Source organism: Microbacterium sp. H83 (assembly GCF_001650405.1).
Taxonomy (GTDB): Bacteria; Actinomycetota; Actinomycetes; order Actinomycetales; family Microbacteriaceae; genus Microbacterium.
Window position 1 is genome coordinate 54,844 of sequence record NZ_LWCU01000045.1, and the last position, 106,345, is coordinate 161,188.

The window sequence follows — 106,345 nt, forward strand, 5'->3', positions numbered from 1 at the left end:
ATGCTGCGCCGCTGCGCCGCCTCGTTGAACAGGTACACGGGCTCGCCGTCGGAGCCGCGCTGCACGATCGCGCGCGACGAGCCGTGCGGCGCCACGCTGTCGATGAGTCGCACGTCGTGATCGGCGAGGTACTCGCGGATGTGAGCGCCGGCCTCGTCGTCGCCGACCATGGCGATGAGCGTGGTCGGGACCCCGAGCCTGCGGAGCCCCACCGCGACGTTCAGGGCGGCGCCGCCGACGAGCTCGCGCACGCCGCCGGCGTCTCGGATCTCGTCGATCAGCGCGTCTCCGATGACGACGGCTTCGGGGGCACGGGAGTGATCAGCGCTCATCCAGCCGACACTACCGTTCCGACGCGATGCATGGTGGAGCGGTCAGCCTCCGTCGCCGGCGACGCGCCGAGCGCTACCGTGTGCGCATGGACACTCGTCGTCTCGCCGCAGCGGCTGCCACCATCGTGCTGATCGCGGTGCTCGCCGGCTGCTCGGGCTCCGCCCCCGACGGCGGCGGCGGATCGAGCGCCTCCGCCGAGCCGTCCGCGAGCGCGTCGCCCGAGGCGTCCTCGTCTCCGACCCCGTCCCCCACTCCGACGTCTCCGGCCGTCGCACTGCCCACCGACTGCCGCGCCATCCTCTCCGAGGACGTGCTGTCCCAGTTGGGCGAGACGCCCCTCAACGACGCGGCGATGGGACCGTCCGGCGTGGGCGACGACGGAACCCTGACCTGCATCTGGCGGGACCCCCGCGCCGACACGACCGGCCTCGTCACCACCATCGCGAGGATGAACCGCGGTCCGGCGCTCGACCTGCTCAACGGACTCGTCGCGACGGAGGGCTTCACCTGCTTCACGCCCGACGAGGGCACCCGCTGCGAGAAGACCTGGCCGAACCCGCAATACCCGGTCACCGACGGCCGCACGCTCTTCTGGCGCGACGACATCCTCATCGACACGGTGTACTCGAACCTCGCCCCGACCGGCTACACGTCGAGCATCATCGCGCACCTGTTCGACTGACCCTCGCTCCCCTCGCGTGCTCTCCCCTCGCGTGCTCTCCCCTCGCATGCCCTCCCCTGGACGTGCTCTCCCCTCGCGTGCTCTTCGCTCGGGCACGGCTTCGGATGCCGTGGGGCGGCGCGCCGGCGCAGCATCCGATCCCCCGGCGTGTCGACGCCCGGATCCGACGCTGTGCTCACCCGACCGACCGACCGACAGACCACCACCGACCGACGGGCCCACCGACCGACAGACCCGCCGACCGAACGGCCCACCGACGGACCCGCCGACGGACCCACCGACCGACGGGCCCTCCAACCGACAGCCGCGGACACGAAGAAGGCCCCGAGCGGATGCCCGGGGCCTTCTCATTCACTCAGAACCTCAGTTGTAGGTTCCCGGCGTGATGTCGTCCGTCGAGAACGCGTCGAAGTCAACGTAGCCGAAGTCGCCGTCGGCGTACGCACCGTCGGATGCGAAGATCCGGTTCGGGTAGCGCTCGCTCTTGGCCTCCTCGGTCGCCTCGACCGTGACGTCGCGGTACTTCGAGAGTCCCGTTCCGGCGGGGATGAGCTTTCCGATGATGACGTTCTCCTTGAGACCGACCAGCGGGTCGCGCTTGCCCTCCATGGCGGCCTGCGTGAGCACGCGGGTCGTCTCCTGGAAGGACGCGGCCGACAGCCACGACTCGGTCGCGAGCGACGCCTTCGTGATACCCATCAGCTCCGGACGGCCGGACGCGGGGCGCTTGCCCTCTGCCACGGCCTCGCGGTTGATCGACTGGTAGCGCTTGAGGTCGACCATCTCACCCGGGAGCAGAGTCGTGTCGGCGTGATCGACGACGGTGACCTTGCGGAGCATCTGACGGACGATGACCTCGATGTGCTTGTCGTGGATCGGCACACCCTGCGAGCGGTAGACGCCCTGGACGCCGCCGACGAGGTAACGCTGCACCTCGCGGGCACCCATGACGCGCATGACCTCCTTGGGGTCGAGCGTGCCGACCTGCAGGGGCTGACCGACGGTGACGTGCTGGCCGTCCTCGACGAGGAGCGTCGCACGCTTCAGCACCGGGTAGACCACTTCCTCGTCGCCGTTGTCGGGCGTGAGGATGACCTTCTTGGCCTTGTCCGTCTCGTCGATCGTGATGCGACCGTCGGCCTCCGCGATCGGCGACGCACCCTTGGGGGTACGGGCCTCGAAGAGCTCCTGGACACGGGGCAGACCCTGGGTGATGTCATCCGCCGATGCCGAACCACCGGTGTGGAACGTGCGCATCGTCAGCTGGGTACCGGGCTCACCGATCGACTGGGCCGCGATGATGCCGACGGCCTCGCCGATGTCGACGGTCTTGCCGGTCGCGAGCGAACGGCCGTAGCACTGCGCGCAGACGCCGACAGCCGAGTCGCAGGTCAGGACCGAGCGGACCTTGATGGTCTCGACACCGAGCGCGACGAGCTTGTCGATCAGGACGTCGCCCACGTCGTCACCGGCAGCGGCGAGGACCTCGCCCTTGCTGTCGACCACGTCGGCCGCCAGGGTGCGGGCGAACACCGAGTTCTCGACGTTCGCGTCGCGCACCAGCTCACCCTGCGAGTTCGGGGCGGCGATCGGGAGCTCGAGGCCCTTCGACGTGCCGCAGTCCTCTTCGCGGATGATGACGTCCTGCGAGACGTCCACCAGACGACGGGTCAGGTAACCCGAGTCGGCGGTACGCAGAGCGGTGTCGGCGAGACCCTTGCGGGTACCGTGCGTCGCGATGAAGTACTCCGCCACCGACAGACCCTCGCGGTACGAGGAGATGATCGGACGCGGGATGATCTCACCCTTGGGGTTGTTCACCAGACCACGCATACCGGCGATGTTCCGGATCTGCAGCCAGTTACCACGGGCGCCCGAGGACACCATGCGGTTGATGGTGTTGTCCTGCGGGAAGTGCGCCTTCATCGCGGCCTGGACCTCGTCGGTCGCCTCGGTCCAGATCTTGATGAGCTCCTGACGACGCTCGGCGTCGGTCGTGAGGCCCTTCTCGTACTGGGACTGGACCTTCGCGGCCTGCTTCTCGTAGCCCGCGACGATCTCGGCCTTGTTCGGCGGCGTGAGGATGTCGCTGAGCGCGACGGTCACACCCGAACGAGTGGCCCAGTAGAAGCCGGCGTCCTTGATGCGGTCCAGCGACGCAGCCGTCTCGACCTTGGGGTACTCCTCGGCCAGCTTGTTGACGATCTGCGACAGCTTGCCCTTGTCGGCGACCTCACGGACGAACGGGTAGCCCTTGGGCAGCGTGTCGTTGAAGATCGCCTGACCGAGCGAGGCGTCGACGAGACCGTGACGCTCGTATCCCTCGGGCGCTTCGCCCTCGAGGAACGTCAGGCCGGGGATGCGGATGCGGACCTTGGCCTGCAGGTCGAGGGTTCCCTCGTCCTTCGCCAGGATCGCCTCGCCCACGGAACCGAATGCACGGCCCTCACCGGCAGCGCCGTCCTTGACCGTCGTCAGGTGGTGCAGACCGATGATCATGTCCTGCGAGGGCAGGGTGACCGGACGGCCGTCCGACGGCTTGAGGATGTTGTTCGAGGCGAGCATCAGCACGCGGGCCTCGGCCTGAGCCTCGACCGACAGCGGCAGGTGCACGGCCATCTGGTCACCGTCGAAGTCGGCGTTGAACGCCGCGCAGACGAGAGGGTGCAGCTGGATGGCCTTGCCCTCGACGAGCTGAGGCTCGAACGCCTGGATGCCGAGACGGTGCAGGGTGGGTGCACGGTTCAGCAGCACGGGGCGCTCGCGGATGATCTCCTCGAGCACGTCCCAGACCTCGGGACGCGTGCGCTCGACGGCGCGCTTCGCCGCCTTGATGTTCTGCGAGTGACCGAGGTCGATCAGACGCTTGATCACGAAGGGCTTGAAGAGCTCGAGAGCCATCTGCTTCGGCAGACCGCACTGGTGCAGCTGGAGCTGCGGTCCGACGATGATGACCGAACGGCCCGAGTAGTCGACGCGCTTTCCGAGCAGGTTCTGGCGGAAGCGACCCTGCTTACCCTTCAGCATGTCGCTGAGGGACTTCAGGGCGCGGTTGCCGGTACCCGTGACGGGACGACCGCGACGGCCGTTGTCGAACAGGGCGTCGACGGCCTCCTGCAGCATCCGCTTCTCGTTGTTGACGATGATCTCGGGGGCGCCGAGGTCGATCAGACGACGAAGACGGTTGTTGCGGTTGATCACACGACGGTAGAGGTCGTTGAGGTCGGAGGTCGCGAAGCGGCCACCGTCGAGCTGCACCATGGGGCGGAGCTCCGGCGGGATCACCGGGACGACGTCCAGCACCATGGCGGCCGGGCTCATGCCGGTCTCCAGGAAGGAGCTGACGACCTTGAGGCGCTTGATCGCACGGATCTTGCGCTGGCCCTTGCCCTCGGAGATCTGCAGGCGCAGGCTCTCCGCCTCGGCCTCGAGGTCGAACGCCGCGAGACGACGCTGGATCGACTCGGCGCCCATGTAGGCCTCGAAGTACTGACCGAAGCGGTCCTGCAGCTCGTGGAAGACGTCGTCCTCGGGACGCAGCGCGCCCACCTCGAGCGTGCGGAAGTCCTCCCACACGCGCTCGAGCTTGGCGATCGCCTCGTCGGCACCCTTGCGGATGAGCGACATCTCCTTCTCGGCGGCGTCCTTGACCTTCTTCTTCGCGTCGGCCTTGGCACCCTCGGCCTCGAGCGAGGCGAGCTCCTCCTCCAGGCGAGCGAGGCGCTCCGCGATCTTCGCGTCACGACGGTCGCCGAGCGTCTTCAGCTCGAGGCGGATGTTGTTCTCCTGCGTGCCCAGGTCGCGGTGACGAGCATCCTCGTCGACCGAGATCACCATGTAGGCGGCGAAGTAGATGACCTTCTCGAGGTCCTTCGGCGCCATGTCGAGCAGGTAGCCGAGACGCGAGGGGACACCCTTGAAGTACCAGATGTGGGTGACCGGAGCGGCGAGCTCGATGTGACCCATGCGCTCACGACGGACCGAGGACTTGGTGACCTCGACGCCGCAGCGCTCGCAGACGATGCCCTTGAAGCGGACGCGCTTGTACTTTCCGCAGGCGCACTCCCAGTCGCGGGACGGGCCGAAGATCTGCTCTCCGAAGAGACCGTCCTTCTCCGGCTTCAGGGTGCGGTAGTTGATGGTTTCGGGCTTCTTGACCTCGCCGTAGGACCAGGCGCGGATGTGGTCCGCGGTCGCGAGACCGATGCGAAGCTCATCGAAAGTGTTTGACTCGAGCACAAATTCTCCTGTGTAGGAATTCTTCTGAAGAAATCGGGGAGGTGGGCCGCCGCCGGAGCGGACGCTCAGGCGGCGGCCTGGACCTTAGATCTCGTCGATCGAGGCGGCCTCGAAACGGCTGGAGATGTTGATGCCGAGCTCCTCCGCTGCGCGGAAGGCCTCGTCGTCGGTGTCACGCAGGTTCACCGCCGTGCCGTCGGCCGAGAGGACCTCGACGTTCAGGCAGAGCGACTGCATCTCCTTCATGAGCACCTTGAACGACTCGGGGATGCCGGGCTCCTGGATGTTCTCGCCCTTGACGATCGCCTCGTAGACCTTGACGCGGCCGAGGATGTCGTCGGACTTGATCGTGAGGAGCTCCTGGAGGGCGTACGCGGCGCCGTAGGCCTCGAGGGCCCACACCTCCATCTCACCGAAGCGCTGGCCACCGAACTGCGCCTTACCACCGAGCGGCTGCTGGGTGATCATCGAGTACGGGCCCGTCGAGCGTGCGTGGATCTTGTCGTCGACCAGGTGGTGGAGCTTCAGGATGTACATGTAGCCCACCGAGATCGGCGCCGGGAACGGCTCACCCGAGCGACCGTCGAACAGCTGCGTCTTGCCGCTCGAGTCGATCAGGCGCACACCGTCGCGCGTCGGGGTGGTCGAGTCGAGGAGACCGGAGATCTCCTCCTCGCTCGCACCGTCGAACACCGGGGTGGCGACCTTGGTGCCGGGAGCGGCCTCGAAGGCGTCCTTCGGGAGCTTCACAGCCCACTCGGGGTTCCCCTCGACCTTCCAGCCCTGCTTCGCGATCCACCCGAGGTGGGTCTCGAGGACCTGGCCGAAGTTCATTCGACCCGGGATGCCGAGCGGGTTCAGCACGATGTCGACCGGGGTGCCGTCCGACAGGAACGGCATGTCCTCGATCGGGAGGATCTTCGCGATGACGCCCTTGTTGCCGTGACGGCCGGCGAGCTTGTCACCCTCGGTGATCTTGCGCTTCTGGGCGATGTAGACCACGACGCGGCGGTTGACGCCGGAGCCGAGCTCGTCGTCGCCGTCCTCGGCGTTGAACTCCTTGACCGCGATGATCGTGCCCTGCTCGCCGTGAGGCACCTTCAGGGACGTGTCGCGGACCTCGCGGCTCTTCTCGTTGAAGATCGCGCGGAGCAGGCGCTCCTCGGCCGACAGCTCGGTCTCGCCCTTCGGCGTGACCTTGCCGACGAGGATGTCGCCGGGGCGGACCTCGGCGCCGATGCGGATGATGCCGCGCTCGTCGAGGTCCTTCAGCAGCTCCGGGCTGACGTTGGGGAGGTCACGGGTGATCTCCTCCTTGCCGAGCTTCGTGTCGCGGGCGTCGACCTCGTACTCCTCGATGTGGATCGACGAGAGGGTGTCATCCTTCACCAGGTCCTGGCTCAGGATGATGGCGTCCTCGAAGTTGTAGCCCTCCCACGTCATGAACGCGACGAGGAGGTTCTTGCCGAGCGCCAGCTCGCCGTTCTCGGTGGCGGGGCCATCGGCGATGACCTCTCCGGCCTCGACGCGCTCACCGGCGCTGACGACGACCTTCTGGTTGTACGACGTGCCCTGGTTCGAGCGGTCGAACTTGCGCAGATGGTAGTCCTGCGTGCCGCCCTCGTCGAGCATGACGGTGACGCGGTCGGCGGAGACCTCGGTGACGACACCGGCCTTCTCGGCGGTGATCACGTCACCGGCGTCGATGGCGGTGTAGCCCTCCATACCGGTTCCGACGAGCGGCGAGTCGCTGCGGAGCAGCGGCACGGCCTGACGCTGCATGTTGGCGCCCATGAGCGCGCGCTGCGCGTCGTCGTGCTCGAGGAAGGGCACGAGAGAGGTCGCGACGGACACCATCTGGCGCGGCGAGACGTCGATGTAGCCGATCTCCTCGGGGAGGAAGAGGTCCACCTCACCGCTGCCGCCCTTCGGGCGTGCGAGGACGTGGCTCTCGCGGAAGCGACCCTTGGCATCGAGCGGCGCGTTGGCCTGAGCGATGTTGAAGTCGACCTCCTCGGAGGCGGTCAGGTAGTCGATGTGCTCGGTGACCACGCCGCCCTCGACCTTGCGGTACGGGGTCTCGATGAAACCGAACGAGTTGATGCGCGCGAAGGTCGCGAGCGCACCGATCAGACCGATGTTCGGGCCTTCCGGCGTCTCGATCGGGCACATGCGGCCGTAGTGCGACGGGTGGACGTCACGGACCTCGACGCCGGCGCGGTCGCGGCTCAGACCACCGGGGCCGAGTGCCGAGAGGCGACGCTTGTTGGTCAGACCCGCGAGCGGGTTGTTCTGGTCCATGAACTGCGACAGCTGCGACGTTCCGAAGAACTCCTTGATCGCGGCGACGACGGGGCGCACGTTGATCAGGGTCTGCGGCGTGATCGCCTCGATGTCCTGCGTGGTCATGCGCTCGCGGACGACGCGCTCCATGCGCGACAGACCGGTGCGGACCTGGTTCTGGATGAGCTCGCCGACCGCGCGGATGCGACGGTTGCCGAAGTTGTCGATGTCGTCGGTGGCGATGCGGATCTCGGCCTGCTTGCCGCCGCGGATGCCCTCGAACGTCTCGGTTCCGGCGTGGATGCGCACCAGGTACTTGATCGTCGCGACGATGTCCTGCACCGTGAGCACGGAGTCGGTCAGCGGCGCGTCGAGACCGAGCTTCTGGTTGATCTTGTAGCGACCCACCTTGGCGAGGTCGTAGCGCTTCGGGTTGAAGTAGAAGTTGTCCAGCAGCGCGCGGGCGGCCTCGGCGGCGACCTGCTCGCCCGGACGCAGCTTGCGGTAGATGTCGCGCAGCGCGTCTTCCTTGGTGACGATGGTGTCCTTCGCCAGGGTCTCCTCGATCGAGGGGAAGCCGGCGAACTCGGCGAGGATCTCCTCGCTCGACAGGCCGAGGGCCTTCAGGAAGACGGTGACGGACTGCTTGCGCTTGCGGTCGATGCGCACGCCGACCTGGTCGCGCTTGTCGATCTCGAACTCGAGCCATGCACCACGGCTCGGGATCACGCGCGCCGAGACGATGTCCTTGTCGGACGTCTTGTCGGGCGTCTTGTCGAAGTACACACCGGGCGAGCGCACGAGCTGCGAGACGACGACGCGCTCGGAGCCGTTGATGATGAACGTTCCCTTGTCGGTCTGGAGCGGGAAGTCGCCCATGAAGACCGTCTGGGTCTTGATCTCACCCGTGAGGTGGTTCATGAACTCGGCCTCGACGTACAGCGGGGCCGCGTACGTCTTGCCGCGCTCCTTGCACTCCTCGATGGAGTACTTCTCGGGCTCGAGGTACGGGTTCGTGAACGAGAGCTGCATCGTCTCGCCGAGGTCCTCGATCGGGGAGATCTCCTCGAAGATCTCACCGAGACCCGAGACCTCGTTGACGTCGGTGCGGCCGGCCTGCTTGGCCTCCGCGACACGAGCCTTCCAGGCGTCGTTGCCGACGAGCCAACCGAAGGACTCGGTCTGCAGGGCGAGAAGGTCAGGGACCGTCAGCGTGTCGGAGATCTTGGCGAACGAGAGACGGGAAGCTCCGCGTCCGTTCTTGGTGGTGGTGGATGTGGATGCGTTGGGAGCAGCAGCCAAGGGAATAACCTCCGTGAGCCCCGCAGGGCTTCTCGATTCCTTTGTCGTCAGGTGGAGTGCGCGCTCGGATGCTCAACAGAATGCCGACCACCATATGAGGGCAGGGAGAAGCGAGCGCAACTACCAACTATAGACGCGATCTTGCGACATGGCAAGTTCAATCCTTGACCTTCGTCGGATGCTGCGGTAAAAGCCTCGCGCGCGCCCCGCTCCTGTGGTCTCGGAGCGGGGCGCGCGCGGATCAGGAGGCGATGTTCAGCTCGTTGCCCGGGATGGAGGCGAGCAGGCGTCGGGTGTACGGATCGCGCGGATTCGTGAAGATCTCCTCCGACGAGGCGGCCTCGACGAGCGACCCGTCCTTCATCACGCAGACGTAGTCGCTGATGAGCCGCACGACCGCGAGGTCGTGCGAGATGAACAGGTAGCTGAGTCCGTACTCCCGCTGCAGGTCCCCGAGCAGCGTCAGGATCTGGTCCTGCACGAGCACGTCGAGCGCCGACACGGGCTCGTCGCACACGATGAGGTCGGGCGACAGGGCGAGCGCCCGCGCGATCGCGACGCGCTGACGCTGTCCGCCCGACAGCTCGGACGGATAGCGGCGGAGCATCGACTGCGGCAGCGCGACGTCGTCCAGCAGCTGACGGACCCGCTTGCGCCGGTCGGCACCGCTGCCCCTCTTGTAGAAGTCGAGCGGTTCCGCGATCAGGCGCTCGATCGTGAACATGGGGTTCAGGCTCGAGTACGGGTCCTGGAAGATCGGCTGCACGCGCTGGCGGAAGTCGCGCGTCTCGGCGCGGCTCAGCGAGGCGACGTCCTTGCCCTCGAAGCGGATGAGGCCGCTCGTCGGCTCGATGACCTTCAGCAGCATCCGCGCCGTCGTCGTCTTGCCCGAGCCGGACTCCCCCACGATCGCCACCGTCTCGCCCCGCGGGATCGCCAGCGACACGTCGTCGACGGCCACGAAGTCCTCCTTCTGCCCGCGTACCGGATAGACCTTCGTGAGGTTCTCGATCTCGACGATGTTGTCGGCGGAGGCGGGCATCGTCGCGGCATCCGCGTCGTCCCCCGCCGTCGGAGCGGACGGCCGCTCCTCGGCACGGAAGGCCTCCGGCCGCAGCCGAGCGGCGGCGACCGACGGAGCGGCCTTGACGAGCGACTGCGTGTACGGGTGCTGCGGCGCCTCGAGGATCTGTCGCGCGGGCCCCTGCTCGACGACTCGTCCGCGGTGCATCACGATGACGCGCTCCGCCCGTTCGGCCGCCAGTCCGAGGTCGTGCGTGATGAGCAGCACCGCGGTGCCGAGCTCGCGCGTCATCTCGCCGATCTGATCGAGGATGGTCTGCTGCACCGTGACGTCGAGCGCGCTGGTGGGCTCGTCGGCGATGAGGAGGCGCGGCTTGCAAGCCAGCCCGATCGCGATGAGGGCGCGCTGGCGCATGCCTCCGGAGAACTCGTGCGGATACTGCTTCGCCCTCCGCTCCGGGTCGGGAAGGCCCGCGGCCGTGAGTGCTTCGACGACCTTCTCGTTCACGTTCTGCCGGGTCGCGAGGCCATGGGCCAGCAGCGACTCGGCGACCTGGGTGCCGATCTTGGCGACAGGGTTGAGGTTGGACATCGGATCCTGCGGCACGAGGCCGATGTCGCGGCCGCGGATCATGCGCAGCTCGTTCTCCGGCGCGTGCGCGATCTCGCGGCCGTCGAGCCGGATGCTGCCCGCGGCCACGCGTCCGCCGCCGGCGAGCAGCCCGATGATGGCCATCGCCGTCGTGGACTTGCCCGAGCCCGACTCCCCCACGATCGCGACGGTCTGACCGGCGGCGATCTCGAGGTCGACGCCCTCCACGGCGTGCACGACGCCGTCCATCGTGGCGAAGTCGACGGCGAGGCCCTCGACGGACAGGAGCGGTTCGCTCGACATCGGGTTCTCCTTCGCGGCGGTCATCGCGCCCTCGTCCTCGGGTCCATGGCCTCGCGCAGCGCCTCACCGAACAGCGTGAAGCCCAGCGCGGTGACGGCGATGCAGATGCCGGGGAAGAAAGCCAGCCAGGGGGCGATCGCCAGCTCGTTCTGCGCGTAGGTGAGCATGCGCCCCCACTCCGCCGTCTCGGGGCGTCCGCCGCCGAGACCGAGGAACGAGAGGGCCGCGGCGTCGATGACCGCCGTGGCGAGGGTCAGCGTCCCCTGCACGATGACGGGTCCGATCGCGTTGGGCAGCACGTGCGACATCGTGATCTGGCCGCGTCCGAGACCGAGGGTCTGGGCGGAGAGGACGTAGTCGCTCGATCGCTGCTGCAGCATCGACGCGCGGAGGAGCCGGGCGAAGATCGGGACCTGCGACGCGCCGATCGCGATCATGACGGCGAACGGCGTCTGACCGAGGATCGCCGCGATCGAGACCGCGAGCAGCAGGTTGGGCACCGAGAGGATGATGTCCACGATGCGCATGATGACCGTGTCGACCCAGCCGCCGAACGTGCCGGCGAGGAGTCCGAGGATCATGCCGCCGACGAGTCCGAGCGCGGTCGAGATGACGCCGACCAGCAGCGAGGCCTGCGCACCCCAGATGAGCTTCGACAGAACGTCGCCGCCGAAGCGGTCGAGGCCCAGCGGGAACTCCGGCAGCTCGCCCGGACCCGGGATGTGGGTCGGGGTGATCGACTTCGCTCCGGGGAGCGCCGTCTCGGGGTACGGCGCGAGCAGCGGGGCGAGCGCCGCCACGAGGAGGAACGCGAGCACGATGCCCGCGCCGATCCAGGCGGTGGGGTTGCGGCGGAGGCGGCGGAAGACGTCCCGCCAGAAGCCGCCTGGCCCCTCTTTCAGGTCGGACTGCGCGATGGCGACGGTGTCGATCATCCCGCCGCCCTGTGCGGGTGGGAGCGCGACGCTCATGACGTCACCTCTTTTCGGAGAACGAGCCGGGTCATCACTGCACCCGCACTCTCGGATCGATGAAGCTGTACGACACGTCGACCGCCAGGTTGATCAGCGCGTAGGCGATCGCGATGAAGATGATGAAGCCCTGCAGCACCGGGAAGTCCCGCGTGAAGATGGCTCTCGCGAGGAACGAGCCGATGCCCGGGAACGCGAAGACGGTCTCGGTCAGCACGGCGCCGGAGATCAGCAGCCCGGTCTGCAGACCGATCGTCGTGATCACCGGGAGCATGGCGTTGCGCAGGATGAACCGGTTGCGCAGCGTCTGCGCTCCGACGCCCTTCGCCCGCCCGGTGCGCACGTAGTCCGCGTTCTGGACCTCGAGCACGCTGGCCCTGGTGATGCGCACGATGATCGCGAGCGGGATCGTGCCGAGCGCGAGCGCCGGGAGGACGAGATGCAGGATCGCATCCCACGCGGCATCGAACTCGCCCGTGATGATCCCGTCCCACACGTAGAACCCGGTGGGGTGGGTCGCGTCGATGCGCGGGTTCTGCCGACCGTCCGAGGGCAGCCACCCGAGCTGCACCGCGAACACGTACTTGAGGATGAACGCGAGGAAGAACACCGGGATGGTGATGCCGATGAGGCTCATGACCACCGAGGCGTGGTCGGTGAACCGTCCGTGGCGCCGGGCCGCCCAGTACCCGAGCGGGATGCCGACGCCCACCGCGAAGATGAGCGCCACGACGCTCAGCTCGATGGTCGCGGGGAAGCGCCGGAAGAACTCCTCCACCACGGGTCGGTTCGTCTGGATCGAGGTGCCGAAGTCGCCCTGGAGCAGACGTCCGACCCAGATGAAGTACTGCTCGATGAGGGGCTTGTTGAATCCGTAGAGCTCGTTGACCCTGGCGATGGCGTCGGGCGTCGCCTTCTCGCCGAGGAGGGCGACCGCAGGGCCGCCGGGAAGGGCCCTGACCCAGGCGAACAGCAGGATGCTGAGGCCGATCAGGGTGGGGATGAGGAACAGCAGTCGCCTGCCGATGGTGCGCAGCAAGAAGTTCTCCGTCGATCAGAGGGACGTCGGATCGGGGCCCTGCGGCGAGCGCGGGGCCCCGATCCGACGGATCCGTCGGGTCAGTCCTACTTCGTGAGGACGATGTCGGTGAAGACCTCGTCGTTCACCGGGCTGGCCGGGTAGCTCTCGACACGCGGGTCGAAAGCCAGGGTCGGCGCCGGGTGCGCGAGCGGGACACCGGGGATGAACTGCGCGACATCCTCGTTGATCTCCTCGTAGAGCGCCGTCTGGTCCTCGAGGCTGGAGACGCCGCGCGCCTCGGTCAGCTTCTGGAACAGCTCGGGGTTGTCGAAGCCCCACTCGGAGCTCTGCTGGCCGAAGAACACGCCGACGAAGTTGTCGGTGTCGTTGTAGTCGCCGGTCCAGCCCAGCAGGTGGATGCCGTGGTCGGCGGTGCCGGTGGTGCGGTCGAGGTACTCGACCCATTCCTCGGAGACCGGGGTGGTCTCGACGCCGACCTCGGCCAGCTGGGACGACAGCACGGTGAAGATCTGCTCGGGGTCCGGCATGTACGGACGCGACACATTGACCGGGTAGTTGAAGTCGAGCTTCAGCGGGTTGGCCTCGGTGTAGCCGGCCTCCGCGAGCAGCGACTTCGCCTTCTCGGGGTCGAAGTCGTAGGTCGTGACGTCGGGGTTGTACCCGTTGACGACCTTCGGCACGAACTCGATGGCCTTCTCGGTGCCCTCGGGCAGCACCTGGCTGATCAAGGCATCCTTGTCGATCGCGTAGGAGAGCGCCTCGCGGACCTTCGGGTCCTGCAGCGCGGGGACGGCCTGGTTGAACGCGAGGTAGAGGATCGTGAAGGGCGGGCGGGACACCATGGTGAAGCCGTTCTCCTCGAGCGCTGCCGTGTCGGCAGGGCCGACGAGGTCGTAGCCGTCGATCGATCCGGACTCCAGTGCCTGGCGGCGCGCCGTCGGGTCGTCGATCGTGCGGAAGATGATCTCGTCGATCTGTCCGGCATCGCCCCAGTAGTCGCCGTAGGCCTTCAGCCGCACCTGCTCGCCCGGAGCCCACTCCTCGAACTGATAGGGCCCCGTGCCGACAGGGTTCCCCATCGCGTACTCGGAGAGCACAGGAGCCTCGGCAGAGCCGCTCACGTCATCGGCGCCGAACTCGGCGAGCGCCGACGGGCTCTGCATGGCGAACGACGGGAGCGACAGGGACGCGACGAAGCCGGCGAACGGCTTGTTCAGCTCGATGGTGACCGAGTAGTCGCCGTCGGGCGTGCAGGACTTGTAGACGGCGTCCTCCGGGTTCTCGGCGTAGCCCTTGAAGAGCTTGTTGTAGTAGTAGCCGAACGCCTCGGACGCGGCGAGACCGGTCCAGTTGTACCAGCGGTCGAAGTTCGCGCAGACGGCCTCGGCGTTGAACGGCGTCCCGTCGTGGAACGTGACGTCCTCCTTGAGCTGGAAGGTGTGGCTCATGCCGTCCTCGGACGACTCCCACGACTCGGCCAGGAGCGGGGCGGGGTCGGCCGTTCCCGGCTCGGTGCCGACGAGGCCCTCGAAGATCTGACGCGACACGCGGAAGCTCTCGCCGTCCTGGGCGAAGGCCGGGTCGAGGCTCGCGGGATCGGAGGACGCGGCGAACACGAACGTGCCGTCCACATCGCCGGATCCCTCGGAGCTGTCGTCACCGCGCTCGCTGGCGACGCATCCGGAGAGGACCAGTGCGGCGAGCGCCGCCCCGGTGACGGCGAGGAGTCCTCGCCGACGCATGACTGTGTGGTGCATTGTGTGACCTTCCTGTCGAGCGCATCAGTGCGCGTCCCGAAGACATCGTCGACTTCGGAAACGGTGATTCCTTGAAACTACCCAGTGGGCAGACCCAAGCCAAACACCTGGAGGTTTCATTCCTGTTACGGATGCCCGGCGGTGGCCGATCGGGTAATCTCCAGAGCGTGCCCGACTCGTCGCCTCTCGCCGTCTGCGTGGGCGAGGGCCTGGTCTCCTTCGTCCCTGCCACGGCCGCACCCCTCGAAGAGGCACGGACGTTCCACCGCTCGCTCGCCGGTGCCGAATGGAACACCGCGATCGCCCTCGCGTCGGCCGGCGTCCGCGCCGCGGTCGTCTCCCGCGTCGGCGACGACGGGTTCGGTCGCTTCCTCCGCGCCGAGCTGGACAGGCACGGGGTCGACGCCTCCGCGGTGCAGGTCGACCCCGAAGCGCCCACCGGCCTCTACGTGAAGGAGCTGTCGCCTCGACCGGACGGCTCGGTGGACGGCACCATGCACTACTACCGCTCCGGCTCGGCCGCAGCCGCACTGTCGCCGGAGACGCTCGCGTCCGACGCCGCATCCGCCCTTCTCGCCGAGGCGGCGCTCGTGCACACGTCGGGCATCACGCCCGCGCTGTCGGACACCGCGCGCGCCGCGCAGGACTCGCTGTTCGACGATCGGCGCGACGGGCGCCTGCTGAGCTTCGACGTCAACTGGCGGCCCGCGCTGTGGCGGGGCCGCGAAGATCACGGGCGCGCCGTGATCGCCGACTACGCGCATCGCGCCGACGTGCTGTTCTGCACGCGACCCGACGCCGAGGCGGTGTTCGGCACGGCCGACCCCGATCGCCTGCGCGCGCTCTTCGCGGAGCCGCGCTTCGTCGTCGTGACGAGCCCGCGAGGTGCGACCGCGTTCGACGGAGAGGACCGCACGGACAGCGCCGCCCTCGACGTGCCCGTCGTCGAGAGCATCGGCGCGGGCGACGCGTTCGCGGCCGGCTTCCTCGCCGGCATCCTCACCGGTCTCTCTCTCACCGGCAGCCTGGCGCGCGCGCATCGCATCGCCACGCGGGCCCTCGCGAGCACGCGCGACCACGTCGACTGACGCCGGACCGCCTCGGAGGCCAGGGCGGATCAGCGGCGTCGTCTCCCCGGTGCCGCTGCATCGTGGGTCAGCTGCAGCGGGATCACGACGGGCTCCCCGCGGTGCTGCACCACGCGGACGAAGAGGATGTCGACGAGCGCGAGCTGTGCGATGCGGCTCGACATCGCGGCCATCCGGAACGGCGATTCGTGGGCGTGGGTGAGAAGCACGACGTCCGCCGCCCGTGCGAGAGTCGAGTCCGCGGCACTCGTGATGGCGACGGCGAGAGCACCCGCGTCACGCGCCACCTCGAGGGCCCGGACGACCTCTCGCGTCTCACCCCCGTGCGAGAACGCGATCGCGACGTCGCCCGGTCCCCGCAGGGAGGCCGTCGTCAGCGCCAGATGCGGATCGGGCGAGTGCGCGACCGAGCAGCCGATCCTGGCGAGCTTCTGCTGCAGATCCTGCGCGGTGAGCGACGATGCGGCCTGACCGAAGAGGTCGATGTGGCGCGCGGCCACGACCGCCAGCGCGACCCTGTCGAGGGCGACGGCGTCGAGACCCAGCGCGGTCTTCTCGATCGCGTCGACCTCCTGCGCCGCCAGCTTCGCGGCGACCGTGGCGGGTTCGTCCTCGGGGTCGATCGCTGTGGTGTCCAGGCTGAAGCGGGCCTGCTGGGCCTGCGCCAGCGTGACGGTGCGGGCGACAGCGACACGGAGCTCGCGGTACCCGCTGAATCCGAGCGACTGGGCGAAACGTGCGACCGTGGACAGCGATGTGCTGCAGAGCTGCGCGAGGTCGTTGATGGCGAGGTCCACGACGAGCGTGGGGTCGCCGAGGATCGTCTCCGCGACGCGCGCCTCGGCGGCGCTCAGCCGGGGAACGGATCGGCGCACCAGCGCGAGAACATCGGCGTCCACGGGTGCCATCCTGCCTCAGTCGGCCGGACCTTCGCCGCCGGGTGACGATGCGTTTCGCGCGCCGGGCGCGCGCAGCATGTCGCGCGCGACCTCGGCGCCGATGCGGCTCGCCGCGCCGACCTCGATCGCGGGGAGGCCGAGCGATCGCTCGGCGGGCAGCCCGACGTTGACGACCACGGCGTCCGGATCCCTCTCCGCGGCGCGGGCGACGAGAGCGCGCTGGTCCTCGTCAACGTCGGGACGGTCGATGAGGAGGACCGTGAGGCCGTGCGCGGCCACCGCCGCGTCGAGCGCGGCATCCTGCTCCTCGAGCGGCGTGCGGGCGACGTCGACGCGCACGCGGTGGCCGCCGTCGGCCAGGGCGTCGGCGACGTAGGACGCCGCGCTGTCGACGGCGAGGGTCGAGCGACGGCGGGCGTCCACGACCGACAGGGCCGATGCGCCGGCGCTCGCACCCGACACGGCGCGGCTCACGACGCCGGCGCCGTCGAACGTCTCGGACGCGTCGGATGCCGATGCGGATGCCGCGCGGGCGCGCAGCGTGCTCGCCAGCGCGCGGTTGCGTCGCACCGCCTCCTCCACGCGCTCGCGCGAGAGCGTCCCGTCCCGCAGCGCGGCGACGATGCCGTCCCGCGTCGCAAGGAAGTCCCGCACGTCCTGATCCGGTGCGGCCGCGGAACCCGGGTTGGTCGGGTTGCCGATGCACAGCAGATCGGCGCCGGCGGCGAGGGCCCTCGCCGCTCCCCCGCCCAGGCCGACGGTCTCTCGGATGGCCGCCATGTCGAGCGCGTCGGAGATGATGACGCCCTCGAAGCCCCAGTCCCTGAGCATGCCGAGCACGCGGGGGTTCAGGGTCGCGGGCTCGGGTCCCCACTCCGGCACGACGATGTGTGCGGTCATGATCGAGTCGACGCCGGCCGCCACCGCGCGGCGGAACGGCTCGAGGTGCACCCGCTCGAACTCGCCGATGTCGAGCGAGATCACCGGCAGCGCGTGGTGCGAGTCGAGATGCGTGTCGCCGTGCCCGGGGAAGTGCTTGACGCAGGCGGCCACCGGTGCGCTCTGGATCCCCTCGATCTCGGCGATCACGTGCCGCGCGACGAGCTCGGCATCGCCTCCGAAGGAGCGCACGCCGATCACGGGGTTGCGGGCGTCGGTGTTCACGTCGGCCACCGGTCCGAGCACGACGTTGGCTCCGACGTCGACGAGCCGTCGCGCGAGCTCCGCACCGGTCGCGCGCGTGGCCGCCACGTCGTCGATGCGCCCGAGCTGCGCCGCCCCCGGAAGGGTCGACCCCGTGGCGGACTCGAGCCTCGTCACGCTGCCGCCCTCTTCGTCGATGCCGATGAGGGCGTCGGGGTTGGCCCGGATGATCGCCTCGCTGAGTCCCGCCAGGCCGTCGCCGACGTTCTGTCCGAAGTACACCACGCCCGCGAGCCCGTCGCGGAGCTCGTGCAGAAGCCATTCCGGCGCCTCGGTGCCGAGGAAGCCGGGCCACAGCACTCCGTTGGCCAGACGGGTGAGGTCGTCGGTCATCCCTTCACGGCTCCCGCGACCATGCCGGCCGAGAGGCGACGCTGCACGATCACGAAGAAGATCATGACCGGGACGGTGATGATGGTCGAGGCCGCCATGATGCTGCCCCAGTCGTTCGCGTGCAGCCCGAAGAACGACTTCAGGCCGATCGAGACCGTGTACTGATCGGTGGCGCTGCCGAGGATCGTCATCGCGAAGATGAACTCGTTCCAGGCGGTGATGAAGCTGAAGATGCTGGTGGCGACGAGGCCGGGCATCACCAGCGGCAGGAGGATCGACCGGAACATGCGCCACCAGCTGGCGCCGTCGATGTACGCGGCCTCCTCCAGCTCGACGGGAACGGCGGCGACGAAGCCGCGCAGCATCCAGATGCCGAAGGCCAGCGACAGCGCGACGTAGACGACCATCAGACCCAGGATGCTGTTCAGCAGGCCCAGGCTCTTGACCTGGAGGAACAGCGGGATGACGAGAGCCTCGAGCGGCACCATCTGCACGACGAGGATCATCATCAGGATCGTGGTGCGGAACCTGAACTTGAAGCGGGCGACCGCGACGGCGGCGAGCAGACAGACGAGCGCGCTCACCAGCACCGTCACGAGGGCGACGATCGCGGAGTTGCGCAGATACGTCCCGAAGCCGCCGTCCGTGAGGACGAACGCGAAGTTGTCGAACGTGAACTCCTGCGGGAGCAGCGACTGACCGCCGCTGGACGCCTTCGCGTCGAGAGCGCTCGACACCATCCAGTAGACGGGGAAGAGCGTGAAGAGCAGGACGGCGGCGACCGCGACGCCGGTGCCGACGCGCGACATGACAGACGGGCGCGGGTTCACAGCTCGTCCTCCTTCATGAGGGAGCGGATGTACACGATCGTGATGCCGATCAGGACCAGGGTGAGCAGCACGGCGAGCGCCGCGCCGAATCCGTAGCGGTTCTGGCCGAACGACTCGACGTACGACCAGACGCCGAGGTTGAGGACCGACCGGTTGCCGCCACCGCCGCCCGGCATGAGGTAGACCTGGGCGAAGACCTTGAAGTCCCAGATGGTGGAGAGGATGATCACGACCGAGAACACGGGCTTGAGGGTCGGGAAGATGATCTTCCAGAAGCGCATCCAGGCGTTCGCGCCGTCGAGCGCCGCGGCCTCGAGCATCTCCTTCGAGACGCCCAGGAGTCCCGCGAGCACCGTGATGGCGACGAACGGGAACCCGTGGTGCACGACGTTGAGGAGGACGATCGCGTAGAAGGACCACTGGTTCGTGAACCAGTTGACGGGCTCGTCCATGAGGCCGAGGTTCTGCAGGACGGCGTTGAAGATGCCGCGGTCGGCGTCGAAGATGAACGTCCAGACGTACGTGCCGGTCACCGCGGGCATCGCCCAGGCGACCATGATGCAGCTCGAGACGATGGTGCGCCACACCGTGCCGAGGCGCGCGAGCAGCAGAGCGACGAGCGTGCCGACGGCGACCGTGACGAACACGGCGACCGCTGCGAAGCCGACGGTGTTCGGGAGGACGACGGTCCACAGCGTCGGGTTGGTGAGCGCCTCGACGTAGTTCTCGAAGCCGATCCAGTTGCTCTCACCCGTGTTGATCTCGCGCAGGCCGTAGTCCTGCAGGGAGTAGATGAAGACCTGGACGAGCGGCCAGAGCATGAGCACCGCGAGGATGACCAGGCCCGGGGCGAGGAGGAGCCAGGGGCGGGCCGTGAGCAGCGAGAGTCCTCGCTTCTGCGGCCGGCCGCCGGCCACGGAGGCGGAGGTGGGCTCCGCCTTCGTGGCCGGCAGTGGCGCGTGCACCATCGACATGGAGTGATACAGCCTTACTGGTTGAGCAGCTCGGTCATCTCAGCGGCGGCGTCCTTCGTCGCCGTGGCGACGTCCTTCTGTCCGCCGAGGATGGCCTGGATCATCGAGTTGGTCGTCTTCTTCGCCTGCACGGCGCCGAAGTTCGGGGTGACCGGGACGGATGCCCCGCCCTCGACCATCTGCTCGGCGAACGGCGCGACCAGCGGGTCGGTCGAGGCGAGTGCCTCTTCCATCGCCGACTGCACGCCGGGGAAGTAGCCGGTCTCGTCCGCCCACTTCTCGGCGAACTCGCCCGTGGTCATGAGCTTGACGAACTGCCAGGCGAGGTCGGCGTTCTCGGTCGTGTTGAAGACCGAGAGGTGCGAGCCGCCGAGCACGGACGGGGCGATGCCGCCGTCTTCGCCGGGGATCACGGCCGCGCCGATCTTGCCCTCGAGGTCGGGGTTCGCCTCGATGAGCGCCTTCGGAGTCCACGAGCCGGACAGCATCATGGCGACGTTGCCCTGCGTGAACGCGTCACGGAGGTCCGTCTCCTTCCACGTGGTGGCACCGGCCGACGAGAAGCCGTACTCGGTCGCGAGTCCGGTGTAGAACTCGATACCGGCCTGCGACTCCTCGCTGTCGAGCTCGCTGGTCCACGTGTCGCCGTCCTTCGTGGCGACCTCTCCACCGGCGCCCCACACCCACGGGTACACCTGGAACTCGGCGTCGCCCGGGACCGGGAACGGCAGCATGTCGGGCTTGGCCGCCTTGATGGCCTCACCGGCCGCGACGATGTCGTCCCACGTCTTGGGCGCCTCGAGTCCGAGCTCCTCGAACACGTCGGCGCGGTAGACGAGCGAGCGCACACCGGCGTACCAGGGCATGCCGTAGAGCTCCTCGTCGTACGTGCCGGCGACGGCGAGGCCCTCGACGAGGTCGTCGCGAAGCCCATCCTCGGCGTCGACGTACTCGTCGAGCGGCTCGAGCGCGCCGGCGTCCGCGAACTCCGCGGTCCAGGTGGTGCCGGTCTCGGCGATGTCCGGCGTGGTGCCGCCGGCGATCGAGGTCACGAACCGGTCATGGGCGTCCGCCCACTGGACCTCCTCGATCTTGACGGTCGCACCGGTCTCCTCCTCGAAGGCCTCCGACACGGCGTCGTAGAACGCCGTCGAATCGGGGTTGGTGCCCTTCATGATCCAGACGGTGAGCTCCTGGCCCTCTCCGTCGACTGCCCCGCCGTTGTCCGTGCCGCTACCGCCGGCACAGCCCGCGAGGCCCAGGGTGGCCACGGCGCCGAGCGCCACGGCCGAAAGAATGCGCTTGTGCATCAGGGATCTCCTCTTTGAACGTCCTGGTGGCATCGGGAGCCCACCCGGCTAGGAAAAAGTATTCATCACTAACTAATTCCCTGCAAGTTATTCTCGGAAACGTCATGCGGCCGTAACATCGCGGCTCCCGGGTAGGCTCTGCGGCATGTCAGGGCCTCTGGACGACAGCACTCGCTCCACCGTCGCACGGCATGCAGAGCTGCCCACGCCCCGCGCACTGTCCACCTTCCTCAGACTCGCGGCCGTCGCGGTGGCGGTGCTGGTCGTGTCGGCCACGGCCGTCGCGACCTTCATCGCGGTCGACGTCCTGAACCGCGTCGGCGACGGGGCGGTCGCGCTCGAGGGCGATGCCGACGTCGCTCCCCCGTCGCTCGGGGCGTACCCCGACGACAAGGGCTTCAGCATCCTCGTCGTCGGAACGGACGAGTGCGGGGAGGTCTCGACGCAGCTCCTCGGGGACCGCTGCGAGAAGGACGGCGACAGCAACCGCAACGACGTGAACCTCCTCGTCCACGTCTCCGCCGCGCCGCGGAACGTGACCGTCGTCTCCTTCCCCCGGGACCTCGGGGTCGAAGTGCCCGAGTGCACCAGGGAGGACGGGACGACGGCACCCGCGCTGGAGAAGGCCGAGATCAACTCCGTCTTCGACCGCGCCGGCATCCCCTGCGTCGCGCAGACCGTCACCGAGCTGAGCGGGATCCCGATCGAGTTCGCCGCCAAGATCAGCTTCGACGGGGTGATCGCGATCACGGACGCCATCGGCGGCGTCGAGGTCTGCGTGGCCGGCGAGGGCATCCGCGACCCCCTCGCCGCCATCGACCTGCCGCCGGGGACCCATACCGTCTCGGGAGCGAACGCACTCGCCTTCCTCCGCACCAGGCACGGCGTCGGCGACGAGAGCGACCTCGGCCGCATCTCGAACCAGCAGCAGTACATGTCCCGTCTCGCGAAGAAGATCCTCAGCGCCGAGACCCTGACAGACCCGACCACGCTGCTGCGGCTGATGAACACGGTCGCCGACAACATCGTGCCGAGCGAGTCGCTGAACAACGCCCTGACGCTGACGCAGCTGGGGCTCGCCCTCAAGGACGTCCGCTTCTCGGACTTCGTGTTCGTGCAGTACCCGAACGTCGCGGACCCTGACGACCGCGACAAGGTCGTCCCCGATGAGGATGCCGCGGCGGCCCTGTGGGAGGCGCTGATCGCCGGGCGGCCGATCTCACTGTCCGGCGACGTGGCGACGAACGGCAGCGTGGAGCTCGTGACACCGGCTCCCGTGGAGCAGCCGGCGGAGACGGCCGCCCCCGGTACGGTCGCGCCGGAGACCCGGGCGACCCTGCCTCCCGAGATCTCGGGTCAGTCCGTCGACCAGGACACCTGCTCCGTGGGCAACCGGTCGGACTGAGCGCGTAGTCTCGGAGCATGGGCCGCACGCGATCTCGAGACGCCGAGCATCCGCAGGCGCGACTCGACCACGGCGGCATCGCGACCATCGTCCCCTCCGAGTTCACGAGCGGGTTCGAACTCGTGGTCGACGGCACGCCGCAGTCCCACGTCGACCTCGACGACCCGCGTCATCTGCACTTCGAGTACATCGTCCGCATGGGCGCGGTGATCGACCAGCTGCCCGACGGAGAGCTGACAGCCGTGCATCTGGGGGCGGGTGCGCTGACCATCCCCCGCTACATCGAGGCGACGCGGCCGGGATCGCGCCAGCAGGTGATCGAGCTCGAGGCCCCGCTGGTCGGGCTCGTGCGAGAGCATCTCCCCCTCCCGCGGGGCGCCGCGATCCGCGTGCGGATCGGCGATGCCCGCGAGGGCGTCCGGCGACTGCCCCCGGCCGTGATCGGCCGCTGCGACCTCGTGGTGTCCGATGTGTACTCGGGGGCGCAGACGCCCGCGCACCTCACGAGTCTCGAGTTCTACCGCGAGCTCGCCGAGCTGCTCGCCCCGACCGGGGTGCTCCTCGTGAACGTCGCCGACGGTCCGGGTCTGGCGTTCGCCCGGCGACAGGTCGCGACGATCGCCGAGGTGCTGCCCGAGATCGGCATCCTGGCCGACACGCAGGTGCTCAAGGGCCGCCGGTTCGGCAACCTCGTCATCGCGGCCTCCCTCGCCCCCCTTCCCGCGGAATGGCTTCCCCGCGTGCTGGCGGCAGGCCCGCATCCCGCGAAGATCGCCCAGGGAGCCGAGGTGACCGCCTTCGTCCAGGGAGCGAGGGTCGTCACGGATGCGGACGCCGTCGCGTCTCCGCGACCGGACGCGTCGCTGTTCCTGCGCTGATCCGATCCGCCCGGGTCGGATGCGCGGATGCGGGGCGTGCCGCCCCGACGGACGCGTCCCGCGAGGCAGACTGGATGCGGGGATGGTGCGGAAGGAGAGCAATGAGATTCATCCGAGGATACGACCAGGACAGTCTTCGCGAACTGGTCGATCTCGATGAATGCGCGACACGGCTGGAGGAGATCGAGAGCCAGCGCAGTCTGCCCGCCATGCTCGAGCGGGTGTGGCTGCTGAAGGTCCTCGGTCGTCTGGACGACGCCCTGGTGCTCGCCGACGAGACCGTTCGCCAGGCACGGATGGCCGGAACCCGACGCGACGTGCTGCGCGCCCGGGTGCTGCACGCGACGATCCTGCAGTACAGAGGAGCGCACGCCGCCGCCGAGCAGGAGCTCGCCACCTGCGCCTCGGAGGCCGAGGGGCAGCGCTGGCTGTCGATCGCGGCCTTCGCACACCAGCACCACGGCAAGAACGCCTACGAGGCCGGCGACTACGAGACCGCGCGGGAGAGCTTCAAGCAATCCCTGTTCCTCCGGCGCGAGGCCGGAGCGCAGGACAGCGAGCTGGAGACCGCGCTGCTGGCGATCGAGGCGGCCGAGCGACGTCGCTCGTCGGAGCTGCTCGTCGGCTGACCTCCGCCTGCGGAGATGTCGGTGGCATGGCCTAGCCTGATCGCATGGCGGAACTCAACCGGGTGCGGGTCTGGGGCGAGGCACTGATCGCACTGCACCTCGACGACAGCTGGTCGTTCGGATTCGACCATGCGAAGCGGCGCGCCGGCCAGTGCGACTACTCCAAGAAGCGCATCACCGTGTCGCGCTACCTCGCCGCGCGCTTCGAGGACGACGAGATCCATCAGGTGCTGCTGCACGAGGTCGCGCACGCGCTCGCCGGCCATGCAGCCGCGCACGGCGCCGCATGGAAGCGCATCGCGCGAGACCTCGGCTACGTCGGAGGAACGACGCATCACGGCGAGACCGCCGAGGAGCTCGCCCCGTGGGTCGGACGCTGTCCCTCCGGCCACATCTCCTACCGCCACCGCCGACCCTCGCGCGCGACGTCCTGCGCACGCTGCTCGCGCACCTACGACGCCCGCTACGTGTTCTCCTGGACGCGACGGGAGATCACGGCCGACACCCGCCTCGCGGCGCAGATGTCGCGCTGATCAGACCACGGGTCGGCCGTCCGGCTCGCCGCCCTCGCCCGGCTCTCGGCTCGGCTCGTCGCCACGCACCGCGTCCGGTTCCTCGGCCTGCACGGCGTCCTGCTCCTCGGCCTGCGCGGCGTCCTGCGGATCCCGCTCCGGCGCATCGGTGCTCCCCGCCTCGCGTGCGCGCACACCGCGCCGACGGACGAGAGCCGCCACGAGCCGCCAGCCGACCAGGAAGACCGCCAGGACGAGCGTGGCCACGATGATGAACGGCACCTGCGCCGTGTCGCCCGACGCCACGCGGAGGAGCAGCCCGCCGACGACGGTCACCAGCCACACCACGGCTCCCCAGGCCGGCGACCAGGGTCGACGCGGCCGGGCGGGCAGCAGCGCGGCGACGGCGTGCCCCACCAGCAGAGCGACCAGGAACGGCCACGCGGTCAGCAGGAATCCGAGAGGGTCCTCGTCATGCGAGGCACGGCCGATCACCGCGAAGACGAGAACGAGCACGGCGTCGAGGACGAGAGCGGGGAGGTACCTCATGCCACGACCCTACGTCGCCGACCGCGATTCCTCCGGCCCGCGCCCGGCCTGTCCGCGACCGCGCGGCGATCACTCGAACGCGACGAACACACCGTCCTGCAGCACGGGAACCACGGTGAGGGCATCGAGCTCGGCGGCCTCGGCGACGGAGGTCGGCTCGAGCCCCGACGCGCTCATGCGGTCGGTCGCCGCGACGCCGTCGAGGATCTCGCGTGCGGAGCCGCTCGCGCTGATCATGTGACGCAGCGCTCGGCGGAGCGCTCGGAATCCCTCCGCGGCGACGGCCGCATCCGGCGCTGTGTGGTCGATGCCCAGATCGGTGAGGGCGGCGATGATCGCCCCGGCCCCGAGCTGGTCCTCGACCGCGAATCGCAGCACGCCCTCCGCGTCGACCTCGCCTGCGGCGATGACGGCGACCGACGTGCGAGCCTGCCGGCGCTCCTGGAGGGCGGCGACCGCACGCGCCACCGCCGAGGCGTTGCGCAGACCGCCGAGCAGAACGGGCGTCCCACCCGCCGCGACCGCCGCCGCCGCGCCGTTGCGCGACCACTCGACGGCATCCGCCAGAGCCACCGTCGTCCCCGCCGCGACCGCATCCGCGACCGTCGAGGAGAAGCGCAGGACGTCGACGACCACGACGACGTCGGCGGGAGCGAGACGTGAAAGACCGTCGACCCCCCAGTCGAAGCGCACCTGATACGTGGACTGGTCGAACGGAGACGGCATCCTCTCAGCCTAGGGCGGGGCCGGACGCGCGAGTGCCCCGTCGACGGAATGTGTCGACGGGGCACCGCTGTCTCCGGTCAGTCCGCCGCCAGCGCCTCGACGGGCGCGACCCGGGTCGCGAGTCGCGTCGGCGCCGCGGCCGCGACCAGCGTCAGCAGCGCCGTGGCGGCGACGATGATCGCGACCGGCAGCCAGGGCACGTGCGGCGCCACGAGGCCCGCTGGTTCGAAGTCGGGCAGGGTCGGCGTCGAGCCGAGCAGCGACTGGGCGGCGATCCAGCCGTAGACCACGCCCAGGACGAGACCGGTCAGCGTGGCCGCGACCGTGATGTGCGTGGCCTCCAGGAGCACCATCCGGCGCACCTGGAGGTTCGACAGGCCGATCGAGCGCAGGAGTCCGAGCTCGCGTCGACGCTGCACGACGCCGATCGTCAGGAGGTTCACGAGTCCGACGGCGGCGATGACCGCCGACACCGCGACGAGCACCATCATGACGCCCGCGAACGCGTCGAAGGGGGTGAAGAACTCCGCGGGCACGTCGCCGCCCTGCTGTCCGATGAGCATCTGCTTCACCGACTCCAGCGCGACGGCGAACATCGTCACGAGCGTGACCCCCATGACCACGCCGATCGCCATGCGCGAGGACCGCTCGGGATACCGCAGGGCGTTCTCCGCGGCCAGGCGCGCGGTCGCGCTCGTTCCGAACATGCGTCCCACCAGCCGCAGCACCGGCGGCATGAAGAGCACGGACCCCAGCGCGAGCCCGGTGAAGGACAGGAGCCCGCCGAAGAAGGCGACCACGACGCCGAGCGGGTGCACGAGCCCGAGGACGACTCCGGCGGCCAGCAGCAGCGCGCCGCCCACGAGGAGCACCCAGGCGCCGATGTGGCGACGGGTCTGCGAGACCTCGTCGTGCGTGCGCTCGACCGACCCTCCGATGGCCTGCAGCGGGGTGACCGAGAGGACGCGGCGGGATCCCGCCCATGCGGCGACCCACGTCGTCAGCGCCACTCCGATCGCGGGCAGCAGGATCATCGGCTGGGCGAGCGAGAACCCGTCCGGCTGGGCGGCGATGAGGCCGGATCCGACCTGGACGCCCACCGCCGACACCCCCAGGCCCGCCAGCGTCCCGAGCGCGGCGCCGATGACGCCGACCACGAGCCCCTGCCGGCCGACCTCCGCCCGCTGCGCACGCGAGGTCGCGCCGATCAGGCGCAGCAGTGCGATCTGACGGGTGCGGCCGGCGATGATCGTCGAGAAGGTGTTGGCCGTGACGATCGCGGCGACGTACATGGCGACCGCGGTGAGCAGCACCGACAGGATGCCGACGACGAAGGCGAGGGTCTCGCTGTCGCCGATGAACGGGTCGGCCTGCAGCACGGCTCCGAGGTATGCCGTGGTCTCGACGAGCACCACGCCGAAGGCGGCCGACAGAGCTGCGACCAGGATGCTGGCCCCCATGCCGCGGTCTCGCAGCCACGCCAGACGCGAGCCGGTCGCCGCGGTCTGCGGCACGGTCGCACTCGTGACGGGCTGCGCCGTCGCGGTCACGCCGCGACCTCGGCGGCGAGCATGTACGCCGAGATCTCCTCGGCGCTCTGCCGCGGGTGGTCGGCGACGATGCGGCCGTCGCCGAGGAAGAGCACGCGGTCGGCATGGCTCGCCGCGATCGCGTCGTGCGTCACCATGGCGATCGACTGACCGTGCTCGCGACTGGCGGTCGCCAGCAGCTGCAGCACCTCACGGCCTGTTCGCGAGTCGAGGTTGCCCGTCGGCTCGTCCGCGAACACGAGATCCGGAGCGGTGGCGAGCGCCCGAGCGATGGCGACGCGCTGCTGCTGTCCGCCCGACAGCTGATGCGGGCGGTGCTGCAGACGTGCGCCCAGCCCGAGAGTGTCGACGAGTCCGTCGATGCGAGCCTTCTCGAGCGCGCTCGGACGGCGTCCGTCGAGCTCGAACGGCAGCATGATGTTGCCGAGCGCGGTGAGGGTCGGCACGAGGTTGAACGCCTGGAAGATGAAGCCCACACGGCGTCGACGCAGGATCGTGAGGTCGAGGTCGGCGAGTCCCGTGATCTCGGTGTCGCCGATCCATGCGCGACCCTGCGACGGGGCGTCGAGTCCGGCCATGATGTGCATGAGCGTGGACTTGCCGGAACCGGACGGTCCCATGATCGCCGTGAACTGGCCGCGTCGGATCCCGACGCTCACGTCATCGAGCGCGTGGACGGTGCCCTCGCCGGCGCCGTAGGTCTTCGTGAGGTGCTGGACCCGTGCCGCGAGGCCGAGGTCGGTGGTCGTGATCTCCATGCTTCTGACGCTATGACCGGCCGCGGTCGCACCGCGTCGGCCTGACGGCGCATCCGCGTACATCGCGAGGATGATCCCCCGCGAGGGCGCCGTCGCCGATGCGGACGCGGACGCGGACGCGGACGCGGATGCTCAGGCGAGACCGTGCTCGAACGCGAACACGACGAGCTGCACCCGGTCGCGAAGCGCGAGCTTGGTGAGGATCCGGCTGATGTGCGTCTTCACGGTTGCCTCGCTGAGGTACTCCCGTGCCGCGATCTCGGAGTTCGAGAGTCCGCGCGCGGCGAGCGCGAAGATCTCCCGTTCCCGGTCGGTGAGCGCCGCGAACTGCGCGGGCACGGGCTTCGGCGCCTCCGCGAAGTGCTGGAAGAGCTCCCGTGTGGCGGAGGCCGCGATCACGCTCGAGCCGGCATGCACCGTGCGGATGGCGGCGAGCAGGAACTCCGGATCGGCGTCCTTCAGCAGGAATCCGCTCGCTCCCTGACGGATCGCCCTGGCCGCGGCCTCATCGAGATCGAACGTCGTGAGCATCACGATCCGCGGCGGATCCGGCTGGGCGAGGATCTCGGCCGTGGCCGTGAGACCGTCCATCACCGGCATCCGGATGTCCATGAGCACGACGTCCGGTCGCGTCGATCGGACCAGGTCGATGGCCTCGCGTCCGTCGCCCGCCTCTCCGACGACGTCGAGGTCGGGCTGCGACGCCACCAGCATGCGGATCCCGGCGCGGAACAGCGCCTGGTCGTCGACGAGCACGACCCTGATCATGCGGTTCCTCCGATAGGCAGCGACGCGCGGACGACGAACTGCGTGCCCTCGCGCTCCGCCTGCAGGCTACCGCCGACGAGCTGCGCGCGCTCGCGCATGCCGATGACGCCGTGTCCGCCGCCCTGCGACGGTTGGACTCCGGCGATGTTGCGCACCTGCAGATCCACACGCTCGGGGAACCACGCCAGGTGCACGTCGACCGAGCCGTCGCCGTGCCGGATGGCGTTCGTCAGCGCCTCCTGCAGGATCCGGTACACCGCGAGCTGGATGGCTCCCGGCGGCTCCCCGGGAGGGGTCGGGTCCACCGTGATGCGCGGCTCGACGCCGGCCTGCCGCACCTGGGCGAACAGCGCCTCGAGGTCGGCCAGCGTCGGCTGGGGGCCGTCGCCCTGGCGATGGCGCAGCTGCGTGAGGAGCAGGCGGACGTCGCTCAGCGCGCCGCGCGCGGTCTGCGCGATCGTGCCGAGGGCTTCCGTCGCCATCTCGGGCTTCGCCGCGGCGGCGTACCGCGCGCCGTCGGCCTGCGCGATCACGACCGCGAGGGAGTGGGCGACGATGTCGTGCATGTCGCGCGCGATCCGCACGCGCTCCTGCTCCTCGGCGGCGAGGGACTCCGCCTGCAGCTGGGCGGCGCGCGTGCTCCGCCCGCGCAGCACCACGCGCCACAGCAGACCGCACACCCACGCGAACCCGAGGGCGAGGATCGACAGGACGAGCAGCAGCGTTCCCGTCGTCAGCTGGTCCCAGCCGCTCGTCGCGCCGGAGGCGATGCCGTTGACCACGACGATGTAGACCGCCGCGACGAGGCCGCCGAACAGCGCGGACCCGAATCCCCACCACAGCACGGTGCGGGAGCCCCAGGCGGACGTCGCGTAGAGCACGAGGAGGATGGCGAGGTCGATCGGCAGCGGAGCGAATCCGGCGAGCATCTGCACGATCGCGCCGGTCCAGGCGGCTCCGAGCGCGAGACCGGGCGCGAGGCGCCCGACGGCGACACCGCCGAACATCAGGATGCTGGCGACCACCATGGCGACGACCGCGACGCCGGTCGTCGCCGGACCGTAGAAGACGACCGAGAGCGGCGTGAAGATGAGGAAGAGCAGCGTCGCCCCGACGATGTCGAGCACGAGCGCCGTGCGGGAGAGCGGGCGGATCACCCGCTCCACGCTACGCGGCTCGGCGAGCGGCCCGCATCCGCCTGGAGATGTACTCGCCGTCAGGCACGCGCGAGGATCTCGCCGTGCGGCACCAGGAACCAGCCGTCGCCGGCATCCGCCCACCTCTTCCAGGCGTCGCTGATCCCCCGGAGGTCGTCCGCAGAGGCGGAGCCGTCGTCGACCAGCTGCCTCGCGAGCGCCGATTCGAGGATGCGGTCCGCCCACATGCCGCCCCACCAGGAGCGCTCCTCCGGGGTCGCGTAGCACCAGGTGGAGGCCGTCGCCGTGACGTCCTCGAAGCCCGCCGCGCGGGCCCAGGCGAGCAGGCGCCTCCCTGCATCGGGCTCTCCGCCGTTCGCCCGCGCGGCGCGCCGGTACAGGTCGAGCCATCGGTCGAGCTCCGGGAGCACCGGGAACCAGATGAACCCCGCGTAGTCCGCGTCCCGCGCCGCCACGATCCCGCCCGCGACCGTCACGCGACGCATCTCGCGCAGCGCCTGCACGGGGTCGCCGACGTGCTGCAGCACCTGATGCGCGTGCACGACGTCGAAGCTGTCGTCGTCAAAGCTCAGCGCGTGCACGTCCTCGACGGCGAAGTCGACGTTCGTCACCCCTCGCCTCTCGGCCAGGTCGCGCGACAGCGACAGCGCCCCCTCGTCGATCTCGGTCGCGGTCACGCGGGCGACGGCAGCGGCGAAGTCCATCGTGATGCTTCCCGGGCCCGCGCCCACGTCGAGGAGCCTCACTTCGGGGGCGAGGTGCGGACGGAGGTACGCCGCGGAGTTCGCGATGTCGCGGACGCTGTGGGAGCGGAGGACGGACTCGTGATGTCCGTGCGTGTACGTGGCCATGCTCCAGTGTGGCAGGCGCGCTCGGCTCCTCAGCGGAGCTCGGCGACAGCCCGACGGATCGCCTCGCGGTCGGGCTTGCCCGACGACAGCACATCGAGCCGGTCGACCATCACGAGCCGCACCGGTCGGGCGTGCCTGCCGAGCTCCTCGGCCACGAGGTCGCGTGCGTGCGCCAGCTGGTCGGATTCGCTGCGTCGCAGCGCTTCGCCGCGCGGAGCGACGATGACCGACGCCTCCCCCCACCGCTCGTCGTCGACGCCGACGACGACCGCCGAGGTGAGACCGGGGATGCGGCGCACGATGCCTTCGACCCGGTCGAGGGAGATGTTGATGCCGCCCGAGACGATCACGTTGTCCGCGCGCCCGTGCACCCGCACCACTCCCTCGTCGACCAGGCCGAGGTCACCGGTGTGATACCAGCGGATGCCGTGCTCGTCGTGCGAGAACATGCGTGCCGTGAGCTCGCCGTCGCCCAGATACCCGTCCGCGAGCATCGGCCCCGCGATCCGCAGCTCGCCGGCGACCGCGCGCACCCCGACCGAGTCGAGCGGGATGCCGTCGTAGACGCAGCCGCCGCTCGTCTCGGTGGACCCGTACGTGCGCACCAGCCGCACCCCGAGGGCGTCCGCCCGCTCACGGAGCGGCTGCGGCAGCGCCTGGCCGCCGACGAGGATGGCCCGGTATGCCCGGAGCGCAGCCAGCACGGCGCGGTCGCCGGACGCATCGAGCAGCGTCGCGAGCTGCGCGGGGACCAGCGACGTGTAGAGGTCCTCGGCGGCCCGTGACGGCCGTCCCATCGAGAGGGTCGCCTCGGCGAAGGACATCGGCGAGAAGCGACCGTCGAGCGCCACCGGCTGCGTCCCCGCCACGATCGACCGCACCACCACCTGGAGTCCGGCCACGTAGCCCGCGGGGAGCGCCAGCAGCCATCGACCGCTCCCGATGCGGGCGGCGGTCGCCTCGGCGCTCGCGCGCAGCGCCTCTCCGCTCAGCGCCACCCGCTTCGGGATGCCGCTCGACCCCGAGGTGGCGATGACCACCGCCGTGCCCCTGGAGACGCGGTCGGGGGCGTCTCCGAGCATCCCGAAGCCCAGCGCGGGTCCGCCGTCGAGCGCCCGGACCAGCGCCTCGCGCAGCAGCGCCGGGTCTTCGGCGTCCGTCGGGATCAGCGCGACCATCGGCGTTCCGTTCGCTCAGTAGTGCCAGGGGAAGGGGGACCAGTCCGGGTCGCGCTTCTCGAGGAACGAGTCGCGGCCCTCAACGGCCTCGTCGGTGCCGTATGCGAGTCGCGTCGCCTCGCCCGCGAACACCTGCTGGCCGACGAGTCCGTCATCGACCGCGTTGAACGCGAACTTCAGCATCCGGATGGCCGTCGGCGACTTCGTGAGCACCGTGCGGGCCATGCTCAGAGCCTCGCGCTCGAGATCCGCGTGCGGCACGACGCGGTTGACGGCGCCGGCCTCGTAGGCGCGCTGCGCGGAGTACTCCTCGGCGAGGAAGAACACCTCGCGCGCGAACTTCTGACCGGTCTGCCTCGCCATGTACGCGGAGCCGTACCCGGCGTCGAAGCTCCCGACGTCGGCATCGGTCTGCTTGAACCGCGCCTCCTCGGACGACGCGATCGTGAGGTCGCACACGACGTGCAGCGAGTGCCCGCCGCCCGCGGCCCACCCCGGGACCACCGCGATGACGACCTTGGGCATGAAGCGGATGAGTCGCTGCACCTCGAGGATGTGCAGGCGGCCGGCGCGCGCCGGATCGTGCACGGTCGTCTCGTCGTCCGAGTACTTGTAGCCGTCCCGTCCGCGGATGCGCTGGTCGCCGCCCGAGCAGAACGCCCAGCCGCCGTCCTTCGGGCTGGGTCCGTTGCCGGTGAGCAGCACGGCGCCGATCCGCGAGTCCTGGCGCGCGATGTCGAGCGCGCGGTACAGCTCGTCGACCGTGTGGGGGCGGAAGGCGTTGCGCACCTCCGGTCGATCGAACGCGATGCGGGCGACTCCCCCGTCATGCGTGACGTGCGCGGTGATGTCGGTGTAGTCCTCCGCACCGGGCGCGAGCACCCACTCCTCGGGATCGAACAGGTCGGAGACGAATGCGCTGGTCACGGCATCCAGCCTATTCCTCGCAGGCGGCGCGCGAAGAGGGCGCAGACGGGGAAGACGATCGGGCAGAAGCCTGCGACGGCGCCGACCGTCACCCAGAACCCCACGTGGACGATCGACCCGAGCGCCGCGACGACCGCGGAGCCGACCGCCTCGCCGGTCGAGGCTCCAGCGATCAGCTGGCCGAGCAGCACGCCGCCGAACGCGCACGCGGGCACGGCAGAGTCTGCGGGTCGCGGCACGTCGTGCGCAGCAGCCGCTGACATGCGAGCACGATCGTGCCGCGGAGCGGCTCCCGCAGGTGCGTGTCGAGAGTCCGAATGGGTCGATCCTCCTGCGGTTCTGGCGGGCGCTGACGCCCGAGCGAGCAGAATGGGCACATGATCCCGCCGCTCGCAGACCTGATCGACTCGGCTCGTGTCGTCGCCCTCCCCCTGCACACGCGCTTCCGCGGCGTCGACACCCGCGAAGCGCTGCTATTCGAGGGGCCGGAGGGGTGGGCCGAGTTCTCCCCGTTCGCGGAGTACGCGGATGCCGAGGCCGCGACCTGGCTCGCCGCGGCGATCGATTTCGCCTGGCGCCCTCAGCCGGCGCCGCTGCGCGACCGGATCGGGGTCAACGCCACCGTCCCGGCGATCGGCGCCGAGCGCGTGCCCACGCTGCTGGCGAGATTCGCCGGCTGCCGTACGGCGAAGGTCAAGGTGGCGGAGCCCGGGCAGACCCTCGCCGAGGACGTCGCCCGCGTCCGCGCGGTGCGCGAGGCGATGGGCCCGGAAGGTCGCATCCGCGTGGACGCGAACGGGCTGTGGAACGTCGACGAGGCCGAGCACGCGGTGCATGCGCTGTCCGAGTTCGACCTCGAATACGTCGAGCAGCCGTGCGCCACGGTGCCCGAGCTCGCGGAGCTGCGCTCCCGCGTGAAGTACATGGGCATCCCGGTCGCGGCCGACGAGAGCATCCGCAAGTCGTCCGACCCGCTCGCCGTGGCGCGCGAGAAGGCCGCGGATCTCCTGGTCGTCAAGGCGCAGCCGCTCGGCGGCATCACGCACGCCCTGCAGCTCGTCACCGCGGCCGGACTCCCGGTCGTGGTCTCGAGCGCGCTCGACACGGCGATCGGGCTGTCGCAGGGCGCGGCGCTCGCGGCGGCACTGCCGACCCTCGACTACGACTGCGGCCTCGGCACGGCGTCGCTCTTCCAGGACGACGTCGCGGACAGGCGTCCCGTCGACGGGTGGATCCCCGTCGACCGAGCGGCACCGGACGGCGCGGCTCTCGACCGCCTGTCGGCATCCGTCGACCGACGCGACTGGTGGCTCGCTCGGCTCACCCGCTGCCATGAGGTGCTCGCCGCGCGCTGAGTCGATCTCGTCCGCATGCCGATGTTCCGTCTGCATGCCGAAACGCGCCGTTCCGGCATGCAGATGGCATCTCGGCCTGCAGACGGCGGGAGACGGCGGCGGTGTGAGACGGCGGCGGCCACGAGCCGACGGCGGTGTGAGCCGACTACGGCGGGAGACGGCGGCGGTATGAGCCGACGGCGGTGTGAGCCGACGGCGGTGTGAGCCGACTACTCCGCGAGGAGCAGCTGCACGAGCCGGCCGAGCTCCTCGCTCCCGGACTGTCGGAGCTGCTCGGCATCCTGGCCCGCCATCGCGCCGCGCACGGTCATGCCCTCCCAGATGATCATGAGCACACGCGCGGCCGCCTCCGCGGGAACACGCAGCTCGAGCGCGCTCACCGTCACGATGTCCGTGATGATCGTCGCGATGCTCGTGACCATCTCCCGCTCCTGCGCGAGGTACGCCGCTCCGAACTGCTCGTCACGCAGGGCGCGGATGCGGATCTCGCTCATGAGCATCACGCCGAGGCGGTCATCGCCGCCGGCATCCATGATGTCCTGCACCAGCTCGATCGGATCGCATCCCTCCGAGAGGCCTCCGGCCGCGGCGATCTCATCGACCCGGGTGCGCACGGCGCGCACGCGCTGCTCCGCGACGCTCCCGGCGAGCATGAGGAAGAGCTCGTCCTTGGATTCGAAGTTGGAGTAGAAGGCACCGCGCGTGAACCCCGCGCGCTCGCACACGGCCTCCACGGATGCGCCGTCGAGACCGACCTCTGCGAAGACCTGCGCTGCGGCATCGAGCAGTCGCGCTCGGGTGTTCTCCCGGCTGCGGGTCACGGGCGTGGTCGTCATCGATCTCCCCTTCCGAGCTCCTGAGCCTATCAATTCACACCCCGCACACAGACTCGCTCTCGGGGATCGCTCTACGATACAACTATGTATCGGATACACCTGTGTATCCACACCACATCCTCCGAGGAGCCCCGTGTCCACACTCCTGTCGTCGCTCGGTCGCTGGTCGTACCGGCACCCCTGGCGCGTCCTCGTCTCCTGGCTCCTCGCCCTCGGCATCGCCGGGGCCGGGGCACTCGTCCTCGGCGCCGGCACGGACAACTCGTTCTCGATCCCGGGAACGGAGTCCCAGGCGGGCCTCGAGCAGCTGGGCCGCTCGTTCCCCCAGGTGAGCGGCACGAGTGCGCAGATCATCGTGGTCGCCGCCGACGGAGACTCCCTCTCCGATGACGACTACCGCGACCCCATCGAGGACGCCGTCGGGGAGCTCGCGGACCTCGACGACTCGGTGGTCTCGGCGACGTCGCCGTTCGACGAGATGGTGAGCGGCATGATCAACGAGGACGAGACCGCGGGGATCGTCCGGCTGCAGTTCGACGGACAGTCGACCGATGTCCCGGAGGAGACCCGCGACGACCTCCGCGCGGTCGTCGCCGACCTCGCCGAGCAGCTCCCCGCGGGCGCGCAGACCTCGCTCGGCGGCGAGCTGTTCGCGACGTCGATCCCCGGCGTGACCCTGACCGAGGCGGTCGGCCTCCTCATCGCACTGCTCGTGCTCGTCGTGACGTTCCGGTCGTTCGTCGTCGCCGGGCTCCCGCTCCTGACCGCCGTCCTGGGCGTCGGCATCTCGATGGCGGGCATCTTCGCCGCGACGGCCTTCGCGACCGTCTCGTCCACGACGCCCCTGCTCGCCCTCATGCTCGGCCTCGCCGTCGGCATCGACTACGCGCTGTTCATCATGGCGCGGCATCAGGATCAGGTCCGCGACGGCGTCGCGCCGGAGGAGTCCGCCTCCCGCGCCGTCGGCACCGCCGGCTCCGCCGTGGTGTTCGCCGGGGTCACGGTGCTGATCGCGCTGATCGGCCTCGGCTTCGCCGGCATCCCGTTCCTCACGACGATGGGCATCGCCGCATCCGTCGCCGTCGCGATCGCCGTCGCCATCGCCGTGACCCTCACCCCCGCGCTGCTCGGCTTCATGAAGGGTCGCGTCGTCGGACGCACCCGACCGCTGCTGTCGAGGCGCACGCGGACGGGACGCCCGGCGAAGGATGCCGACGGCGTCGATGCGGGGGCCGAGCCGGAGACGGCGACAGCGACGCGCCGCAGCGGCAACCGCTGGGTGAACGGCGTCACGCGGCGGCCGGTGCTGGTGTCGCTCGCCGTCGTCGTCGGCCTGGGCGTCGTCGCGATCCCGGCGCTGAGCCTGAACCTGGCGCTGCCCAACGCGGGCGTTCTGCCGAAGGACTCCGAGGCGCGGCAGACGTACGACCTCGTCGGGCAGGAATTCGGCCCCGGCTTCAACGGCCCGCTCATCCTCACGGGCACCATCGTCACCTCCACCGACCCGCTGACCCTCATGGAGGACCTCGGCGATGCGGTGGCCGACATCGACGGGGTGAAGGAGGTCGCGCTCGCGACCCCGAACGAGACGGCCGACACGGGCATCGTGCAGATCGTCCCCGAGACGGCGCCGGACGACCCGGCGACGGCCGACCTCGTGCGCGAGCTGCGCGCCCAACACGACGAGTGGCTCGACGAGTTCGGGATAGACCTCAAGGTCACCGGCTTCACCGCCGTGGGCATCGACATCTCCGATCAGCTCGGCAAGGCGCTGCTGCCGTTCGGCGTCTTCGTCATCGGGCTCTCGCTCATCCTCCTGACCATCGTCTTCCGCTCGATCTGGGTGCCGATCACCGCTGCGGCGGGCTACCTGCTCTCGATCGTCGCCGGCTTCGGCGTCGTGGGTGCCGTGTTCGAGTGGGGCTGGTTCGCCGATCTCCTCCACGTCGCCAAGGTGGGACCGATCATCAGCTTCATGCCGATCATCCTCATGGGCGTGCTGTTCGGGCTCGCGATGGACTACCAGGTGTTCCTCGTCTCGCGGATGCGCGAGGACTTCGTCCACGACCTGGACGCCCGGAGTTCCGACCGGACCGTCCGGCGGGCGGCCGCTCTCCGCGCGGTGCGCAGCGGGTTCTCCGGCTCCGCGAAGGTCGTCACCGCCGCGGGGCTCATCATGTTCGCGGTGTTCGTCGCCTTCGTTCCCGAAGGCGACTCCTCCCTCAAGCCGATCGCGCTCGGTCTCGCCGCCGGCATCGCGATCGACGCCTTCCTCGTGCGCATGACGCTGATCCCCGCGCTGATGGCGATCCTCGGCGAGCGCGCCTGGGAGATCCCGGCCTGGCTCGAACGGGTGCTCCCGCGCGTCGACATCGAAGGCGAAGCGGTCGAGCGTGAGCGGCACCTGGCCGACTGGCCGGGCGACGACTCGGTCGTCGCCGCGGACGACCTCGCGATCGCGGATGCCGGCATCCACGGCCTGCGCCTGCGCGTCGCGCCCGGCGGCGCCGCGGTCGTCACCGGCTCCTCGGCCGGCGCGCACCGTGCGCTCGCTCTCGCGATCGCCGGACGCGTGAGTCCCGACGGCGGTCGACTGCGAGTGGCCGGGCACCTGCTGCCGGGACGCGCCGCCTGGGTGCGCGCGCATGTGGGCGCCGTGATCGCGACGGATGCCGACGACACGGCATCCGCACTGTCCGAGTCGTTGCGCGGCACCCCCGCCCTCGTGGTCGTCGACGGCGTCGATCGACTCTCCCCCGCCGAGCGCGACCAGCTGGCCGCCCGCCTCCGCGACGCGGCCTCCACCGCGGTCGTGCTCACGGCGCTCGCACCGCAGACGGCACTCGACCTCCTCGCGGATGCCGGACGCTCCGCCGACCGGATCGTCGACCTCAGCGCCGACGTGACTGTCGCCGACAGCGCCGACGGCACCCGACGAGAAGACGAACCCACCGAATCGACCGAGGTGCACGCATGACCCTGCCCATCGAGCGCGCCCGCTCGCGCAAGCCCGTCACCTGGCTGACCATCCTCGGCATCCTGCTGCTGCCCGCCGCGGTCGGCGGCATCCTCGTGGCATCGCTGAACGACCCGACCGAGCGCCTGGAGTCGATGACCGCGGCGATCGTCAACCTCGACGAGCCCGTCGAGATCGACGGCCAGGTCACTCCCCTCGGACGTCAGCTCGCCGCCGGGCTCGTGGAGGGCTCGGACGAGCTCGACTCCAACCTCACGTGGGTGATCTCGAACGAGGACGACGCGAAGGACGGACTCGCGGACGGCTCGTACCAGGCCGTGATCACGATCCCGGAGGACTTCTCGGCCGCGGCGACGTCGGCAGGGCAGACGATCGCCGACGGCGGAGGCACGCCGGAGAGGGCGACCATCGAGGTGACCACACCCGACGACGGCCTCGTGGCCGACGACCTGATCACGAGCCAGATCGCGAACGTCGCAGCCTCGAGCCTCGGGACCATGCTCTCGGAGGCGACGCTGGAGAACGTGCTCGTCGGCTTCACGACGATCGGCGATCAGATCGGGGAGGCGGCCGACGGAGCGGCCCAGCTCGCCACGGGTGCCCGCGATGCCGCGACCGGGGCGGCCGAGATCCCGGAGGGAGCCACGCAGCTCGCGTCGGGCGCCGACGGGCTGGGCGAGGGCGCGTCGTCCCTCGCATCGGGTCTCGACACCCTCACCGGAAAGACGCGCGAGGCGGCAGCCGGGGCGTCGCAGATCGGACAGGGCCTGACGAACGGAGCCGTCGAGCTGCAGAAGAGCGCCGACGGCATGACGCGGCTCGTCGGAGCGGTGCAGACCGCGTCGGGATCCGCGACGGATGCGGCGGCTCAGACCGCCGCGCTCGTCCGGACGCTCGGCGGTCTCGCGGCAGACTGCGACCCCGCGGCATCGGGCGATCTCTGTGCGCAGCTGGCGTCCGCCGCGGCGGATGCGGCCACCGCCGCGACGTCGGCGGGCACGGCGTCGGGGTACCTCACGGCCGTGGCGCCCCAGGTCGCGACCCTCCCCGGCGCGTTCTCGACCCTCGCGACGCAGACCGGTCAGGCGGGCGCCGCCGCCACGACACTCGCCGACGGCCTCAACCAGCTCGCGACCGACGGCCTGGCGGCCTCGGCGTCGGGGGCCCGCGCCCTGTCGACCGGTGCGGGGCAGCTGTCCGACGGCGCGACGCAGCTCGCCACCGGCACCTCGGAACTGGCCACCGGACTCGACACCCTCGCGACCGGCACCGGCGACCTGGCGGGCGGACTGCGCACGGCATCCGAGTCCCTCCCCTCATTCACCGACTCGGAGTCCACCGACCTCGCGTCGGTGATCGCCGATCCCGTCGCGTCCGAGGGGGCGGACGGCAGCACCATCTTCGGCCCGACCGCCATCCCGCTGCTCACCGCGGCCGTGCTGTGGTTCGGCGCCTTCGCGTCGTTCCTCGTGATGCGCGCCTACACGAGCCGCACGCTCACGTCGCGCCGATCGTCCGCCGGGCTCGCACTGCGATCCTTCGCGCCCGCGGCGATCGTCGGCGCGGCCCAGGGGCTGCTCGTCTCGATCGTGGTGCAGTTCGTGGCGGCCTACGACGCCGCCGCATGGTGGGCTTTCGCCGGCACCGCGGTTCTGACCGGCATCGTCTTCGCCGCGGTCAATCAGGCACTGGTCGCGCTGCTCGGCGGCACCGGCCGGTGGATCAGCGCGCTCATCGGCGTGCTCTCCGTCGCCACAGGGCTGATCTCGACGGTTCCCGGCTGGCTGTCCGACCTCGGCGCCGCACTGCCCACCGCGCCCGCGTTCGCCGGTCTGATCGCCGGGAACGGCGGAGCCGTCGCCGCGCTGGTGGTCTGGGGCGTCCTGTCGCTCGTCGCCACGACCCTCGTCGTCGCCGCCCGTCGCACGACGTCCGCCAAGGCCGCGCTGGCCGCCGCCTGACCGGCCACGCCCTGTCGTCCCAGGCACGGCTGTCGTCCCGGGCACGGCTGTGTTCCGGCACGGCTGGCGCCCCGGGACGGCTGTCGTCCCGGTACGGCTGGCGCCCCGTGCGGCGTCTCCCGGGCACGGCTGTCGTCCCGGTGCGGCGTCTCCCCGGGCACGGCTGCGGATCCGACGAGCGACGCGCCGGGCAAAGCATCCGATACCTCGGTGCGTCGGGTCCGAGATCCGAAGCCGTGCCCGACGTATGACACACCTGCGGGGCTCCATGACGACCGGATGCGGAAGCCGTGCCCGGCGTATGACACGCGTGCGGGGCTCCATGACGACGGGATGCCGGGGCCGTGCCCGACGTATGACACACCTGCGGGGCTCCATGACGACCGGATGCCGACGCCGCGCCCGACGTATGACACACCTGCGGGGCTCCATGACGACCGGATGCCGACGCTGTGCCCGACGTATGCGCGCGTGCGGGGCTCCATGACGACCGGATGCCGAAGCCGCGCCCGACGTATGACACGCGTGCGGGGCTCCATGACGACGGGATGCCGGGGCGGTTCGTACGATCGGGGCATGCGTCGACCGTTCATGGACACCCCCGAGCAGCTCGCCTCACTCGACGGGCAGCAGTATCTGGTGCTGCGGCCTACCGCCGCCGTCGCCCAGCTGTACGAGGTCGAGCAGGATGCCGCCCTCCGACACGTCCGCGTCCCGCACCCGCACACGGGCCACGTCACCCTCCGCGGCTTCTTCGAGCCGGAGCGGAGGGAGCAGCTGCGTGACCTGATCCGCTCGTGGGCCGGCCGTCAGCCTCCGATCGACGTCGCGGTGGATGCGGTCGACGTCTTCCCCTCTCCCTGGCAGATCGTCATCCTGCGGCTCGCGCGCCGTGCGTCGCTCATCGACGCGTACTCCAGCCTCACCGCCGCGTTGGACCGCACGGACGTCCGGAGACTCGGTGAGCTGAGTCTCGACGAGTGGACGTTCCACCTGTCGATCGTGTACGGCACGGACCTCGCACCCGACCGATGGGCTGCCCTCGCTCGGGCATCCGTGCGCGACCTCCCCGTCCGCCCCTCGGAGACGATCTCCGAGGCGGAGCTGGTCTGGTACGAGGGCGGCATCGAGCACGCGGAGGTCTTCCCGCTCGGCGGCTGAGCCACGGCATCCTCTCGTTCGCCGGGCACGGTTTCGGAGCCGACGCACGACACGCCGCGCACCTGGCGAGGTGCGCGGCGTGTTCGATCCGAGATCCGAAGCCGTGCCCGCGATGGCACGCCACGGCGCGCCACGGGGACGAACCGACTCAGCTCAGGCCGGAGTACGCGTGCAGGCCCTTGAAGAAGACGTTGACGATCGTGAAGTTGAAGATCACGGCCGAGAACCCGACGATCGCCAGCCACGCCGAGGGGTTGCCGCGCCAGCCGCGGGTCGCACGCGCGTGGATGTAGCCGGCGTAGAGCACCCAGATCACGAAGGTCCAGGTCTCCTTGACGTCGAAGCCCCAGAAACGGCTCCACGCGTAGTACGCCCAGACCGATCCGGCGATCAGCGTGAAGGTCCACAGGATGAAGCCGATGATCGTAAACCGGTACGCCATGCTCTCCAGGCGCTCCGATCCGGGGAACGTGCGGAGGAATCCGGGACCGGTCTTCTCCGCGCCCTCCGAGATGAGGCGCTCGCGTCGCGACTGCATGAGCTGGATCACCGACAGCGCGAAGGCCAGCGCGAAGAACGCGGTGCCGAGCGACGCCACGAACACGTGGATCACCAGCCAGACGCTCTTGAGCGGATCCATGAGCGGCGAGACCTCGACGTAGAAGTTCGTCGCCGCGAGGCCGAGCAGCACGACCACGAGCCCCGTGATGAAGGTGCCGAGGAAGCGCAGATCGATGCGCACCAGCACCGCGAGGAACACCGCGATGATGAGCAGCGTGCCCGTCATCGCGAACTCGTAGAGGTTGGCCCAGGGCACGCGCCCCGCCGCGAAGCCGCGGGTCAGCGTCGCCGCGAGGTGGAAGACGAACGCCAGCACCGTGAGCGACGTGCCGATGCGCGCCATGACGAATCGCTGCGGAGCGGGGGCGCTGCCGGATGCCGTTCCGCCGCCCTTCGCGCCCGCGCCGCCTCTCGCGGCCGATCCGGCGCCGACGAGCTCGAACTCCCGCACGCTCTGCGCGTCGGCGGACAGCTGCGACCGACGGGCGAGGTCGAAGGCGTAGGCCACGAAGGCCGCCGCGTAGATCGCGATCGCGGTCCAGAGCAGGATCGGCGAGATCACTTCGAGATCGAACATGGTGTCAGTCTACTTTCGGGGTCTCGGATGCGGGGCGGTCGGGTCCGTCCGCAGTCTCGTTCTCGGGTCCGCCTGCGCTCTCGGATCCGCCTGCGCTCTCGGGTCCGCCTGCGTCCTCGGATGCGGGTCGGTCGGGTCCGTCCGCGGTCGTGGTCTCGTCCGCGCTTCCGCGCTCCTCGACGACAGCGCTCGTGACGACAGCGCTCGTGACGCCGGCGGCGTCGAGCAGACGAGCATGGCCCGCGACGAGGTCGTCGACGGCCGCCGCGAGCGTGGGGTCCTCTCCGCGCGCGAGACCCGCGTACTCGAGGGCGACGGCGCCGCCGGCGGCCGTGGCCTTGACCCAGACGCGGCGACGCGGCACGAACAGCGCGAGCATCAGGCCGCCGAGCGCGAGAAGCGCGAACCCGAGCACCCACGGCCCGGAGGCGTCGCGGTGGATCTGCAGCGAGGCGAAGCGCTTCACGGATTGCGAGGCGTCGGTGGCGCCCTCCGGCGACTCGTCCTCGAACGTCACCGTGCCCAGCCCGTTGGGCAGATCCGCCGTCTGACCGGGCGTGAGCTCGATGGAATCGAGATCCGTGGTGCGCCCGGTGAGCTTGGTCATGCCCGTCGTGTCGAGCACGTACACCGACCGCGGCACGCCCTCGTTGATGCCGAGATCGCCGGTGTAGACGTCGAGCGTCAGGGTGGGGTTGGTGAGATCGCCGAAGCCGGAGAAGAACGCCCCGGTGTCGAGCACGCCGGTCGTCGGGTAGAAGAACCCGACCAGTCCCACCTGCTCGGCGAGGCCGTCGGCGACCTTGATGACGCCCAGAGAGGTCATGTTGTTGTCCTGCGGCAGGAAGGGCGTGCTGTTGGTGAAGACCACGTCGCCGTCGGGATCGCGCACCGTGATGGTGGGCGCATAGCCGTTGCCGAGCAGGAAGACGTTGTCGTCGGCGACGGCCAGCGGCTCGTTGACCTTGACCGCGCCGGTGCGCTCCTCGCCGTTCTCCTGCAGCGTGACGTTCGCCGAGAAGTCGCCCGCCTGTCCGGAGCCGGGCTCGCCGAACGGCTGATACGTCACGTCGAAGCTGTCGAGCCGCATCGAGTACGGCGCCAGCGCATCGTCGCCGACGAAGCGCCCGCGGTTCATCGAGTCGTAGTCGAGCAGCGTGTTGGCGAAGGTCTCCCCCTCGACGAGCACGCGCTGGCCCGTGTACGCGAAGCCGCCGCCCACGCCTACGGTGATGAGCACGCCGACGAGCGCGAGGTGGAACAGCAGGTTGCCGGTCTCGCGCCAGTATCCGCGCTCGGCCGACACCGAGGCCGTGCGACCGGAGTCGTAGCGTTCGACCCGGTAGCCGAGCGCCTTCAGCTGCTTCGTGGCGATGTCGATCGAGGAGACCGCATCAGCGGCGGCATCCGAGGACGCCCGCTCGACCTCGCGGAAGTCCGCCAGCCTCTTCAGACGGGCCGGCGTGCGGGGCGGACGTGCCCGGAGCGCCTTCGCGTGGTGCTTGATGCGCGGGATCACGCAGCCGACGAGCGACGTGAACAGCAGGAGGTAGATCGCCGAGAACCACGGCGAGAGGTACACGTCGAACAGCTTGAGGGCGTCGAGGACCGGGAAGAGATCGGGGTTGTCGCGCTCCCACTGGGTGACGCCGTTCGGGTCGGCCATTCGCTGCGGGAAGATCGAGCCGGGGACCGCCGCGATCGCGAGCACGAGCAGCAGGACGAGGGCCGTGCGCATCGACGTCAGCTGACGCCAGCACCAGCGCAGCCAGCCGACGAATCCGAGTCGCGGCTGGGCGATCGTCTCGTCGCCGTCGACGTGGTCGGACGGTCGGAGCGGATCGCTGGATCGCTCGGTCTCGGTGCTCACGGCATCCTTCCGGTCCGTTTTCCTCTGATCAGAGCGGGAGGATGACACTGCTCATCACCGCCGTCAGTCGCGACATGATGTCGGTCCACAGGCCGGTCACCATGAGGATTCCCAGCGCGATCAGCAGGATGCCGCCGATGACGTTCACCACGCGGATGTGCCGACGCAGGAATCCGATCGTCTTCGTCGCCCAGCCGAAGCCCAGCGCGACGAGAAGGAACGGGATGCCGAGCCCGAGCGAGTACGCGAGGCCGAGGGATCCGGCTCGCACCGGGTCGCCCGCGTTGAACGACAGGGCGAAGATCGCACTGAGCGTCGGCCCGAGGCATGGTGCCCAGCCGATGCCGAGCGCGACACCGAGCAGCGGCGCTCCGATGAGGCCGAGCTTCGCGTCGACGTGGAAGCGGAACTCGCGCTGCGCGAAGCCGAAGAGACCCAGGAAGACGAGCCCCATGAGGATCACGACGGCGCCGAGGATGCGCGTGACCAGCTCGCCCCACTGGATGAGGAAGACGTTGGCCAGGCCGCCCAGCGCGGTCAGCGAGACGAAGACCGCGCTGAATCCGAGGATGAAGAGGAGCACGCCGAGCACCAGCCGTCCTCGACCGGATGCCGAGGGAGCGCTGCCGTCCGTCGCGGCACGGTCCGTCGTCGTGCGTCGGGGGGCGGCCGCGCCGCCGAGGAAGCCGAGGTATCCGGGGACGAGCGGCAGCACGCAGGGCGAAAGGAAGGACACGAGCCCCGCGAGCATCGCGACGGGGATCGCGAGCCACAGGGCTCCCGATCCGATGACGACTTCTGGGCTCACAACGCTCCCGAGGCGGTCACGAGTCCTCCGCGAGCGCGTCCTCGACGAGCGTCGAGAGGACGGAGGTGCCGTCGATCGGCCCGATGATGCGGGCTGCCACGCGCCCCTGCTTGTCGAGCACGAGGGTCGTCGGCGTCGCCTGGATCGGCACGGATGCCGCGAAGGCGAGCTTGGCCTCGGCCGTGTCGACGTCGATCAGGCTCGGGTAGGTGACGCCGAACTCCTCGGAGAACGCCTTGGCCGTGTCGGCCTGGTCCCTCGTGTTGATGCCGACGAAGGCGACGTCGTCTCCGCCCTGCTCCTGCCAGACGGCCTCCAGATCGCCGGCCTCGACGCGGCACGGCGCGCAGCCGGCGTACCAGAAGTTGACGACGGTGACCTTGCCGGCGATGTCCGCACTGTCGAACTGCTCGCCGTCCTCGGTCACGCCGCCGAACTCGACGGGCTCGCCGCGCTGGGCCACGGGGATCTCGACGATCGCACCGTCGGCCGCGACGTATCCGGTGTTCTCCCCGCTGAGGAAGGAGTCGCTGACCGCGTCGGGAGCGCAGGCGCTCAGACCGATGGCGAGCACCGCGGCGAGCGCGGCACCGATCGCTCGGCGAGGAAGCCGGGTGCGAGAGGAGCGGCCGCTGCGGATCGGACGAACCGTCGAGGCGAGTGGCACGATTCCCAGTGTACGCGGGGGTTCCTATGCGTGGGCCGGACGGCGCGGCCTCCGCGCGCGGTCTGCGAGCGGGGACGCCGCAGCCATCCGACACGACACTCCTCAGAGGCTCGACACGAGGTCGGCGACGTGCGCGCGGAAGCCCGGGCAGGTCGCGATGTCATGCGCCCGGCACTGCATCGCGTGCTCGGTCATCGCGCGGGAGATGCGCATCTCGTCCATCCGACGGTCCAGGTCGTCGAGGTGCTGCTGGAGCACCTGGTGACGACCGGCGCTCTCGTCGTCGAGCAGCACGGCGATCTGCTCGAGGCTCATGCCCGCGGCCTTGCTGCGTCGGATCACCGCGATGCGCACGATCTCATCCTGGCCGTACCGCCGTCGCCCCGATGCATCGCGCGGGGGCTGCAGCAGGCCGACAGACTCCCAATGACGCAGCACGTTCGTCGGCAGATCGAAGCGCGCGGCGACGTCGCCGACGGACCACGGATGCGCGGAGTTTGACTTCATGTTGACATGAAGTCACAGAATGGGCGACCACGCAACATCACACCCTCTGGAGGACCCCGCATGTACGACGCGATCGTGATCGGAGCAGGCCCCGCCGGCCTGCAGGCCGCACTGACCTTGGGACGGATGCATCGATCGACCCTGCTCCTCGATTCGGGCGAGTACCGCAACGGAACCGTGCTGCACATGCACAACGTCGTCGCGGAAGACGGCACCCCGCCCGCCGAGTTTCGCGCGACCGCACGCGCGCAGCTCGCCGACTACCGAGACGTCGAGATCCGCGACGTCGCGGCGCGCAGCGTCGCGCCCCTCGACGGCGGCTTCTCGGTCGTGCTCGCGGACGACAGCACGGTCGGCGCGCGGCACGTGGTCCTGGCGACCGGTGTCGCCGACGACCTCCCCGCCGTACCCGGCCTGCAGGAGCTCTGGGGGATCGCGGCGTTCAGCTGTCCGTTCTGCGACGGTCATGAGCACGCGGGGCGACCGATCGGCATCCTCGGTGCCGCTCCGCGAGCCCAGCACCTGATCGGGCTCCTCGGGCGCATCGTCGGCGAGATCACCGCGTACCCCGTGGGCGAGGCGTACACCGACGAGGAGACCGCGATGCTCGAGGAGCTCGGCGCGCGGGTCAGCCCCGAGCCGGTGAGCGCCGTCGCCGCCTCCGCATCCGTCGACGGCGGTGTGCGCGTCTCGACGGCCGCGGGCGGATCGGACGTGGCCGGCGTCTTCGTGGCATCCGCCGCCCTGCGCCACCGCGCTCCGTTCGCCGCGCAGCTGGGGCTGCGGCTGCTCGACTCGGGATCGATCGAGATCGACGACTTCGGACGCACCTCGTCGCCGGGGGTCTTCGCCGCCGGCGACCTCGCGCATCGCTCATCGCTCCCCGGCCCGCTGGCGTCGGTCGTGATGGCCGCGGCCGCGGGTCAGCTCGCCGCGATCGGGGTCATCCAGTCGCTCTCGGCGCACTGACCCGCTGCGAAGGTCAGACCGCTCCGACGTCCACCGCGCCGCCCGTCGCCGCGGGTTCGACGTAGGCGACCTCGCGCCACACGTCGCCGACGAGCTCGAACGACGTGATGCTCGAGAGCGCGCAGCGCCGCGTGCGCGGATCGTGCTGCAGCGGCAGACCCGCCACCCGGAGGTGCGTGACCCAGACCGGCGCCTGATGCGAGACCATCACGAGGTCGCCGCCCGACGACTCGTGCCAGGCCTCGCCCATCAGTCCCAGCATCCGCTCGGCGATCGACGCGTACGGCTCGCCCCAGCTCGGGAGCGCGGGCTGGCGCAGATGCCACCAGTTCAGCGGGTTCATGAGCGAGCGCTTCATGCGCGTGCCCTCGAACACGTTCGTCGGCTCGATGAGGCGGACGTCGGTCTCGGGCTCGAGACCGAAGACCTCCGCGAACGGCTGGGCGGACTCCTGCGCGCGTTCGAGCGGAGATGCGAACAGCGCCGTGACGGGTCGTTCGAGGTCGGCGATGTGGTCCGCCGCCGCCTGCGCCATGCCGCGGCCGGCCGTGCTCAGGTGGTAGTCGGGCAGACGTCCGTAGAGGATGCGCGCCGGATTGTGCACCTCTCCGTGGCGGACCAGATGCAGTCGCGAGGCCACCATCTCAGACCGCGCGGTAGCGGGACTCGCCGAAGCCGAGGATCAGGTACCCGATGTAGGGGAAGACGAAGAGGAGGAAGAACGAGAAGAGCCCGCCCTTGCCGAAGCGCTCCCCGAGCTTGACCGCGACGATGATCCCGAACACGAACCCGACGATGGGGATCAGGTAGAGCAGGGCGAGCCAGCCCGACATGCCGGCGATCTTGACGAGGAACACCACGTTCACGATGGGGATGATCGCGAGGATGCCGGGGTATCCGGCCTTCGTGAACACCTTCCAGAGGCCGATCGCGACGAGCACGTAGAAGACGAGGGCGATGAGCCCCGTCGTCCCGGAGAAGATCGAGGCGTACAGGTCGGAGATGCCGTTGGAGTCCATGATTCCCTTTCCGTCGTGGCGATCCTACTGACCGACATGCCACCGACGGAGGAGGCGACACCTCCCCCGTAGAATGAGCGGGTTCACCATTTCCCAGATCAGGAGGAATCCTCCGTGCTTCGCACTCACTCCGCCGGCTCCCTGCGAGCCGAGCACATCGGCCAGACCGTCACCCTCTCGGGGTGGGTGGATCGCCGTCGTGATCACGGAGGAGTCGCCTTCATCGATCTGCGGGACGCCTCGGGCATCGCGCAGGTCGTGATCCGCGACGAGGAGATCGCGCACCCGCTGCGCAACGAGTTCGTCCTCAAGGTGACCGGCGAGGTCTCGCGCCGCCCCGAGGGCAACGCGAACCCGAACCTCCCCACGGGTGAGGTCGAGCTCATCGCGACGGACGTCGAGGTGCTCAACGAGTCCGCTCCCCTGCCGTTCCAGGTGTCCACGGCCGTCGCCGACACCGAGACGGTCGGCGAGGAGGCCCGCCTCAAGTACCGCTACCTCGACCTGCGGCGCCCCGCCGCGGCATCCGCCCTGCGCCTGCGCTCCGACGTGTACAAGGCGATCCGCGATGTGCTGCACGCCGAGGACTTCACCGAGGTGGAGACGCCGACCCTCACGCGTTCGACGCCCGAGGGCGCCCGCGACTTCGTCGTGCCGGCGCGCCTGCACCCGGGCAGCTGGTACGCGCTGCCGCAGTCGCCGCAGCTGTTCAAGCAGCTGCTCATGGTCGGCGGCGTCGAGAAGTACTTCCAGATCGCGCGCTGCTACCGCGACGAGGACTTCCGCGCCGACCGTCAGCCGGAGTTCACGCAGCTCGACATCGAGATGAGCTTCGTCGACCAGGAGGACGTCATCACGCTGATGGAGTCGCTCGTCGTCGCGATGTGGAAGACGATCGGCGTCGAGGTGCAGACCCCGCTGCCCCGCATCACGTATGCCGAGGCGATGGCGAAGTACGGCTCCGACAAGCCCGACCTCCGCTTCGGTCTCGAGATCGTCGAGGCGACCGAGTACTTCGCCGAGACGCCGTTCCGGGTGTTCCAGGCCGAGTACGTCGGTGCCGTGCGGATGCCCGGCGGTGCGAGCCAGCCGCGCAAGCAGCTCGACGCGTGGCAGGACTGGGCGAAGCAGCGCGGCGCCCGCGGCCTGGCGTACGTCCTGTTCAACGAGGACGGCACGCTCGGCGGCCCCGCCGCCAAGAACCTGTCCGAGGCCGAGCAGGCAGGGCTCGCCGAGCTCGTGGGCGCGGAGGCCGGGGACTGCGTGTTCTTCGCCGCCGGGTCGACGAAGGAGAGCCGCGCCCTCCTCGGTGCCGCGCGCGTCGAGATCGGGCGCCGCCTCGGCTACCTGAACCCCGACGAGTTCGCGTTCACCTGGGTCGTCGACGCCCCGATGTTCGAGCCGGCGGCGGATGCCGTGGCATCCGGCGACGTCGCGGTCGGCGCCGGAGCCTGGACCGCCGTGCACCACGCGTTCACCGGCCCGAAGCCCGAGTTCGAGGCGACGTTCGACACCGACCCCGGCTCCGCTCTGGCTTACGCGTACGACATCGTCTGCAACGGCTCGGAGCTCGGCGGCGGCTCGATCCGCATCCACCGCGAGGACGTGCAGAAGCGCGTGTTCGAGGTCATGGGCATCAGCGACGAGGTCGCGCAGGAGCAGTTCGGCTTCCTGCTCGACGCGTTCAAGTTCGGCGCCCCGCCCCACGGCGGCATCGCGCTCGGCATGGACCGCGTGCTGCAGCACCTGTCGAAGACGGAGTCGATCCGCGAGGTCATCGCGTTCCCGAAGTCCGGCAACGGCTTCGACCCGCTGACCGCCGCTCCGGCACCGATCTCGGCCGAGCAGCGCGCCGAGGCCGGCGTCGACTACGAGCCCGAGGACGACGAGGCCTGACGCTCACGTCCGAGCAAGAGGCCCTCTCCCGCACACCGGGAGGGGGCCTCTTGCTCGCTCAGCGCAGCGTCGCGAGCGCCGGCGCGATGTTCTCGTTCCAGACGTCCACGCCGAGCTTCGCGATCAGCGCCACGACCACGACCAGGAACACCACGCGGATGAATCGCGTGCCTCTCGAGACCGCCATGCGCGAACCCAGGTAGCTGCCCGCGACGTTCGCCACCGCGAGGATGCCGCCGAGGAGCCACAGCACGGCGCCGTGCGGGATGAACAGCAGCAGCGCCCCCGTGTTCGTCGCGAGGTTCACGATCTTCGCCTTCGCGCTCGCCTGCAGGAAGTCGTAGCCGAGGAGGGCGACGAGGGAGATGACGAGGAAGGTGCCGGTGCCCGGCCCGATCAGCCCGTCGTAGAAGCCGATCACCAGCCCGGCGAGCCCCGCCATGATGTGGTGCTTGTGTCCGCTGAACCGCAGCCGCGTCGCGGCCCCCATCTGCGGACGGAACGCCGTGAACAGGGCGACCGCCAGCAGAGCCACGACGATGATCGGCTTGAAGGCGGCGGCGGGCAGGACGGTCGCGACCGCCGCTCCCCCGAACGATCCGGCGAGCGCGATCGCGGCCATGGGGAGGGCGGTGCGGATGTCGGGTCTCGCGCGGCGGTAGTAGGTGACGCTGCTCGTGGCTGTGCCGAAGACGGACGCCAGCTTGTTCGTCGCGAGGGCCTGGATCGGGGAGATGCCCGGGATGAGGAGCAGCGCAGGCAGCTGCAGCAGCCCGCCGCCGCCGACGACCGCGTCGATCCATCCGGCCGCGAAGGCCGCGACCACGATCAGGATCAGGGTTCCCCAGGTGAGCTGCTCGAGCCCCAGCATCCCGCCGATGTCCATCCCTCCAGGATGTCAGACCCGCCACCGCCGGGATGACGCTGCCGCCCGATGCCGTTCCCCGAGATCCAGCCGCGGACGATCACCGATTCCGCGGACGAACTCCGGGCAGACGTCCGAGCGAACGTCGTTTCGCCGCAGGATGCGACCGTTCGCGATATATCCGCCACCACTCGGACACCGCGCGTTCACCCGGCCCGGGCCGATCGGCAACCCACGGCCCATAGTGTCCTCTCGCAACCCGAATCCCCGGCTCACAGCGCCGGACACCGAGAGGACCCTTATGACGAACTTCCACCGCCGTGCGCGCATCGGCGCCGGCCTCGCCCTGATCACCACCGCCGCGCTCGGCCTGACGGCCTGCTCCGGTGCGGCCGACGCCTCGGGCGGCGACGCCGGCGGCGACGCGGTCGACGCGGCGACCGCGACCTCGGTCGAGGACTTCGGCAGCTTCGAGGAGCTCGAGGAGGCCGCGAAGGCCGAGGGTCAGCTCAACGTCATCGCGCTTCCGCGGGACTGGGCGAACTACGGCGAGATCCTCGATCTGTTCACCGAGAAGTACCCCGAGATCACCATCAACGAGGCATCCCCCGACGTGTCGAGCGCCGAGGAGATCCAGGCCGCGGAGACGAACGCCGGCCTCGACACCGCACCGGACGTGTTCGACCTCGGCCTCACGGTCGCGCTGCAGAACACCGACGTGTTCGCCCCGTACCAGGTGCAGACGTGGGATGAGATCCCCGACGCCCTCAAGGAGCCCTCCGGCCTGTTCGTCGGCGACTACGGCGGGTACATGTCGATCGGATACGACTCGTCGAAGTTCGACGCTCCCGAGTCCCTCGACGACCTGAAGGATGCCGCCTACAAGGGCGCCGTCGCGATCAACGGCGACCCGACCCAGGCCGGAGCGGCCTTCGCCGCGGTGGGTCTCGCGACGGTCCAGTCCGACGGCACGCTCGACGACTTCCAGCCCGGGATCGACTTCTTCTCGGAGCTCCAGAAGGCCGGGAACCTGCTCAAGGTCGACGTCACCACCGCGACGGTCACGAGCGGCGAGACGCCGGTCGTCTTCGACTGGGACTACCTCAACGCCGCGCACACCGCCGACAACGAGAACTGGAAGGTCGTCGTCCTCGACGGCACCGGCTACGCGGGCTACTACAACCAGGCGATCAACAAGGACGCCCCGAACCCGGCCGCCGCGCGCCTGTGGCAGGAGTTCCTCTACAGCGACGAGGTCCAGAACCTGTGGCTGAAGGGCGGCGCTCGTCCGGCACGCATGGAGGCCATGACCGAGGCCGGCACGATCGACGCCGACCTGGCGGACGCCCTGCCCGAGGTCCCCGCCGAGACGGTCGTCCCGACCGAGGAGCAGTCCACGAACGCCGGCACGCTGCTCGGCGAGAAGTGGGCAGCGGCGGTCCAGTGACCTCTGCCACCACCGTGGGGGCGGATGCTCCGGCATCCGCCCCCCTCATCCCCGTGACGCCGAGCGCAGGGCCCGCGACCAGCTCGCGGTCCCTGCGCTCGGGGCCCTCCCTCGCGTGGCTCGGCCTCGTCCCGTTCGCCGCATACGTCCTGCTGTTCCTCGCGGTCCCGACGATCCTCGCGATCGGCTCGGGCTTCTTCACCTCCGACGGCGCCTTCACGTGGACGAACGTGTCGGCGCTCGCAGACCCCGTCGTGCTGACCACGTTCGCCAATTCGGCGGGCGTCTCCCTGCTCACCGCCGTGATCGGCGCCGTCGTCGGCGCCCTCGTCTGCTACGCGCTGCTCGGCATGAACCCGGAGGGCGCGGTGCGCTCCACCGTGGATGCCGCAGCCGGCGTCCTCGCGCAGTTCGGCGGCGTCATGCTCGCGTTCGCCTTCATCGCGACGATCGGGATCCAGGGCATCGTCAAGCTGTTCCTGCAGGACACCTTCGGCATCAACATCTTCGAGAACGGCACCTGGCTCTACGAGCTGCCGGGCCTGATCCTCCCCTACATCTACTTCCAGGTCCCGCTCATGGTCATCACCTTCATGCCCGCGCTCGCGGCCTTGAAGCCGCAGTGGGCCGAGGCGAACCTGACGCTGGGCGGCACGCGGGCGAGCTTCTGGCTGCGCATCGGCATCCCGGTCCTCGCTCCGTCGTTCCTCGCCAGCCTGCTTCTCCTCTTCGCGAACGCCTTCTCGTCGTACGCGACGGCCGCCGCCCTCGCCAGTCAGGGCTCGCAGATCGTGCCGCTGCAGATCCGCGCCGCGCTCACGAGCGAGACCGTGCTCGGCCGCGAGAACCTCGCCGGCGCTCTCGCGCTCGGCATGATCGTCATCGTCGGAGTCGTCATGGCCCTCTACTCCCTCATCCAGCGTCGGGCAGCGAGGTGGCAGGCATGAACCGTCTCGCCCCCTCCCCCGTGACGCGCTGGATCATCGGCATCCTCGTGGGAGCGTTCTTCGCGATCCCGCTGATCTCGACCTTCCTCTACACCCTCCGCTCGACGGACGACTCCCTGTCGTTCGACCGCTGGGCCGCCCTGTTCGACCCCGCGGCGTCGGCGGCCATCCGCCCGATCTGGACGGGCCTCGGCAACTCGCTCGTGCTCGCGGTCGTGACCGTCGCGATCGTGCTCCTGCTGCTCGCGCCGACCATGATCCTGGTCAACCTGCGATTCGGCAGCCTCAAGCCGGCGTTCGAGTTCGCGGTCCTGCTGCCGATCTCGATCCCCGCCATCGTTCTGGTGGTCGGCCTCGCCCCGATCTATCTGCAGATCGGGCGCACGCTGGGCACCGGCACCTGGACCCTGGCCTTCGCCTACGGCATCACGGTGCTGCCGTTCGCCTACCGCTCGATCCAGGCGTCCATCGACGCGGCGGATCTGCGCACCCTCGCCGAGGCGGCGCGCTCCCTCGGCGCGAGCTGGCCGACCGTCGTGCTGAAGGTGCTCGCCCCCAACCTGCGCCAGGGGCTCCTCGCGGCCTCGCTCATCTCGATCGCCGTCGTCCTGGGCGAGTTCACGATCGCGTCGCTCCTCAACCGACAGGTGTTCCAGACGGCCATGGTGGTCGTGCAGAAGCAGGATCCCTACGCACCCGCGATCTTCACCCTGCTGGCGCTCCTGTTCGTCTTCCTCCTGCTCCTCCTCATCGGCCGCCTCGCCCGAGGCAACGGAAAGGCCCGCGCATGACCCTCCCCCAGACCGCCGACAACATGCTGCTGGCCGAGGCCGGCGAAGGCACGCGCGTCGAGCTGCAGAGCATCGTCAAGAGCTACTCCGGCACCACCGTGCTGCACGGCGTCGACCTCGACATCGCGCCGGGCGAGTTCGTGTCGCTGCTGGGTCCGTCCGGATGCGGCAAGACCACGCTGCTCCGGGTCCTCGCCGGTCTCGAAGGCCTCGACAGCGGGGCCGTGCTGCTGGGTGGGCGGGACGTCTCGCGCGTGCCCACGAACAAGCGCGACATCGGCATGGTGTTCCAGTCCTACTCCCTCTTCCCGCACCTCCGCGTCGTCGAGAACACCGCGTTCGGTCTGCGCCGCCGCGGTGTCGGCAAGGCGGAGGCGAACACCCGCGCGCTCGACGCCCTCGCGCTGGTCGGGCTCGCCGACTTCGCCGAGCGCTTCCCGCACCAGCTGTCCGGTGGTCAGCAGCAGCGTGTGGCGTTGGCTCGCGCGCTGGTGACGGAGCCCAAGGTCCTGCTCCTCGATGAGCCGCTGTCGGCGCTCGACGCCAAGGTGCGCGTGCAGCTGCGCGATGAGATCCGCCGCATCCAGCTGCGCCTCGGCATCACGACCGTCTTCGTCACCCACGACCAGGAGGAGGCCCTCGCGGTCTCCGACCGGATCGCCGTGATGAACTCCGGTCGCATCGAGCAGATCGGCTCGCCGGAGGAGCTCTACACCGCGCCCTCGACAGCGGGCGTCGCCGCCTTCGTCGGGCTCTCGAGCGTCGTCTCGGGGGTCGCGGAGGGTGACCACGTCGTCGTGTGGGGTCAGAGGCTTCCGCTGCAGACGCCGGCCGACGGTCCCGTCGACGTCTTTCTCCGGCCGGAGAACGTGCATTTCGCGTCCGAGGCGGATGCCGCGACCGACGCGCTCGTGCAGGAGAGCACGTTCCTCGGCAGCATGCGTCGGACGCTCGTACGCACCGAGTCGGGCGAGCTCGTGCGGCTGCAGCACGCGCCGGGGATCCATCCCGCCTTCGGTGACCGCGTGCGCATCGCCGTGGCTCCGGAGCCGGTCGCGGTGCACCCGCGCGGCTGATTCGGCTCGCTCCGGAGTGCAGCGCCCGCACCCCACGCACGAGACCCCTCTCGCTGAGGACAGCGGGAGGGGTCTCGTGCGTGCGGCGTGCGCGGTGTCAGAGCACCCGCGCGAGGAAGTCCTTCGTGCGCTGGTGCTGCGGGTTCGCCAGCACCTCCCGCGGATCGCCCTCTTCGACGATGTGTCCGCCGTCCATGAAGATCAGACGCGACCCGACCTCGCGGGCGAAACCCATCTCGTGCGTGACCACGAGCATCGTCATGCCCTCGTCGGCGAGCGACCGCATGACCTGCAGGACCTCGCCCACAAGCTCGGGGTCGAGCGCGGAGGTCGGCTCGTCGAACAGCATCATGTCGGGGTTCATGCACAGTGCGCGCGCGATCGCGACGCGCTGCTGCTGACCACCCGACAGATGCCCAGGGAAGGCGCCCGCCTTCTCGGAGAGCCCGACGCGGCCGAGCATCTCGTGAGCGATCCTCTCCGACTCCGCCTTGCCGCGCTTCTTGACCCGGCGCTGCGCGATGGTCAGGTTGTCGAGCACGCTCAGGTGCGGGAACAGGTTGAAGCTCTGGAACACCATGCCGATGCGGGTGCGCACGCGGTCGATGTCGACGTCCGGGTCGGTGATGTCGATGCCCTCGATGAGCACCTTGCCGCCGGTCGGCTCCTCGAGCAGGTTCACCGAGCGCAGGAGCGTCGACTTGCCCGACCCCGAAGGGCCGATCACGCAGACGACCTCGCCGGCGGTGACGGTGAGGTCGATGCCCTTGAGCACCTCGTTGTCGCCGAACGTCTTCACGAGCCCCTGCACGTCGATCACGGGGGCGTGCACGTCGATCAGGTCGGTGGTCATCGCTGCCTCGCCATCCGCCGCTCCAGCCACGCCGTGTAGCGCGTGAGCGGGATCGTCACGATCAGGTACAGGATCGCCGCCATGATCAGCGGCGTCGCATTCGAGTTCTGCGTCGTCGCGTCACGTGCGAACGTCGTGAGCTCCTTCGACCAGATGAAGGCGCCGGCGATGAACAGCAGGGACGTGTCCTTCAGCAGCAGCACGAACTCGTTCGTGAGCGGCGGGATGATGATGCGGAAGCCCTGCGGGACGACGATCCAGAAGGTGGTCTTCATCGGGGACATGCCCAGCGAGCGGGCCGCCTCGGTCTGCCCCTTGGGCACGGCCTGGAGACCGGCGCGGATGGTCTCGGCCATGTACGCCGAGGCCACCAGGATGAGTCCGATGAGTCCGAGCACGACCGGGCCGCCGAGCTCCTGACCGCGGATGCCGGTCGCGATCGGCACGATGAAGGCGACGCCGAAGATCGTGAGGATCGCGGGGAGCCCGCGGAACAGCTCGATCCACGCCGTCGCGATCCACCGGAAGGGACCGATGCTCGACAGCTTCAGCAGAGCCAGGACGATGCCGAGCAGCAGGCCGCCGGCGAACGCCACGACCGTGAACCACAGCGTGTTCACGAGGGCCGTGGTGATGATGCCCGGGAACATCTTCGCCGCGACCTCGGGGTTGAAGAACAGCGGTCCGATCTTCGCCCAGTTCGTCGTGACGGCCGCCCAGACGACGATCGCGATCAGCACCGCGTAGACGATGTACCGATACAGCTTCTGCTTCGTGGTGCGCCTCAACGCCATTGTCAAGGTCCTCCCGACCTACCGTTCCCGCCCGGTCAGTTCGCGGTGAAGTAGGTGTCGTAGATCGTCTGGTAGTCGCCGCTGTCGCGGAGCTCCTTCAGCGCACCGTTCACGGCGTCGAGCAGCGCGTCCTTCTCGCCCTTCGCGAAGGCGAAGCCGTACGACTCGTCGGTGTTGTACTCCTCGACGATCTCGTAGGCGCTGTCGGCCTTCTCGTGCTCGAGGTTCACCGGCTGGTCCTGGAGGATCGCGTCGATCTGTCCGGCCTGCATGGCCGGCCACAGCTCTCCGTCGGAGGGGTACTGCACGATCTGCGCGCCCTCGGCGTTCGTGTTGGCGTAGGCCTCACCCGTGGTGCCCTGCTGGACGCCGACGTTCTTGCCGGACAGGTCGTCGATCGACTCGATCCCGGAGTCCGTGCGGACGAGCAGCGACTGCAGCGAGTCGTAGTACGGGTCGGAGAAGTCGATGTTGGCCTGACGCTCCTCGGTGATCGTCATCGCGGATGCACCGATGTCGCACGTGCCGGCCGCGAGGGTGGTGCCGGACTGCAGCGCGTCGAAGCCCACGTCCTGCACGGAGAGCTCGAGGTCGAGCTTCTCGGCGATGGCGGCGAGCAGGTCGATGTCGAAGCCGGTGTATCCGGTGCCGTTGTCGCCGCCCTCGAACTCGAACGGCGGGTACGGGATGTCGGAGCAGACCGTCAGCGTGCCGGCGTCGACGAGACCGTACTCGTTGTCGGCGGCGGGCTCACCCGAACCGGATCCGCCCGAGCCGCCCGCGCAACCGGCGAGGGCGAGAGTGGCGGTCGCGGCGAGCGCGATCCCGGCGATGATGGTGCGACGCTGCATGTCAGCTCCTGAGGGGACGAGGGCCGAATGCCCACGGACGGGTAGGAGAACATCTAAACACGGGCCGCGACGGCTCGACGGACGACGGCAGCATTCTGCGGATCACATTTGTGTTGCAAGTACGTCGGACTGTGACGCACCCCACGAGCGCGAGGCACCTGCTGTTCACCTGGGGTCGCTAGTCTTCGTGCCACACGTGGAGCGGACGCGCTCCCGAGGGAGGAGGATCGACCATGGCAAAGAAGACGGCAGCGCAGCGCACCGCGGAGTCGGCTCTCGACGCCGCCAAGGATGCCGCGAGGGACGCGAAGAAGCTGATCAAGTCGCTGCCGAAGAAGAGCGCGAAGAAGCTCAAGCCCCTCGTGGAGGACGCTCAGGACGCGGCGAAGGTGTCGAAGAAGCGGATCGCGGATCGTCCGAAGAAGGTCGCGAAGTCGGCCGCCGCCGCCACCGAGCGGCTCCAGCAGGCCACCGCCCGTCTGGAGGCGAACGCCTCGAAGGACGCGACGAAGAACAAGGACGCCTCGAAGAAGAAGAAGGACGCCTCGAAGAAGAAGGACGCCACGGCGAAGAAGGACGCTGCGCCGAAGAAGGCCGCGTCGAAGGATTCCGCTGCCGAGAAGGCCGTGCCGAAGGACGCCGCATCGAAGACGGCCGCGCCGAAGAAGGACGCCACACCGAAGAAGGACGCCGCGCCGAAGAAGGACGCCGCGCCGAAGAAGGACGCCGCGCCGAAGAAGGCCGCCGCGCCGAAGAAGGGCGCCGCGCCGAGCACGAAGACCTCCGCGAAGAAGGCAGCGCCGCGGACCGACGCACCCCCCAGGGTCGCCGCGCCGGCCGATGACGCGCCGACGCAGGCCGCACCGGCCCGCACGGCATCCGAGGACCTGTCGGGCCTCACAGTGGCGGAGCTCCGCGCTCGCGCCCGAGCCGAGGGACGCACCGGATACTCCCGCCTGACGAAGGCGGCACTGATCTCCCTCCTCGCCGGCTGAGTCGTTGTCGAACGTCACGCAGGACGCGCTGGATCGACGCGCCGCCGCCCCCGCTCCCCGCACACTGATCGATGTCCTGCGCGACACCACGGCGCGGCATCCCGATGCCTCGGCTATCGAAGACGCCGACGGCGCCCTGAGCTACGGAGAGCTACTGGCACGCGTATGGCGGACCGCCGCCGACCTGCACGCCGCCGGGGTGCGGTCGGGGGACCGCGTCGGCATCCGGATGACATCGGGACGCCGGGAGCTCTACATCGGCATCCTCGGCGCGATGGCGGCGGGCGCGGCCTACGTCCCGGTCGATGCCGACGATCCGCAGGAGCGCGCCGACCTGGTGTTCGGCGAGGCGCACGTCGCGGGAGTCATCACCGACGCCGGCTACGGTCCGGCCGACGCCTCGCCGCCGACGCCCCTGTTCCGCAGCGCCGATCCGCATCCGAGCACCTCCGCGGAGCCCGTCGTCACGCCCCCTGGCATCGACGACGACGCCTGGATCATCTTCACCTCGGGATCGACCGGCGTCCCGAAGGGCGTCGCGGTGTCGCACCGCTCCGCCGCCGCGTTCGTCGACGCCGAGGCGCGGCTGTTCCTGCAGGACGCGCCGCTCGGTCCCGGCGACCGCGTGCTGGCGGGCCTCTCGGTCGCGTTCGATGCGTCGTGCGAGGAGATGTGGCTCGCGTGGGGACACGGTGCCTGCCTGGTGCCGGCGCCGCGGGCGCTCGTCCGCTCCGGCGAGGACCTCGGCCCGTGGCTGCTCGGTCACGGCATCACCGTCGTCTCGACCGTCCCCACCCTCGCCGCGCTGTGGCCGCAGGACGCGATCGAGAACGTCCGACTGCTGATCTTCGGCGGCGAGGCGTGCCCGCCCGAACTCGTCGCCCGACTCGCAGCGGACGGCAGGGAGATCTGGAACACCTACGGCCCGACGGAGGCGACCGTCGTCGCGTGCGCCGCGCTCATGGACGGCACCGGTCCCGTGCGCATCGGGCTCCCGCTCGACGGGTGGTCTCTCGCGGTGGTCGACGCCGCGGGCGAGCGGGTGGCCGACGGCGAGCCCGGCGAGCTCATCATCGGCGGCGTCGGACTCGCCAGGTATCTGGACCCGGCGAAGGACGCCGAGAAGTACGCGCCGATGCCCTCCCTCGGCTGGGAGCGCGCGTATCGCTCCGGCGACCTCGTCCGATTCGATCCCGAGGGCCTGGTCTTCCAGGGACGCGCCGACGACCAGGTCAAGATCGGCGGGCGGCGCATCGAGCTCGGCGAGGTCGAGGCGGCTCTGCAGGCCCTGACCTCGGTCTCGGCGGCGACGGTGGTCGTGCAGAAGAGCGAGGCGGGGATGCCGCTGCTCGTCGGATATGTCGTCCCCGACGAGGGCTTCGACCGCCAGGTGGCGCGCGGCGAACTGGCCGAGACCCTGCCCGCCCCCCTCATCCCGCTGCTGGCCACGGTGGACGACCTCCCCGTGCGGACCTCGGGCAAGGTCGACAAGGCCGCGCTTCCGTGGCCGCTCGACTCCGGCGACGCGGGCGCCTCCTCCCTCTCGGGCACGGCAGCATGGCTCGCGGAGCAGTGGTTCGCCGTGCTCGGGGTACGACCCGACGACGAGGATGCGGACTTCTTCCAGCTCGGGGGCGGCTCGCTCGCCGCCGCCCAGCTCGTCTCGCGGCTGCGCACCCGAGCCCCCGAGTTCACGATGACCGATGTCTACGATCTGCCGCGCCTGCGTCAGATGGCGGACGCCGTCGAGGAGGACGCCGACGACGACCCCGAGGAACGGGTCTTCAGCACGCCTGCGCCGACTCCGAGACGGATGCAGTGGGTGCAGACGCTCGCCGGCCTGCCGCTGTTCGTGTTCACCGGCATCCGCTGGCTGCTCTTCCTCCTGACCGCGAGCTGGATCCTGCGGCTCTTCCCCGGCTTCTACGTCCTCCCCGAGGTCTCCGGGTGGACGCTCCTCGTCGGGCTCGTGCTCTTCGCCACGCCGCTCGGCAAGATGACGATCGCCGCCGTGGCCGCGCGGCTGCTGCTGGCCGGCGTGCGCCCCGGAGACCACCCCCGCGGCGGAGCCGTGCACCTGCGGCTCTGGCTCGCGGAGCAGATCGCGCAGCAGGTCGATCCGGTGGGTCTCGCCGGCGCACCCTGGGTCGTCTACTACGCCCGCGCGCTCGGCGCCCGCATCCACAAGGACGTCGACCTCCACACCATCCCGCCGATCACCGGGATGCTCGAGATCGGCGCCGGAGCGTCGGTCGAGCCGGAGGTCGATCTCACCGGCTACTGGATCGACGGCGACACGGTGCGCATCGGCGGCATCCGCATCGGCGCCGACGCGACGATCGGAGCGCGCAGCACGCTCGCGCCCGGCACGAGGATCGGTCGACGCGCCGAGATCGCGCCCGGATCCGCCGTCTTCGGCCGCGTGCGCGCCGGTCAGCGCTGGGCGGGTTCTCCCGCGGCCCGCGTGGGCGGGACCTCGACGCCCTTCGCCCCCGGTCGACCGCCGAGCCGCACGCGCTGGCTGTGGGCGTACGCCGCGTCGTCCGCGCTCCTGGGGGCGCTGCCGATCGTCGCGCTGGCCGCCGGGGCGCTGGTGCTGGCGGCGGGCATGCGCGGGGCGGAGACCCTGCCCGGTGCGCTGCCCGGCATGCTCTCCCTCCTCGTTCCGGCGGTGCTGGTGGCCGGCGCGGTCTTCGCGCTGCTGGTCCTCGGTCTGGTGCGCCTCCTCGGGATCGGGCTCCACGAGGGCGTGCACCCGGTGCGCTCCCGCATCGCCTGGCAGGCGTGGACGACCGAGCGTCTGCTCGACTCGGCCCGCACGTTCCTGTTCCCGCTCTACTCCAGCATCCTCACCCCGATGTGGCTGCGAGCGCTCGGCGCCGACGTCGGACGCGACGTCGAGGCGTCGACCGTGCTCCTCATCCCGAAGCTGACGACGATCGCCGACGGCGCGTTCCTCGCCGACGACACCATGGTCGCGACGTACGAGCTGCAGGGCGGGTGGATGCGGCTGGCGAGGGCCCGCATCGGCAAGCGGGCCTTCCTCGGCAACTCCGGTCTCGCCGCCGGCGGCCACAACGTCCCGAAGGACGGGCTGGTCGCCGTGCTGTCGGTCGCCCCGCCCAAGGCGAAGGCCGGATCGTCGTGGCTGGGCTCGCCGGCCTCACGGCTGCGTCGCGTCGTCAACGACGCCGACCTCGAGCGCACCTATCGGCCCCGTCCCGGCCTGCGCGTCGCCCGCGCGCTGTGGGAGCTCGGCCGCATCGTCCCCGTGATCGTGACGTGTGCGCTCGGCCTGGCCGTGCTGCTCACCCTCGCGGCGATCGTCGAGACCTGGGGTCTGGGCGCGGCCGTCCTGCTCTCGAGTGTCGTGATGCTCGCCGCGGGAGCGGTCGCCGCCCTGGTGACCACCGCCGCGAAGTGGCTGATCGTCGGTCCGATCCGCGCCGGCGAGCATCCGCTGTGGTCGAGCTTCGTATGGCGCACCGAGGTCTCCGACACGTTCACCGAGATGCTGGCGGCTCCCTGGTTCGCGAACGCGGCCGCGGGGACGCCTGCGCTCGCGATCTGGCTCCGCACTCTCGGTGCGAAGATCGGCCGCGGCGTGTGGACCGACAGCTACTGGCTTCCGGAACCGGACCTCGTCACCCTGGGCGACGGCGCGACGGTCAACCGCGGTTGTGTGGTTCAGACCCATCTGTTCCATGATCGTGTGATGAGCATCGACGCAGTGACCCTCGAGAACGGTGCGACCCTCGGTCCGCACAGTGTCATCCTGCCCGCCGCCACGATCGGCGCGGACGCCACCGTCGGCCCCGCGTCGCTGGTCATGCGCGGGGAGCTCGTCCCCGTCGGGAGCCGCTGGAGCGGCAACCCGATCGGACCGTGGCGAGCCGTCAAGGTGCGCTCGTACCAGGCCTCGGACGTATGACCGTCGACCCCTACACCCCGCACAGCGGCGACCGCCGCTACGGGGTGCTGCACTACGACCTCGCCGTCGACTACCGGGTCACCACCAACCGCCTCTCCGGCACGGCGACGATCCGGCTGCAGCTCGCGGAGCGGACATCGCACATCTCCTTCGATCTGGTCGGGCTCAAGGCGACCAAGGTCCGCGTGACCGGCGATCGTCGCGCGTCGTTCCGTCAGGACGCGCGCCGCCTCAAGGTGGTCTTCGGAGCGGACCGGGAGAGCGGCGAGGAGCTCACGGTGGTGGTCGAGTACGCGGGTGCCCCCGCGCCGCGACGCACGCGCTGGGGCCTCCTCGGCTGGGAGGAGCTCGAAGACGGGGTGCTGGTGGCGTCGCAGCCGACCGGCGCGCCCACCTGGTTCCCGTGCAACGACATCCCCTCCGACAAGGCGACGTACCGGTTGGAGATCACCGCCGACCCCGAGTACACCGTCGTCAGCGGCGGCGAGGCGACCCGATCGACGCAGCGCGGACGCACCAGATGGACTTTCCAGCAGCCCGTCCGCACGGCGACGTACCTCATGACGGTGCAGATCGGGCAGTACGCGGACGACCGCGTGGACCTCGCCGGAATCCCGGGTCGGCTGTACCACCCGCGCGCTCTCGCTCCTCGGGTGCGCGCGGACTTCGCACGGCTGCCCGACATGATGCAGACGTTCGTCGCGGCTTTCGGCCCGTACCCCTACGAGTCCTACAAGGTCGTCGTGACCGCCGACGACCTCGAGATCCCGCTCGAAGCGCAGGGGATGGCCATCTTCGGGGCGAATCACGTCGACGGCGTCGGGGGCAGCGAGCGGCTCGTCGCGCACGAACTCGCGCACCAGTGGTTCGGCAACAGCGTCGGGGTCGCGCGCTGGCAGGACATCTGGCTGAACGAGGGGTTCGCCTGCTACGCGGAGTGGCTGTGGTCGGAGGCGGCGGGCGGACCGACGGCGCACGCGCAGGCGGTCGCGCACCACGCCCAGCTCCGAGCCCTCCCGCAGGACCTGATGCTGTCCGATCCGGGCCCTGCCGACATGTTCGACGACCGCGTCTACAAGCGCGGGGCGCTGACGCTGCACGCCCTCCGCCTGACGATCGGAGCGGATGCCTTCTTCGGTCTCGTGCAGGAGTGGACGTCCCGCTTCGCGGGTCTCGCGGCCACCACCGACGATTTCCTCGGCCTCGTCGACGGGGCCGGCGACGGCGCACGCGCGCTCGTGCGCACCTGGATCGACGAGCTCCCGCTCCCGAGCCTCCCGCGCAGCGGTCGTCAGCCGAGGGCGACGCTGAGCGTGTGACCCGCTGGGCCCGCGATCGTCGTCGCTGTGATCGTCGTCGACCGCCCGGGCAGGAGGACGGACCACGTCGTGGCCCGCTCCGGTGCTGAGGCGGGCGCGGACGGGTCCGCATGCATCCGCACCGCCGCGAGATCGACGTCGAGTCCGCGGCCATCCGCCTTCAATGCCGCCTCCATGCGCGTCCAGCCGGCCAGGTCGGGAACCTCCGACGGCGCGAAGAGCGCGGCGATCTCGGCCACCCTGGACGCGGACGATGCCGGTTCGAGGTCGACCCCGACGGATGCCGGCCATGGCGCCGCGGCCACGGCGACGAGTCCGTCGGCGTGACTGACGCTCATCGAGACGCCGTCGGTGCGCGGAGCAGCGTGGTGCCGTCCGCACCGATCGCAGCGGCTGTCGATCACGACGCCGGGTTCGCCGCGCAGCTCGCTCACCACGTCACGGAGAAGGGCGCGTCCGGCGAGGAAGGCCTCGGCGCGCGCGCCGCGCAGCTCGGCCAGGCGTGCGGACTGCCCCTCGCCCATCGCGGCGAGATCGCGCTCCGTGAAGCCGCCGGCGGGGACGGCGGGCGCCCATCGCACGACGGCATCCCGCCAGGAGAGGCGCCCCGCGCCCGTGTCGGCCACGCGCCGACCCTGTCCGGTCAGACCTCGAAGTCGACCGCGACGCGCGACGCGACCACGGAGCGCACGTATCCGGTGACCTCGGTGTGCGCGGGATGCACCTGATACGCCTCCAGTTCGGCGACCGAGGGGAAGTCCGCGACGAGTGCGACGTCCCAGTTCGCATCGGCGTACAGAGTGTTCGCGCCGACCGAGATCGACAGCAGTCCGGGGACGACGCCGTCGAGCGCGTTCAGACGGCGAGCGATCTCCGCCGCGTGCGCCGCGCGCTCCTCGGCTCCCTCGGCGGCCAGCTTCCAGCTGACGACGTGACGGATGGTCATCGCGACTCCTTCGTGTCGGTCAGGGCGTCGGCGCGCACCGCGTCCTCGAGCGCGTCGCGCAGCCGGTCGGCCGAGAGGCGCCAGTGGGCGTGGAGCTCGCCGTCGATGAGCACGACCGGGATCTTCTCCCACCAGAGGTCGAACAGCGCCGGGTCGTCGTGGATCGACGCCTCGACGATCTCGATGCGCTCGGCAGCGGCATCCGGCAGCTCGGCGACGACGGTGTCGATGATCTCCGACGCGACATCGCACAGGTGGCAGTCGGGCTTGCCGATGAGCGTCAGCGTCGTCACGCGGACGGCACCTCGACCTCGCGGCCCTGCGCGATCCACTCCCCCGTGCCGCCCTCGACGTTCGTGGCGTCGTAGCCGCGGCTCTCGAGCGCCTCGACCACACGCGCCGACCGTCCGCCCGCCTGGCAGATCACGTCGAACGCCTCGGACGGGAGCTCGCCGAGGCGGTCGCCGATCTCGGACATCGGGATGTTCACGGCGCCGGGGACGTGTCCCGCGGCGAACTCGTGCACCTCGCGCACATCGATGAGCGGGGTGTTCGAGCGCTCGGCGAGCTCGGTGACGGTGATCGACTTCATGGCTGCTCCTGCGACAGAGGGTCGGAATCGCGGCGGGAGACACAAAGCGCCCGTCCGGAGACAGGCGCTCGGTGTCTGGCCGCTTACTTCTTGTTGCGGCGCTGGTGGCGAGTCTTGCGAAGCAGCTTGCGGTGCTTCTTCTTCGCCATGCGCTTGCGGCGCTTCTTGATGACAGAACCCACGGAAACCTCACTAAGTCAGGGGCTGGGCGTCGCACAGTGCGGACACCCGGGTACGGGCACGGAAAATGCCTCGGATCATTCTAGCAAACCCGAGCGCGTGCGCCGGACGCGCTCACTCGTCGGTGCGATCCGTGACCATGAGGCGCCGGACGAGGGCGTGTCCACGGGCCGCTCGTCCGGGGTCAGCCCACGTCGGCGATCGGACGCTGCATGGCGTCGGCGACGGACGACTCCGGGACTCGGAAGCTCCGACCGAAGCGGATGGCGGGCAGCTCCCCAGCGTGCACCATCCGATACACCGTCATCTTCGACACGCGCATGAGCTCGGCGACCTCAGCCACCGTAAGGAACCGGACTTCTGGAACCTCGGGCATCCCACGTACCCCTTTCTCGATTGTGGACACACTCTATGTGCAAGCTGGGACGCGTGTAAACCCGCGTGACTCGTGTGATCAATGAGACCTCCGATCGACCGTCGGGTCGTCCGGCGGCCGGCGTCTCAGCCGGAGCATAGACGACGCCCCGGAGGCGCTCAGGATGGTCGATCAGACTGGCGGCACGACTCGACATGGCACCGTTCGAGTCCACGCGGACTGGGGTCCGCGCTTTCGCCCCCGACGACCTGCCCCCCGGATCGCCGGGGGCGAACTGCGTCGGTGCGGTCAGGCGCCGAGTCGCTTGAGCGCCGTCGCGACGACGTGCTTCGCGGACGCCGCGGCGCGGCCGACGACCTCGGCGGCGTGCGCGGCGCCGTCGGGCAGCGGCTGACCCGGGTAGTCGATGTCGGGGGCGTCGTCTCCGTAGGCGTCCATGAGGAACGGCACGAGCCAGTCGTCCACCGCTTCGAGCGGCGCGACGGCCAGACTGTAGAACCGGCGCTGACCGTCTTCACGGACGCTGACGAGCTCCGCCTCGCGCAGCACCTTGAGGTGCTTGGACACCGTGGGCTGGCTGATCCCGAGATCGGCGACGATCTGGCTCACGCTGGTGCCGGCCTCACCTTCGGTCGTGCGTCGCAGGAGGAGCTGGAGGATGTCTCGCCTCGTACCGTCTGCGATCACGTCGAAGATGTCCGTCATGTGATCAGGGTAGTCTCCCCCGGCACGGAGTACCATGACGAAGGCTCGGCGAACGGCGCCGCGCTGCCGGGATGCGGTGCACGGATCGAAGGGGGCTGCGATGTCGGGCATCGTGTCGCCCTCGTCACCCCGACAGCGGCTGGAGAACGCGGCGTCGTGGGGCAAGCACATCGTCACGTCGTCGCCTTCTCGCTTCGCGATCGTGATCTTCGCGCTCCTGATCCTCGTCTTCACGGTGCTGCTGTCGCTGCCGATCGCATCCGCGACGGGCACGGTCACTCCGCTCGCCGACGCGCTGTTCACCGCCGTGTCCACCATCTGCGTGACCGGTCTCTCCACCGTCGACATGGCGACGCACTGGTCCCCGTTCGGGCACGTCCTCATCTTCGTCGGCGTCAACATCGGCGCTCTCGGCGTCCTGACGCTGGCGTCGCTGATGGGGATGCTGATCTCCAAGCGTCTGGGGCTGCGCGCGAAGCTCATGGCCGCGGGCGACACCAACCCGCTCCGAGCCCACGGCGGCGTGGTCAACGAGAGTCAGACCGTGCGCCTGGGCGAGGTCGGTCAGCTGCTGACCACCGTCGCCGTCTCGGCCCTCATCATCGAGGGCGTCCTCGCGGTGCTCCTGTATCCGGCACTGGTGATGGCGGGCGTGGAACCCGTCGCGGCGCTGTGGGAGGCCCCGTATTTCGCGGCGATGGCCTTCACCAACACGGGATTCGCTCCGAACGCCGGCGGCGTGGCCGTCTTCGCGGACGACTACCTCGTGCTCTTCCTGCTGATGGTCGGCGTCTTCCTCGGCAGCATCGGCTTCCCCGTCATCTACACGCTCGCCAAGCACGTGTGGCACGTGAAGAAGTGGTCGCTGCACACCAAGCTGACCCTCGTCACCACGGTGCTGCTGTTCGTCCTCGGCGCGGCGGTCTTCCTCATCCTCGAGTACGACAACCCCAAGACCTTCGGATCGATGGATGCCGCCGACACCACCTTCCAGGCGTTCTTCCTGTCGGCGATGACCCGCTCGGGCGGATTCAACGTCATCGAGATGGACGACCTCAACGGCTCGTCGCTGCTCGCCGCGAGCATGCTGATGTTCGTCGGCGGCGGTTCGGCGTCGACCGCCGGCGGCATCAAGGTCACCACCCTCGCGGTGCTGGCCATCGCCGTGTGGTCGGAGGCGAAGGGACGTCAGTCGGTCGAGGCGTTCGGCCGCCGCATCCCCAGTGACGTGCAGCGCGTCGCGCTCAGCGTCGTGGCGTGGGGCGCGACCATCGTCGCCCTGTCGACCATCGTCATCGCCCAGATCACCAAGGGAGACATCAGTCGCGTGCTGTTCGACGTGATCTCCGCGTTCGCGACGGTGGGTCTCTCGACCGGACTCACGGCGGAGCTGCCTGACGCGGGCGCCTACGTGCTCGCCGCCACCATCTTCATGGGGCGCGTTGGTACAGTGACACTCGCAGCGGCGGTCGCCGCGACATCGCGAACGCAGTACTACTCACTGCCCGTGGAAAGGCCCATCGTTGGTTGAAGTCCTCCGGGGCGACGCTCCCGTCCTCGTCATCGGCCTCGGCCGGTTCGGTGCCGCGTGCGCGGGCGAGCTCGATCGCCTCGACCGCGAGGTGCTGGCGATCGACGACAACCTCGAGCTCGTGCAGAAGTGGTCCGACCGGGTGACGCACACCGTGCAGGCGGACGCGAAGAACATCGACGCCCTGCGCCAGATCGGCGCACAGGACTTCCAGGTCGCCGTGGTCGCGGTCGGCTCGTCGATCGAGGCCTCGGTGCTCATCACCGCGAACCTCGTCGACCTGAAGGTCCCGCAGATCTGGGCGAAGGCCGTCTCGCAGTCGCACGGCAAGATCCTCGCCCGCGTCGGAGCGAACCACGTCATCTATCCCGAGCGCGAGGCCGGTGAGCGCGTCGCGCACCTCGTCTCGGGCCGCATGCTCGACTTCATCCGCTTCGACGACGACTTCGTGCTCGCGAAGATGTACCCGCCGAAGTTCATCCGCGGCGTCGGCCTCAACGAATCCGGTGTGCGCAGCAAGTACAAGGTGACCGTCGTCGGGGTGAAGAGCCCGGGCAAGCCCTTCCGCTACGCGGAGGCCAACACCATCGTCACCAATCACGACCTGATCATCGTCTCCGGCACCAACAGCGACATCGAGCGGTTCGCGTCGCTCGACCGCTGATCGTCGCCGGGCCGCGATCGTCGAGCGGCGCCGTGGCGACGGACGTCGCGCCGACGGTGACGGATGCCGGGATCATTCCCCAGTCGCACGTCAGGCTCCGGCGGCGAGTTCCCGAGACCGCGCGAGCGCGGCCTCTGCGGCCTCGGCGAACGTGCGCTCGAGGTGCGCGGCCTGGAGGACGGCGATCGCTCGCTCGGTGGTGCCCTTCGGACTCGTCACCCTGCGGCGGAGCTCCTCCGGCTCCTCGCCCGACGCGTCGAGCAGCGCGGTCGCGCCGATGAAGGTCTGCTCGACCATGAGGCGGGCGTCGCCCTCGTCGAATCCCATGCCGACGGCGGCCTTGGTGAACTCCTCGATCAGGAGGAACACGTAAGCGGGTCCGGACCCGGAGATCGTGCCGAGCGCGTCGATCTGCGATTCGGGCACCTCGACCACGGCACCGACCGTCTCGAACAGGCGGCGCACGAGCGCCAGGTCGTCGGCGGATGCCGCGGCGCCGGTCGCGAGCCCCGTGACCGCCTTGCCGACCGTCGCCGGAGTGTTCGGCATCGAGCGGATCACGCGGGCGTCGGCGCCGAGGACCTCGGCGAACGTCGCGAGAGTCACCCCGGCCGCGAGGCTCACGACGATCGCGTCGGGGGCGAGCGCCGGCCCGATCTCGCGCAGCAGGTCGGGGACCATGGCCGGCTTCACCCCGACCAGGACGATGCGCGCGGAGCGCACGGCATCCGCGTTCCCTTCGGCGTTCTCCGACAGCGCGATGCTGGTGACGCCGTCGAGGTCGTGCAGCGCCTGAGCCTTCTCGGCCGTGCGATTGGTCGCGGTGATCCCCCCGTCGACGGGGATGCCGGAGGCGACGACGCCGCGGAGGATCGCGCCTCCCATCGAACCGGCACCGAGGAACGCGAGAGCAGGGAGCGAATCGGACATGTCGTCATCCTACGGCGGGCTCACCCGGTGCCGGCGGACGAGCGGATCTAGACTCGACGCATGAGTGCATCGGGCGGCAGCAAGGCGATCATCGCGGCATTCCTGGCCAACCTCGGCATCGCGCTGGCGAAGTTCGTCGCGTGGGCGCTGTCGGGCTCCGCGTCGATGCTCGCCGAGGCCATCCACTCCGTCGCCGACTCCGGCAATCAGCTGCTGCTCATGCTGGGCGGACGGAAGGCGAAGCGCGAGGCGGATCGGGCACACCCGTTCGGATACGGCCGCGAGCGCTACGTGTACGCGTTCGTCGTGTCGATCATCCTGTTCTCCGTCGGCGGCCTCTTCGCCATCTACGAAGGCGTCGACAAGCTGACCCATCCGCATGAGCTCGACGAGACCTGGTGGTGGCTGCCGATCGTCGTGCTCTTCGTGGCCATCGGTCTGGAGTCGTTCTCGCTGCGCACCGCCGTGCGTGAGAGCAACCTTGTGCGCGAGAAGGGGCAGTCGTGGGTGTCGTTCGTGCGCCGCGCCAAGGCGCCCGAGCTCCCGGTCGTGCTGCTCGAGGACGTCGGTGCGCTCACGGGTCTCTCGTTCGCCCTCCTCGGCGTCGGTCTCACCGTGATCACCGGTAATCCGGTCTTCGACGCCGTCGGCACGCTGATGATCGGCACGCTGCTCGTCCTCATCGCCATCGTGCTGGGCGTCGAGACGAAGAGCCTGGTCGTGGGCGAGGGCGCCACGCTCGCCGACCACGACCGCATCGTCGACGCGATCAACGCCGGCGACGAGATCGAGAAGATCATCCACATGAAGACCCTCTACCTGGGTCCCGACGAGCTCCTCGTCGCCGCGAAGATCGCCCTCAACGCCGACAAGCCGCTGCGCGAGGCAGCGGGCGACATCGATGCGATCGAGGCGCGGATCCGCGAGGCGCTCCCCATCGCCCGCGTCATCTACATCGAGCCGGACGTGTATCGCCCCTCGATCGATCCGGAGCCGTCGACCGACGTCTTCGTGCTGAAGTCCTCGGACTGACCCTCCTCGCGGTCAGCGCCGGGTCTCGAAGAACTCCCGGAGCAGCGCGGCGGACGCGTCCGCCTCCAGACCGCCGACGACCTCCGTGCGATACGGCAGACGGCGGTCGCGGAGCACGTCGTACATCGAGCCGGCGGCCCCGGCCTTGTCGTCCCACGCACCGAACACGACGCGGCCGACGCGCGCCTGCAGGATCGCGCCGGCGCACATGATGCAGGGCTCGAGCGTCACGACCAGGGTGTGACCGGCGAGGTTCCAGGAGCCGAGGGATGCCGCGGCGCCGCGCAGCGCCAGGACCTCGGCGTGGCCGGTCGGGTCGTGGGTGAGCTCTCGGTCGTTGCGCCCCTCGGCGACGATGCGGCCCTCCGGGTCCAGCACCACCGCGCCGACCGGGATCTCGGACGCCGCTGCCGCGTCGGTCGCGAGCTCGAGCGCGCGGCGCATGGCGGCGAGGTCGGCGGCGGTCATGCGTCGAGCCTACGACAGCCGCTCCCTCCCCCTCATGGAGGAGCGACGCTCCGCCGCGCGGGGGATCCGCTCCGGCATCCGGCTTCGTACCGTGGAGTCATGGAACCTCTCGTCGTCATCCTCCTCGTGTCCCTCGGTCCCCTCCTCGCGTCGGCGGCCACCGCGATCATCGCGGCGAGGTCGAACGCGCAGTGGCGGGGGCGCAGGGCGGCGACGCTCGCCGCCCGCACGGCCGATGTCGTGCGCGAGCGTGCGGCGCATTAGCCTGTATCCATGCGTGTTCACGTCGCCGACCACCCCCTCGTCACCCACAAGCTCTCGGTGCTGCGCGACCAGCGCACCCCGTCGCCGGTCTTCCGGCAGCTGACCGAGGAGCTGGTGACCCTCCTTGCATACGAGGCGACGCGCAACGTGAAGGTCAGCCCGATCGAGATCACGACGCCGGTCACGACGACCATGGGCGTGAAGATCTCCGAACCGCGACCGATCGTCGTCCCGATCCTCCGCGCCGGACTCGGGATGCTGGAGGGCCTGGTCAAGCTCCTCCCGACCGCCGAGGTCGGATTCCTCGGCATGGTCCGCGACGAGGAGACCTTCGAGCCGACGACCTACGCCGAGCGGCTTCCCGAGGACCTGAGCGACCGTCAGTGCTTCGCGATCGATCCGATGCTGGCCACGGGAGGCTCCCTGGCCGTCGCCATCCAGTTCCTGTTCGACCGCGGCGCCAAGGACGTCACGGCGATCTGCCTGCTGGGCACTCCCGAGGGCCTCGCGGCGATCGAGGAGCTGGTCGGCGACCGCGATGTGACCATCGTGCTGGGCGCGCTTGACGAGCGGCTCAACGAGAAGGGCTACATCGTCCCCGGTCTCGGCGACGCCGGCGACCGCCTCTACGGCACCGTCTGACCGTCAGACGCCGCGCGGCGTCCCCCGATCGGACGCGCTCTCGTCGAGCAGCGCCACGCCGAAACCGGCCACGACATCACGCACTTCGGCGAGGTAACGCTGCGCCTGCTCGGTGAGCGGGATGGCCGTGCGTCCCACCCATCCGATCTCGATGCGCTCGTCGACGTCGAGCGGCACGGCGACGATCTCGGGGTCGAGGTCGTCGCTGATGATGCCCGTCGAGATCGTGTAGCCGTCGAGGCCGATCATGAGATTGAAGATCGTCGCTCGATCGGAGACGCGGATCTCCTGCGCGCTCGAGAGGGTCGAGAGGATCTCCTCCGCGAAGTAGAACGAGTTGTTCGCGCCCTGGTCGAACGTGAGCCGCGGCAGGCCGACGAGATCGTCGAGGGTCGCCCGACGCCGAGAGGCCAACGGGTTGCGGCGGGAGATGAAGATGTGCGGCTCCGCGATGAAGAGCGGGTGGAAGGCGAGGCCGGAATCGCGCAGCAGCTTGTCGATCACGTTGCGGTTGAAGTCGTTGCGGAAGAGGATGCCGAGTTCGCTGCGCAGCGTGCGCACGTCCTCGATGATGTCCCACGTCCGGGTCTCCCGCAGCGAGAACTCGTACTCCGCCGCGCTCGTGGCCCTGACCATGCGGACGAACGCGTCGACCGCGAACGAGTAGTGCTGCGTCGAGACCCCGAGGAGGCGACGTGACGGGGGCCGCCCGAGGTAGCGCTGCTCGAGGAGGTCGGCCTGCTCGACGACCTGCCTGGCGTACCCGAGGAACTCGATGCCGTCGGTGGTGAGCGTGACCCCGCGGGCCGAGCGGGTCAGGAGGTCGCGTCCTACCCGGCTCTCGAGGTCCTTCATTGCGGCGGACATCGTGGGCTGCGCCACGTAGAGCACGTCGGCCGCGGCAGTGATGGAGCCCTCGGCGGCGACCTCGATAAAGTACTGGAGCTGCTGCAGCGTGATGCCGCTCGGTCGTCGAGCCATAGGCGAATGCTATAACACCGCATAGTGGAGCCGAATTACCCGATGACCCGCGGATGACTGCACGATGAGATCACCGCTTCATCGAGGCCGCATGGGCCTCTCCCCTCCCGGATTGGCCCCTCATGGCGAACGAGATCACGTTCAGCATCACCACCACGCGCTTCGACGAGGACTACGCGCCGTCGGACAGTTCTCGGATCACGACGAACTTCGCGAACCTCGCCCGAGGCGAGCACCGCCAGCAGAACCTCCGAAACGCGCTGTCGATGATCGACCGCAGGTTCAACGAGCTCGCACACGTCGACAACCCCGACGCCGACCGCTACACGGTGGAGCTCGACATCGTCTCCGTGCAGCTGCGCTTCGCGGATGGCGCGGACGAGGACCTTCCCGTCATCGAGGTGCTCGACATCCACATCGTCGATCGCGAGACCGGCGAGCGCCATCGGGGGATCGTGGGGAACAACTTCTCGTCGTACCTCCGCGACTACGACTTCAGCGTCGTGCTCCCCGCTGCGAACGCCTCCGGGGCTCCGTTCACGACCCCCGACGACTTCGGAGTGCTGCACGGCAAGCTCTTCCAGCACTTCCTCGAGTCCGAAGCGTATCGGGAGCGGTTCCCGTCGGCACCCGTGATCTGCATCAGCGTCTCCACCAGCCGGACGTACAGCCGCACGGGCGAGCGCCACCCCGTGCTCGGTGTCGAGTACGTGCAGGACGCCTTCTCGCTCACCGACGAGTACTTCGGGAAGATGGGCCTGCAGGTGCGCTACTTCATGCCGGAGGGCAGCGTCGCACCGCTCGCCTTCTACTTCCGCGGCGATCTCCTGAGCGACTACTCCGATCTGCAGCTCATCGGCACCATCAGCACGATGGAGACGTTCCAGAAGATCTACCGCCCTGAGATCTACAACGCGACGGCGGTCGCCGACAGCGTCTACCGCCCCACGCTCGAGAAGCAGGACTACGAGCGGACGGAGATCACCTACGACCGTGAGGAGCGGAGCCGACTCGCCGTCACGCAGGGGCGCTACGCCGAGGAGCACTTCGTCACGCCGCATCGCCGCGTGCTGGATCAGTGGGCCGCCTCCTACCCGGCGCCGGTCCGATGACCGCTCTGTCACCGACGCCCCTGGCACAGACCGCTGTGCAGGCGCTGCTGCCCACCGCCATCGTCGGCAGTCTGCCGAAGCCCGCCTGGTTGGCGCGGCCCGAGGTGCTCTGGTCTCCGTGGGAGCTGCAGGGCGACGCTCTCGTCGAGGGCAAGCAGGATGCTCTGCGCGCCGCCGTGCAGGAGCAGCGTCGACGGGGGATCGACATCATCAGCGACGGCGAGCAGACTCGTCAGCACTTCGTCACGACCTTCATCGAGCATCTCGACGGCGTCGACTTCGAGAACCGTGAGACCGTCCGCATCCGCGACCGCTACGACGCGAGCGTGCCGACCGTCGTGGGAGCCGTGAGCCGCCGCGCGCCTGTCTTCGTCGAGGATGCGGCCTTCCTGCGTCAGCTGACCGACCGGCCGATCAAGTGGGCTCTGCCCGGCCCGATGACCATGATCGACACGCTCTCCGATCGCCACTATCGCAGCCGCGAGAAGCTCGCGTGGGAGTTCGCGACGATCCTCAATCAGGAGGCGAAGGAGCTCGAGGCCGCGGGCGTCGACATCATCCAGTTCGACGAGCCCGCGTTCAACGTGTTCTTCGACGAGATGAAGGACTGGGGTGTGGCAGCCCTCGAACGGGCGGCCGAGGGGCTGCGCGCCGAGACCGTGGTCCACATCTGTTACGGCTACGGGATCAAGGCGAACAACGACTGGAAGGCCACGCTCGGTGCGGAGTGGCGACAGTACGAGGAGTCGTTCCCGCTGCTCCAGCGGTCGTCCATCGACACCGTCTCACTCGAGAGCCACCATTCGCATGTGCCGCTCGACCTCATCGAGCTCATCCGCGGCAAGAGGGTGATGCTCGGCGCCATCGACGTGGCGAGCGAGACCATCGAGACGCCGGAGGAGGTCGCCGACACCCTGCGCCGCGCGCTGCGGTTCGTGGACGCCGACCTGCTCATCCCGAGCTCGAACTGCGGAATGGCTCCGCTGCCGCGAAAGGTCGCCCTCGAGAAGATGAGTGCACTGTCGGCAGGGGCGCGCATCGTCCGCGAGGAGCTCCGCGGCGCCTGACGCTGTCAGACGGTCAGGCGATAGCCCCGCTCGTCGCCGTAGTGGGTGAATCCTGCTCTCGCGAGGATCGGGGCCGACGTCGCGGTCCGCCCCTTCACGAGCGCCGTCGTCGCCCCGAGGGAGGCGCTCACGCGCAGCCGCTCAGCGAGCACCGCACGGTAGGCGCCGCGTCGGCGAGCATCCTCGAGCGTCGCGGCGCCCCACAGTCGGGTGAAGCCGTCGACGATCGTGCACCCGCCGGTGCTGACGGCCCGTCCGTCGAGGCGCGCGAGCACACGGACCTGCGTCCCGGCGGCGAGCGCCGACGTGACCTCATCGAGCTCGACCCGAAGACCGTCGTCGTCGAGGGGCTGCTGCCTCCATACCGGCACGTTGATCGCTTCGACCTCACGGACGTGATCGAGCGTGCGCACGACCTCGACCCGGACATGCGGCGGGACGTCGACCGTCGCACCGTCGAGCGGGCGCGCGAAGACCGCGACCGTGTCGATGTGCTCGGCTCCGCGTCGTCGGAGCTCGCCCTCGAGATCGGGTCGATCCGACGCGTTGGTCCAGAAGCGCAGCTCGCTCTCCCCCCAGGCCCTCGTGCGATCGATGGCGTGGTCGAGGACGATGGCCGCATCGGCATCGGCATCGGAGTCGACCTGCGACCCTCGCACCCCGCCGCCGAACCGAGCGGGATACCGCACCAGCTGAAGGAGGCTCTTCTCCTGCTCGCTGTCGCGCGGGAACCACACCCAGGCCGCCGATGCGCGCAGGATGTCGTCGGTCGTATGCATGGGCGCTCCCTCTCAGCTCGCCGCGCCCACGAGGCGGGCGAAGGCGCTGAGCCGCGCGACTCCCTCAGGGGTGCGGGGAAGGTCGTCGAGCAGGGCCGGCGAGTGGATCAAGTACGCGGCGACCTGTGCCCGCGAGATCGCGACGTTGAGCCGGTTCTCCAGAAGCAGGAACTCGGGCCCGCGCGGGGCGTCGCGTCCGCTCGACGCCGCGAGGGTGGTGATGGACACCACCGCCTCCTTCCCCTGGAAGTTGTCGACCGTGCCGACGGGGACATCGGGGAACCCCGCTGCAAGGAGCGCGTCATGGACGAACTGACGCTGCGCGTTGTAGGGAGCGACGACGATGATGTCGCTCTGGCCGAGAGGCCGCACCGTGGCATCCGGATCGTTGTCCGTGAAGGCGCGCCCGACCAGGTCGCGCACGATCGCCACCACCTGCGCTGCCTCTTCGGGCGACTGCGTGGCATTGCCGCGGTGGCGCAGCGGCACGACGTGCAGCCCCGGATCGATGCCCTCGAGCGACCGGAGTTCGGTGCCGGGCGCCGACGCGAGGCGCCCCGCGTAGGCGAGCGTCGACACGGGCGCGGCGACGAACGGATGCATGCGCCACGATCGCGCCAGGAAGTACCCGTACTCGGGCCGGATGACGGCGTCCCCGTCCATGACCCATCCGAGCGCCGAGGTGTCGACGGGCTCGGGATGCGCTCCCTGACTGACCTGCGGCAGCTGCTGCGGATCGCCGAGCAGCAGCAGTCGGCGGGCGCCCGCGGCGACCGCGATGGTCGAGGCGAGCGAGAACTGGCCCGCCTCGTCGATCACGAGCAGGTCGAGGCCGCCGCGGTCGACGCGGGTCGTGTTGCTGAAGTCCCAGGCGGTTCCGCCGACGACCGCGCCGTGCGGGGAGTGCTCGCCCAGGAAGGACGCCATGCCGTTCTTGGGGATCACCGTGTACGACGGGTCGGACGAGGGATCCTTCGGAGCTTTTCCGACCTGGGCGGCCGGGACCCCGTCGGCGACGACGCGCTCGAGCAGATTCTCGATGATCGCGTGCGACTGCGCGACGACGCCGACGGTGAACCCGTGGTCCCTGACCAGACGGGCGATCACCTGCGAGCCGGTATACGTCTTCCCGGTTCCGGGTGGCCCCTGGACCGCGAGATAGCTGCGGTCCAGGTCGAGTATCCCTCGCACGATCGCATCGATCGCGTCGTCGCCGCCGGCGGGCAGCGGGCTCCCCGAGAGCGTGCGCGGCGGCACGCGACGGAGGATGTCCGTGGCGGCGTCGCGGGGGAACTCCGGTGCCGCCGCGTGGACCGCGTCAGCCCACTCGTCGATCGCGCCCTGCAGCGAGACGACACGTGGGGGCGCCGCCGGCGTGAGCGCGAGCGGCAGCTCGTCCCACGTCTGCCCCTGGACGGCGGTCTCCGTGACGAGGTACCCATCGTCGAGCACCTCGGCGATCGTGACGGAATGCGGCACGTGGACGGCTCTCGACGGCACCTCGGTGTCGAACGGCGCCGGGAAGGGATAGAGCGCGAACGGCTGCGCGCCGACGCCGAGCGTGGTGCCCGGAGACACCTCGCCGCGGATCTCGACGTCTCGCGACAGGACACGGCGCCCCTCCCCCACGCTCCAGTCACGCCGCACGGTCGAGGTCGCGTGATCCACCCGCACCACGTCGCGAGTGCCGTCCCACATGGTGACCGGCTCGCGGAGCCGCTGGAAATGCGACACCCAGAAGCTCTTGGCTTCACGGGGGAAGTAGTCGATCGCCGCGGCCGCGATGCGATGGACCTGCCCGTCCGCCCCCGCCTCGACGGCCTGCGCCGCGTCGGCGAGCAGCGCCACCGACCGCGGTGACGGCTCGTAGATCACGGCATCGGCCTCGTCGGGCGGCGCCGGGTTCACGCCCTCCGTGCGCGCGATCTCGATGAGCCAATTGCGCAGCCGTCTCGTCGACACGCAGTCGTACCGGTTGTAGTCCGCGAGATCGGCCAGCACCGCGTCGGCCTCGGCCTGCTCTCCCGCCGCAGCGAGCTCCCGCGCCGCGACGTACTGCACGATCGAGTCGTCGCCCTTCTGCACGTCGCTCGTGCGGACGTCCTCGCCCATGTACAACGGCTCGAGCTTCTTGATCGAATACGACCTCGACCCGACGCGCACCGTTCGCAGCACCAGCGGGTAGAGGTCGACGAACACGCCCTCGCGCAGCAATCGATCGATCTCGCCCTCGCGCACCCCATGGCGGGCGGCCATCGCCACGAGGTGCGAGGTCTCGTAGGGGGCGTAGTGGTAGATGTGCATGCCCGGATGCGCCGCTCGGCGCACCTTCACGAAGTCGAGGAATCGCTCGAAGGCCACACGCTCCGCGGCGAAGTCGTGCGCCCAGATCGCGGAGTACTGGTCGGCGTTGTCGACCCAGCCGAAGAGGTAGTCGATCCCCCAGTGCGCATGGCCGTCCGGGGCGGGCTCGGTATAGAGAGGGTCCCCCTCGAAGTCGAAGAAGATGTCGCCGTGACTCGGCACGGGCAGCGTGTGGATCGCCGCCGCGTAGTGCACGTCGTACGTGGGCGCGCCGTCGGCATCCGCTCGGAGCTGCAGCTGCGCCTGCGCGCGCAGGTTCTCGAAGGTGTCGGTGTTCATGCCCTCGGGCGCATCCGTCGCCGCGGCCAGCGCGTCGATCGTCTCGATGCCCGCCGCGCGCAGCCGGGCGCGCTGCACAGGGCGCATCCGCGCCACCATGAGCAGATCGCGATGCGCGATCACCTGCTCCTCGCACGTCGCGCAGCGTCCGCAGGCGACGATCTCGAGGTCTCCTCGATCGTCTCCCCACGCCAGCGCCGCGTCGGCGGACGGGTCGTCGATGCGGCGGTCGGCGATGAGCGCTCGGAGACGGGCGCGCCTGACCTGGAACAGCGGGAGCAGGTCGTCGACGGCGTGGGTGCTGACCGACCCGTCGCCGAGGATGAGATCCACCTCATCGGAGCGCGGGATGCCGAGACGATCGAGCTGATCGACGTATGCCGCCAGCTGCATGAGCGCGGTCACGCGGGCCTTGCGGGCGAGCTTGGAATCCTGCACGCGCCACCGGCCGTCGTCGTCGCGCCGAAGGAAATCGGCGAAGCCGACGAATTCGGGCGTGGCGAACGCCGCCTGGAACACGATCAGAGCGTCGGACTGGAGCGCCCGCAGGGTCTCCTCGACGGCTGCGGCGAGTGCGTCGGCGTCGACGGATGAGACCTTCGCGACGCGGTGCACGCGGTCGTCGCCGAGGTCGGCCGTGTAACGCGCCAGCACGTTCTGCTCGTGGACGTCGCCGAGCAGAGCCGCGCGCGCGAGAGTCGCATCCTCGGGCTCCTCGACAGCGGGCACACGCCCCAGCTTCGCGTCGATCGCCCGACACCAGGCGAATTCGCATTCGGCGGCCGCCTTGAGGTCGCTGGCGCTCCAGATGACGCGCTGCGCCTGGGTGTCGATCCGCACGATTCTCCCATTCCCTCGGATGCTTCGACACTAGCCGTGGCATCCGACACGGGATCACCGCGAAGACGTCGTCAGCGCCACCACGTGTCGTCGGGAGTGACCGGGAGGTTGCGCTTGTGCTGCGTGGCGAGATACCGCGACTCGATGCGTCCCGCGACCTCCGGATCGACCGGACGCCCCTCGAGGAAGTCGTCGATCTGCTCGTAGGTCAGCCCCAGCTCGTCCTCGTCGGCGCGGCCGGGCTGGTCGTCGAGCAGATCGGCGGTCGGCACCTTGTACGCGAGCTGGTCGGGCGCGTCGAGCAGCAGCAGGAGTGAGCGTCCCTGGCGCTTCGTCAGGCCCGCGAGCGGAAGGACGTCGGCGGCACCGTCGCCGAACTTCGTGTAGAAGCCCGTGACCGCCTCTGCGGCGTGATCCGTGCCGATCACGAGCAGACTGTCGTGACCGGCGAGCGCGTACTGCGTCACCATGCGCAGGCGCGCCTTGATGTTGCCGCGGTTGAAGTCGCTGATGTCGCTCGTGACGGCGAACTCGATGTCCGCCTCGACGCCGTCGACACCGTTCTGGATGTTGACCTCGACCGACGAATCGGGGGCGATGAACTCGAGCGCTGCCTGCGCGTCCGCAGCGTCCTTCTGCACCCGGTACGGCAGACGGACCGCAAGGAACGTCGCGTCACCACCCTCCGAGCGCACCCGCTCGACCGCGAGCTGCGCGAGCCGACCCGCGAGCGTCGAGTCCTGTCCGCCGGAGATGCCGAGCACGAAGCCCTTGGCGCCGGTGGTGCGGAGGTAGTCGGCGAGGAATCCGACGCGGCGCTCCACCTCGGCCTCGGGATCGATGTCGGCCTTCACGCCGAGCGCTTCAGAGATCTGCTGCTGCAGGGACACGTGTTCCTCCGGTCTACTCGACGTCAGTATCCTCCCCCAGTGTTACATCGGGATGACGGCGGCCGCAGGCGCTTGACTTCGCGGCGCCGGATCCACCTGGCAAGATGACGGGGTGAGACTTCTCGTCGCCGCGATGGCATCCGAACTCCAGGCGTTCCCGGCCGAGCTCGAGGGATTCGACCAGCTCGTCACCGGCGAGGGCAAGATGCAGGCCGTGTACGCGCTCACCCGCGCGCTGGACGCGAAGCAGTACTCCGAGGTCGTGGTCGTCGGGACCGCCGGCGGCATCGACCCGCAGCTCGAGGCGACCGTGCACGAGATCGGCAGCGCGCTGCAGCATGACGTGTTCGACCTCGACGGCGTGCCCGGGCAGCACGTGTCCCTGCCCGCCCGCGTGTCCACCGGCCGGGAGGGCGTGCTGATCGCCACCGGTGACAGCTTCGTGGGCGACGCCGGGATCACCGCCGTCATCCGTCCGTCCGGCGCGGGGCTCGTCGACATGGAGACCTACGCGTACATCTGGGTCGCCGAGCAGTTCGGCGTGCCCATCCGCGCATTCCGTGCGATCTCGGACCGCGCCGAGGACGGCGCGCTCGTCGACTTCCGCGAGGCGATCGCGCGCTGCAGCATCCAGCTGCGCGAGGTGATCCGCCGCGAATACGGCGTCTGAGCCGCCCCGTACGAAGCGCACGTCTCGCGCGACGGCATCCGCGGCCGCGTCGGGATCGTCCGGATCACCGGGATCGGAGCCGCTCGGCCGTCGCCGGCGATCGCCGTAGGAGACCGTCAGCGCGCCTCGATGATGCTCGGCCCCTCCGACGTCGCGCGCACCCGGAGCTGCGCGGGGATCTGCTCCTGCATCGCGTCGACGTGGCTGATGACTCCGACGGTACGACCGCCCTGCCGCAGCTCGTCGAGCGTGCGCATCGCGACCTCGAGCGTGTCGCCGTCGAGGGAGCCGAAGCCCTCGTCGATGAACAGCGTGTCGAGGCGGATGCCGCCGGTTCGCGCCGTGACGACCTCCGCCAGTCCCAGCGCGAGAGCCAGCGAGCTGAGGAACGTCTCCCCTCCGGAGAGCGATTGAGCGGGACGGGTCTGACCGGTGAACGCGTCGTAGACCACGATGCCGAGCCCTGACGCGGCTCCCCTCGCGGCGAGGGCGTCGGAGTGCCTCAGCTGGTACCGACCCGTCGACATGTCCTCCAGACGACGGTTGGCTGCGTCGACGATCTCCTCGAGCTCCGCGGCGAGCACGAACGTCTCGAGCGTCATCTTGCGGGTGTTGGCTCCGCGACCCGCGATCGTCTCGGCCAGCGCCCGCAGCGTCTCGAAGTCTGCGGCCTCGACCGCCGTGCGGGCATGCTCGTCGGCGGCGGCCGCGATCGACGCGGCGAGCTGCTCGGCGACGCCCGTGGCACGGCTGGCGGCATCCACCGCTCGCGACCAGCTCTCGCGCGCGACGAGTGCCGTCTGCTCCGCGGGCTCGAGGTCGATCGCCTCCTCGGGCAGCGTGCGCAGCTCAAGGTCGAACAGGATCGCGCGTTCCTTCTCCCGTTGGACGGCGTGCCGACTGATGCGCGATTCGAGCACCGCCTGATCCGCGGCGGGACGGAGCGCGGCCTCGACCGCCTCGGCGCTGTCGAACGCCGAGTCCGCGAGCGCCTGCTGCACGTCCGCCGCAGCGACCGCGGCGGCCTCTTCGGAGCGCTCCCGAGCGGAGATCGCGTCGATGAGGGCGGTCGCCGCACGGATCTCGTCGACCTCAGCAGCCCGTCGGGCGGCGACGGAATCGAAGGATCCGCGCGCGTCCACGACGATCGACAGCGCATCGGCGATCCGACGGTCGAGCACGGCGTGCGACTGGCGAGCCGCAGCGACCGCAGCGACCGCGCCGTCGCGATCGTCGTCGAGGTGACGGATCCGCTCCGTCAACGCCGCGATCTCCTCGTCCAGCGTCGTCAGTCGGGATGCCGAGGCCTCGGCCGCGGCGAGGTCGTCGACGGCGGAGGCCGCCTCCCGCTCGGCGGCGGCGACCTCTCTGCCGTCGGCCCTGCTGACCGCGGCGGCGAATTCGGCGCGTACCGCGGACACGCGCTCCGCCGCCTCGCGTTCGATCCGCGCGGCGCTGTCGCGCAGCGCCTCCGCGGCCTCGACGTCGTCGGCGGAGACAGGATCGGTGTGCGAGGCGAGGGCCGGGTGCTCGTGCGATCCGCAGACGGGACATGCGCTGCCCTCCTCCAGTCCCGAGGCGAGTTCGCCGGCGAAGCCGTCGAGACGACGCTGCCGCAGGACGGCGAGAGCCGACTGAGCGTCGGCCAGAATCGTCGTGGCATCGACGAGCAGACGATCCGCCGCCGTGCGCTCGCTCTGGAGCTCGACGACCTGTCGGGCCGCCGCGAGGCGGGCGGACGCCGCTTCCCGCGCGCGCGCCAGGTCTTCCGCCCGATCCGCGCGCCGCCGGGTGTCGTCACGCTCGGCGACGAGCTGATCGAGCTGTCCGGGAAGGGACGAGCGCTGCGCGTCCGTCGCATCGAGCTGCTCCACTGCCGCCTCGACGGCTGCCGCGGCCAGGGCGAGCTCGGCACGTATGGCGGGCATCGATGTCTCGAGCTCTTCGGCGTGCTCCCACGCACCGAGCTGACGGGTGCGGTCGGTCACCCACGACACCAGGTCGTCCGTGCCGACATCGACGCCCCGCTCCTCCCAGGCGACACGGGCGCGCGACTCGGCCGCTCTCGCATCGTCGCGCACCGTCGCCGCTCTGGCGGCCAGGGCGATCGGAGAGCGCACCGTCTCCGCGGCGCGTGCGGCGTCCCATTCCGCGCGGGCGTCAGCGATGAGCGGCGCCTCGGCATCCAACTGCGCGAGCGCGGCACGCGCCCGATCGCGTTCGGTCTGCGCGCGCTGATCGTCGCGCAGCGATGCGAGGGCCGCGTCCGCCGCGGTCAGCAGCTCCTCAGCATCGACGCGCTCCGCGGCGCGCCGCTCCGCCCGGTAGTCGGCGCGCGCCAGGGCACGCCGCAGCGAGTCGAGACGCTCGTCGGTCGTCAGGGCCGAACGCGTCGTCACCGCGTCGTCCGCGCCCGCAGCGCCGTCGTCCTCTGCGCCGCCGGACGCGTCGGAGCCGAGATCGTTCGCCGCGACCAGCCGCTCCCCCTCGTCGAGGCGAGCGGACACCGTCGCGAGACGCGTGCCCAGCGCCTGCTCCGCCTTCCTGCGCCGCTCGTCGAAGCGCGCCTGGACGTCTTCGAACCTCTCGGTGCCGAACAGCCTGCGCAGCAGCGCCTGCCGCTCCCTGCTGCCGGCCAGGAGGAACTCCGAGAAGCGGTTCTGCGCGAGCAGGATGACCTGGAGGAACTGCTCTCGACTCAGCTGGAGGATCTCGTCGAGCTCGTGCGCCGCTTCCCGCTCCTTGGCCGCGAGGCCGACCCACTCCCCGCCGACGAGCGCGTCGAGCTGCACCGCCGAGGCCTGGACGGTCAGCCCGCCACCCCGCTTCTTCGGACGCTCGTACTCCGGTGACCGGGTGACCCGGTAGCGACCGCCCGGCGTGCTGAACTCGACCAGGACCTCGGTCGCGTCCTCGGGCTCGCAGTGATCGCTGCGCAGGCGCTTGTCGCCGCCCTCGTATCGGGGCACGCCGCCGTACAGCGCGAAGCAGACGGCATCGAGGATGCTCGACTTCCCGGCGCCGGTGCGCCCCGCGATCAGGAAGATGCCGTCGTCGGCGAAGGCGTCGAAATCGACCACCTGGCGCTCACGGAAGGGGCCGAATCCCTCGACCTCGAGTCGGTGCAGCTGCATCAGGTCATCGTCTCCCTGGGCGGAGAATCGCGGTGGCGCGCCATCGCGAGGTCAGACCAGGGCCTCGGCGCGCACGCGGTCCTCGAGCACCTCGCGGATCAGGTCGTCCTCGCGCTCGGTCGGCCCGTGGCCCGATCGCACGTGCTCGAGGAACGCGCCGATGCGCTCGGTGTCGGTCACGGCTCCCCTCAGCCGATCCGTGTAGGAGCGCTCGGAGCGCTCGAGGGAGTCTGCGGGCTGGTGCTGCACCATGGCGCAGTGCGGATACCGCTCGCGCAGACGGCGCATCGGCTCGGTCTGGGCGAGCGGATCGGTGTAGACGGCGCACACCCAGTCGTCTGCGTGCGCCGCGACGTTCTCGGCCGACAGGATCTCGTCGAGCTCACCGGTCAGGGTGACCAGCCGACGCGGCACCGGCAGGTCGAGCCACTCGACGGCGGACAGACCCGAGGCGTCGAGGTCGACGAGCCAGGACCCGCGGGGCTTGTCCTGCTCGCCGAAGCTGTAATGCAGCGGAGCGCCCGAGTACCGCACCCGATCGCTGACCCGCTGACGACCGTGGATGTGGCCGAGGGCGACATAGTCCGGACCGTCGAAGACGCTGAGCGGCACGACATCGAGTCCGCCCTGACGCACCTCGCGCTCGAGTCCGATCGTCGCGTCGACGCCGGCGGCGAAGCAGTGGGCGATGGCGACCGATCGCCCGCCGTTCTCGCGCATGCCCGTGCGCACGAGCTCCATGGCGTGCGCGAGCGTCTGCGCCTGCGTCCGCAGCTCGACACCGCCCCAGTGCTGGCGAACGATCGCCGGCTCGAGGTACGGGACGCCGTAGAAGTGCACCGGTCCGTCGTCGTCGCCGAGCGTCACGGGCGTGCCGATCGCGAGCGGATCGGTGAGCACGTGGATGCCCTCTCGGAGCAGTCGCGACTGGAAGCCGAGGCGTGCGGCCGAGTCGTGGTTGCCGCTCGTCACGATGACGCGCGCGCCCGCCTCGTGGATGCCGACCAGCGCGTCGCTCAGCAGCGTGTACGCGGCGCCGGCCGGAGTGGCCGAGTCGAACACGTCGCCCGCGACGATCACGACATCGACAGCGTTCTCGCGCACCTGCGCCGTGAGCGCGCCGAGGACCTCGGCCAGCGCGTCCATGGTCGAGTTGCCATGGAAGGTGCGGCCGATGTGCCAGTCGGAGGTGTGCAGGATTCGCATACTCACACGGTACGAAGGACCACGGACATTCGGCCCGAGGCGTGCCGCGGGCGCTCGGTCCTCGCGTCGATGACGGGTCCGACGCGCGGCGGCGGGAGAGCGGGAGGTCCCCTGACCCACCCTCATCGCGACGATCGACACACGGTGATGCTCGGTGCGCCGTGCACTGTCACCTGTGCGGCGTGCGGGGCTGCGCGATACGTGATCGGGGCTGCCCTCCGCCCCACAGGTGCCGGATATGCCCCTCCGGCTGGGGTCGTGCCCGCCTCGTCGCGACTACCGACTCCCGCTCTCCTCCTCCAGATCCCTCGTCCAGTTGGCCTGTTGGATCCTGTTGTCCAGCTCCCGCAGCTCCTGAGCGGTCGCGTCCGCTCTGGCGCGAAGCTGCGCCACGGGCAGCGCGGACAGCTGACGCAGCTCGGAGCGCATCTGCCGGAAGCCCGGATTCGCCGCACCGGATGCCGCCGCCGCGGCATCCGCCAGCAGGGAGTGCTGCAGCCGCAGGACGTCGCGGGTCGCCAGGGCATCGGTCATCGTGCCGTCAGGTCCCATGTCGAGGCGCGCGTTGGTCGCGTTGATGCGGCGGATCAGGTCGCGCAGCCGCGCCAGGTACGACTCCGCCTCGGCCAGGAGCGCGGCGGCGTCCTCCGAGGGCTCCTCGCCCTCCTGATAGCGGGCATTCGCGGTGATGCGCGCTCGGAGCTGCTCGATGCGCCGCTGCAGATCGGCGCGTGCGGTCAGGGCCTCGGCGAGTCTCATGCCCTCATCCTCGCAGGCGAGGCGCGTAACACGGCGTCACACGCGACGGATTCACCGTGAGCGCAGCAGCGATGCGTGCTCGGGGTGCGCCGCGAACCAGTCGGCGACGTACCAGCAGACGGCGGCGACGCTGCGGTCGCCCCTCGCCTCGATCTCGGCGACCGCTCCCTCGACGACCGTCCCGGCGTAGCCGTGGCCCCGGAAAGTCGGGACCGTGAAGGCTCTGGTGAGCGCGATCGTGCGGCCGTCGTCGCGGTAGTCCAGCACGCTGACGAGCTGACCGTCGCGCGTGAGCGTGTACCGCGACGCGTCCTTCTCATCGGTGAGGATGAAACCGGAGCCGAGGGTCGAAGGGGTCACGCGACCACGTTACGCCCGCGCTGCGGGACGGGGGCCGTTTTGACACGCCCGGACTTCTTCGGACATAATCGCCCCCATGACTACCAACGCAAGCCCTTTGTCCGCCCAGGAGGCGAACAGGACTGCCGGGATGATGATGCCCGGTCGCGTTGGCATGTGTTGCCGAATGTGTCGCTGAACGAACAGCCACCCCGCCTGACCTGATCACCGCTATCTGCGGATCGGCGTCTCCGAGCATCCACCCTTGCTCGCTTACCGGCTCGCCCGGTCATTCATGCAACGCATCCGAGCCCCTACGGCTCTCGTCCTGAGGACTTCATCATCATGTCGAACACCGCACTTCTCGAGCGTCCCGTCGCCGCCTCCGCCGTCCGCACCGCTCCCGCACAGGCCGACTCCGCGCCTCTCGCCGCCGACCTCCCCGCCGTCCGATCGCCGCGCGGCTTCGCGCTCTACGTCGGACTCGACGAGATCAAGGCGGCTGAGGCCGGCGTGAGCCTTCCGCTCCTCGTCGACGCCCTGCGCCGCACCCTCGCCGAGCTGGCGCCGGGTGCAGAGACCCATGCCACCGTGGCCCTCGCGCCGCACGGCTCCGGCGGACGCGATCTCGACGTCGTACGGCTCGCGCTGCAGGAGCCCGGCGCGATCGCCCGCACCAAGGCCGCCGCCGAGGAGGAGACCACCGACGAGGAGGGCGGCGTCGTCGTCGACATCTCCCGCAAGCGGGTGCTCATCGACGGCGAATCGGCCGCCTTCACCTACAAGGAGTTCGAGCTCCTGCAGTACCTCGTGCTCCGCGAGGGACGGACGATCGAGCGCAGCGAGCTCGTCTCGGCGCTGTGGCAGGCCCAGGACGACGAGACACCTGGCGAGCGCACGATCGACGTGCACGTCCGCCGCCTGCGCGCCAAGCTCGGCCGCTACGAGGACATCGTCCGGACGGTGCGCGGAATCGGCTACCGCTTCGACCGGCACGCCGACGTCGTGATCCGCTACGGCCACGGCACCCCCTCGCCTGACCGCTTCTGATCGGAATGTCAGGCCCATCGCCTACGGTGGGCGCATGACCCTGACCGCGGATGCCGGAGCTGCCGACGCAGCGCCGGTCGGCGCTCCCCTGCGCACGGTCTACCGCCCCGCGAAGCCCCTCGACCTGCGGCGCTCGGTGGGCATGCTGCGCCGAGGCCCCGGCGATCCCACCATGGTCATCGATGGCGCCGTGATCTGGCGCACGCTGCGCACGCCGCAGGGACCGGCGACGCTGGCGCTCCGCGCGGTCGCCGGCGAGGTCCTCGTGAGCGCCTGGGGCCCCGGAGCGGAGTCCGCCCTCGAACGCGTGCCCGCGCTCTGCGGGGCTGAGGACGACGACGAGGGCTTCGATCCCTCTCTCCACCCCCTCATCGCGGACACCGCGCGCCGCACTCCCGGCATCCGACTGGCACGCACCGACGAGGTCTTCGACGCCCTCGCGTGCGCCATCATCGAGCAGAAGGTCACCGGGCTCGAGGCGTTCCGGGCCTGGCGACAGCTGGTGACGAAGTTCGGGCGACGGGCGCCGGGGCCGACGCCTCGACCGATGTACACCGCGCCGACCGCCGACGAATGGCGGCGCATCCCGTCCTGGGACTGGCACCGCGTGGCCGTGCAGCCGCCGCAGTCGAAGACGATCGTGCGCGTCGCCGAGCGAGCCGCGAGCATCTCCCGGGCGCTGCTCGCCGCGACCACCGGCGACGATCGCGACCGCATCCTGACGAGCTTCCCCGGAGTGGGCCTGTGGACGTCGGCCGAGACACGGCTCCGCGCGCTCGGCGACCCCGACGCCGTCAGCGTCGGCGACTACCACCTGGCGCACGAGGTGGGTCACGCCCTCACCGGCCACCGCACGGACGACGACGGGATGCTCGAGCTCCTCGCCGCGTGGGCCGGGCACCGTCAGCGCGTCATCCGCCTGATCTTCGCCAGCGGCGTGAGCGAGGCACGGCGCGGCCCGAGGTTCTCGCCGGAGGATCATCGCGGCCGCTGACGGATCGGCGCCTCCACCCTGTCGACGCGGCGCTCTATGCTGAGGCCATGTCCCGCAACGCTCTCCGCTTCTCCGTCACGGCGGGCCTGCTCGTGCTGGGGATCATCATCGGCCTGATCTTCCAGAACGTGTGGCTCGGCATCCTGCTCGCCGCGATCGTGTGGCTCGGCTGGTTCCTGGGCTACGAATCGCGCCGCGGCCGGAACGCGGGGGTCAATGACGAGGACAGGGGCATCGAGCTCTGACCCGCCCGCACCGGCGTCAGTAGTACACGGCGAGCGATCCTGTCGGTCCCACCCACCCTGCCTCCACGAACATCGGATCGGCGAGGTTGTCCCCCATCCATGGGATGTCGGTATACAGCGAGCCCTTCCGGGTAGTGGCCCGCGAGACAGTGGCACGATGACAGGGTGCACCTCATGAACGATGCGCAGATCTGGACGATGATCGGCGCCTTCACCGCTCTGATGCTCGGCATGCTCACCGTCGTCTCGACACTGTTCGTCCGGGTCGTCCGCGCCGAGATCGGCGGCCTGCGCGGCGAGATGAACGCGCAGATCGGCGGCCTGCGCGGCGAGATGAATGCGCGCTTCGAGGCTGTGGACGCGCGGTTCGACGCGGTGGACGCGAGATTCGATGCCGTGAACACGCGGATCGATGCGCTCGACCGTGATGTCCAGGCGGTCGTCGATCGCTCGTTCCGTCGCGAGCGGGACTGAGCGCGCTCCGATCTCAGAGCACGGGAGCCGCGACCGCCTCGGCGTCGGCGCGGTCGGTGAAGGCGGTCTTCGGCACGAAGACGAGCACGGCGGCGGCGACCAGCGCCGTCGCTCCGCAGACGACCCACACGGTGACGTACCCGGCGAAAGATCCGGCGGTGCTCTCCGCGACCCCGCCGACTCCGTTCAGAAGGGCGATGCCGAAGACGCACGAGGCGATCGCACCCCCGACCGTCTTCACGGAGTTCGTGAGTCCGGTCGCCACACCGGTCTGCGACGCGGGAGCCGCGGACGCGGCTGCCGCCGGCAGCGCGGCGACGAGGGCGCCGGAACCGAGGCCCACGACCACCATGTTGGTGACGACCTGGGCGTAGGTGTCGTGGAAGGGGAGGAACAGCAGGAACCCCGCGCCGACCAGCAGTGAAGCGCCGAGGAGAGTCAGCCGAGGGGTCAGCGCCCGCGCCACGATCGGGAAGAGCAGTGCCCCGACGATCATCGCGATCAGGTAGATGCCGATGATGAGCGAGGTCGCGAAGCCGGTCGCGCCGAGGCCGAACCCGTGCTCGGCGGGATCGGTGCGCGCGAAGGTCGACAGCGGCGCCTGAGCGCCGAGCACGCTGACGCCGAACAGCCCGGCCGTCAGGAAGACCGGTCCGAGGGCGAGAGAGCGGAACATGCGCACGTCGATGAGGGGATCGGCGCAGCGGAGCTCCCACAGCACGAACGGCACGACGAGCAGCACGCCGAGGATGACGACCGCCCACGACCACGGGTTCGCCAGGCCCCCGTCGAGCCGCAGGAGGCTGAGCCCGCCGGTGAAGCAGATGAGGGCCAGCGAGATGAGGACGACACCCACCGTGTCGAACACCCCGCCCGCGGGATCCGGCGACTCCGTCACGCCGAAGAGGATGACGAAGAAGCAGACGATGATGAGGACTGCGGGGATGAGCAGCACGACGGTCAGCGGCAGGACGTCGATCAGCGCCCCTCCAGCCAGGGCGCCGATGATCGCGCCGCCTTCGAGAGCGGCGACCAGGAGACCCGCCGCCTTGGCGGTGATCGACGACCGCCCCCGCATCCGCCGGGACCGCGACCAGATGAGCGCGATCTCCAGCGGCAGCCACACGACGTAGAAGCCCATCAGGGTCCATCCGATGAGGAAGACGGCGAACGAGTCCGTGAAAGGCAGCACGAGCGCCGCTGCCGCCGTGAGGGCGGTGGAGATGAGCAGCATCCGCTTGTGTCCGAGCATGTCGCCGAGCTTCGCGAACGCCGGCACCACGAGGGCGGACAGCATCAGCTGCGTGCCCTCGAGCCAGTTCACATCGGCGTCGTGGATGCCGAGATGGCGGGCGATGTCGGTCAGCATCGGGGTGTAGTACCCCTGCAGCACGCCGCTCGTGAACTCGACGAAGGCGAGGAAGCCGACCACGGTGGCGAGGGTTCCCAGCGTGCGGGTGCGCGTCATCGCGACTCCTGAGGGCGAAGGGTGATCCGGGCGCCGGTGCGCACGGAGAAGGGTGAGATCACCCTAGCCGCTGCAGAAGCGCGCGATGGAAGCGCTCGCCGCGCTCGAGCGCGGCGATCTCGACGTTCTCGTCGACGCCGTGGATCGACGCGCGCTGGGCGTTGGACATGTCCAGCGGCGCGAACCGGTAGACGGCGGGGGCGAAGCGATGGAAGTGACGGGAGTCGGTGGCTGCCATCATCACGTACGGCACAGCCGGCACGCCGGGATGCGAGACCGAGAGGGCGTCGGCGAGCAGAGCGAACGGGGCATTGTCGGTCGCGGACTCCGGAGACGGCTCGCTCGCCTCGACCACGCGCACCGTCACGAGGGGGTCTGCGATGCGACGACGCAGGCGCAGCACCGTCCGCTGCGTCGTCTCTCCCAGGGCGATCCGCAGGTTGACCGTGGCCGACGCCTGCGACGGCAGTACGTTCGCCGCCGTGCCGCCGGACTGCATCGTCGGCGCGACCGTGGTGCGCACGAGAGCAGCGGGTTCGCCGCCCAGAGCCGCGAAGATCTGCGCCGTCACGATCGGAGCGGCTCCGAGCAGGCGCAGCAGACGCCCGCGCATGCCGGGGGTCTGACCGGCGAGAGCCGTCAGCATCCGTCCGATCGCCCGGGAGGGACGCGGCCGGAAGGTCGTCGGTCCGAGGCGGTCGACGGCCCGCGCCACGCGTCGGACGGCGGTCAGCGCGGGAGGCGCCGACGCGTGACCGCCGTCTCCCCGGGCGGTGAGGGTCACGGTCATCACGCCCTTCTCGCCGACGCCGATCATCGCCGCACGCCCTGGCACGAACGGCAGCGGAGCGTCGACCACGGCTCCGCCCTCGTCGACCACCAGCCAGGGGACCACGCCCCGGCCACGCAGGACGCGGGCGATCTCCTCTGCCGCGCGACCATAGGTCTCCTCATTGCCGCCGAAGGAGAGATAGACGTCACGGGGCGGGACGAAGCCCTCCGCGAGCAGGTTCTCCACCGCCTCGAGGACGACGATGAGAGGTCCCTTGTCGTCGAGGGCGCCGCGTCCGTGCACGCGCCCGTCGGCGATGACGCCGGCGAACGGCGGGTGCGTCCACGCGTCGCTCTCGTCGACCGGCACGACGTCGTAGTGCGCCATGAGAACGAGCGGCCCGCCATCCGCCGACCCATCCCCGGCCCAGTGGAACAGCAGCCCGAGATCGGTGTGCCGCTCGAGGACCAGCGCCTCGTGCACCCGCGGATACAGCTCGGCGATCAGCTCGACGAAGCCGTCGAAGGGCTCCATGCCCCTCTCGTCCAGCTCCGCCGAGACGGTCGGGAGCTGGATCATCTGCGAGAGGCGTCCGGCGATGCCGGGGCGAGGTTCCGTCACACCGCACATCGTATCGACGGACCGTCGACCCCGGCGAGCGTCCGATGCGTGCCTCGCGGCGAGAGAGAATCGTAGGGTGAGCCTGTTCGCCTTCGCCCCCTCCCGCGGCCCGCGATGGCCGCTCGCCACGCAGGCGGCCCTGGGGATCGCGGTGCCGATCGCGGTCATGACGCTGCTCGGCCACGCACCGCTCGGCTACATCGCGGCATCCGGAGCGTTCACCGTGCTGTTCGCCGGCAGCGCCGCGGTGGTGGACCGCGCCCGCATCCTCCCCCTGGTCGCTGCGGGACTTCTGCTCAGCGCGATATACGGGGTGCTCGCGTCGGCCAGCGACTGGCTGGTGAGCGTCGGCGTCGTCATCGTCGCGATCGGCAGCGCCGCGGTCGCCTTCGGCTTCCGGCTCGGCCCTCCCGGACCGCTCTTCTTCGTCCTCGTCTACGGGCTGTCCGCCCATGTCGTGGCGACCTCCTCGGTACCGCCGTTCACGTACATCGCCGCACTGGCGGCAGGATGCGCCTTCTCGTACGCGGTCGCGATGACGCCGCTCGTCCTGCCCCGAGTCCGCGCGGTCAGCGCACGCCCCGTGCGCGAGCTCCTGCCCGGCCCCTCGTTGGACGCCGACGCGCGCGTGCTGCTGCTCCGCGTCGCGATCGTCGCCGTGCTCGGCGTGCTCCTCGGCCTCGTCGTCGATCCCGCCCGCACCTACTGGATCGTCGGCTCCGCGGTCGCCGTCGTCGGGGTCGCCGCCGCGCGTCGGGCGGCTTTCCAGCGCGGTGCGCACCGCCTCCTCGGGACGATCGTCGGCGCGGGCCTCTATGCCCTCCTCGCCCTCCTGCATCCGGCCGGACTGTGGCTCGCCCTCCTGCTGGGAGCGCTGCAGTTCTCGATCGAGCTCGTCGTCGTGCGCCACTATGCTCTCGCGCTCGTGTTCATCACCCCGCTTGTGCTTCTCCTGACAGGCGCGGCGACCGGGGAGATCGGGTCGATGACCGTGGCCCTGGAACGCATCGTCGACACTCTCGTGGGTGCCGCCCTCGGCGCCGCATCCGGGCTCCTGCATCCGCGCGCCGCTCCGAGGGACTGACCCGATCCGGGGAACACGCGGCCCGAGTCCGCTGTTGCACCCGGGGAGCGAGAGGAGAGCCGTGGAGCTCACGCTGGTGTCGTCCGCCTTCTGCGGGGCGTGCTCCCGCACGCGCTCGGTGCTCTCCGAGGCGACCCGCTATCTGCCCGACGCGCGCGTCGTCGAGATCGACGTCGCACACGACCCGGACACCGCGGAGGCGCTCGACATCCGATTCACGCCGACCGTGATCATCCGAGACGACGAGGGCGCGGAGGTGTTCCGTGCGGAGGGCGTGCCGACGGTCCCGCAGGTGCTCACGGCGGCGGTCAGGGCACTGCCCGCCTGACCCCTCCACGGCCTCTTGAAGATGTCTGAGGCCCGGCGCAGAATGGGCGTGCGACGGGGCCGCTGGGGTCTCCGCGCGACACGACTGGGGGTCCGACCGATGGCCGATCTGAATCCGTATCTGTCCTTCCGCACCGAAGCGCGACAGGCGATGGAGTTCTACCGGAGCGTGCTCGGGGGTGAGCTCGTGGTGAACGTCTTCGGGGAGTTCCCCGACATGGTCCAGAGTCCAGATCAGCAGGACCTGGTGATGCACGCGCAGCTGACGACCGACGACGGTCTCGTGCTCATGGCGTCCGACTCTCCGGACGGCATGCCCTACGAGGCGCCGCAGGGCTTCTCGGTGTCGCTCAGCGGCAACACGCAGGCGCGGACGCAGGAGGTGTGGGACGCACTGTCGGAGGGCGCGCAGATCACGATGCCGCTCGACACGCCGCCGTGGGGCGGCACGTTCGGCATGCTCGTCGACCGCTTCGGCATCCCGTGGATGCTGCACGGCGACCCCGAGTGATCGCCGGCCCCCTGCCCCCGATCGGCCAGGACGATGTCCGGGCCGCGGCGGAAGCGCCGGTCAGCGCAGCGCGTGGGTCTCGATGAACGTCCGCAGCGCGTGCTCGTCGTCCGCCATCTCGGTGACGTGCTGGGGCGCCGCGAGCATCTCGCGAAGCTCGGGCGAGTAGTCGAGCTCGACGCCGATGGCCTCGCGGATGGTGTCGGCGAACTTCTGGGGCTTCGCGGTCTCCAGGACGAGCATCGGCACGCCCGATTCGACGTACTCGCGGGCGACCTTCACGCCGTCGGCCGTGTGCGGGTCGATGATCTCCCCGGTCTCCTCGTAGACGGAGCGGATCGTGGCCAGCCGGTCCTCGTGCGTCGATGTGCCGCTGACGATGCCGAACTCGTCGATGAAGCGGGCGAGATCCGCCGTGAAGTCGAACGATCCCTGAGTCTCGAGGTCGCTCCAGACCTGCACGACCCTGGCCGCGTCGCGGCCGACGAGCTCGAAGATGAACCGCTCGAGGTTCGAGGCCTTCGAGATGTCCATGGAGGGGCTCGAGGTCGCGAGGGTCTGCGCCGCGCTCCGCGGACGGTACACGCCCGTGCGGAAGAACTCGTCGAGGACGTTGTTCTCGTTGGCGGCGAGCACGAGGCGATGGATCGGCAGGCCCATCTGCTTCGCGAAGAAGCCGGAGAGGATGTTGCCGAAGTTGCCCGAGGGGACTGTGAACGACAGCTCGGTCCAGCCGCCGGCATCCGTCGCGCGCAGCCAGGCCCAGAAGTAGTAGACGACCTGCGCCGTGATCCGCGCGAGGTTGATGGAGTTGACCGCGCCGAGATTCTGCGTCCGCTTGAACTCGAGGTCGCCGGCGAGCGTCTTCACGAGGTTTTGGCAGTCGTCGAAGACGCCGTCGACCGCGATGTTGTGGATGTTGTCGTCGGTCAGCGAGAACATCTGCGCCCGCTGGAAGGCGCTCATGCGCCCCTGCGGCGAGAGCATGAAGACCGAGATGCGATCCTTACCCCGCAGCGCGTGCTCGGCGGCCGAGCCGGTGTCGCCGGAGGTCGCGCCGAGGATGTTCAGCACCGACCCCTTGCGCTCCAGCGCGTACTCGACGACCTGGCCGAGGAACTGCATGGCCATGTCCTTGAAGGCGAGCGTCGGCCCTTCCGAGAGACCGACGAGGGTCAGCCCGTCGCCGATCGCGCGCAGGGGTACGACCTCCTCGGGGAACGGCTCGTACGCGGCGGCCGTCATCCGAGCGAGGTCCTCACGCGGGATGTCGGTCGCGAAGAGGCCCAGCACCTCGGTCGCCAGCTGCGGATAGGTGAGCGCACGCCACCGCTCGAGCGTCTCGCCGTCGACCGTCGGCATGACCTCGGGCACGGCCAGGCCGCCGTCGGGCGCCAGACCTTCGAGCAGCGTCTCGCAGTACGGCAGCGGCTGCATGCCGCCTCGGGTGGAGATGTACTGCACGGGGGCTCCTCGGTTCGGGAATCGGCGCGGAGCTTCCATTGTCGCAGGTGCGCACCCCGTGGTTTCACCGCCGATCCCGCTGCGCCGGGGCGCCCGTTCCGACGTCGATATACCTGCTCTTCTCCGCCCTGGCAATGGGATATTCCGGCGAGCTCGAACCTCGTAGCGTGAGCATCACCAACAGAATCAGGAGCCATCATGACCGCGAAGACCCGCACCGCTCATGACCGCCGCTGCGCAGACGGCCAGGCTCCCCCGGACGGCACCGAGCCCTCGGACGGCACCGAGCCCTCGGCCGCTCCGGCACCGGCCCCCGTCGAGCCCCTCTACGAGCGCGTCGACATCGACCGCTACGTCGTGCTGCACGACGGCCCCGTCGGCTACGTCGAGCACGTCTCGCCGGTCTTCGTCTGCTACGTGGGCCACCCCTATGCCCGCGCGGACGAGGTCGCCCAGACCCACGACTTCCACAACGCCGTGCAGACCGTCCTGCACCGTGCCGTCGCGATGCGGCGCGCTCTGTGAGCCTCGAGATCTGGCCGGGCTCGCCCTACCCCCTCGGCGCGACCTTCGACGGCCAGGGAACGAACTTCGCGCTGTTCAGCGAGGGCGCGGAGCGGGTCGAGCTGTGCCTGTTCGACGACGACGGCACGGAGCAGTGCGTGCCGCTCGAGGAGGTCGACGCCTTCGTCTGGCATGGCTACCTGCCGTCGGTGCAGCCGGGACAGCTGTACGGGTACCGGGTGCACGGGCCCTACGACCCGGCACAGGGCCAGCGCTTCAATCCGAGCAAGCTCCTGCTCGATCCCTACGCCAAGGCCGTCGCCGGCCGGCTCGACTGGGGCCAGCCGCTGTTCGGATACGACTTCGGCGAGCCCGATTCCCGCAACGACGACGACTCCGCCGCGACGATGGTGAAGGGCGTGGTCGTCAACCCGTTCTTCGAATGGGCCGGCGACCGCCTTCCGAAGACCCCCTATGCGCAGACGGTCATCTACGAGGCGCACGTCAAGGGACTCACTCAGCTCCACCCGGAGATCCCCGAAGAGCTGCGCGGCACCTATGCCGGCATCGCGCACCCGGCGATCATCGACCATCTCGTGCATCTGGGCGTCACCGCGATCGAGCTCATGCCGGTGCATCAGTTCGTGCACGACTCGACCCTCGAGGAGAAGGGTCTGTCGAACTACTGGGGCTACAACACCCTCGCGTTCTTCGCCCCGCACAACGAGTACTCGTCGAGCGGCCAGCACGGTCAGCAGGTGCAGGAGTTCAAGGCGATGGTGCGCGCGCTGCACGCCGCCGGCATCGAGGTCATCCTCGACGTGGTCTACAACCACACCGCCGAGGGGAACCACCTGGGTCCGATGCTGTCGATGCGCGGCATCGACAACGAGGCGTACTACCGCCTCGAAGAGGATCGCCGCTACTACACCGACTACACGGGCACCGGCAACAGCCTGAACGCCGGCAACCCGCACGCACTGCAGCTGATCATGGACTCGCTGCGCTACTGGGTGACGGAGATGCACGTCGACGGCTTCCGGTTCGACCTCGCGTCCACGCTCGCCCGCGAGTTCTACGACGTCGACCGGCTCGCGGCCTTCTTCGAGCTCGTGCAGCAGGACCCGATCGTCTCGCAGGTCAAGCTCATCGCCGAGCCGTGGGACGTGGGTCCCGGCGGGTACCAGGTGGGCAACTTCCCGCCGCAGTGGACGGAGTGGAACGGCAAGTACCGGGACACCGTGCGCGACTTCTGGCGCGGGGAGCCGCAGGCGCTGGGCGAGTTCGCGTCGCGCCTGACGGGCTCGGCCGACCTGTACGAGCACTCGGGTCGTCGTCCCGTGGCATCCATCAACTTCGTCACCGCGCACGACGGCTTCACGCTGCGGGACCTCGTCTCGTACAACGAGAAGCACAACGAGGCCAACGGCGAGGACAACGCCGACGGGGAGTCCCACAACCGGTCGTCGAACCACGGCGCCGAGGGTCCCACCGACGACGAGGGGATCAACCGCGTGCGGGCGCGACAGCAGCGCAACTTCCTCGCTACTCTGCTGCTCTCGCAGGGCGTCCCGATGATCGCGCACGGCGACGAGCTGGGCCGGACGCAGGACGGCAACAACAACGGGTATGCGCAGGACAACGAGACGACCTGGGTCGACTGGGAGTCCGCTGACCTGCCGCTCGTCGAGTTCACCGCGGCCGTCTCCCGCCTCCGCCGCAACCATCCCGCGTTCCGACGCAGCCGCTTCTTCGACGGCCGCCCGGTGCGCTCGGAGGACGGCGAGAAGGTGCCCGATGTCGTCTGGCTGCGCCCCGACGGCCGACGGATGGAGCCCGAGGACTGGGACTCCGGGTTCGGCCTCGCGATCGGCATGTTCCTGAACGGCCGCGGGATCAGGGAGAAGGACCGTCGGGGTCGCCCCGTCACGGATCTCAACTTCCTCGTCTACTTCCACAGCGGCACGGATACGGTCGAGGCGGTGCTCCCCGACGAGCGCCACGGTCATGCGTGGGACATCGTGATCGACACCGCCGGCGAGCGGGCCGGGTCGGGTCCGCTGGCCCCGGGCACGTCGATCACGCTGGAGTCCGCCTCGCTGCTCGTGCTGCGCGAGACGGACGGAGAAGAGGAGCCCACGGACGACTCCGTCGAGGCGTCGCTGCGGATCCAGACGGAGCGCACTGAGACGCCGGCTCCCGCGCCGTCTCCGGAGCTGCCTCGATGACCAGGCGACCCCTCTCGACGTATCGCCTGCAGATCAGATCGGGATTCACGCTCGACGACGCCTCCGAGGTCACGTCCTACCTGGCGGACCTCGGAGCGTCGTGGGCCTACCTGTCGCCGCTGCTGGCGGCCACTCCCGGCTCGGACCACGGATATGACGTCGTCGACCACTCGCTCGTCGACCCCGAGCGGGGCGGCCGCGAGGGACTCGAGAGATTCGCCGCGGCCGCGCGCGCAGCCGGCCTCGGCATCCTCGTCGACATCGTCCCCAACCACGTCGGCGTCGGCGTCCCGCGCGCCAACCGCTGGTGGTGGGACTTCCTGCGGCTCGGGCGCGCGTCACGGCATGCGGTCGCCTTCGACGTCGATCGGCGTCTGAGCGGCGGTCGGGTGCGGCTCCCGATCCTCGGATCGTCGCTCGACGATGCCGTCTCGGCCGGAGAGATCGTGGTCGACCCGACGCCGGCGGACGACGCGCCGGACGGCACGCTCCGCTATTTCGACCACGTCCTCCCGCTCGCGCCGGGCTCCGCCGGAGGCGACGGCGTCGACGTGCGCACGGTGCTCGACGCGCAGAACTACGAGCTGCGGTTCTGGCGGGACCAGAACACCGAGCTCGACTACCGTCGGTTCTTCGCGGTGTCCGAGCTCGCCGGCATCCGGGTCGAGCTCCCCGACGTCTTCGAGGAATCGCACCGCGAGATCGCGCGCTGGATCACCGACGGGCTCGCCGACGGACTCCGTGTCGACCATCCCGACGGGCTCGCCGACCCGGGGGGTTATCTCGAACGCCTCGCGGATGCGACGGGCGCGGCCTACACGCTCGTCGAGAAGATCCTCGAACCCGGCGAGGAGCTGCCCCCGTGGTGGCGCACCGACGGGACGACCGGATACGACGCGCTCGCCGAGATCGACCGCGTGCTGATCGATGCCGACGGCATCGCGCGGCTCGACGACCTCGACGCCGCCCTGCGTGCGGAGACCGGCCTCCCCGAGGCCCTGCCCTGGCACGACCTCATCCTGTCGACGAAGCGCATGATCGCCGACGAGCTGCTGCAGTCCGAGATCCGCCGCCTCGTGCGCGCCCTGCCGCACGGCGTCGTCGGCGCCGCCGACGCCCTGACCGAGATCGTGGCGTCGTTCCCGGTCTACCGGTCCTACCTGCCCGCCGGTCGGGAGCACCTGCAGCACGCGATCGACGACGCTGCAGCTCGGCGACCCGACCTGGCGACGGCGATCGCCCAGCTCTCGCCCCTGCTGCACGATCCGACGCTGGAGGTCGCCGAGCGGTTCCCCCAGGTGACCGGCGCCGTCATGGCCAAGGGCGTGGAGGACACCGCGTTCTACCGCTTCACCCGTCTCGGCACGCTGACCGAGGTCGGGGGCGACCCGTCGATCGCGGCGACGTCGGTCGAGCAGTTCCACGCCGCGCAGGGCGCCCGCCTCGCCTCCTGGCCGCATTCGATGACGACGCTCTCGACGCACGACACGAAGCGCTCGGAGGACGTCCGCGCCCGCCTCTCGGTGCTCGCGGAGATCCCCGACCGATGGGCCGAGGTGCTGACCCGCCTCCGGGAGGTGGCGTCCACCGGGCACGGGCCGCTGGATGCGCTGCTGTGGCAGGCCGCCGTCGGCGCGTGGCCGATCTCCTCCGAGCGACTGCTCGCCTACGGGCAGAAGGCCAGCCGCGAAGCGTCGGAGAAGACGCACTGGCAGCATCCCGATGCGGACTTCGAGAAGGGCGTCGAGGCGATCGCCGCCGCGGCGAACGGTGCCGCCCGCGCCATCCTCGAGGACGTCGTCGCCGAGATCGTGGACGCGGGACGCAGCAATTCGCTGTCGGCCAAGCTGCTCCAGCTCGCGGCCCCCGGCGTCCCCGATGTCTACCAGGGCACGGAGCTCTGGGATCACTCGCTCGTCGATCCCGACAACCGCCGTCCGGTCGACTTCGCGGAGCGTGCGCGCCTGCTGCAACGACTCGACGCCGACATCGCTCGGGGCGCGCTGCCGCCGGTCGACGACTCCGGCCTCGCCAAGCTGCTGGTGACGTCGCGGACGCTGCGGCTGCGCCGCGACAATCCCGAGCTCTTCGATCGATATCGCGCCGGCGTCGCCGCCGGGTCCGCCTCCGCCCACGCCATCGTGATGGATCGTGGCGGAGTGACCGCCGTGGCCACGCGTCTGCCGGTGGCACTCGCCGCACGAGGCGGCTGGGGTGACACGGTGGTGATGCGGCGGGAGCTTCCCGCGACCGACGTGCTGACCGGTCGCCGCATAGCCGCCGGGCCGGTGCGGCTCGCAGAGCTGCTCGACACCTACCCCGTCGCGCTGCTGGTGGAGGACCGATGATCACGGTGTGGGCACCGCTGGCCCGCCGGATGCGTCTGCGGAGACTCACACCCGGAGGCGCGGTCATCGACGAGCACGAGCTCACTCCCGTCGACGGCCGACCCGGGCGGTGGGGCACCGACATCGCGCTGCGGGAGGGCGAACGCTACGGGTTCCTGCTCGACGACGGCGAGGAGCTCCGAGCGGATCCGCGGTCGCTGCGGCAGCCGTCGGGTGTCCATGGACCGTCGGCGGTGTTCGACCCCGGCCTCTTCGCCTGGGCGGACCACGCCTGGACGGGCCGCCCGCTCGCCGGCGCGGTGATCTACGAGCTGCACGTCGGCACGTTCACGCCGGACGGAACGCTCGACGCGCTGATCGCCCGTCTGGACCATCTCGTGAGCCTGGGCGTGACGCACGTCGAGCTGCTTCCAGTGAACGCCTTCAACGGCGAGTGGAACTGGGGCTACGACGGCGTCCTCTGGTATGCCGTGCACGAGGCGTACGGCGGGCCGGCGGCCTACCAGCGGTTCGTCGAGGCGGCCCACGATCGCGGTCTCGCGGTCATTCAGGACGTCGTCTACAACCATCTCGGCCCGAGCGGCAATCACCTGCCGGAGTTCGGCCCCTACCTGCGCGACGGGCAGCACAACAGCTGGGGCGCGTCGGTGAATCTCGACGAGCCCGCCGTGCGCGAGTACATCATCGACAACGCCCTCCTCTGGTTGCGCGACTTCCACGTCGACGGACTGCGCCTCGATGCTGTTCACGCCCTTCACGACGACAGCGACATCCACATCCTGCGCGAGCTCTCCGAGCGGGTGGACGCCCTCTCCGCCCAGCTCAACCGCCCGCTGACCCTCATCGCCGAGTCGGACCTCAACGATCCGACGCTCATCCTCCCTAGGGAGGCCGGGGGCTACGGCCTCACGGCGCAGTGGTCGGATGACTGGCATCACGCTGTGCACGTCGCCCTGACCGGCGAGACCGAGGGCTACTACGCCGACTTCGCCGCCGCGGACGCCGTGGCGAAGGTGTCGGAGCGCGGCTTCTTCCATGACGGCACGTACTCGTCGTTCCGCGAGCGCGAGCACGGGAAGCCGCTGCCGCCGACGGTCCCGTCCTGGCGCCTCGTCACCTTCGCCCAGGACCACGACCAGATCGGCAACCGCGCGGCGGGCGATCGCCTCGCGGCGTCCCTCAGCCCCGATCGTCTCGCCGTCGCCGCCGTGCTCACGCTCACAGCGCCGGGCACGCCGATGCTCTTCATGGGCGAGGAATGGGGCGCGTCCACTCCGTGGCAGTTCTTCACCTCGCACCCCGAGCCGGAGCTGGCACAGGCGACCGCCGAGGGCAGGATCTCCGAGTTCGCGCGGATGGGCTGGGATCCCGCTCGGGTGCCCGACCCTCAGGACCCGGCGACGTTCCGGCGATCGCACCTCGAGTGGGGGGAGATCGACAGGGCACCGCATGCCCGTCTGCTCGACCTGTATCGCCGCGTCATCGCACTCCGACGCGCACTGCCCGAGCTCACGGACCCCGACATGACGCGCACCTCGGTCGAGCTCGCACGCGACGACGCGCCCTCGCGGCGCGCCTTCCGGATCCGTCGCGGAGCGGTGTCGGTCCTGGTGAACCTGACGGACGACGAGGTCGCGTTCGACGTCGCGGCCGACGACGAGGTGCTGCTGTCGACGGCTCCCGTGCGGGTGGCCGATCAGTCGATCGCGCTCGCTCCGGACACGGCCGTGATCATCGGGCCTCCGCGCTGACCCTTTCGTCTCGCCCCGGGATCCCGCGAGCGAAGCAGAGCGAGATCTCGCTGCCGACGTAGTGTCCGTAGAGCGGGATCGGCGTGTACCCCTCGCGCGTGTAGAAGCGGATCGCGTCCGGCTGCGCGGTTCCGGTCTCCAGGACCAGACGACGGATGCCGTGGCTCTGCGCCTCCGTCTCGAGCGCGCGGAGGAGCCGGGTCGCCGCTCCCGTGCCCCGTGCGGCAGGGGCGGCGTACATCCGCTTGATCTCCGCGACGTCCTCTCCGAGCACCTCCACGCCGAGAGGACGGAGTCCGCCGCACGCGACGACCTCGCCGTGCCCGTCCCGCGCGATGAGGAACACCGGGACGTCGTCGGCCGTGGGCGCGACTCCCGGTTCGTGGTCGTCGCTGCCGTAGCGCGCATCCAGCTCGGCGCGCTGTGCTGCGCGCAGCCGCTCCGCGTCGGGGTGCGCCCAGGGCACGTGCTCGATCGTCACCGTCATGCATCCTCCTCCGTCGGACCCGTGCTGCGCTCACGCTAGAGGACGGAGGTTTCGGCCGTGTTGCGACGGACTCGACGCCGGTGGGCGAGGGCGTCGACCGGCGTTCCGGAATTGATCTCGCGCGTCGCGTCATCATTCGTCGCGCGTCGGGTCTTGAAGGCGAGACCAGAAGCGCGCCCCGGGGTAGGGACGCTTCGAGTCCGGGCTGCGCTGCTCCCCATCACGGCGCAGCTCGCGGGTGGGGTCACTTCCCGGGCCCCACCCGCCGTTCCTCTCAGATCCAGCCCCGCTCCTCCGCGAGCAGCACCGCCTGCTGCCGTGTGCCGACGGCGAGCTTCGCGAGCACGGCGGAGATGTGGTTGCGCACCGTCCCCGGTGCGAGCGACAGCGACCGCGCGATCTGCCCCGTCGTCTCTCCTCGCCTCCCGGCCCGCAGTACGTCGAGCTCTCGGTCGGTGAGGGGCGAGCGCTCGTCGCTCAGCGCGTCGGCGGCGATCTCGGGGTCGACGTACCGCGCGCCGGCGGCCACGCGTCGGATGACGTCGGCGACCTGGTCGGCTCCCCGCGACTTCGGAAGGAATCCCGCGACCCCGGACGCGAGCGCCCTGCGCAGCACCCCCGGTCGCGCGTGGCGGGTGACGACGATGCAGCGCGTCGCGATCGAGCGATGCAGACGCTCGGCGACCTCGACTCCGTCGAGCCCGGGCATCTCGAGATCCAGCAGGCAGATGTCCGGCTGCAGCCGCAGCGCTTCCGCGACGGCCTGTTCTCCGTCGGCGCACTCGGCCACCACCTCGATGTCGCCCTCCAGACGCAGCAGTGCGGCGAGCGCCGACCGGATCATGCCCTCGTCGTCGGCGAGAAGCACCCGGATCATCGCTCCTCCTCTGCCGTCGGCGGGACGGCGGTCGTGCGCGGGTCTGCCGTCGGCGGCACGACCGTTGTGCGCGGGTCTGCCGTCGCGAGCGCGCCGAACGGCACCGTCACCGCCACGACGAACTCCCCGTCGGACTCGCCGACCTCGAGGGTCCCGCCGGCCTCGGCGATCCTGCGGCGGACCCCGTCGAGTCCCGATCCGATCGACTCGTCGGAGGAGCCGGAACCGAGGTCGTTCGCGATCTCGTAGCGCCACCCGGCCGCGGTGCGGGCGAGCTGCAGCCGCGCATGCGTGCCGCCGCCGTGACGCAGGACGTTCGTCGTGGTCTCGCGGATGACGGGTCCGAGCGCGGCGGCGGGCGCCTCGTCGGAATCCGACGCGATCTCCGCCTCGACCGACAGCCCGGCGGCGCTGAGCAGGTCGCGGGCGTTCGCGACCTCGTCGCCGAGCGGCACCGAGCGGAAACGCGTCGCGAGGTCCCGCGTGCCTTGGCGCGCATCGTCGACGCTCGCGCGGGCGAGCCGGAGCTGCTCCAGCGCCGCGGCCGGGTCCCGATCGATGAGCCGCTCCGCGAGCTCCAGCTGCAGGGCGATGACCTGCAGATGGTGACCCTGCAGGTCATGGACGTCGGTGGCGACCCTGAGCCGCTCCTGCGTCGCCGCGAGCCGCGCCTCGGAGAGTCTCGCCCGATCGAGGGTCATGAGCACGTCCCACCACCACAGCGAGCTCACCGACATCGCCGGCAGGGAGATCGTGTACAGCAGGGGCAGCCATTCCGGGACACCGCCGGGCATCGCACCTCGGGCCCCGTCGACGAAGGCCACGCAGAGCAGCACCAGCGTCGTCAGCAGCACGACGCGGATGCGGATGCCCTTCGGCCAGTGCACGAGCACGAGCGACTGCGCGACCGGCATGAGCGCGAGCTGCCAGCTGTCGATCAGCGCACCGGAGACGACGCCGTATGCGACCGCGATCAGCAGTGGCACCACGACGCGGGCTCCGCCGATGCCCGGCTCCGCATGCGCGCGGCGTCGGTAGACCGAGAGAAGGACGGTGGTCGAGGCGAGCCACACGACGCCGCCCGCCGCGATCACGAGCGGAGCGGCCGAGTCGCCGGGCTCGGCGAGCGCCTGCAGCGCCCACACCAGCACGAGGAAGACTTCGAGGAAGACGATGGCGGAGAGCGTGTACCACCATGTCGCCGTGACGCCACGAGCGAGCTGGCGTGCGCCGGGCGGGGGCTCGCCGAACGGACTGACCAGGGCGGAGGGGCTGCTCATGCCTTCACCATACGGGCGTGACACATGTCATGGATGCCGCTGGCGAACCGCCCGGAAGACGGTGACGGGTCGACACTGCCGGCACCGGGCGAGAAGCGGTGGACTGGATGCATCGCGACGGAGACACCGGCGCACAGACCACACAGGAGCACGCCATGAACCTCATCGAGACGTTCCAGGGTTTCGTCGCCCAGGTGCCCGAGCTCGTCCAGCCGCTGATCGTGGCCCTCGCCGCCGCCATCCCCTTCATCGAGGGCGAAGGTGCGGTGTCGATCGGCATCATCGGGGGGATCCACCCCGTGATCGCCGCCATCGCTGCGATCGTCGGCAACTTCGTCTGCGTCGCGATCCTCGTGCTGGCCAGCTCGGGGGCCCGCGCCGCCATCGTGAACCGTGCCAGGACCCGCGAGGCCGTGGGGGCCGGCGGCGTCGACGGCGTGCGGGACGAGCCCGTCGAGACGGACCGCGCAGCAGGTCGCCGCGAGAAGTTCCAGCGCGCGTTCGAGCGCTACGGCGTCCCCGGGGTGAGCCTGCTCGGACCCCTGCTCCTCCCGACGCACTTCACCGCGACGATGCTCGCTGCCGCCGGCGTCGGCAAGGCCCGGATCCTCGTCTGGCAGGCCGTCGCGATCATCGGCTGGACGACCGTGGTGGCCGTCATCGTCGGCGGCGCGGTGTACGCGATCCGCTGAGTGACGTGACGGTTCGCGCCGAGCACCGCTCCCCCGGACACGCATGAGGCCGCTCGCATCCCGCGAGCGGCCTCGTGCGTGTCCGGGAGGGCGACTGTCAGCGCCTCCGCGATGCCGACCGACGCCGCACCGCGGTGACGGTCGCCAGTGCGGCTCCGCCCACGAGGAGTCCTCCCGCGACCGTCAGCAGGGCTGCCGCGCCGGATCCGCCCGTGAGCGCGAGCTCGGTCGGGCCGGCGACCGGCGTCGGGGTCGGCGTCGGTGTCGGGGTCGTCGGGGTCGGAGTCGGCGCCGCGGGCGTCGGGGTCGGGATCACCGGGGTCGGCGTTGGGG

The 106,345-nt window shown here is 70.1% G+C and carries 97 protein-coding genes (1 of these 97 cut by a window edge); 39 read left to right on the plus strand and 58 right to left on the minus strand.

The genetic code is table 11. The features are described from left to right. Positions 1–332 carry the start of a PfkB family carbohydrate kinase gene (locus tag A4X16_RS14285; protein WP_067121619.1) on the minus strand. It extends 598 nt beyond the left edge of the window, so 332 of the gene's 930 nt are visible here — the first part of the coding sequence; the start codon lies at positions 330–332; the stop codon falls past the left edge of the window. An 86-nt stretch (positions 333–418) separates the two neighbouring features. On the opposite strand from A4X16_RS14285, the gene A4X16_RS14290 reads away from it, so the two are divergent. Continuing rightward, complete coding sequence (locus tag A4X16_RS14290; protein ID WP_067121620.1) at positions 419–1,015, plus strand: hypothetical protein; 597 nt, start codon at positions 419–421, stop codon at positions 1,013–1,015. A gap of 363 nt (positions 1,016–1,378) precedes the next feature. Here the strand turns inward: A4X16_RS14290 and rpoC are convergent, their stop codons facing one another. The 6 genes from rpoC to A4X16_RS14320 form a co-directional block, all read right to left on the minus strand. After that, complete coding sequence (gene rpoC, locus A4X16_RS14295) at positions 1,379–5,254, minus strand: DNA-directed RNA polymerase subunit beta' (protein ID WP_067121622.1); 3,876 nt, start codon at positions 5,252–5,254, stop codon at positions 1,379–1,381. A gap of 84 nt (positions 5,255–5,338) precedes the next feature. Then, on the minus strand, positions 5,339–8,839 hold the full coding sequence (gene rpoB, locus A4X16_RS14300; protein WP_067121624.1) for a DNA-directed RNA polymerase subunit beta: 3,501 nt from the start codon (positions 8,837–8,839) through the stop codon (positions 5,339–5,341). A 241-nt stretch (positions 8,840–9,080) separates the two neighbouring features. Continuing rightward, positions 9,081–10,781, minus strand: coding sequence for an ABC transporter ATP-binding protein (locus A4X16_RS14305; RefSeq protein ID WP_067121626.1), 1,701 nt, complete (start codon positions 10,779–10,781; stop codon positions 9,081–9,083). Next, positions 10,778–11,728, minus strand: coding sequence for an ABC transporter permease (locus A4X16_RS14310; protein ID WP_067121628.1), 951 nt, complete (start codon positions 11,726–11,728; stop codon positions 10,778–10,780). The genes A4X16_RS14305 and A4X16_RS14310 overlap by 4 nt, the downstream gene beginning before the upstream one ends. A 34-nt stretch (positions 11,729–11,762) precedes the next feature. Then, the gene (locus A4X16_RS14315) at positions 11,763–12,767 is read right to left on the minus strand and encodes an ABC transporter permease (RefSeq protein WP_067121630.1); all 1,005 of its coding nucleotides are present in this window, start codon (positions 12,765–12,767) and stop codon (positions 11,763–11,765) included. Positions 12,768–12,853: 86 nt separating this feature from the next. Next, complete coding sequence (locus A4X16_RS14320; RefSeq protein WP_067121631.1) at positions 12,854–14,527, minus strand: ABC transporter substrate-binding protein; 1,674 nt, start codon at positions 14,525–14,527, stop codon at positions 12,854–12,856. A 167-nt stretch (positions 14,528–14,694) separates the two neighbouring features. Between A4X16_RS14320 and A4X16_RS14325 the strand changes: the two genes are divergently transcribed. After that, positions 14,695–15,615: a sugar kinase gene (locus tag A4X16_RS14325; protein ID WP_067121632.1), complete on the plus strand. Its 921-nt coding sequence runs from the start codon at positions 14,695–14,697 to the stop codon at positions 15,613–15,615. Positions 15,616–15,644: 29 nt separating this feature from the next. On the opposite strand, the gene A4X16_RS14330 is transcribed toward A4X16_RS14325, so the two are convergent. From A4X16_RS14330 to A4X16_RS14350, 5 genes are read right to left on the minus strand one after another with little or no spacing between them, the layout of a single operon-like run. After that, positions 15,645–16,514: a MurR/RpiR family transcriptional regulator gene (locus tag A4X16_RS14330; RefSeq protein WP_082914481.1), complete on the minus strand. Its 870-nt coding sequence runs from the start codon at positions 16,512–16,514 to the stop codon at positions 15,645–15,647. Positions 16,515–16,529: 15 nt separating this feature from the next. Next, the gene (locus A4X16_RS14335) at positions 16,530–18,050 is read right to left on the minus strand and encodes a glycoside hydrolase family 3 N-terminal domain-containing protein (RefSeq protein ID WP_067121634.1); all 1,521 of its coding nucleotides are present in this window, start codon (positions 18,048–18,050) and stop codon (positions 16,530–16,532) included. Beyond that, positions 18,047–18,880 (minus strand): carbohydrate ABC transporter permease, encoded by an 834-nt coding sequence (locus A4X16_RS14340; protein WP_067121635.1) that lies wholly within the window; start codon positions 18,878–18,880, stop codon positions 18,047–18,049. Before A4X16_RS14340 ends, A4X16_RS14335 begins: the two co-directional genes overlap by 4 nt. Beyond that, positions 18,877–19,854 (minus strand): carbohydrate ABC transporter permease, encoded by a 978-nt coding sequence (locus A4X16_RS14345; RefSeq protein WP_067121636.1) that lies wholly within the window; start codon positions 19,852–19,854, stop codon positions 18,877–18,879. The genes A4X16_RS14340 and A4X16_RS14345 overlap by 4 nt, the downstream gene beginning before the upstream one ends. Before the next feature lie 14 nt (positions 19,855–19,868). Further along, complete coding sequence (locus A4X16_RS14350) at positions 19,869–21,164, minus strand: sugar ABC transporter substrate-binding protein (RefSeq protein ID WP_067121639.1); 1,296 nt, start codon at positions 21,162–21,164, stop codon at positions 19,869–19,871. Positions 21,165–21,309: 145 nt separating this feature from the next. Here A4X16_RS14350 and A4X16_RS14355 point away from each other — a divergent pair, with 145 nt between their 5' ends. From A4X16_RS14355 to A4X16_RS14370, 4 genes are all read left to right on the plus strand, one after another. Continuing rightward, complete coding sequence (locus tag A4X16_RS14355; RefSeq protein WP_067121640.1) at positions 21,310–22,569, plus strand: LCP family protein; 1,260 nt, start codon at positions 21,310–21,312, stop codon at positions 22,567–22,569. 17 nt (positions 22,570–22,586) lie between these two features. Beyond that, the gene (locus A4X16_RS14360; RefSeq protein ID WP_067121642.1) at positions 22,587–23,447 is read left to right on the plus strand and encodes a spermidine synthase; all 861 of its coding nucleotides are present in this window, start codon (positions 22,587–22,589) and stop codon (positions 23,445–23,447) included. A gap of 101 nt (positions 23,448–23,548) precedes the next feature. Beyond that, the gene (locus A4X16_RS14365; protein ID WP_067121645.1) at positions 23,549–24,076 is read left to right on the plus strand and encodes a hypothetical protein; all 528 of its coding nucleotides are present in this window, start codon (positions 23,549–23,551) and stop codon (positions 24,074–24,076) included. Between the two features lie 44 nt (positions 24,077–24,120). Then, on the plus strand, positions 24,121–24,609 hold the full coding sequence (locus A4X16_RS14370; RefSeq protein ID WP_067121647.1) for a SprT-like domain-containing protein: 489 nt from the start codon (positions 24,121–24,123) through the stop codon (positions 24,607–24,609). Here the strand turns inward: A4X16_RS14370 and A4X16_RS14375 are convergent, their stop codons facing one another. From A4X16_RS14375 to A4X16_RS14420, 10 genes are all read right to left on the minus strand, one after another. Next, positions 24,610–25,137 carry a DUF3054 domain-containing protein gene (locus A4X16_RS14375; RefSeq protein WP_082914477.1) on the minus strand — a complete coding sequence of 176 codons (528 nt, stop codon included), beginning with the start codon at positions 25,135–25,137 and terminating at the stop codon, positions 24,610–24,612. A gap of 69 nt (positions 25,138–25,206) precedes the next feature. Continuing rightward, on the minus strand, positions 25,207–25,863 hold the full coding sequence (locus A4X16_RS14380) for a 2-phosphosulfolactate phosphatase (RefSeq protein ID WP_067121649.1): 657 nt from the start codon (positions 25,861–25,863) through the stop codon (positions 25,207–25,209). 77 nt (positions 25,864–25,940) lie between these two features. Further along, positions 25,941–27,413 (minus strand): ABC transporter permease, encoded by a 1,473-nt coding sequence (locus A4X16_RS14385; RefSeq protein WP_067121652.1) that lies wholly within the window; start codon positions 27,411–27,413, stop codon positions 25,941–25,943. Further along, complete coding sequence (locus tag A4X16_RS14390) at positions 27,410–28,171, minus strand: ABC transporter ATP-binding protein (RefSeq protein WP_067121654.1); 762 nt, start codon at positions 28,169–28,171, stop codon at positions 27,410–27,412. Before A4X16_RS14390 ends, A4X16_RS14385 begins: the two co-directional genes overlap by 4 nt. A 132-nt stretch (positions 28,172–28,303) precedes the next feature. Beyond that, the gene (locus A4X16_RS14395; protein ID WP_067121656.1) at positions 28,304–28,939 is read right to left on the minus strand and encodes a response regulator; all 636 of its coding nucleotides are present in this window, start codon (positions 28,937–28,939) and stop codon (positions 28,304–28,306) included. Next, positions 28,936–30,096: a sensor histidine kinase gene (locus A4X16_RS14400; RefSeq protein ID WP_067121872.1), complete on the minus strand. Its 1,161-nt coding sequence runs from the start codon at positions 30,094–30,096 to the stop codon at positions 28,936–28,938. The genes A4X16_RS14395 and A4X16_RS14400 overlap by 4 nt, the downstream gene beginning before the upstream one ends. A gap of 59 nt (positions 30,097–30,155) precedes the next feature. After that, positions 30,156–30,947 (minus strand): class I SAM-dependent methyltransferase, encoded by a 792-nt coding sequence (locus A4X16_RS14405; RefSeq protein ID WP_067121657.1) that lies wholly within the window; start codon positions 30,945–30,947, stop codon positions 30,156–30,158. A gap of 29 nt (positions 30,948–30,976) precedes the next feature. Next, on the minus strand, positions 30,977–32,125 hold the full coding sequence (locus A4X16_RS14410; RefSeq protein WP_067121660.1) for an AMP-binding protein: 1,149 nt from the start codon (positions 32,123–32,125) through the stop codon (positions 30,977–30,979). Positions 32,126–32,140: 15 nt separating this feature from the next. Beyond that, positions 32,141–33,052, minus strand: coding sequence for a 1,4-dihydroxy-2-naphthoyl-CoA synthase (locus A4X16_RS14415; RefSeq protein ID WP_067121663.1), 912 nt, complete (start codon positions 33,050–33,052; stop codon positions 32,141–32,143). Further along, complete coding sequence (locus tag A4X16_RS14420; protein WP_067121667.1) at positions 33,049–33,315, minus strand: hypothetical protein; 267 nt, start codon at positions 33,313–33,315, stop codon at positions 33,049–33,051. Before A4X16_RS14420 ends, A4X16_RS14415 begins: the two co-directional genes overlap by 4 nt. Before the next feature lie 114 nt (positions 33,316–33,429). Here A4X16_RS14420 and A4X16_RS14425 point away from each other — a divergent pair, with 114 nt between their 5' ends. After that, complete coding sequence (locus A4X16_RS14425) at positions 33,430–34,407, plus strand: o-succinylbenzoate synthase (RefSeq protein ID WP_067121670.1); 978 nt, start codon at positions 33,430–33,432, stop codon at positions 34,405–34,407. A gap of 209 nt (positions 34,408–34,616) precedes the next feature. On the opposite strand, the gene A4X16_RS14430 is transcribed toward A4X16_RS14425, so the two are convergent. Then, positions 34,617–35,243 (minus strand): TetR/AcrR family transcriptional regulator, encoded by a 627-nt coding sequence (locus A4X16_RS14430; RefSeq protein WP_082914478.1) that lies wholly within the window; start codon positions 35,241–35,243, stop codon positions 34,617–34,619. 133 nt (positions 35,244–35,376) lie between these two features. Between A4X16_RS14430 and A4X16_RS14435 the strand changes: the two genes are divergently transcribed. The 3 genes from A4X16_RS14435 (at position 35,377) to A4X16_RS14445 (ending at position 41,342) form a co-directional block, all read left to right on the plus strand. Further along, the gene (locus A4X16_RS14435) at positions 35,377–38,220 is read left to right on the plus strand and encodes an efflux RND transporter permease subunit (protein WP_067121675.1); all 2,844 of its coding nucleotides are present in this window, start codon (positions 35,377–35,379) and stop codon (positions 38,218–38,220) included. Then, positions 38,217–40,181, plus strand: coding sequence for a YhgE/Pip family protein (locus A4X16_RS14440; protein WP_067121678.1), 1,965 nt, complete (start codon positions 38,217–38,219; stop codon positions 40,179–40,181). The genes A4X16_RS14435 and A4X16_RS14440 overlap by 4 nt, the downstream gene beginning before the upstream one ends. 576 nt (positions 40,182–40,757) lie before the next feature. Beyond that, complete coding sequence (locus A4X16_RS14445) at positions 40,758–41,342, plus strand: 2'-5' RNA ligase family protein (protein ID WP_231880381.1); 585 nt, start codon at positions 40,758–40,760, stop codon at positions 41,340–41,342. 148 nt (positions 41,343–41,490) lie between these two features. Here the strand turns inward: A4X16_RS14445 and ccsB are convergent, their stop codons facing one another. From ccsB to A4X16_RS14470, 5 genes are all read right to left on the minus strand, one after another. Beyond that, positions 41,491–42,480 carry a c-type cytochrome biogenesis protein CcsB gene (gene ccsB, locus A4X16_RS14450; RefSeq protein WP_067121681.1) on the minus strand — a complete coding sequence of 330 codons (990 nt, stop codon included), beginning with the start codon at positions 42,478–42,480 and terminating at the stop codon, positions 41,491–41,493. A 4-nt stretch (positions 42,481–42,484) separates the two neighbouring features. Then, complete coding sequence (resB, locus tag A4X16_RS14455) at positions 42,485–44,350, minus strand: cytochrome c biogenesis protein ResB (protein ID WP_231880382.1); 1,866 nt, start codon at positions 44,348–44,350, stop codon at positions 42,485–42,487. 28 nt (positions 44,351–44,378) lie between these two features. After that, a complete protein-coding gene (locus tag A4X16_RS14460) occupies positions 44,379–45,158 on the minus strand; it encodes a cytochrome c biogenesis CcdA family protein (protein WP_067121684.1) in 780 nt (259 codons plus the stop codon). Positions 45,159–45,174: 16 nt separating this feature from the next. Continuing rightward, positions 45,175–45,825, minus strand: a complete 651-nt coding sequence (locus A4X16_RS14465; RefSeq protein WP_067121687.1) for a TlpA family protein disulfide reductase — start codon at positions 45,823–45,825, stop codon at positions 45,175–45,177. Positions 45,826–45,927: 102 nt separating this feature from the next. Next, positions 45,928–46,332, minus strand: coding sequence for a MerR family transcriptional regulator (locus A4X16_RS14470; protein ID WP_067121690.1), 405 nt, complete (start codon positions 46,330–46,332; stop codon positions 45,928–45,930). Positions 46,333–46,392: 60 nt separating this feature from the next. Between A4X16_RS14470 and A4X16_RS14475 the strand changes: the two genes are divergently transcribed. Further along, positions 46,393–47,301, plus strand: a complete 909-nt coding sequence (locus A4X16_RS14475) for an NAD(P)/FAD-dependent oxidoreductase (RefSeq protein WP_067121694.1) — start codon at positions 46,393–46,395, stop codon at positions 47,299–47,301. A 13-nt stretch (positions 47,302–47,314) separates the two neighbouring features. Here the strand turns inward: A4X16_RS14475 and A4X16_RS14480 are convergent, their stop codons facing one another. Both A4X16_RS14480 and A4X16_RS14485 read right to left on the minus strand, forming a co-directional pair. After that, positions 47,315–47,944 carry a histidine phosphatase family protein gene (locus A4X16_RS14480; RefSeq protein WP_067121696.1) on the minus strand — a complete coding sequence of 210 codons (630 nt, stop codon included), beginning with the start codon at positions 47,942–47,944 and terminating at the stop codon, positions 47,315–47,317. Position 47,945: 1 nt separating this feature from the next. Then, positions 47,946–48,320: a DUF5684 domain-containing protein gene (locus A4X16_RS14485; RefSeq protein ID WP_067121699.1), complete on the minus strand. Its 375-nt coding sequence runs from the start codon at positions 48,318–48,320 to the stop codon at positions 47,946–47,948. A 114-nt stretch (positions 48,321–48,434) separates the two neighbouring features. Between A4X16_RS14485 and aspS the strand changes: the two genes are divergently transcribed. Continuing rightward, positions 48,435–50,216, plus strand: a complete 1,782-nt coding sequence (gene aspS / locus A4X16_RS14490) for an aspartate--tRNA ligase (protein ID WP_067121712.1) — start codon at positions 48,435–48,437, stop codon at positions 50,214–50,216. Between the two features lie 58 nt (positions 50,217–50,274). Here aspS and A4X16_RS14495 read toward each other — a convergent pair whose 3' ends face one another. Beyond that, positions 50,275–51,102: a sulfite exporter TauE/SafE family protein gene (locus A4X16_RS14495; RefSeq protein ID WP_067121713.1), complete on the minus strand. Its 828-nt coding sequence runs from the start codon at positions 51,100–51,102 to the stop codon at positions 50,275–50,277. Positions 51,103–51,382: 280 nt separating this feature from the next. Here A4X16_RS14495 and A4X16_RS14500 point away from each other — a divergent pair, with 280 nt between their 5' ends. Genes A4X16_RS14500 through A4X16_RS14515 form a run of 4 tightly spaced genes read left to right on the plus strand, consistent with a single transcriptional unit; the run spans position 51,383 to position 55,342 of the window. Then, on the plus strand, positions 51,383–52,528 hold the full coding sequence (locus A4X16_RS14500; RefSeq protein ID WP_067121714.1) for an ABC transporter substrate-binding protein: 1,146 nt from the start codon (positions 51,383–51,385) through the stop codon (positions 52,526–52,528). Then, positions 52,525–53,475 carry an ABC transporter permease gene (locus A4X16_RS14505; protein WP_157560216.1) on the plus strand — a complete coding sequence of 317 codons (951 nt, stop codon included), beginning with the start codon at positions 52,525–52,527 and terminating at the stop codon, positions 53,473–53,475. Before A4X16_RS14500 ends, A4X16_RS14505 begins: the two co-directional genes overlap by 4 nt. Further along, complete coding sequence (locus A4X16_RS14510) at positions 53,472–54,266, plus strand: ABC transporter permease (protein ID WP_067121716.1); 795 nt, start codon at positions 53,472–53,474, stop codon at positions 54,264–54,266. Before A4X16_RS14505 ends, A4X16_RS14510 begins: the two co-directional genes overlap by 4 nt. After that, positions 54,263–55,342 (plus strand): ABC transporter ATP-binding protein, encoded by a 1,080-nt coding sequence (locus A4X16_RS14515; protein ID WP_067121717.1) that lies wholly within the window; start codon positions 54,263–54,265, stop codon positions 55,340–55,342. Before A4X16_RS14510 ends, A4X16_RS14515 begins: the two co-directional genes overlap by 4 nt. Before the next feature lie 97 nt (positions 55,343–55,439). On the opposite strand, the gene A4X16_RS14520 is transcribed toward A4X16_RS14515, so the two are convergent. From A4X16_RS14520 to A4X16_RS14530, 3 genes are read right to left on the minus strand one after another with little or no spacing between them, the layout of a single operon-like run. Continuing rightward, positions 55,440–56,195, minus strand: coding sequence for an amino acid ABC transporter ATP-binding protein (locus A4X16_RS14520; RefSeq protein WP_067121718.1), 756 nt, complete (start codon positions 56,193–56,195; stop codon positions 55,440–55,442). Continuing rightward, complete coding sequence (locus A4X16_RS14525; RefSeq protein WP_067121720.1) at positions 56,192–56,989, minus strand: amino acid ABC transporter permease; 798 nt, start codon at positions 56,987–56,989, stop codon at positions 56,192–56,194. Before A4X16_RS14525 ends, A4X16_RS14520 begins: the two co-directional genes overlap by 4 nt. 35 nt (positions 56,990–57,024) lie before the next feature. Further along, the gene (locus A4X16_RS14530; RefSeq protein WP_067121722.1) at positions 57,025–57,840 is read right to left on the minus strand and encodes a basic amino acid ABC transporter substrate-binding protein; all 816 of its coding nucleotides are present in this window, start codon (positions 57,838–57,840) and stop codon (positions 57,025–57,027) included. 233 nt (positions 57,841–58,073) lie between these two features. Here A4X16_RS14530 and A4X16_RS14535 point away from each other — a divergent pair, with 233 nt between their 5' ends. Genes A4X16_RS14535 through A4X16_RS14545 form a run of 3 tightly spaced genes read left to right on the plus strand, consistent with a single transcriptional unit; the run spans position 58,074 to position 64,085 of the window. After that, positions 58,074–58,835 carry a hypothetical protein gene (locus A4X16_RS14535; protein ID WP_067121724.1) on the plus strand — a complete coding sequence of 254 codons (762 nt, stop codon included), beginning with the start codon at positions 58,074–58,076 and terminating at the stop codon, positions 58,833–58,835. 4 nt (positions 58,836–58,839) lie between these two features. After that, positions 58,840–62,766 (plus strand): Pls/PosA family non-ribosomal peptide synthetase, encoded by a 3,927-nt coding sequence (locus A4X16_RS14540; protein WP_067121726.1) that lies wholly within the window; start codon positions 58,840–58,842, stop codon positions 62,764–62,766. After that, positions 62,763–64,085, plus strand: coding sequence for a M1 family metallopeptidase (locus A4X16_RS14545; RefSeq protein WP_067121727.1), 1,323 nt, complete (start codon positions 62,763–62,765; stop codon positions 64,083–64,085). Before A4X16_RS14540 ends, A4X16_RS14545 begins: the two co-directional genes overlap by 4 nt. Here A4X16_RS14545 and A4X16_RS14550 read toward each other — a convergent pair. The 7 genes from A4X16_RS14550 to A4X16_RS14575 all read right to left on the minus strand — a co-directional run bounded on the left by A4X16_RS14550 (position 64,058) and on the right by A4X16_RS14575 (position 66,884). Then, entirely contained in the window at positions 64,058–64,711 is a 654-nt protein-coding gene (locus A4X16_RS14550; RefSeq protein WP_067121728.1) for a 4'-phosphopantetheinyl transferase family protein, read from the minus strand. The genes A4X16_RS14545 and A4X16_RS14550 overlap by 28 nt on opposite strands. Before the next feature lie 17 nt (positions 64,712–64,728). Next, positions 64,729–65,031 (minus strand): Dabb family protein, encoded by a 303-nt coding sequence (locus A4X16_RS14555; RefSeq protein WP_067121729.1) that lies wholly within the window; start codon positions 65,029–65,031, stop codon positions 64,729–64,731. Further along, positions 65,028–65,324 (minus strand): glutaredoxin family protein, encoded by a 297-nt coding sequence (locus A4X16_RS14560; protein WP_067121730.1) that lies wholly within the window; start codon positions 65,322–65,324, stop codon positions 65,028–65,030. Before A4X16_RS14560 ends, A4X16_RS14555 begins: the two co-directional genes overlap by 4 nt. Next, a complete protein-coding gene (locus tag A4X16_RS14565) occupies positions 65,321–65,623 on the minus strand; it encodes a rhodanese-like domain-containing protein (RefSeq protein ID WP_067121737.1) in 303 nt (100 codons plus the stop codon). Before A4X16_RS14565 ends, A4X16_RS14560 begins: the two co-directional genes overlap by 4 nt. Positions 65,624–65,706: 83 nt before the next feature. Further along, positions 65,707–65,805: a 30S ribosomal protein bS22 gene (locus A4X16_RS17580; protein ID WP_003792170.1), complete on the minus strand. Its 99-nt coding sequence runs from the start codon at positions 65,803–65,805 to the stop codon at positions 65,707–65,709. A 182-nt stretch (positions 65,806–65,987) separates the two neighbouring features. Next, positions 65,988–66,179, minus strand: coding sequence for a helix-turn-helix domain-containing protein (locus A4X16_RS14570; RefSeq protein ID WP_067121740.1), 192 nt, complete (start codon positions 66,177–66,179; stop codon positions 65,988–65,990). 288 nt (positions 66,180–66,467) lie between these two features. After that, the gene (locus tag A4X16_RS14575; protein ID WP_067121743.1) at positions 66,468–66,884 is read right to left on the minus strand and encodes an ArsR/SmtB family transcription factor; all 417 of its coding nucleotides are present in this window, start codon (positions 66,882–66,884) and stop codon (positions 66,468–66,470) included. 100 nt (positions 66,885–66,984) lie between these two features. Here A4X16_RS14575 and A4X16_RS14580 point away from each other — a divergent pair, with 100 nt between their 5' ends. Next, entirely contained in the window at positions 66,985–68,415 is a 1,431-nt protein-coding gene (locus tag A4X16_RS14580) for a TrkH family potassium uptake protein (protein WP_067121746.1), read from the plus strand. Continuing rightward, the gene (locus A4X16_RS14585; RefSeq protein ID WP_050721759.1) at positions 68,408–69,079 is read left to right on the plus strand and encodes a potassium channel family protein; all 672 of its coding nucleotides are present in this window, start codon (positions 68,408–68,410) and stop codon (positions 69,077–69,079) included. The genes A4X16_RS14580 and A4X16_RS14585 overlap by 8 nt, the downstream gene beginning before the upstream one ends. 90 nt (positions 69,080–69,169) lie before the next feature. On the opposite strand, the gene proC is transcribed toward A4X16_RS14585, so the two are convergent. Beyond that, positions 69,170–70,009, minus strand: a complete 840-nt coding sequence (gene proC / locus A4X16_RS14590; RefSeq protein ID WP_067121749.1) for a pyrroline-5-carboxylate reductase — start codon at positions 70,007–70,009, stop codon at positions 69,170–69,172. Between the two features lie 60 nt (positions 70,010–70,069). Between proC and A4X16_RS14595 the strand changes: the two genes are divergently transcribed. Beyond that, positions 70,070–71,041 (plus strand): cation diffusion facilitator family transporter, encoded by a 972-nt coding sequence (locus A4X16_RS14595; protein ID WP_067121752.1) that lies wholly within the window; start codon positions 70,070–70,072, stop codon positions 71,039–71,041. A gap of 12 nt (positions 71,042–71,053) precedes the next feature. Here the strand turns inward: A4X16_RS14595 and tadA are convergent, their stop codons facing one another. After that, on the minus strand, positions 71,054–71,509 hold the full coding sequence (gene tadA, locus A4X16_RS14600; RefSeq protein ID WP_067121756.1) for a tRNA adenosine(34) deaminase TadA: 456 nt from the start codon (positions 71,507–71,509) through the stop codon (positions 71,054–71,056). Positions 71,510–71,608: 99 nt separating this feature from the next. Between tadA and A4X16_RS17905 the strand changes: the two genes are divergently transcribed. Further along, on the plus strand, positions 71,609–71,773 hold the full coding sequence (locus A4X16_RS17905; RefSeq protein ID WP_157560218.1) for a hypothetical protein: 165 nt from the start codon (positions 71,609–71,611) through the stop codon (positions 71,771–71,773). Positions 71,774–71,782: 9 nt separating this feature from the next. Continuing rightward, entirely contained in the window at positions 71,783–72,415 is a 633-nt protein-coding gene (gene upp, locus A4X16_RS14605; RefSeq protein WP_067121759.1) for a uracil phosphoribosyltransferase, read from the plus strand. A 3-nt stretch (positions 72,416–72,418) separates the two neighbouring features. On the opposite strand, the gene A4X16_RS14610 is transcribed toward upp, so the two are convergent. Beyond that, positions 72,419–73,396 carry a LysR family transcriptional regulator gene (locus A4X16_RS14610; protein WP_067121762.1) on the minus strand — a complete coding sequence of 326 codons (978 nt, stop codon included), beginning with the start codon at positions 73,394–73,396 and terminating at the stop codon, positions 72,419–72,421. Between the two features lie 122 nt (positions 73,397–73,518). On the opposite strand from A4X16_RS14610, the gene A4X16_RS14615 reads away from it, so the two are divergent. Further along, positions 73,519–74,508 carry a putative oxygenase MesX gene (locus A4X16_RS14615; protein ID WP_067121765.1) on the plus strand — a complete coding sequence of 330 codons (990 nt, stop codon included), beginning with the start codon at positions 73,519–73,521 and terminating at the stop codon, positions 74,506–74,508. A gap of 35 nt (positions 74,509–74,543) precedes the next feature. Continuing rightward, positions 74,544–75,575 (plus strand): methionine synthase, encoded by a 1,032-nt coding sequence (locus tag A4X16_RS14620; protein WP_157560226.1) that lies wholly within the window; start codon positions 74,544–74,546, stop codon positions 75,573–75,575. A gap of 5 nt (positions 75,576–75,580) precedes the next feature. Here the strand turns inward: A4X16_RS14620 and A4X16_RS14625 are convergent, their stop codons facing one another. From A4X16_RS14625 to nadE, 3 genes are all read right to left on the minus strand, one after another. Next, positions 75,581–76,354, minus strand: a complete 774-nt coding sequence (locus tag A4X16_RS14625; protein ID WP_067121768.1) for a hypothetical protein — start codon at positions 76,352–76,354, stop codon at positions 75,581–75,583. 12 nt (positions 76,355–76,366) lie between these two features. Next, positions 76,367–79,837, minus strand: coding sequence for a TM0106 family RecB-like putative nuclease (locus A4X16_RS14630; RefSeq protein ID WP_067121771.1), 3,471 nt, complete (start codon positions 79,835–79,837; stop codon positions 76,367–76,369). 71 nt (positions 79,838–79,908) lie between these two features. Continuing rightward, positions 79,909–80,727: an ammonia-dependent NAD(+) synthetase gene (gene nadE / locus A4X16_RS14635; RefSeq protein WP_067121774.1), complete on the minus strand. Its 819-nt coding sequence runs from the start codon at positions 80,725–80,727 to the stop codon at positions 79,909–79,911. A 112-nt stretch (positions 80,728–80,839) separates the two neighbouring features. Between nadE and A4X16_RS14640 the strand changes: the two genes are divergently transcribed. Beyond that, on the plus strand, positions 80,840–81,397 hold the full coding sequence (locus tag A4X16_RS14640; protein WP_067121778.1) for a phosphorylase family protein: 558 nt from the start codon (positions 80,840–80,842) through the stop codon (positions 81,395–81,397). Positions 81,398–81,513: 116 nt separating this feature from the next. On the opposite strand, the gene A4X16_RS14645 is transcribed toward A4X16_RS14640, so the two are convergent. The 4 genes from A4X16_RS14645 to A4X16_RS14660 all read right to left on the minus strand — a co-directional run bounded on the left by A4X16_RS14645 (position 81,514) and on the right by A4X16_RS14660 (position 86,856). After that, positions 81,514–84,531, minus strand: a complete 3,018-nt coding sequence (locus A4X16_RS14645; RefSeq protein ID WP_067121780.1) for an AAA family ATPase — start codon at positions 84,529–84,531, stop codon at positions 81,514–81,516. 51 nt (positions 84,532–84,582) lie between these two features. After that, positions 84,583–85,737, minus strand: a complete 1,155-nt coding sequence (locus A4X16_RS14650; protein WP_067121783.1) for an exonuclease SbcCD subunit D — start codon at positions 85,735–85,737, stop codon at positions 84,583–84,585. A 276-nt stretch (positions 85,738–86,013) separates the two neighbouring features. Beyond that, a complete protein-coding gene (locus tag A4X16_RS14655; RefSeq protein ID WP_067121788.1) occupies positions 86,014–86,496 on the minus strand; it encodes a DIP1984 family protein in 483 nt (160 codons plus the stop codon). Between the two features lie 51 nt (positions 86,497–86,547). Further along, positions 86,548–86,856 carry a GNAT family N-acetyltransferase gene (locus tag A4X16_RS14660; RefSeq protein ID WP_067121790.1) on the minus strand — a complete coding sequence of 103 codons (309 nt, stop codon included), beginning with the start codon at positions 86,854–86,856 and terminating at the stop codon, positions 86,548–86,550. Positions 86,857–87,180: 324 nt separating this feature from the next. Here A4X16_RS14660 and A4X16_RS14665 point away from each other — a divergent pair, with 324 nt between their 5' ends. From A4X16_RS14665 to A4X16_RS14680, 4 genes are all read left to right on the plus strand, one after another. After that, the gene (locus A4X16_RS14665) at positions 87,181–87,885 is read left to right on the plus strand and encodes a winged helix-turn-helix domain-containing protein (RefSeq protein ID WP_067121793.1); all 705 of its coding nucleotides are present in this window, start codon (positions 87,181–87,183) and stop codon (positions 87,883–87,885) included. 34 nt (positions 87,886–87,919) lie between these two features. Then, positions 87,920–88,879, plus strand: a complete 960-nt coding sequence (locus A4X16_RS14670; RefSeq protein WP_067121796.1) for a DNA-3-methyladenine glycosylase family protein — start codon at positions 87,920–87,922, stop codon at positions 88,877–88,879. A 47-nt stretch (positions 88,880–88,926) separates the two neighbouring features. Beyond that, on the plus strand, positions 88,927–89,124 hold the full coding sequence (locus A4X16_RS14675; RefSeq protein WP_067121800.1) for a hypothetical protein: 198 nt from the start codon (positions 88,927–88,929) through the stop codon (positions 89,122–89,124). Between the two features lie 174 nt (positions 89,125–89,298). Further along, positions 89,299–89,598 carry a hypothetical protein gene (locus tag A4X16_RS14680; RefSeq protein WP_067121892.1) on the plus strand — a complete coding sequence of 100 codons (300 nt, stop codon included), beginning with the start codon at positions 89,299–89,301 and terminating at the stop codon, positions 89,596–89,598. A 13-nt stretch (positions 89,599–89,611) separates the two neighbouring features. Here the strand turns inward: A4X16_RS14680 and A4X16_RS14685 are convergent, their stop codons facing one another. Both A4X16_RS14685 and A4X16_RS14690 read right to left on the minus strand, forming a co-directional pair. Continuing rightward, a complete protein-coding gene (locus A4X16_RS14685; protein WP_067121802.1) occupies positions 89,612–91,066 on the minus strand; it encodes an MFS transporter in 1,455 nt (484 codons plus the stop codon). Positions 91,067–91,124: 58 nt separating this feature from the next. Then, positions 91,125–92,459, minus strand: a complete 1,335-nt coding sequence (locus tag A4X16_RS14690; RefSeq protein WP_231880383.1) for a M20/M25/M40 family metallo-hydrolase — start codon at positions 92,457–92,459, stop codon at positions 91,125–91,127. A 76-nt stretch (positions 92,460–92,535) separates the two neighbouring features. Between A4X16_RS14690 and A4X16_RS14695 the strand changes: the two genes are divergently transcribed. The 3 genes from A4X16_RS14695 (at position 92,536) to A4X16_RS14705 (ending at position 94,381) form a co-directional block, all read left to right on the plus strand. Next, on the plus strand, positions 92,536–93,543 hold the full coding sequence (locus A4X16_RS14695) for an FUSC family protein (RefSeq protein ID WP_067121807.1): 1,008 nt from the start codon (positions 92,536–92,538) through the stop codon (positions 93,541–93,543). Positions 93,544–93,604: 61 nt separating this feature from the next. Beyond that, positions 93,605–93,871 carry a thioredoxin domain-containing protein gene (locus A4X16_RS14700; protein WP_082914480.1) on the plus strand — a complete coding sequence of 89 codons (267 nt, stop codon included), beginning with the start codon at positions 93,605–93,607 and terminating at the stop codon, positions 93,869–93,871. Positions 93,872–93,970: 99 nt separating this feature from the next. Continuing rightward, a complete protein-coding gene (locus tag A4X16_RS14705) occupies positions 93,971–94,381 on the plus strand; it encodes a VOC family protein (RefSeq protein ID WP_067121810.1) in 411 nt (136 codons plus the stop codon). 60 nt (positions 94,382–94,441) lie between these two features. Here A4X16_RS14705 and thrC read toward each other — a convergent pair whose 3' ends face one another. Continuing rightward, on the minus strand, positions 94,442–95,845 hold the full coding sequence (gene thrC / locus A4X16_RS14710) for a threonine synthase (RefSeq protein ID WP_067121814.1): 1,404 nt from the start codon (positions 95,843–95,845) through the stop codon (positions 94,442–94,444). Between the two features lie 198 nt (positions 95,846–96,043). Between thrC and A4X16_RS14715 the strand changes: the two genes are divergently transcribed. Genes A4X16_RS14715 through treZ form a run of 4 tightly spaced genes read left to right on the plus strand, consistent with a single transcriptional unit; the run spans position 96,044 to position 102,676 of the window. Beyond that, complete coding sequence (locus A4X16_RS14715) at positions 96,044–96,370, plus strand: hypothetical protein (RefSeq protein ID WP_067121817.1); 327 nt, start codon at positions 96,044–96,046, stop codon at positions 96,368–96,370. Continuing rightward, a complete protein-coding gene (gene glgX / locus A4X16_RS14720) occupies positions 96,367–98,577 on the plus strand; it encodes a glycogen debranching protein GlgX (protein ID WP_067121820.1) in 2,211 nt (736 codons plus the stop codon). The genes A4X16_RS14715 and glgX overlap by 4 nt, the downstream gene beginning before the upstream one ends. Then, entirely contained in the window at positions 98,574–100,925 is a 2,352-nt protein-coding gene (gene treY / locus A4X16_RS14725; RefSeq protein ID WP_067121823.1) for a malto-oligosyltrehalose synthase, read from the plus strand. Before glgX ends, treY begins: the two co-directional genes overlap by 4 nt. Continuing rightward, complete coding sequence (gene treZ, locus A4X16_RS14730; protein ID WP_067121826.1) at positions 100,922–102,676, plus strand: malto-oligosyltrehalose trehalohydrolase; 1,755 nt, start codon at positions 100,922–100,924, stop codon at positions 102,674–102,676. The genes treY and treZ overlap by 4 nt, the downstream gene beginning before the upstream one ends. Here the strand turns inward: treZ and A4X16_RS14735 are convergent. The 3 genes from A4X16_RS14735 to A4X16_RS14745 all read right to left on the minus strand — a co-directional run bounded on the left by A4X16_RS14735 (position 102,657) and on the right by A4X16_RS14745 (position 105,320). Beyond that, positions 102,657–103,163 carry a GNAT family N-acetyltransferase gene (locus A4X16_RS14735; protein WP_067121829.1) on the minus strand — a complete coding sequence of 169 codons (507 nt, stop codon included), beginning with the start codon at positions 103,161–103,163 and terminating at the stop codon, positions 102,657–102,659. The genes treZ and A4X16_RS14735 overlap by 20 nt on opposite strands. Before the next feature lie 274 nt (positions 103,164–103,437). Continuing rightward, positions 103,438–104,040 (minus strand): response regulator transcription factor, encoded by a 603-nt coding sequence (locus A4X16_RS14740; RefSeq protein ID WP_067121832.1) that lies wholly within the window; start codon positions 104,038–104,040, stop codon positions 103,438–103,440. Next, a complete protein-coding gene (locus tag A4X16_RS14745) occupies positions 104,037–105,320 on the minus strand; it encodes a sensor histidine kinase (RefSeq protein ID WP_067121835.1) in 1,284 nt (427 codons plus the stop codon). Before A4X16_RS14745 ends, A4X16_RS14740 begins: the two co-directional genes overlap by 4 nt. A gap of 155 nt (positions 105,321–105,475) precedes the next feature. On the opposite strand from A4X16_RS14745, the gene A4X16_RS14750 reads away from it, so the two are divergent. Further along, entirely contained in the window at positions 105,476–106,012 is a 537-nt protein-coding gene (locus A4X16_RS14750) for a small multidrug efflux protein (RefSeq protein ID WP_067121897.1), read from the plus strand. Positions 106,013–106,109: 97 nt separating this feature from the next. Here A4X16_RS14750 and A4X16_RS18150 read toward each other — a convergent pair. Continuing rightward, the coding region (locus tag A4X16_RS18150) for a hypothetical protein (RefSeq protein WP_231880384.1) at positions 106,110–106,345 on the minus strand (236 nt) is incomplete at its 5' end.

What these genes read in the sequence shown, in the direction of transcription:
- A4X16_RS14290 (WP_067121620.1), top strand. Translation starts at nt 419, where the DNA reads ATGGACACTCGTCGTCTCGCCGCAGCGGCTGCCACCATCGTGCTGATC.
- A4X16_RS14305 (WP_067121626.1), bottom strand. Translation starts at nt 10,781, where the DNA reads ATGACCGCCGCGAAGGAGAACCCGATGTCGAGCGAACCGCTCCTGTCC.
- A4X16_RS14310 (WP_067121628.1), bottom strand. Translation starts at nt 11,728, where the DNA reads ATGAGCGTCGCGCTCCCACCCGCACAGGGCGGCGGGATGATCGACACC.
- A4X16_RS14320 (WP_067121631.1), bottom strand. Translation starts at nt 14,527, where the DNA reads ATGCACCACACAGTCATGCGTCGGCGAGGACTCCTCGCCGTCACCGGG.
- A4X16_RS14335 (WP_067121634.1), bottom strand. Translation starts at nt 18,050, where the DNA reads ATGACCGACGACCTCACCCGTCTGGCCAACGGAGTGCTGTGGCCCGGC.
- A4X16_RS14345 (WP_067121636.1), bottom strand. Translation starts at nt 19,854, where the DNA reads ATGTCGATGGTGCACGCGCCACTGCCGGCCACGAAGGCGGAGCCCACC.
- A4X16_RS14350 (WP_067121639.1), bottom strand. Translation starts at nt 21,164, where the DNA reads ATGCACAAGCGCATTCTTTCGGCCGTGGCGCTCGGCGCCGTGGCCACC.
- A4X16_RS14355 (WP_067121640.1), top strand. Translation starts at nt 21,310, where the DNA reads ATGTCAGGGCCTCTGGACGACAGCACTCGCTCCACCGTCGCACGGCAT.
- A4X16_RS14360 (WP_067121642.1), top strand. Translation starts at nt 22,587, where the DNA reads ATGGGCCGCACGCGATCTCGAGACGCCGAGCATCCGCAGGCGCGACTC.
- A4X16_RS14365 (WP_067121645.1), top strand. Translation starts at nt 23,549, where the DNA reads ATGAGATTCATCCGAGGATACGACCAGGACAGTCTTCGCGAACTGGTC.
- A4X16_RS14370 (WP_067121647.1), top strand. Translation starts at nt 24,121, where the DNA reads ATGGCGGAACTCAACCGGGTGCGGGTCTGGGGCGAGGCACTGATCGCA.
- A4X16_RS14375 (WP_082914477.1), bottom strand. Translation starts at nt 25,137, where the DNA reads ATGAGGTACCTCCCCGCTCTCGTCCTCGACGCCGTGCTCGTTCTCGTC.
- A4X16_RS14380 (WP_067121649.1), bottom strand. Translation starts at nt 25,863, where the DNA reads ATGCCGTCTCCGTTCGACCAGTCCACGTATCAGGTGCGCTTCGACTGG.
- A4X16_RS14390 (WP_067121654.1), bottom strand. Translation starts at nt 28,171, where the DNA reads ATGGAGATCACGACCACCGACCTCGGCCTCGCGGCACGGGTCCAGCAC.
- A4X16_RS14395 (WP_067121656.1), bottom strand. Translation starts at nt 28,939, where the DNA reads ATGATCAGGGTCGTGCTCGTCGACGACCAGGCGCTGTTCCGCGCCGGG.
- A4X16_RS14405 (WP_067121657.1), bottom strand. Translation starts at nt 30,947, where the DNA reads ATGGCCACGTACACGCACGGACATCACGAGTCCGTCCTCCGCTCCCAC.
- A4X16_RS14410 (WP_067121660.1), bottom strand. Translation starts at nt 32,125, where the DNA reads ATGGTCGCGCTGATCCCGACGGACGCCGAAGACCCGGCGCTGCTGCGC.
- A4X16_RS14420 (WP_067121667.1), bottom strand. Translation starts at nt 33,315, where the DNA reads ATGTCAGCGGCTGCTGCGCACGACGTGCCGCGACCCGCAGACTCTGCC.
- A4X16_RS14425 (WP_067121670.1), top strand. Translation starts at nt 33,430, where the DNA reads ATGATCCCGCCGCTCGCAGACCTGATCGACTCGGCTCGTGTCGTCGCC.
- A4X16_RS14430 (WP_082914478.1), bottom strand. Translation starts at nt 35,243, where the DNA reads ATGACGACCACGCCCGTGACCCGCAGCCGGGAGAACACCCGAGCGCGA.
- A4X16_RS14440 (WP_067121678.1), top strand. Translation starts at nt 38,217, where the DNA reads ATGACCCTGCCCATCGAGCGCGCCCGCTCGCGCAAGCCCGTCACCTGG.
- A4X16_RS14445 (WP_231880381.1), top strand. Translation starts at nt 40,758, where the DNA reads ATGCGTCGACCGTTCATGGACACCCCCGAGCAGCTCGCCTCACTCGAC.
- ccsB (WP_067121681.1), bottom strand. Translation starts at nt 42,480, where the DNA reads ATGTTCGATCTCGAAGTGATCTCGCCGATCCTGCTCTGGACCGCGATC.
- A4X16_RS14470 (WP_067121690.1), bottom strand. Translation starts at nt 46,332, where the DNA reads ATGAAGTCAAACTCCGCGCATCCGTGGTCCGTCGGCGACGTCGCCGCG.
- A4X16_RS14475 (WP_067121694.1), top strand. Translation starts at nt 46,393, where the DNA reads ATGTACGACGCGATCGTGATCGGAGCAGGCCCCGCCGGCCTGCAGGCC.
- A4X16_RS14480 (WP_067121696.1), bottom strand. Translation starts at nt 47,944, where the DNA reads ATGGTGGCCTCGCGACTGCATCTGGTCCGCCACGGAGAGGTGCACAAT.
- A4X16_RS14485 (WP_067121699.1), bottom strand. Translation starts at nt 48,320, where the DNA reads ATGGACTCCAACGGCATCTCCGACCTGTACGCCTCGATCTTCTCCGGG.
- A4X16_RS14495 (WP_067121713.1), bottom strand. Translation starts at nt 51,102, where the DNA reads ATGGACATCGGCGGGATGCTGGGGCTCGAGCAGCTCACCTGGGGAACC.
- A4X16_RS14500 (WP_067121714.1), top strand. Translation starts at nt 51,383, where the DNA reads ATGACGAACTTCCACCGCCGTGCGCGCATCGGCGCCGGCCTCGCCCTG.
- A4X16_RS14510 (WP_067121716.1), top strand. Translation starts at nt 53,472, where the DNA reads ATGAACCGTCTCGCCCCCTCCCCCGTGACGCGCTGGATCATCGGCATC.
- A4X16_RS14515 (WP_067121717.1), top strand. Translation starts at nt 54,263, where the DNA reads ATGACCCTCCCCCAGACCGCCGACAACATGCTGCTGGCCGAGGCCGGC.
- A4X16_RS14520 (WP_067121718.1), bottom strand. Translation starts at nt 56,195, where the DNA reads ATGACCACCGACCTGATCGACGTGCACGCCCCCGTGATCGACGTGCAG.
- A4X16_RS14525 (WP_067121720.1), bottom strand. Translation starts at nt 56,989, where the DNA reads ATGGCGTTGAGGCGCACCACGAAGCAGAAGCTGTATCGGTACATCGTC.
- A4X16_RS14530 (WP_067121722.1), bottom strand. Translation starts at nt 57,840, where the DNA reads ATGCAGCGTCGCACCATCATCGCCGGGATCGCGCTCGCCGCGACCGCC.
- A4X16_RS14535 (WP_067121724.1), top strand. Translation starts at nt 58,074, where the DNA reads ATGGCAAAGAAGACGGCAGCGCAGCGCACCGCGGAGTCGGCTCTCGAC.
- A4X16_RS14545 (WP_067121727.1), top strand. Translation starts at nt 62,763, where the DNA reads ATGACCGTCGACCCCTACACCCCGCACAGCGGCGACCGCCGCTACGGG.
- A4X16_RS14555 (WP_067121729.1), bottom strand. Translation starts at nt 65,031, where the DNA reads ATGACCATCCGTCACGTCGTCAGCTGGAAGCTGGCCGCCGAGGGAGCC.
- A4X16_RS14565 (WP_067121737.1), bottom strand. Translation starts at nt 65,623, where the DNA reads ATGAAGTCGATCACCGTCACCGAGCTCGCCGAGCGCTCGAACACCCCG.
- A4X16_RS14570 (WP_067121740.1), bottom strand. Translation starts at nt 66,179, where the DNA reads ATGCCCGAGGTTCCAGAAGTCCGGTTCCTTACGGTGGCTGAGGTCGCC.
- A4X16_RS14575 (WP_067121743.1), bottom strand. Translation starts at nt 66,884, where the DNA reads ATGACGGACATCTTCGACGTGATCGCAGACGGTACGAGGCGAGACATC.
- A4X16_RS14580 (WP_067121746.1), top strand. Translation starts at nt 66,985, where the DNA reads ATGTCGGGCATCGTGTCGCCCTCGTCACCCCGACAGCGGCTGGAGAAC.
- proC (WP_067121749.1), bottom strand. Translation starts at nt 70,009, where the DNA reads ATGTCCGATTCGCTCCCTGCTCTCGCGTTCCTCGGTGCCGGTTCGATG.
- A4X16_RS14595 (WP_067121752.1), top strand. Translation starts at nt 70,070, where the DNA reads ATGAGTGCATCGGGCGGCAGCAAGGCGATCATCGCGGCATTCCTGGCC.
- tadA (WP_067121756.1), bottom strand. Translation starts at nt 71,509, where the DNA reads ATGACCGCCGCCGACCTCGCCGCCATGCGCCGCGCGCTCGAGCTCGCG.
- A4X16_RS17905 (WP_157560218.1), top strand. Translation starts at nt 71,609, where the DNA reads ATGGAACCTCTCGTCGTCATCCTCCTCGTGTCCCTCGGTCCCCTCCTC.
- upp (WP_067121759.1), top strand. Translation starts at nt 71,783, where the DNA reads ATGCGTGTTCACGTCGCCGACCACCCCCTCGTCACCCACAAGCTCTCG.
- A4X16_RS14610 (WP_067121762.1), bottom strand. Translation starts at nt 73,396, where the DNA reads ATGGCTCGACGACCGAGCGGCATCACGCTGCAGCAGCTCCAGTACTTT.
- A4X16_RS14615 (WP_067121765.1), top strand. Translation starts at nt 73,519, where the DNA reads ATGGCGAACGAGATCACGTTCAGCATCACCACCACGCGCTTCGACGAG.
- A4X16_RS14625 (WP_067121768.1), bottom strand. Translation starts at nt 76,354, where the DNA reads ATGCATACGACCGACGACATCCTGCGCGCATCGGCGGCCTGGGTGTGG.
- A4X16_RS14645 (WP_067121780.1), bottom strand. Translation starts at nt 84,531, where the DNA reads ATGCAGCTGCACCGACTCGAGGTCGAGGGATTCGGCCCCTTCCGTGAG.
- A4X16_RS14650 (WP_067121783.1), bottom strand. Translation starts at nt 85,737, where the DNA reads ATGCGAATCCTGCACACCTCCGACTGGCACATCGGCCGCACCTTCCAT.
- A4X16_RS14655 (WP_067121788.1), bottom strand. Translation starts at nt 86,496, where the DNA reads ATGAGACTCGCCGAGGCCCTGACCGCACGCGCCGATCTGCAGCGGCGC.
- A4X16_RS14665 (WP_067121793.1), top strand. Translation starts at nt 87,181, where the DNA reads ATGTCGAACACCGCACTTCTCGAGCGTCCCGTCGCCGCCTCCGCCGTC.
- A4X16_RS14670 (WP_067121796.1), top strand. Translation starts at nt 87,920, where the DNA reads ATGACCCTGACCGCGGATGCCGGAGCTGCCGACGCAGCGCCGGTCGGC.
- A4X16_RS14675 (WP_067121800.1), top strand. Translation starts at nt 88,927, where the DNA reads ATGTCCCGCAACGCTCTCCGCTTCTCCGTCACGGCGGGCCTGCTCGTG.
- A4X16_RS14680 (WP_067121892.1), top strand. Translation starts at nt 89,299, where the DNA reads ATGAACGATGCGCAGATCTGGACGATGATCGGCGCCTTCACCGCTCTG.
- A4X16_RS14685 (WP_067121802.1), bottom strand. Translation starts at nt 91,066, where the DNA reads ATGACGCGCACCCGCACGCTGGGAACCCTCGCCACCGTGGTCGGCTTC.
- A4X16_RS14705 (WP_067121810.1), top strand. Translation starts at nt 93,971, where the DNA reads ATGGCCGATCTGAATCCGTATCTGTCCTTCCGCACCGAAGCGCGACAG.
- A4X16_RS14715 (WP_067121817.1), top strand. Translation starts at nt 96,044, where the DNA reads ATGACCGCGAAGACCCGCACCGCTCATGACCGCCGCTGCGCAGACGGC.
- treY (WP_067121823.1), top strand. Translation starts at nt 98,574, where the DNA reads ATGACCAGGCGACCCCTCTCGACGTATCGCCTGCAGATCAGATCGGGA.
- treZ (WP_067121826.1), top strand. Translation starts at nt 100,922, where the DNA reads ATGATCACGGTGTGGGCACCGCTGGCCCGCCGGATGCGTCTGCGGAGA.
- A4X16_RS14735 (WP_067121829.1), bottom strand. Translation starts at nt 103,163, where the DNA reads ATGACGGTGACGATCGAGCACGTGCCCTGGGCGCACCCCGACGCGGAG.
- A4X16_RS14740 (WP_067121832.1), bottom strand. Translation starts at nt 104,040, where the DNA reads ATGATCCGGGTGCTTCTCGCCGACGACGAGGGCATGATCCGGTCGGCG.
- A4X16_RS14745 (WP_067121835.1), bottom strand. Translation starts at nt 105,320, where the DNA reads ATGAGCAGCCCCTCCGCCCTGGTCAGTCCGTTCGGCGAGCCCCCGCCC.
- A4X16_RS14750 (WP_067121897.1), top strand. Translation starts at nt 105,476, where the DNA reads ATGAACCTCATCGAGACGTTCCAGGGTTTCGTCGCCCAGGTGCCCGAG.